The 115,343-nt window shown below is 69.0% G+C and carries 110 protein-coding genes (2 of these 110 running past the window's edge); 76 read left to right on the top strand and 34 right to left on the bottom strand.

Translation table 11 applies throughout. The annotated features are described in order from the left end of the window. Positions 1 to 210, bottom strand: partial view of a hypothetical protein gene (locus tag ABD212_RS04355; RefSeq protein WP_344091550.1) — the 5' portion only. The gene continues 141 nt to the left of window position 1, outside the view; only the first 210 of its 351 coding nucleotides appear in the window; the start codon lies at positions 208 to 210; its stop codon lies off the left edge, out of view. A 174-nt stretch (positions 211 to 384) separates the two neighbouring features. On the opposite strand from ABD212_RS04355, the gene ABD212_RS04360 reads away from it, so the two are divergent. From ABD212_RS04360 to ABD212_RS04370, 3 genes are all read left to right on the top strand, one after another. Beyond that, entirely contained in the window at positions 385 to 894 is a 510-nt protein-coding gene (locus ABD212_RS04360; RefSeq protein WP_344091552.1) for an FHA domain-containing protein, read from the top strand. Further along, a complete protein-coding gene (gene ftsR, locus ABD212_RS04365) occupies positions 894 to 1,586 on the top strand; it encodes a transcriptional regulator FtsR (RefSeq protein ID WP_344091554.1) in 693 nt (230 codons plus the stop codon). Before ABD212_RS04360 ends, ftsR begins: the two co-directional genes overlap by 1 nt. Before the next feature lie 127 nt (positions 1,587 to 1,713). Further along, positions 1,714 to 2,259 carry a MerR family transcriptional regulator gene (locus ABD212_RS04370; protein WP_344091556.1) on the top strand — a complete coding sequence of 182 codons (546 nt, stop codon included), beginning with the start codon at positions 1,714 to 1,716 and terminating at the stop codon, positions 2,257 to 2,259. A 115-nt stretch (positions 2,260 to 2,374) separates the two neighbouring features. Here the strand turns inward: ABD212_RS04370 and ABD212_RS04375 are convergent, their stop codons facing one another. Further along, complete coding sequence (locus ABD212_RS04375) at positions 2,375 to 3,184, bottom strand: ParA family protein (protein ID WP_344091558.1); 810 nt, start codon at positions 3,182 to 3,184, stop codon at positions 2,375 to 2,377. Between the two features lie 73 nt (positions 3,185 to 3,257). Between ABD212_RS04375 and ABD212_RS04380 the strand changes: the two genes are divergently transcribed. From ABD212_RS04380 to def, 3 genes are read left to right on the top strand one after another with little or no spacing between them, the layout of a single operon-like run. Further along, complete coding sequence (locus ABD212_RS04380) at positions 3,258 to 6,665, top strand: pyruvate carboxylase (protein ID WP_344091560.1); 3,408 nt, start codon at positions 3,258 to 3,260, stop codon at positions 6,663 to 6,665. Positions 6,666 to 6,720: 55 nt separating this feature from the next. After that, a complete protein-coding gene (locus tag ABD212_RS04385) occupies positions 6,721 to 8,268 on the top strand; it encodes a MinD/ParA family ATP-binding protein (RefSeq protein WP_344091563.1) in 1,548 nt (515 codons plus the stop codon). A 7-nt stretch (positions 8,269 to 8,275) separates the two neighbouring features. Further along, the gene (def, locus tag ABD212_RS04390; RefSeq protein WP_344091566.1) at positions 8,276 to 8,767 is read left to right on the top strand and encodes a peptide deformylase; all 492 of its coding nucleotides are present in this window, start codon (positions 8,276 to 8,278) and stop codon (positions 8,765 to 8,767) included. Between the two features lie 91 nt (positions 8,768 to 8,858). On the opposite strand, the gene ABD212_RS04395 is transcribed toward def, so the two are convergent. Further along, positions 8,859 to 10,685: an AMP-dependent synthetase/ligase gene (locus ABD212_RS04395; RefSeq protein ID WP_344091568.1), complete on the bottom strand. Its 1,827-nt coding sequence runs from the start codon at positions 10,683 to 10,685 to the stop codon at positions 8,859 to 8,861. 150 nt (positions 10,686 to 10,835) lie between these two features. On the opposite strand from ABD212_RS04395, the gene ABD212_RS04400 reads away from it, so the two are divergent. From ABD212_RS04400 to ABD212_RS04410, 3 genes are all read left to right on the top strand, one after another. Beyond that, a complete protein-coding gene (locus tag ABD212_RS04400) occupies positions 10,836 to 11,771 on the top strand; it encodes an ROK family glucokinase (RefSeq protein WP_344091570.1) in 936 nt (311 codons plus the stop codon). 3 nt (positions 11,772 to 11,774) lie between these two features. Next, on the top strand, positions 11,775 to 12,461 hold the full coding sequence (locus ABD212_RS04405; RefSeq protein ID WP_344091573.1) for a lysophospholipid acyltransferase family protein: 687 nt from the start codon (positions 11,775 to 11,777) through the stop codon (positions 12,459 to 12,461). Positions 12,462 to 12,545: 84 nt separating this feature from the next. Beyond that, the gene (locus ABD212_RS04410; RefSeq protein WP_344091576.1) at positions 12,546 to 13,883 is read left to right on the top strand and encodes a class II 3-deoxy-7-phosphoheptulonate synthase; all 1,338 of its coding nucleotides are present in this window, start codon (positions 12,546 to 12,548) and stop codon (positions 13,881 to 13,883) included. A 31-nt stretch (positions 13,884 to 13,914) separates the two neighbouring features. On the opposite strand, the gene pknB is transcribed toward ABD212_RS04410, so the two are convergent. Both pknB and ABD212_RS04420 read right to left on the bottom strand, forming a co-directional pair. Then, on the bottom strand, positions 13,915 to 15,855 hold the full coding sequence (gene pknB, locus ABD212_RS04415) for a Stk1 family PASTA domain-containing Ser/Thr kinase (protein ID WP_344091579.1): 1,941 nt from the start codon (positions 15,853 to 15,855) through the stop codon (positions 13,915 to 13,917). Between the two features lie 97 nt (positions 15,856 to 15,952). Next, positions 15,953 to 17,161 carry a muramidase family protein gene (locus ABD212_RS04420; RefSeq protein ID WP_344091582.1) on the bottom strand — a complete coding sequence of 403 codons (1,209 nt, stop codon included), beginning with the start codon at positions 17,159 to 17,161 and terminating at the stop codon, positions 15,953 to 15,955. Between the two features lie 150 nt (positions 17,162 to 17,311). Here ABD212_RS04420 and ABD212_RS04425 point away from each other — a divergent pair, with 150 nt between their 5' ends. Then, positions 17,312 to 17,662 (top strand): Rv2175c family DNA-binding protein, encoded by a 351-nt coding sequence (locus ABD212_RS04425; RefSeq protein WP_344091585.1) that lies wholly within the window; start codon positions 17,312 to 17,314, stop codon positions 17,660 to 17,662. Positions 17,663 to 17,710: 48 nt separating this feature from the next. On the opposite strand, the gene ABD212_RS04430 is transcribed toward ABD212_RS04425, so the two are convergent. Continuing rightward, on the bottom strand, positions 17,711 to 18,805 hold the full coding sequence (locus ABD212_RS04430; RefSeq protein WP_344091587.1) for a polyprenyl synthetase family protein: 1,095 nt from the start codon (positions 18,803 to 18,805) through the stop codon (positions 17,711 to 17,713). A 64-nt stretch (positions 18,806 to 18,869) separates the two neighbouring features. Between ABD212_RS04430 and ABD212_RS04435 the strand changes: the two genes are divergently transcribed. The 20 genes from ABD212_RS04435 to ABD212_RS04530 all read left to right on the top strand — a co-directional run bounded on the left by ABD212_RS04435 (position 18,870) and on the right by ABD212_RS04530 (position 38,869). Continuing rightward, a complete protein-coding gene (locus ABD212_RS04435; protein WP_344091589.1) occupies positions 18,870 to 19,244 on the top strand; it encodes a DUF3040 domain-containing protein in 375 nt (124 codons plus the stop codon). Positions 19,245 to 19,519: 275 nt separating this feature from the next. Then, complete coding sequence (gene mraZ, locus ABD212_RS04440; RefSeq protein WP_344091591.1) at positions 19,520 to 19,951, top strand: division/cell wall cluster transcriptional repressor MraZ; 432 nt, start codon at positions 19,520 to 19,522, stop codon at positions 19,949 to 19,951. Positions 19,952 to 20,054: 103 nt separating this feature from the next. Then, on the top strand, positions 20,055 to 21,008 hold the full coding sequence (gene rsmH / locus ABD212_RS04445) for a 16S rRNA (cytosine(1402)-N(4))-methyltransferase RsmH (RefSeq protein ID WP_344091594.1): 954 nt from the start codon (positions 20,055 to 20,057) through the stop codon (positions 21,006 to 21,008). After that, positions 21,005 to 21,592 carry a cell division protein FtsL gene (ftsL, locus tag ABD212_RS04450; RefSeq protein ID WP_344091596.1) on the top strand — a complete coding sequence of 196 codons (588 nt, stop codon included), beginning with the start codon at positions 21,005 to 21,007 and terminating at the stop codon, positions 21,590 to 21,592. The genes rsmH and ftsL overlap by 4 nt, the downstream gene beginning before the upstream one ends. 4 nt (positions 21,593 to 21,596) lie before the next feature. Then, positions 21,597 to 23,381, top strand: coding sequence for a peptidoglycan D,D-transpeptidase FtsI family protein (locus ABD212_RS04455; protein ID WP_344091598.1), 1,785 nt, complete (start codon positions 21,597 to 21,599; stop codon positions 23,379 to 23,381). Positions 23,382 to 23,406: 25 nt separating this feature from the next. Beyond that, positions 23,407 to 24,876: a UDP-N-acetylmuramoyl-tripeptide--D-alanyl-D-alanine ligase gene (locus ABD212_RS04460; protein ID WP_344091600.1), complete on the top strand. Its 1,470-nt coding sequence runs from the start codon at positions 23,407 to 23,409 to the stop codon at positions 24,874 to 24,876. Further along, complete coding sequence (mraY, locus tag ABD212_RS04465) at positions 24,873 to 25,985, top strand: phospho-N-acetylmuramoyl-pentapeptide-transferase (protein WP_344091603.1); 1,113 nt, start codon at positions 24,873 to 24,875, stop codon at positions 25,983 to 25,985. Before ABD212_RS04460 ends, mraY begins: the two co-directional genes overlap by 4 nt. Continuing rightward, positions 25,982 to 27,532, top strand: a complete 1,551-nt coding sequence (gene murD / locus ABD212_RS04470; RefSeq protein WP_344091604.1) for a UDP-N-acetylmuramoyl-L-alanine--D-glutamate ligase — start codon at positions 25,982 to 25,984, stop codon at positions 27,530 to 27,532. Before mraY ends, murD begins: the two co-directional genes overlap by 4 nt. Beyond that, positions 27,486 to 28,748, top strand: a complete 1,263-nt coding sequence (gene ftsW, locus ABD212_RS04475) for a putative lipid II flippase FtsW (protein WP_344091606.1) — start codon at positions 27,486 to 27,488, stop codon at positions 28,746 to 28,748. The genes murD and ftsW overlap by 47 nt, the downstream gene beginning before the upstream one ends. 288 nt (positions 28,749 to 29,036) lie before the next feature. Beyond that, positions 29,037 to 30,119 (top strand): UDP-N-acetylglucosamine--N-acetylmuramyl-(pentapeptide) pyrophosphoryl-undecaprenol N-acetylglucosamine transferase, encoded by a 1,083-nt coding sequence (locus tag ABD212_RS04480; RefSeq protein ID WP_344091608.1) that lies wholly within the window; start codon positions 29,037 to 29,039, stop codon positions 30,117 to 30,119. Between the two features lie 88 nt (positions 30,120 to 30,207). After that, positions 30,208 to 31,620 carry a UDP-N-acetylmuramate--L-alanine ligase gene (gene murC / locus ABD212_RS04485; RefSeq protein WP_344091610.1) on the top strand — a complete coding sequence of 471 codons (1,413 nt, stop codon included), beginning with the start codon at positions 30,208 to 30,210 and terminating at the stop codon, positions 31,618 to 31,620. A 294-nt stretch (positions 31,621 to 31,914) separates the two neighbouring features. Next, positions 31,915 to 32,757: a cell division protein FtsQ/DivIB gene (locus tag ABD212_RS04490; RefSeq protein ID WP_344091612.1), complete on the top strand. Its 843-nt coding sequence runs from the start codon at positions 31,915 to 31,917 to the stop codon at positions 32,755 to 32,757. A 490-nt stretch (positions 32,758 to 33,247) separates the two neighbouring features. Then, entirely contained in the window at positions 33,248 to 34,381 is a 1,134-nt protein-coding gene (ftsZ, locus tag ABD212_RS04495; RefSeq protein WP_344091614.1) for a cell division protein FtsZ, read from the top strand. Between the two features lie 42 nt (positions 34,382 to 34,423). Further along, complete coding sequence (locus tag ABD212_RS04500; RefSeq protein WP_344091617.1) at positions 34,424 to 35,131, top strand: YggS family pyridoxal phosphate-dependent enzyme; 708 nt, start codon at positions 34,424 to 34,426, stop codon at positions 35,129 to 35,131. A 32-nt stretch (positions 35,132 to 35,163) separates the two neighbouring features. Beyond that, a complete protein-coding gene (locus tag ABD212_RS04505) occupies positions 35,164 to 35,625 on the top strand; it encodes a cell division protein SepF (protein ID WP_344092440.1) in 462 nt (153 codons plus the stop codon). A gap of 9 nt (positions 35,626 to 35,634) precedes the next feature. Next, entirely contained in the window at positions 35,635 to 35,934 is a 300-nt protein-coding gene (locus ABD212_RS04510) for a YggT family protein (protein ID WP_344091620.1), read from the top strand. A gap of 141 nt (positions 35,935 to 36,075) precedes the next feature. Then, positions 36,076 to 36,651, top strand: a complete 576-nt coding sequence (locus ABD212_RS04515) for a DivIVA domain-containing protein (protein ID WP_344091622.1) — start codon at positions 36,076 to 36,078, stop codon at positions 36,649 to 36,651. Between the two features lie 8 nt (positions 36,652 to 36,659). After that, on the top strand, positions 36,660 to 37,343 hold the full coding sequence (gene lspA / locus ABD212_RS04520) for a signal peptidase II (RefSeq protein ID WP_344091624.1): 684 nt from the start codon (positions 36,660 to 36,662) through the stop codon (positions 37,341 to 37,343). Between the two features lies 1 nt (position 37,344). Then, complete coding sequence (locus ABD212_RS04525; protein WP_344091626.1) at positions 37,345 to 38,265, top strand: RluA family pseudouridine synthase; 921 nt, start codon at positions 37,345 to 37,347, stop codon at positions 38,263 to 38,265. Between the two features lie 31 nt (positions 38,266 to 38,296). Further along, on the top strand, positions 38,297 to 38,869 hold the full coding sequence (locus ABD212_RS04530) for a GNAT family N-acetyltransferase (RefSeq protein WP_344091628.1): 573 nt from the start codon (positions 38,297 to 38,299) through the stop codon (positions 38,867 to 38,869). Positions 38,870 to 38,884: 15 nt separating this feature from the next. Here ABD212_RS04530 and ABD212_RS04535 read toward each other — a convergent pair whose 3' ends face one another. Then, complete coding sequence (locus ABD212_RS04535; RefSeq protein WP_344091630.1) at positions 38,885 to 39,358, bottom strand: NUDIX hydrolase; 474 nt, start codon at positions 39,356 to 39,358, stop codon at positions 38,885 to 38,887. Positions 39,359 to 39,661: 303 nt separating this feature from the next. On the opposite strand from ABD212_RS04535, the gene dnaE reads away from it, so the two are divergent. The 5 genes from dnaE to ABD212_RS04560 all read left to right on the top strand — a co-directional run bounded on the left by dnaE (position 39,662) and on the right by ABD212_RS04560 (position 47,115). Then, entirely contained in the window at positions 39,662 to 43,126 is a 3,465-nt protein-coding gene (gene dnaE, locus ABD212_RS04540; RefSeq protein WP_425561239.1) for a DNA polymerase III subunit alpha, read from the top strand. A 70-nt stretch (positions 43,127 to 43,196) separates the two neighbouring features. Beyond that, positions 43,197 to 44,168, top strand: coding sequence for a hypothetical protein (locus ABD212_RS04545; protein ID WP_344092443.1), 972 nt, complete (start codon positions 43,197 to 43,199; stop codon positions 44,166 to 44,168). 27 nt (positions 44,169 to 44,195) lie between these two features. Beyond that, positions 44,196 to 45,497: a histidinol dehydrogenase gene (gene hisD, locus ABD212_RS04550; protein WP_344091634.1), complete on the top strand. Its 1,302-nt coding sequence runs from the start codon at positions 44,196 to 44,198 to the stop codon at positions 45,495 to 45,497. A gap of 32 nt (positions 45,498 to 45,529) precedes the next feature. Continuing rightward, positions 45,530 to 46,024, top strand: coding sequence for a transcriptional regulator NrdR (nrdR, locus tag ABD212_RS04555; RefSeq protein WP_344091636.1), 495 nt, complete (start codon positions 45,530 to 45,532; stop codon positions 46,022 to 46,024). A gap of 62 nt (positions 46,025 to 46,086) precedes the next feature. Continuing rightward, entirely contained in the window at positions 46,087 to 47,115 is a 1,029-nt protein-coding gene (locus ABD212_RS04560) for a quinone-dependent dihydroorotate dehydrogenase (protein ID WP_344091639.1), read from the top strand. A gap of 130 nt (positions 47,116 to 47,245) precedes the next feature. Here the strand turns inward: ABD212_RS04560 and ABD212_RS04565 are convergent, their stop codons facing one another. Next, positions 47,246 to 47,824, bottom strand: coding sequence for a DUF3043 domain-containing protein (locus ABD212_RS04565; protein WP_344091641.1), 579 nt, complete (start codon positions 47,822 to 47,824; stop codon positions 47,246 to 47,248). Positions 47,825 to 47,869: 45 nt separating this feature from the next. Between ABD212_RS04565 and ABD212_RS04570 the strand changes: the two genes are divergently transcribed. The 6 genes from ABD212_RS04570 to ABD212_RS04595 all read left to right on the top strand — a co-directional run bounded on the left by ABD212_RS04570 (position 47,870) and on the right by ABD212_RS04595 (position 53,822). Next, entirely contained in the window at positions 47,870 to 49,270 is a 1,401-nt protein-coding gene (locus tag ABD212_RS04570) for a dipeptidase (RefSeq protein WP_344091643.1), read from the top strand. An 86-nt stretch (positions 49,271 to 49,356) separates the two neighbouring features. After that, on the top strand, positions 49,357 to 49,722 hold the full coding sequence (locus ABD212_RS04575) for a HesB/IscA family protein (RefSeq protein ID WP_344091645.1): 366 nt from the start codon (positions 49,357 to 49,359) through the stop codon (positions 49,720 to 49,722). Positions 49,723 to 49,914: 192 nt separating this feature from the next. Beyond that, positions 49,915 to 50,808, top strand: coding sequence for an aa3-type cytochrome oxidase subunit II (gene ctaC, locus ABD212_RS04580; protein ID WP_344091647.1), 894 nt, complete (start codon positions 49,915 to 49,917; stop codon positions 50,806 to 50,808). Between the two features lie 2 nt (positions 50,809 to 50,810). Then, entirely contained in the window at positions 50,811 to 52,568 is a 1,758-nt protein-coding gene (ctaD, locus tag ABD212_RS04585; protein ID WP_344091649.1) for an aa3-type cytochrome oxidase subunit I, read from the top strand. Continuing rightward, positions 52,569 to 53,003 (top strand): cytochrome c oxidase subunit 4, encoded by a 435-nt coding sequence (locus ABD212_RS04590; RefSeq protein WP_344091651.1) that lies wholly within the window; start codon positions 52,569 to 52,571, stop codon positions 53,001 to 53,003. It begins immediately after the preceding gene. A 3-nt stretch (positions 53,004 to 53,006) separates the two neighbouring features. Continuing rightward, complete coding sequence (locus ABD212_RS04595; protein ID WP_344091653.1) at positions 53,007 to 53,822, top strand: PP2C family protein-serine/threonine phosphatase; 816 nt, start codon at positions 53,007 to 53,009, stop codon at positions 53,820 to 53,822. 30 nt (positions 53,823 to 53,852) lie between these two features. On the opposite strand, the gene ABD212_RS04600 is transcribed toward ABD212_RS04595, so the two are convergent. From ABD212_RS04600 to ctaE, 5 genes are all read right to left on the bottom strand, one after another. After that, positions 53,853 to 54,272, bottom strand: coding sequence for a rhodanese-like domain-containing protein (locus ABD212_RS04600; RefSeq protein WP_344091655.1), 420 nt, complete (start codon positions 54,270 to 54,272; stop codon positions 53,853 to 53,855). Positions 54,273 to 54,419: 147 nt separating this feature from the next. Next, the gene (qcrB, locus tag ABD212_RS04605; RefSeq protein ID WP_425561240.1) at positions 54,420 to 56,225 is read right to left on the bottom strand and encodes a cytochrome bc1 complex cytochrome b subunit; all 1,806 of its coding nucleotides are present in this window, start codon (positions 56,223 to 56,225) and stop codon (positions 54,420 to 54,422) included. Between the two features lie 56 nt (positions 56,226 to 56,281). After that, the gene (gene qcrA / locus ABD212_RS04610) at positions 56,282 to 57,361 is read right to left on the bottom strand and encodes a cytochrome bc1 complex Rieske iron-sulfur subunit (RefSeq protein ID WP_344091658.1); all 1,080 of its coding nucleotides are present in this window, start codon (positions 57,359 to 57,361) and stop codon (positions 56,282 to 56,284) included. Positions 57,362 to 57,395: 34 nt separating this feature from the next. Continuing rightward, entirely contained in the window at positions 57,396 to 58,196 is an 801-nt protein-coding gene (gene qcrC, locus ABD212_RS04615; protein ID WP_344091661.1) for a cytochrome bc1 complex diheme cytochrome c subunit, read from the bottom strand. 19 nt (positions 58,197 to 58,215) lie between these two features. Beyond that, positions 58,216 to 58,815 (bottom strand): aa3-type cytochrome oxidase subunit III, encoded by a 600-nt coding sequence (ctaE, locus tag ABD212_RS04620; RefSeq protein ID WP_344092448.1) that lies wholly within the window; start codon positions 58,813 to 58,815, stop codon positions 58,216 to 58,218. Positions 58,816 to 59,032: 217 nt separating this feature from the next. On the opposite strand from ctaE, the gene trpD reads away from it, so the two are divergent. The 4 genes from trpD (at position 59,033) to ABD212_RS04640 (ending at position 62,266) form a co-directional block, all read left to right on the top strand. After that, positions 59,033 to 60,094, top strand: a complete 1,062-nt coding sequence (gene trpD / locus ABD212_RS04625; RefSeq protein WP_344091663.1) for an anthranilate phosphoribosyltransferase — start codon at positions 59,033 to 59,035, stop codon at positions 60,092 to 60,094. A 107-nt stretch (positions 60,095 to 60,201) separates the two neighbouring features. Then, positions 60,202 to 60,702 (top strand): aromatic ring-opening dioxygenase LigA, encoded by a 501-nt coding sequence (locus tag ABD212_RS04630; protein WP_344091665.1) that lies wholly within the window; start codon positions 60,202 to 60,204, stop codon positions 60,700 to 60,702. Between the two features lie 28 nt (positions 60,703 to 60,730). Further along, positions 60,731 to 61,726 (top strand): PHP domain-containing protein, encoded by a 996-nt coding sequence (locus ABD212_RS04635; RefSeq protein WP_344091667.1) that lies wholly within the window; start codon positions 60,731 to 60,733, stop codon positions 61,724 to 61,726. A 33-nt stretch (positions 61,727 to 61,759) separates the two neighbouring features. Continuing rightward, positions 61,760 to 62,266, top strand: a complete 507-nt coding sequence (locus ABD212_RS04640; protein ID WP_344091669.1) for a ClbS/DfsB family four-helix bundle protein — start codon at positions 61,760 to 61,762, stop codon at positions 62,264 to 62,266. 268 nt (positions 62,267 to 62,534) lie between these two features. Here the strand turns inward: ABD212_RS04640 and ABD212_RS04645 are convergent, their stop codons facing one another. The 5 genes from ABD212_RS04645 to ABD212_RS04665 all read right to left on the bottom strand — a co-directional run bounded on the left by ABD212_RS04645 (position 62,535) and on the right by ABD212_RS04665 (position 66,817). Continuing rightward, positions 62,535 to 62,798, bottom strand: coding sequence for an SHOCT domain-containing protein (locus tag ABD212_RS04645; protein ID WP_344091671.1), 264 nt, complete (start codon positions 62,796 to 62,798; stop codon positions 62,535 to 62,537). Between the two features lie 134 nt (positions 62,799 to 62,932). Then, positions 62,933 to 63,598: a response regulator gene (locus ABD212_RS04650; protein WP_344091673.1), complete on the bottom strand. Its 666-nt coding sequence runs from the start codon at positions 63,596 to 63,598 to the stop codon at positions 62,933 to 62,935. Then, entirely contained in the window at positions 63,595 to 64,761 is a 1,167-nt protein-coding gene (locus ABD212_RS04655) for a sensor histidine kinase (protein ID WP_344091674.1), read from the bottom strand. Before ABD212_RS04655 ends, ABD212_RS04650 begins: the two co-directional genes overlap by 4 nt. Before the next feature lie 451 nt (positions 64,762 to 65,212). Next, the gene (locus ABD212_RS04660; protein ID WP_344091675.1) at positions 65,213 to 66,136 is read right to left on the bottom strand and encodes a 5'-3' exonuclease; all 924 of its coding nucleotides are present in this window, start codon (positions 66,134 to 66,136) and stop codon (positions 65,213 to 65,215) included. A 72-nt stretch (positions 66,137 to 66,208) separates the two neighbouring features. After that, the gene (locus ABD212_RS04665) at positions 66,209 to 66,817 is read right to left on the bottom strand and encodes a dihydrofolate reductase family protein (protein ID WP_344091678.1); all 609 of its coding nucleotides are present in this window, start codon (positions 66,815 to 66,817) and stop codon (positions 66,209 to 66,211) included. 46 nt (positions 66,818 to 66,863) lie between these two features. Here ABD212_RS04665 and ABD212_RS04670 point away from each other — a divergent pair, with 46 nt between their 5' ends. After that, a complete protein-coding gene (locus ABD212_RS04670; protein ID WP_344091680.1) occupies positions 66,864 to 67,169 on the top strand; it encodes a putative quinol monooxygenase in 306 nt (101 codons plus the stop codon). 13 nt (positions 67,170 to 67,182) lie between these two features. On the opposite strand, the gene ABD212_RS04675 is transcribed toward ABD212_RS04670, so the two are convergent. The 3 genes from ABD212_RS04675 to ABD212_RS04685 form a co-directional block, all read right to left on the bottom strand. Beyond that, positions 67,183 to 67,851: an MBL fold metallo-hydrolase gene (locus ABD212_RS04675; RefSeq protein ID WP_344091682.1), complete on the bottom strand. Its 669-nt coding sequence runs from the start codon at positions 67,849 to 67,851 to the stop codon at positions 67,183 to 67,185. 104 nt (positions 67,852 to 67,955) lie between these two features. Continuing rightward, on the bottom strand, positions 67,956 to 68,504 hold the full coding sequence (locus ABD212_RS04680; RefSeq protein WP_344091684.1) for a hypothetical protein: 549 nt from the start codon (positions 68,502 to 68,504) through the stop codon (positions 67,956 to 67,958). Beyond that, on the bottom strand, positions 68,501 to 69,217 hold the full coding sequence (locus tag ABD212_RS04685) for a Pr6Pr family membrane protein (RefSeq protein ID WP_344091686.1): 717 nt from the start codon (positions 69,215 to 69,217) through the stop codon (positions 68,501 to 68,503). Before ABD212_RS04685 ends, ABD212_RS04680 begins: the two co-directional genes overlap by 4 nt. Before the next feature lie 367 nt (positions 69,218 to 69,584). Here ABD212_RS04685 and ABD212_RS04690 point away from each other — a divergent pair, with 367 nt between their 5' ends. Genes ABD212_RS04690 through ABD212_RS04700 form a run of 3 tightly spaced genes read left to right on the top strand, consistent with a single transcriptional unit; the run spans position 69,585 to position 71,214 of the window. Beyond that, the gene (locus ABD212_RS04690; RefSeq protein WP_344091689.1) at positions 69,585 to 69,944 is read left to right on the top strand and encodes a TraR/DksA family transcriptional regulator; all 360 of its coding nucleotides are present in this window, start codon (positions 69,585 to 69,587) and stop codon (positions 69,942 to 69,944) included. Between the two features lies 1 nt (position 69,945). After that, entirely contained in the window at positions 69,946 to 70,398 is a 453-nt protein-coding gene (locus tag ABD212_RS04695; RefSeq protein WP_344091692.1) for a YchJ family protein, read from the top strand. Between the two features lie 39 nt (positions 70,399 to 70,437). Beyond that, complete coding sequence (locus ABD212_RS04700) at positions 70,438 to 71,214, top strand: isocitrate lyase/PEP mutase family protein (RefSeq protein ID WP_344091694.1); 777 nt, start codon at positions 70,438 to 70,440, stop codon at positions 71,212 to 71,214. A gap of 9 nt (positions 71,215 to 71,223) precedes the next feature. Here the strand turns inward: ABD212_RS04700 and ABD212_RS04705 are convergent, their stop codons facing one another. Next, a complete protein-coding gene (locus ABD212_RS04705) occupies positions 71,224 to 72,252 on the bottom strand; it encodes a serine hydrolase domain-containing protein (RefSeq protein ID WP_344091696.1) in 1,029 nt (342 codons plus the stop codon). A 47-nt stretch (positions 72,253 to 72,299) separates the two neighbouring features. Here ABD212_RS04705 and ABD212_RS04710 point away from each other — a divergent pair, with 47 nt between their 5' ends. The 3 genes from ABD212_RS04710 to ABD212_RS04720 all read left to right on the top strand — a co-directional run bounded on the left by ABD212_RS04710 (position 72,300) and on the right by ABD212_RS04720 (position 74,844). Continuing rightward, positions 72,300 to 72,797, top strand: a complete 498-nt coding sequence (locus ABD212_RS04710) for a DUF6716 putative glycosyltransferase (RefSeq protein WP_344091699.1) — start codon at positions 72,300 to 72,302, stop codon at positions 72,795 to 72,797. Between the two features lie 222 nt (positions 72,798 to 73,019). Beyond that, on the top strand, positions 73,020 to 73,682 hold the full coding sequence (locus ABD212_RS04715) for an SDR family oxidoreductase (protein WP_344091701.1): 663 nt from the start codon (positions 73,020 to 73,022) through the stop codon (positions 73,680 to 73,682). A 112-nt stretch (positions 73,683 to 73,794) separates the two neighbouring features. Next, positions 73,795 to 74,844: a zinc-dependent alcohol dehydrogenase family protein gene (locus ABD212_RS04720; RefSeq protein WP_344091704.1), complete on the top strand. Its 1,050-nt coding sequence runs from the start codon at positions 73,795 to 73,797 to the stop codon at positions 74,842 to 74,844. A 229-nt stretch (positions 74,845 to 75,073) separates the two neighbouring features. On the opposite strand, the gene ABD212_RS04725 is transcribed toward ABD212_RS04720, so the two are convergent. Then, positions 75,074 to 75,790: an MBL fold metallo-hydrolase gene (locus ABD212_RS04725; protein WP_344091707.1), complete on the bottom strand. Its 717-nt coding sequence runs from the start codon at positions 75,788 to 75,790 to the stop codon at positions 75,074 to 75,076. A gap of 116 nt (positions 75,791 to 75,906) precedes the next feature. Between ABD212_RS04725 and ABD212_RS04730 the strand changes: the two genes are divergently transcribed. Then, entirely contained in the window at positions 75,907 to 76,434 is a 528-nt protein-coding gene (locus ABD212_RS04730; RefSeq protein WP_344091709.1) for a TetR/AcrR family transcriptional regulator, read from the top strand. Positions 76,435 to 76,440: 6 nt separating this feature from the next. Here the strand turns inward: ABD212_RS04730 and ABD212_RS04735 are convergent, their stop codons facing one another. After that, a complete protein-coding gene (locus tag ABD212_RS04735) occupies positions 76,441 to 76,734 on the bottom strand; it encodes a DUF503 domain-containing protein (protein WP_344092450.1) in 294 nt (97 codons plus the stop codon). Between the two features lie 184 nt (positions 76,735 to 76,918). On the opposite strand from ABD212_RS04735, the gene ABD212_RS04740 reads away from it, so the two are divergent. The 6 genes from ABD212_RS04740 to ABD212_RS04765 all read left to right on the top strand — a co-directional run bounded on the left by ABD212_RS04740 (position 76,919) and on the right by ABD212_RS04765 (position 83,058). After that, a complete protein-coding gene (locus ABD212_RS04740; protein WP_344091711.1) occupies positions 76,919 to 77,086 on the top strand; it encodes a hypothetical protein in 168 nt (55 codons plus the stop codon). Then, positions 77,083 to 77,772: a PH domain-containing protein gene (locus ABD212_RS04745; RefSeq protein WP_344091714.1), complete on the top strand. Its 690-nt coding sequence runs from the start codon at positions 77,083 to 77,085 to the stop codon at positions 77,770 to 77,772. The genes ABD212_RS04740 and ABD212_RS04745 overlap by 4 nt, the downstream gene beginning before the upstream one ends. Positions 77,773 to 77,980: 208 nt before the next feature. Next, positions 77,981 to 79,435, top strand: a complete 1,455-nt coding sequence (gene rpsA, locus ABD212_RS04750) for a 30S ribosomal protein S1 (RefSeq protein WP_344091716.1) — start codon at positions 77,981 to 77,983, stop codon at positions 79,433 to 79,435. A gap of 135 nt (positions 79,436 to 79,570) precedes the next feature. Next, positions 79,571 to 80,128, top strand: a complete 558-nt coding sequence (locus tag ABD212_RS04755; protein ID WP_344091718.1) for a GIY-YIG nuclease family protein — start codon at positions 79,571 to 79,573, stop codon at positions 80,126 to 80,128. A gap of 57 nt (positions 80,129 to 80,185) precedes the next feature. After that, entirely contained in the window at positions 80,186 to 81,895 is a 1,710-nt protein-coding gene (locus tag ABD212_RS04760) for a sensor histidine kinase (RefSeq protein WP_344091720.1), read from the top strand. Further along, positions 81,892 to 83,058, top strand: coding sequence for a hypothetical protein (locus ABD212_RS04765; RefSeq protein WP_344091722.1), 1,167 nt, complete (start codon positions 81,892 to 81,894; stop codon positions 83,056 to 83,058). The genes ABD212_RS04760 and ABD212_RS04765 overlap by 4 nt, the downstream gene beginning before the upstream one ends. A gap of 18 nt (positions 83,059 to 83,076) precedes the next feature. Here the strand turns inward: ABD212_RS04765 and ABD212_RS04770 are convergent, their stop codons facing one another. Continuing rightward, positions 83,077 to 83,880, bottom strand: coding sequence for a response regulator transcription factor (locus ABD212_RS04770; protein WP_344091724.1), 804 nt, complete (start codon positions 83,878 to 83,880; stop codon positions 83,077 to 83,079). A gap of 523 nt (positions 83,881 to 84,403) precedes the next feature. Here ABD212_RS04770 and coaE point away from each other — a divergent pair. Both coaE and uvrB read left to right on the top strand, forming a co-directional pair. After that, positions 84,404 to 85,024: a dephospho-CoA kinase gene (gene coaE, locus ABD212_RS04775; RefSeq protein WP_344091726.1), complete on the top strand. Its 621-nt coding sequence runs from the start codon at positions 84,404 to 84,406 to the stop codon at positions 85,022 to 85,024. 65 nt (positions 85,025 to 85,089) lie between these two features. Then, the gene (uvrB, locus tag ABD212_RS04780) at positions 85,090 to 87,171 is read left to right on the top strand and encodes an excinuclease ABC subunit UvrB (protein WP_344091728.1); all 2,082 of its coding nucleotides are present in this window, start codon (positions 85,090 to 85,092) and stop codon (positions 87,169 to 87,171) included. Between the two features lie 59 nt (positions 87,172 to 87,230). Here the strand turns inward: uvrB and ABD212_RS04785 are convergent, their stop codons facing one another. Then, positions 87,231 to 87,491, bottom strand: coding sequence for a hypothetical protein (locus ABD212_RS04785; RefSeq protein ID WP_425561231.1), 261 nt, complete (start codon positions 87,489 to 87,491; stop codon positions 87,231 to 87,233). Positions 87,492 to 87,529: 38 nt separating this feature from the next. On the opposite strand from ABD212_RS04785, the gene ABD212_RS04790 reads away from it, so the two are divergent. From ABD212_RS04790 to ABD212_RS04840, 11 genes are all read left to right on the top strand, one after another. Beyond that, a complete protein-coding gene (locus ABD212_RS04790) occupies positions 87,530 to 87,979 on the top strand; it encodes a MarR family winged helix-turn-helix transcriptional regulator (RefSeq protein ID WP_344091733.1) in 450 nt (149 codons plus the stop codon). 155 nt (positions 87,980 to 88,134) lie between these two features. Beyond that, positions 88,135 to 91,050, top strand: a complete 2,916-nt coding sequence (gene uvrA, locus ABD212_RS04795; RefSeq protein ID WP_344091736.1) for an excinuclease ABC subunit UvrA — start codon at positions 88,135 to 88,137, stop codon at positions 91,048 to 91,050. A 19-nt stretch (positions 91,051 to 91,069) separates the two neighbouring features. Further along, complete coding sequence (gene uvrC / locus ABD212_RS04800) at positions 91,070 to 92,983, top strand: excinuclease ABC subunit UvrC (protein WP_344091739.1); 1,914 nt, start codon at positions 91,070 to 91,072, stop codon at positions 92,981 to 92,983. A 25-nt stretch (positions 92,984 to 93,008) separates the two neighbouring features. Next, the gene (gene rapZ / locus ABD212_RS04805) at positions 93,009 to 93,890 is read left to right on the top strand and encodes an RNase adapter RapZ (RefSeq protein ID WP_344091742.1); all 882 of its coding nucleotides are present in this window, start codon (positions 93,009 to 93,011) and stop codon (positions 93,888 to 93,890) included. Positions 93,891 to 93,945: 55 nt separating this feature from the next. Beyond that, entirely contained in the window at positions 93,946 to 94,923 is a 978-nt protein-coding gene (gene whiA, locus ABD212_RS04810; RefSeq protein ID WP_344091744.1) for a DNA-binding protein WhiA, read from the top strand. Between the two features lie 315 nt (positions 94,924 to 95,238). After that, positions 95,239 to 95,865, top strand: a complete 627-nt coding sequence (locus tag ABD212_RS04815; RefSeq protein ID WP_344091747.1) for a superoxide dismutase — start codon at positions 95,239 to 95,241, stop codon at positions 95,863 to 95,865. A 104-nt stretch (positions 95,866 to 95,969) separates the two neighbouring features. Next, positions 95,970 to 96,980, top strand: coding sequence for a type I glyceraldehyde-3-phosphate dehydrogenase (gene gap, locus ABD212_RS04820; protein WP_344091749.1), 1,011 nt, complete (start codon positions 95,970 to 95,972; stop codon positions 96,978 to 96,980). Between the two features lie 9 nt (positions 96,981 to 96,989). Continuing rightward, complete coding sequence (locus ABD212_RS04825) at positions 96,990 to 98,204, top strand: phosphoglycerate kinase (RefSeq protein WP_344091751.1); 1,215 nt, start codon at positions 96,990 to 96,992, stop codon at positions 98,202 to 98,204. After that, a complete protein-coding gene (gene tpiA, locus ABD212_RS04830; protein ID WP_344091753.1) occupies positions 98,195 to 98,983 on the top strand; it encodes a triose-phosphate isomerase in 789 nt (262 codons plus the stop codon). Before ABD212_RS04825 ends, tpiA begins: the two co-directional genes overlap by 10 nt. 117 nt (positions 98,984 to 99,100) lie before the next feature. Continuing rightward, positions 99,101 to 99,349: a preprotein translocase subunit SecG gene (gene secG, locus ABD212_RS04835; protein ID WP_344091755.1), complete on the top strand. Its 249-nt coding sequence runs from the start codon at positions 99,101 to 99,103 to the stop codon at positions 99,347 to 99,349. Beyond that, on the top strand, positions 99,349 to 99,705 hold the full coding sequence (locus ABD212_RS04840) for an RNA polymerase-binding protein RbpA (RefSeq protein WP_344091757.1): 357 nt from the start codon (positions 99,349 to 99,351) through the stop codon (positions 99,703 to 99,705). Before secG ends, ABD212_RS04840 begins: the two co-directional genes overlap by 1 nt. Positions 99,706 to 99,750: 45 nt before the next feature. Here ABD212_RS04840 and pgl read toward each other — a convergent pair whose 3' ends face one another. The 6 genes from pgl to tkt are packed head-to-tail and all read right to left on the bottom strand — an operon-like array spanning position 99,751 to position 107,956. Beyond that, positions 99,751 to 100,542, bottom strand: a complete 792-nt coding sequence (gene pgl / locus ABD212_RS04845) for a 6-phosphogluconolactonase (protein ID WP_344091759.1) — start codon at positions 100,540 to 100,542, stop codon at positions 99,751 to 99,753. A gap of 16 nt (positions 100,543 to 100,558) precedes the next feature. Beyond that, complete coding sequence (locus ABD212_RS04850; RefSeq protein ID WP_344091761.1) at positions 100,559 to 101,524, bottom strand: glucose-6-phosphate dehydrogenase assembly protein OpcA; 966 nt, start codon at positions 101,522 to 101,524, stop codon at positions 100,559 to 100,561. Next, entirely contained in the window at positions 101,521 to 103,113 is a 1,593-nt protein-coding gene (gene zwf, locus ABD212_RS04855) for a glucose-6-phosphate dehydrogenase (RefSeq protein WP_344091763.1), read from the bottom strand. Before zwf ends, ABD212_RS04850 begins: the two co-directional genes overlap by 4 nt. 12 nt (positions 103,114 to 103,125) lie before the next feature. Then, entirely contained in the window at positions 103,126 to 104,748 is a 1,623-nt protein-coding gene (locus tag ABD212_RS04860) for a glucose-6-phosphate isomerase (RefSeq protein WP_344091765.1), read from the bottom strand. Then, a complete protein-coding gene (gene tal / locus ABD212_RS04865; RefSeq protein ID WP_344091766.1) occupies positions 104,745 to 105,863 on the bottom strand; it encodes a transaldolase in 1,119 nt (372 codons plus the stop codon). Before tal ends, ABD212_RS04860 begins: the two co-directional genes overlap by 4 nt. Continuing rightward, positions 105,860 to 107,956, bottom strand: a complete 2,097-nt coding sequence (tkt, locus tag ABD212_RS04870; RefSeq protein ID WP_344091768.1) for a transketolase — start codon at positions 107,954 to 107,956, stop codon at positions 105,860 to 105,862. The genes tal and tkt overlap by 4 nt, the downstream gene beginning before the upstream one ends. 311 nt (positions 107,957 to 108,267) lie before the next feature. Between tkt and ABD212_RS04875 the strand changes: the two genes are divergently transcribed. Then, the gene (locus ABD212_RS04875; protein WP_344091770.1) at positions 108,268 to 109,209 is read left to right on the top strand and encodes a heme o synthase; all 942 of its coding nucleotides are present in this window, start codon (positions 108,268 to 108,270) and stop codon (positions 109,207 to 109,209) included. Between the two features lie 241 nt (positions 109,210 to 109,450). Further along, a complete protein-coding gene (locus tag ABD212_RS04880; protein ID WP_344091773.1) occupies positions 109,451 to 110,878 on the top strand; it encodes a glycoside hydrolase family 18 protein in 1,428 nt (475 codons plus the stop codon). Between the two features lie 69 nt (positions 110,879 to 110,947). Here the strand turns inward: ABD212_RS04880 and ABD212_RS04885 are convergent, their stop codons facing one another. Then, entirely contained in the window at positions 110,948 to 111,424 is a 477-nt protein-coding gene (locus tag ABD212_RS04885; protein WP_344091775.1) for a dinucleotide-utilizing enzyme, read from the bottom strand. 93 nt (positions 111,425 to 111,517) lie between these two features. Then, positions 111,518 to 112,504, bottom strand: coding sequence for a COX15/CtaA family protein (locus ABD212_RS04890; RefSeq protein WP_344091777.1), 987 nt, complete (start codon positions 112,502 to 112,504; stop codon positions 111,518 to 111,520). A gap of 251 nt (positions 112,505 to 112,755) precedes the next feature. On the opposite strand from ABD212_RS04890, the gene sufB reads away from it, so the two are divergent. Both sufB and sufD read left to right on the top strand, forming a co-directional pair. After that, positions 112,756 to 114,174: a Fe-S cluster assembly protein SufB gene (sufB, locus tag ABD212_RS04895; RefSeq protein WP_344091779.1), complete on the top strand. Its 1,419-nt coding sequence runs from the start codon at positions 112,756 to 112,758 to the stop codon at positions 114,172 to 114,174. Beyond that, positions 114,175 to 115,343, top strand: the 5' portion of a protein-coding gene (sufD, locus tag ABD212_RS04900) for a Fe-S cluster assembly protein SufD (protein WP_344091781.1). 28 nt of this gene lie beyond the right edge of the window; only the first 1,169 of its 1,197 coding nucleotides appear in the window; its start codon is at positions 114,175 to 114,177; the stop codon falls past the right edge of the window.

The following is a 115,343-nucleotide window of genomic DNA, read 5'->3' on the forward strand; positions in this document are numbered from 1 at the left end:
GGTGCGGACGACGATCACGCCGGTGGCGGCATCCGCCGACTCGACGATCGCGTCCGACCAGTCGGACGGCGTCGCCGACGAGAGCCGTGCCTGGATGAGGTGGAGTGCGTGCCCGGGTGCGAATGAGGAGCAGCCGTCGCCGTGGTCGCACATGCACGCCACACGCTCCCGCACCTCGACGGGGGGGTTATGGCGCTGCGGGCTCGACACGGGACTGCTCCTTCTCGTAGGTTCGGACTTCAATCAGGTTAGGGGCGCGTCCCGATCCGCGGCATCCCGGCCGAAACGGTACGAAACAATCGGAGATCGCGCGTCGGGGGCCCGATTCGGCTCTTTCGCGCCTGGGGCGATCGGATAGGCTTGCAAGCCAGAGGAGGGAACACCGTGGAGGACAACCGCCGACCTGAGCCGGACGAGATCCGCCGAGGTTCCGGCCTCGGGGGCGCGGCAGGCCACAGCGAGCGCGGCACCGACACGACGCAGACCTTCGGACATGATTCCGACCTCTCGTTCGTGCCGTTCGGCAGCGATCTCAACACTGCCGAGCTCGAGGCGATCGAGGCGCTGCCCAGCGGCGCGGCGCTGCTGCTGGTGCGGTCCGGACCCACCGCGGGCGCGCGCTACCTCCTCGACACCGACGTCACCACCGTCGGCCGGCATCCCGAAGCCGACATCTTCTTCGACGACGTCACCGTCTCGCGTCGCCACGCCGAGATCACCCGGTCGGGCGCCGCGTTCGAGCTGGTCGACCAGCGATCCCTCAACGGCACCTATGTGGACGGCGAGCGCGTGGACCGTGCCCCGCTGAACAACGGCTCCGAGCTGCGCATCGGCAAGTTCCGCCTGAACTTCTTCGTCTCGCCCGCTGACCTGGCCCAGCCCGCAGGCGGGTGATGCCTGCCGCATCCGCCCGCGAACGACCGTCGTCCGCGGGTCTTCTGAGCATCGGGCAAGTGCTGGCGAGACTCTCGCCGGACTTCCCGACGCTGACGTCGAGCAAGCTCCGATTCCTCGAAGTCCAGGGCATCGTCACGCCCATGCGCACGGAATCCGGCTACCGCAAGTTCACGCCCGACGACCTCGAACGGCTGCGTCTCGCGCTCACCCTGCAGCGCGACCACTACCTGCCGCTCGTCGTCATCCGCGAGTACCTCGAGGACGTCGATGCCGGGCGCGACCCCGCGACCCCGACAGCCGTGCCGCCGCCCTCGATCGTGCCGGCTCCGCGCCGCTATCGCCGTGACGAGCTGCTCGTCGCGGCAGGCGCCGCTCCGCAGCTGCTCAACGACGCGATCAGCACCGGTGTGCTCATCGGCGCGGAGTCGTACACCGAGCAGTCCGTCACGCTGCTGCGGGCGCTCGTCGCGCTCGACCGGCACGGCATCGAGCCGCGTCACGTGCGGGCGCTGCGGCAGAGCGCCGAGCGGGATGTGTCGCTGGTCGAGTCGGCCCTCGCGCCGCTGCTGCGGAGGACGGATGCCGCCTCCCGCGGCCGCGCCGGAGAACTCGCGGGCGAGCTTGCGAAGCGTCTCGAAGAGGTCCGCACGATCTTCGTGCGATCCGCTCTCGACCGGCTGCTCTCCTGAACGGTCGACCCAACGGCAGGTCGGGCGGTCGCGCCACGCGACACGCCGACGGCTCGGCGCGTATGTCGTTGCCGCATGGGGGAGGCTGATCTAGCGTGGAACCAACGGATCTCGAGGGGGGATGCGCATGACCGCTCGCGAAACAGGCGACGATCAGCCATTCGTGGCGGATCTCCTCTTCACCGACGGACTTCCGCAGATGGACGACGAGGTCGGCTACCGCGGTGCCGTCGCAGCCCGTGCCGCCGGCATCACCTATCGACAGCTCGACTACTGGGCACGCACCGAGCTCGTCGAACCCACGGTTCGAGGAGCCACCGGTTCGGGCTCGCAGCGGCTGTACGGCTTCCGCGACATCCTGGTCCTGAAGCTGGTGAAGCGCCTGCTCGACACCGGGATCTCGCTGCAGCAGATCCGCACGGCGGTCGAGCAGCTGCGTTCGTCCGGCATCCGCGATCTCGCCGGCACCACGCTCATGAGCGACGGGGCGTCCGTCTACCTGTGCACATCGAACGACGAGGTCATCGACCTCGTGAGTCGCGGACAGGGTGTCTTCGGCATCGCAGTCGGCAAGGTGCTCAGCGAGGTCGAGTCGACGCTCGTCGACTTCGATGCGCAGTCGCCCGATGCGATGGACGAGCTCTCCGCTCGTCGCGCCGCCCGCACTGCCTGACCCCATTCCCGGCCGCTCCTCCAGTGGCTGAGCGAGCGCGCGTTGCGGGACGTCCGGCGCGTTTCGTCTCGGTCGCTGCGCTCCCTCGCTCAACGACCGGGGGGGACCGGAAGGGCTATGCGCGCGCCTCGCCGGCCACCGGGATGCGGCCCGTCCGCATCACGCGGTCCAGCAGGGCGTCGAAGTCGGCGGCGAGCTCCTGAGCGGAGTCGCCGGGCCAGATGTGCAACGGCTTCGCAGCACCCTGCGCCTGCTGCAGCGAGGTGCGCTCGGGCAGCTGCGGCGCGAGCACCAGCGGACCGAACATGTCGCGCAGCTCCTTGATCCGGAACTGGTGCTCGATCGACTGCGGCCGCACGCGGTTCACGACGATCCCGAGCGGCTGCAGCCGCGGCGACAGACCGCGGCGGATCTCTTCGATCGCGCGGAGTGCCCGGTCGGCGGCGGCGACGGAGAACAGGCCCGGCTCGGTGACGACGATCACACGGTCGGATGCCGCCCACGCCGTGCGGGTCAGCGCATTGAGCGACGGTGCGCAGTCGACCAGGACGAGGTCGTAGTCCGCCTCGATCGTGGCGAGCGCCTCTTCGAGCTTCCACACGTCTCGCACGCTCGGGTGCGGGCCGTCGAAGTTGATGGCGGACGGACTGCCGATCATCACATCGATGATTCCGGGGTGGACCTTGGCCCACCCGCTGGAGGTGATGGCCTGACGGACGACTTTTTCTTTGGGGTTGCCGAGGACATCCGAGACGTTGAGGCGCCCGGCGACCTGGATGTCCATGCCCGTCGAGACATCGGACTGGGGGTCGAGATCGACCACGAGCGTGCGAACTCCCCGCGCAAAAGCAGCGGAAGCGAGTCCCAGCGTCACGGTTGTCTTGCCGACCCCGCCCTTGAGCGAGCTGACGGAGAGTACGTGCACAAGGCACTACGTTACCTTCCCGTAGGCTGAAGGCACACTCAACCCGCTCTCAAGGCCGCTCAGCGAGGTGTGCATGTTCCGAAAGATCCTTGTCGCGAACCGCGGAGAAATCGCCATCCGGGCGTTTCGAGCCGCGTATGAACTCGGGGCCCGCACCGTCGCGGTCTACCCCTACGAGGATCGTGGCTCGATTCATCGCCAGAAGGCCGACGAGTCGTACGTCATCGGTGAACGCGGCCATCCCGTGCGCGCCTACCTCGATGTCGATGAGATCATCCGCGTCGCTCGGGAGGCTGGTGCGGATGCCATCTACCCCGGCTACGGGTTCCTCTCCGAGAATCCAGAGCTCGCCGCGCGAGCAGCCGAGAACGGCATCACCTTCATCGGGCCACCGGCGATGGCACTCGAGATGGCCGGCAACAAAGTCACCGCGAAGCATTACGCGACAGCCGCGGGAGTTCCTGTGCTGCGCTCGACGGAGGCGTCGGAAGACGTAGACGAGCTCGTCGCTCAGGCGGCCGACATCGGATTCCCGATCTTCGTCAAGGCGGTGGCCGGCGGCGGCGGCCGTGGCATGCGTCGCGTCGAGACCCCCGGCGCACTCCCGCCCGCGATCGCCGAGGCCATGCGCGAGGCCGGCGCGGCGTTCGGCGACGCCCGCGTGTTCTTGGAGCAGGCGGTTGTGCGCCCGCGTCACATCGAAGTGCAGATCCTCGCGGATGCCACGGGCCACACCGTCCACCTGTTCGAGCGGGACTGCTCCGTCCAGCGCCGGCATCAGAAGGTGATCGAGATCGCGCCGGCGCCCAACATCTCCGACGAACTGCGCGCGGCGCTTCACCGCGACGCGGTGGCGTTCGCCGAGTCGATCGGGTATGTGAACGCGGGAACCGTCGAATTTCTCGTCGACACCGCCGGCGATCGAGCCGGCGATCACGTGTTCATCGAGATGAACCCTCGCATCCAGGTAGAGCACACGGTCACCGAAGAGGTAACGGACGTCGACCTGGTTCAGTCACAGATGCGCATCGCCGCGGGCGAGACCCTCAATGACCTCGGCCTCGCCCAGGAGAACATCGTGCTGCGCGGCGCGGCGCTGCAGTGCCGCATCACTACCGAGGACCCGTCGCAGGGCTTCCGCCCCGACACCGGGCGTATCACGACCTACCGCTCACCGGGCGGCGCAGGCATCCGCCTCGACGGCGGCACCACCGCTGCGGGCTCACAGATCAGCCCTCATTTCGACTCGATGCTCGCAAAGCTCACGTGCCGGGCACGCGACTTTCCATCAGCCGTCGCCCGCGCCAAGCGCGCACTCGCGGAGTTCCGCATCCGAGGCGTCGCCACGAACATCCCGTTCCTTCGTGCCGTGCTGGACGATCCCGCCTTCGTCGCGGGCGACCTGAGCACGGCCTTCATCGAAGAGCGCCCCGCGCTGCTCACCGTCAACCAGTCGCGCGACCGCGCGACCAAGCTGCTCAACTGGCTGGGCGATGTGACCGTAAATCGCCCGTATGGCGAGAAGCCGGTCTCGGTCTCGCCCGGGAGCAAGCTGCCGGCCATCGACCTCTCGGCGGCGCCGCCGGCCGGAAACCTCCAGCGTCTGCGGGAGCTCGGCCCGACTGGATTCGCCCGCGCGCTGCGCGCGCAGGTGCCGCTCGCGGTGACAGAGACGACATTCCGCGACGCGCACCAGTCGCTGCTGGCGACCCGCGTCCGCACCCGCGACCTCGTCCGGGTCGGACCGCACGTGGCGCGCATGACGCCCGAGCTGCTCTCGATCGAGGCCTGGGGAGGTGCGACCTACGACGTCGCACTCCGCTTCCTCGCCGAGGACCCGTGGGAGCGACTCGCCGCGGTGCGAGAGGCGATCCCGAACATCCCCATCCAGATGCTGCTGCGTGGGCGCAACACCGTGGGCTACACGCCGCGGCCGGACGAGGTCGCCCACGCGTTCGTGCGAGAAGCGGCCGCCACCGGTGTCGACATCTTCCGCATCTTCGACGCCCTGAACGACGTCAGCCAGATGCGCACGGCGATCGACGCTGTACTGGAGACCGGCACAGCGCTGGCCGAGGTAGCCGTCTGCTATACCGCCGACCTGCTCGATCCCGCCGAGACGCTTTACACGCTCGACTATTACCTGCGGCTCGCTGACAAGATCGTCGAGTCCGGGGCTCACATCCTCGCGATCAAGGACATGGCGGGGCTGCTGCGGCCGGCCGCCGCAGCGAAGCTCGTCACGGCCATGCGCGAGCGCTTCGATCTTCCGGTCCATCTGCACACGCACGACACCGCGGGCGGCCAGCTCGCGACGCTGCTGGCGGCGAGTGCGGCGGGGGTGGATGCGGTGGATGCCGCGGCCGCGCCTCTCTCGGGCACGACCAGTCAGCCCTCGCTGTCGGCGCTGGTCGCGGCGCTCGCCCACACCGAGCGCGACACCGGTCTCGACCTCGCGGCCGTGAGCGATCTCGAGCCGTATTGGGAGGGCGTGCGCCACCTCTACAGCCCATTCGAGTCTGGTCTTCCAGGACCGACCGGCCGCGTGTACCATCACGAAATTCCGGGCGGACAGCTCTCCAATCTCCGCCAGCAGGCGATCGCACTGGGGATGGCGGATGAGTTCGAGCGCATCGAGGACATGTACGCTGCGGCAGATCGCATCCTCGGGCGCATCCCCAAGGTGACCCCGTCGTCGAAGGTCGTCGGCGACCTGGCCCTGGCACTCGTCGCGGCGAACGCAGATCCGGCCGACTTCGCCGAGAATCCCCAGAAGTATGACATCCCTGACTCGGTCGTCGGTTTCATGGCAGGGGAGCTGGGCGACCTGCCCGGCGGCTGGCCGGAGCCGTTCCGCACCAAGGTGCTCGCCGGCCGGCACATCTCGATCGATGTTCCGCCGCTCACCGACCAGGAGCGCGATGGACTGGCAGGCGACACCGCGGAGCGACGCCGCACGCTCAACAGACTTCTCTTCCCGGGGCCAGCGAACGACTTCGAGACCAACCGCGAGACCTACGGCGATCTCTCCGCGCTGGGCACGCCCGACTACCTCTATGGGTTGCAGCCAGGCGAGGAGCACATCGCGGAGATCGACCCGGGAGTGCAGCTGTACGTGGGGCTGGAAGCCATCGGCGAGGCGGATCCCAAGGGCATCCGGACGGTGATGACGACACTGAACGGCCAGCTGCGACCGGTGTACGTGCGCGACCGCAGCATCAAGGTCGACGTCCGTCAGGCCGAGCGAGCGGATACCTCCAAGCCCGGTCAGATCGCCGCCCCCTTCTCAGGAGTCGTGACGCTCAAGATCGCCGTCGGCGACACCGTCACGGTCGGCCAGCCCGTCGCATCCATCGAGGCGATGAAGATGGAGGCGGCGATCACGGCGCCCGTCGGCGGTGTCGTCGATCGAGCCGCGATCAGCGAAACGCAGCAGGTCGAAGCCGGAGACCTTTTGGTCGTCGTCCGTCCTGCGCATTAGCCTTGAGGCGGCACCTACCTGAATGCCGTCCGACTCTCCTGGGGAGAATCCTGCAGTGACGCCCGATCGCCCTGACCACACGCCCGACGACCCCGCACACGGCGTGCTCTCAGATACTGGAAGCATCGAGACCGCCGGGCTCGGCATCCTCGGTGACGCCACCGAGCGAGTGAGCGTGGATCTGCCGTCCGGGGTCGAGGACGACCTCGAGGGCGATGACGACGTGATCGGCGACGAGGTGCCCACCATCGAGGCATTCGTGCCGACCGAGACGGCCGAGGGCGAGATCGTTGACGCAGGTCCGGGCGGTGCGGGCGAGGCGAACGACGATGAGAATACGGAGGCGTCTGCCATGTCTGAACCAGATGTCGAAGATGCGGATGTCGTCGGCGACGACGAGGCTCACCCCCCCGCCGCAGAAGACCACGAGGCGGATGCTGCGCTGGAATCGGGGTCGGGCTACGACGCCATGATCGCGGGCGCGATCGCGGCCGCGGTGGCCGAGCCGCCCACCATCACCGGGTCGACGCCGGCGACCCGCCGCGAGGCCTATCACCCCGAAACGCTCGACCGGATCCACATGGTCGAACGGGTCAACCCGCCCCACACGGAGGTCGAATTGACGTCGAAGCGTCTTGGCGAGCTGAAGGTCGAGCATGAGAGCGCCGATCTGCTCACCGCTGACCGTCTGCTCGACCCGCATCAGGTTGTCGGACCCGAGCCCGAAGGCGCATGGCAGCAGTTCATCTACGCGATCTCGGGTCACCGCATCAACCTCGGCGACGGCAAGCACGCCCGTGCTCGCAAGGAACTCGATCGGCGCATCGCGGCGCCGCTGACCGGCGGTGCGCGGTTCGTCCCCGTGCTCTCGCGCAAGGGCGGCGTCGGCAAGACCACCGTGACCATGCTGCTGGGCATGGCCCTCGCCGACGCCCGCGACGACCGCGTCATCGCCGTCGACGCGAACCCCGACCGGGGCACGCTCGCGGAGCGCATCGCCCACAGCAGCGGCAAGACGGTGCGCGACCTGGTGCGCGCGCGCGGAGAGGTCGTCGGGTACAACGACCTGTCGGGGATCGTCGCACGCGACGACACCCGCCTGGACGTGCTGGCATCGGATTCCGACCCTCGCGTGTCCGAGGCGTTCAGCGATCGCGACTACCTCGACGTCGCTTCGCTCGCCGCGCACTACTACTCGATCGTGCTGACCGATACCGGCACCGGCATCGTGCATTCGGTCATGGGCGCGACGCTCGACCTCGCGGATCAACTCGTCATCGTGTCGGGGCTGAGCGTGGACGAGGCGCGGCTCGCGTCCGAGACGCTGACGTGGCTGGAGACGAACGGGTACTCCGAGCAGGTGCGCACGGCGGTCGTGGTGCTCAACGCATCACGTCCGGGCACCCCGCTCGTCCGGCAGGAGGAGCTCGAATCGCATTTCCGCAGCCGCGTGCGCAATGTCGTGCGGGTGCCATACGACCCGCACATCGCAGCCGGCAGCGCGATCTCGTTCCGCGATCTGCGTCCGTCGACTCGTCTGGCGGCGCGGGAGCTCGCGGCCTCGGTGGTGGAGGGTCTGCGGTCCCTCGCACCCGCGGCCTAGGCATCCCATGGCGGTTCGTGCCATTCGGGTCTTCGGAGACCCGGTGCTCAAGTCGGTCAGCAGTCCGATCGGTGAGATCGACGAGGGTGTGCGCGCGCTGGTCCGCGATCTCGTCGACACCGTGGAGCTGCCCGGCCGCGCCGGTCTCGCAGCCCCGCAGATCGGCGTCGGACTTCGAGCGTTCAGCTACAACATCGACGGCGAAATCGGGTACGTCATCAATCCCGTGCTCGTCGAGGTCTCGGGCGAGCCGGAGCCGGTCGGCGAAGGATGCCTGTCCGTGCCGGGTGTGTGGCACGACGCGATACGGCACCCGTGGGCGAAGGTGGTCGGCATCGACCTCGACGGCAACGAGGTCGTCCTCGAAGGCGAAGGACTGCTGGCGCAGGCGCTGCAGCACGAGACCGACCACCTCGACGGCAGGCTGTTCCTCGAGCGGCTGACGCCCGAGACGCGACGGGTGGCGATGCGCGAGATCCGCGAGTCCGACTGGTTCTGACCCCCGCCGGTCGCGGAGCCGAACGCTCCGCGCATGCGGGATGGTCACGCGCGTTTCGTGTCGCTGCGCGACCGGGCGCGAAGGGTTCGCGCTACGGCAGCGCCACGTTCCTCGTGTCGGCGGGAACGCTGTAGATCTCGTCGATCGCTCCCGCGTAGTCATCCATGATCACGTTGCGCTTGATGCTCATCTTCGGCGTCAGGTGGCCGCTGGCCTCGGTCCATTCGTCGGCCAGGATCGTGAACTTGCGGATCGACTCGGCGCGCGACACGTTCTTGTTCGCCCGGTCGATCGCGCGCTGCACCTCCGCGCGCACGGCGTCGTTCTTCGCGCATTCGGCGAGCGGCATGTCCGCCGCCAAGCCGTTGTTCCCCAGCCACGTCGGCAGCATCTCGGGGTCGAGCGTCACGAGTGCCGAGATGAACGGCTTCTGGTCGCCCACCACGACGACCTGCCCGATGATCGGGTTCGCCCGAATCGGGTCCTCGAGGACCGCGGGCGCGACGTTCTTGCCGCCCGCCGTGACGATGATCTCCTTCTTGCGGCCCGTGATGGTGAGGAATCCCTCGTCGTCGAACGTGCCGATGTCGCCGGTCTTGAACCAGTCGCCGTCGAATGCCTCGGCGGTGGCCTCGGGATTGCGCCAATACTCCTTGAACACATCGATGCCGCGCACCTGGATCTCGCCGTCGTCCGCGATGCGGACGCCGACACCGGGCAGCACCGGGCCGACCGTGCCGATCTTGGACTTGGTCGCGAGGTTCACCGTCGCGGGAGCCGTCGTCTCGGTGAGCCCGTAGCCTTCGAGGATCGTGATGCCGAGGCTGTGGAAGAAGTGGCCGAGGCGGTGGCCGAGCGGTGCGGAGCCCGAGACGGCGTAAACGACCTTGCCGCCCATCGCGGAACGCAGCTTGCTGTAGACGAGCTTGTCGAAGAGCCAGAACCTGGCCTTCATCATGATCGGGATCTTCTTGCCGTCCTGCTCCAGCTTCGAGTGGTCGATCGCGGTCTGCGCTGCGGACCGGAAGATCTTGCCCCGGCCACCGGCCTCGGCCTTCTGCTCGGCCGAGTTGTAGACCTTCTCGAACACGCGCGGGACCGCGAGCAGGAACGTCGGCTTGAAGGACTCGAGCGCGGGCAGCAGGTGACGGGTGTCCGGCTGGTGGCCGGTCTTGACGCCGGCGTGGACGGTCAGCAGCGAGATGAACCGCGCGAAGACGTGGGCGGTCGTGATGAACAGCAGGGTCGATGCGCCGGGCGTCTCGACCACCTCGCTCAAAGCCTTCGACGAGTTGCGGGTGAGCTCGACGAAGTTGCTGTGCGTGAGCACGCAGCCCTTGGGCCGGCCTGTCGACCCCGAGGTGTAGATGAGCGTCGCGATGTCGGCGCCGTTCGCGATCGTGCGGCGCCGCTCGATCTCGGCATCCGTCACGTCCCTGCCCTCTGCCACGAGCTTGTCGAGCGCGCCGTCGTGCATCGCCCACACCGAGCGGATGAGCGGTAGGTCGGCGCGGACCTCGTCGAGGCGTGCGGAGTGCTCGGACGACTCGACGATGCAGCCGATCGCGCCGGAGTCGGTGAGGTTCCAGGCGACCTGCGCGGCCGAGCTCGTCTCGTAGATCGGCACCATGACCGCTCCCGCGTAGAACAGGGCGAAGTCCACCAGCGTCCACTCGTAGGTGGTCCGCGCGATGAACCCGACCTTGTCTCCGGGCTGGATGCCGGCTGCCGCGAAGCCCTTCGCGAGCGCGATCACCTGCGACTGGAACTCGGCGGCGGTGACGTCACGCCATCCATCGCCCTCCGGCACGCCGAACAGGACCAGCTGGGGGGTCGCCTTTACCCGCTCCACGAGCAGGTCGGTGACGTTTGCCCGCGGATCGGCTGGGACGATCGCAGGGACTTCGAATTGCACCACGGCAACTCCTTCGGTACCGGTTCGAACTTCTGACTGAGGCTTCCGCCGAGTCTATCGTCGGGCCGTGAGCGCGAACGGGGGGTGTGGATGCCGCCGCGCGGCTAGACTGCAAGGCGCCGTCGCCAGAGCGCCGGTGGGAGAGGATGAGCGGTGCTCAAAGTCGGGATCGACATCGGCGGGACGAAGATCGCAGGAGGAGTCGTCGACGAGGACGGACACATCGTCGAGAAGCTCCGCGTCGACACTCCCGTCGACACGCGCGAGCTCGCCGACGCGGTCGTGGACATGGCACGGCATTTCGGCGCGGACCACGACATCTCGGCCGTCGGCGTCGCGGCGGCCGGCTTCGTCGACCGCGATCGGGCGACGGTGATCCACGCTCCCAACATCGACTGGCACGACGAGCCGCTCAAGGCGACGATCGAGTCGCGCATCGACGTCCCCGTCATCATCGAGAACGATGCGAACGCGGCCGGCTGGGCCGAGTTCCGCTTCGGCGCGGGTCGGGATGTCGAGCACATGGTGATGCTCACGATGGGCACCGGCGTCGGCGGGGCCGTCGTGACCGACGGCCAGCTGTTCCGCGGCGGACACGGCATCGCGGGTGAACTCGGTCACACACGCTTCATCCGCGACGGCCTGCCCTGCGGCTGCGGGCAGAACGGGTGCCTCGAGCAGTACGCGTCCGGCCGCGCGCTGCAGCGGGCGGCCAACGAGATCGCGGATGCCGGCGGCATCGGAGACGAGCTCGCAGCACTCCGCGCCGAGAAGGGCTCGATCAGCGGACCTGCGGTGTCGCGGCTGGTGCTGGCCGGCGATCCCGGCGCGACAGAGGCGCTGCGCCGAGTGGCGACCGCGCTCGGCGAGGCGTGCGGCGGATTCCAGGCGGTGCTCGACCCGCAGCTGTTCGTCATCGGCGGCGGCGTGGCCCAGCTGGGTGAGGAGCTGCTCGCGCCCGTGCGGATGGCGTACGAGACGTCGCTGCCGGGCTATGGTGAGCGGCCGGTCGCGGCCTTCGCGATCGCTCAGCTCGGCAACGACGCCGGCCTGATCGGTGCCGCCGACCTGGCGAGCCCACAGGGATAGACGATGTTCTACTGGCTGATGAAATACGTCGTGATCGGGCCGATCTCGAAAGCGATCTTCCGCCCGTGGATCGTCGGCCGTCGCAACGTGCCCGCCGAAGGCGGCGCCATCCTCGCAAGCAACCACCTCTCGTTCGTCGACTCGATCTTCCTGCCGCTCATGATCGATCGACCGGTCTCGTTCCTGGCCAAGAGCGACTACTTCACCGGCAAGGGGATCAAGGGCTGGGCGACGCGGATGTTCTTCAAGGCGACGGGCCAGCTGCCCATCGACCGATCGGGCGGAAAGGCGTCCGAGGCATCCCTCAACACCGGCCTGCAGGTGCTGGGCCGCGGCGATCTGCTGGGCATCTACCCCGAGGGCACCCGCAGCCCCGACGGCAAGCTCTACCGGGGCCGCACCGGAATCGCGCGAATGGCCCTCGAGGCGCATGTGCCGGTCGTGCCGGTGGTCATGGTCGACACCGACGTCATGATGCCCATCGGCACGCGGATCCCGCGTGTGGTGCGGATCGGCATCGTCATCGGCGAACCGCTCGACTTCTCCCGGTTCGAGGGCATGGAAGGCGATCGATACATCCTCCGCTCCATCACGGACGAGATCATGGTGGCCCTGCAGCGCCTGGGGGAGCAGCAGTACGACGACGTCTATGCATCCACCGTCAAGGACCGGGTCAAGACGGCGGCGTGACGCAGTCGTTCGACCCTGAGGGCTGCACCGGGCGGCGGGTGCTGGCGGAGCCGGGCGGACACCGCCCGCTTATAGACTGAGCGGATGCCTCAGCAGCTCGACGCCCTCGACCACTGGCGGACCCTGCCCATCAAACAGCAGCCCGAGTGGCCCGACACGGACGCCGTCGCCGCCGTGTCCGCCGAGATCGCCACGCTGCCGCCGCTCGTCTTCGCAGGCGAGGTCGACAACCTGCGCGACAAGCTGGCGCGGGCGGCATCCGGTCGCGCATTCCTGCTGCAGGGCGGTGACTGCGCCGAGACGTTCGCGGGCGCGACGGCGGAGCAGATCCGCAACCGGATCAAGACCGTGCTGCAGATGGCCGTCGTGCTCACGTACGGCGCCTCGATGCCGATCGTGAAGATGGGACGGATGGCGGGCCAGTTCGCCAAGCCCCGCTCGAGCGACACCGAGACCCGCGGCGATGTGACGCTGCCCGCCTACCGCGGCGACATCGTGAACGGCTTCGACTTCACGGAGGCCTCGCGCCGGGCCGACCCGCAGCGACTGCTCAAGGGCTACCACACCGCCGCATCGACCATCAATCTCATCCGCGCCTTCACCCAGGGCGGCTTCGCCGATCTGCGCGAGGTGCACTCGTGGAACAAGGGCTTCGCCGAGAACCCGGCCAACCAGCAGTACGAACGGCTCGCCCACGAGATCGATCGCGCCATGAAGTTCATGGAGGCCGCCGGCGCCGACTTCGACGAGCTGCGGCGCGTCGAGTTCTACACCAGCCACGAAGGCCTGCTCATGGACTACGAGCGGCCGATGACCCGCATCGACTCGCGCACCGGCACGCCGTACAACACGTCGGCGCACTTCGTCTGGATCGGTGAGCGCACCCGCGACCTCGACGGCGCGCATGTCGACTACTTCTCGAGGATCCGCAATCCGATCGGGGTGAAGCTCGGTCCGTCCACGACGCCGGATGCCGCGCTCGAGCTGATCGACAAGCTCGACCCCGATCGCGAGCCCGGGCGATTGACGTTCATCACGCGGATGGGTGCGCGCCGGATCCGCGACGCGCTGCCGCCGCTGCTGCAGGCGGTGCGCGACTCCGGCGCGACACCGCTGTGGGTCGCCGACCCGATGCACGGCAACGGCATGACGACGCCGACCGGGTACAAGACCCGTCGGTTCGACGACGTCGTGGACGAGGTGCGCGGGTTCTTCGAGGCGCATCGCACGGTCGGCACCTTCCCCGGCGGCATCCACATCGAGCTCACCGGTGATGACGTCACCGAATGCCTCGGCGGATCCGAGATGATCGACGAGGCGACGCTCGCGACCCGCTACGAGAGCCTGTGCGACCCGCGCCTCAATCACATGCAGAGCCTCGAACTGGCGTTCCTGGTGGCCGAGGAGCTCGAGACGCGCTGACGTCGCTGCGCGTCGCACGTGCCAGGGCGGGTTACCGCTTGGCCGTGATCTCGATGTAGACGCGCGTGCCCTTCTTGTGGAGGTCGCCGGGGCCGGGGTCGGAGCCCGTCACCTCGGTGAGCGAGTTCGGGAACGGACCCCAGAACACCGCGTAGTCCACCTGGAAGCCCTGACCCTCGAGCTTGGCGATCGCGTCGTCGCGCGTGAGCCCCTTGACGTCGGGGATCGGGAACAGCGGCGGCCCGGTCGACACGATGAGCGTGGTCCCGTCGCCCGGGCGCCACCATCCGCCGCCGGCACGATCGGTCGTGCCGATGACCTGTCCCTCGGGGATGCTCTCACTCGACGTCTTCTGAACGTCCTTCGCCACCACCAGTCCGGCATCCGTCAGCGTCTGGCGTGCTTGGTCGGCGGACTGACCCTGGACTCCGGGCAGGTGACCGAGCGACACCCACAGCGTCGCGGAGTCGCCCTGGTGCGCCGCGCACCCCTCGCCGCAGGCGATGGGCTTCGCGTCTCCGGCCGGGTCGAGCATCATGCCGACGACCACATCGCGTGCCGCATTCGTGAAGAACTGGGTGTTCTTGTCGCCCACGGAGATCGCCTGAGACTTCAGGACGCCCCGGGCCTCGGTCTCGGTCTTGTCGATGACCTTCGCGATGGTGACGGCCGCCGGCCCTAGCGACACGATCACCTTCACGTCGGAGTCCTTGTCGACGCGTGCGCCGGCGGCGGGATCCGTGCCGATCACCGTGCCCGCAGCGACATCGAGGCTGTTCTCGCCCTTCTGAACCGCGACGAGCGAATCGTCGGCGAGCCTCGCCTGGGCCTGCTCGAACGTCAGGTTCGCGACATCCGCCACCGCCACCATCGAACCCGGACCCGAGCCGAACCACCAGCCGGCACCTGCGGCGAGGGCCGCGAGGAGCAGGACGAGCGCGAGGATCCACCACCCCTTGCCCTGCCGGCGCCTGGTGGCACGGCGAAGGCGGGCGGCGTTGTCGACATCGCCGACAGTGGATGCCGGTCCGGTCACGGCGACCGGCAGCACCGCCGTCAGCTCGCCAGTGGAGGTTCCCTCTCGGATCGTGCCTGCCGGGGGAGTACGCGACACCTGGGGGAACACGCCGAGATCGCGCTCGATCTCGCGCAGCCGGTCGAGCATCTCGCGGGCGTCGACCGGACGATCGTCGGGGTTCTTCTCGGTGGCCCACAGCACGAGCTCGTCCAGAGGCTCGGGCACGGCGGGGTTCTTGACGCTCGGGCGCGGCACGGAATCGGTCGCGTGCTGGAAGGCGATCTGCATCGGCTGCTCGCCCTTGTACGGCTGCTCGCCGGTGAGCATCTCGTAGAGCATGATGCCGAGGGCATAGATGTCGCTGCGCGCATCGGCGGTGCCGCGCGTGACGAGCTCGGGGGCGAGATACGCGATCGTGCCGAGTAGCTGCGCACCGGTGGCGGTGTTCGCGCTGGTGGCGCGGGCGAGCCCGAAGTCGCCGATCTTGATTCGCCCGTCCTCGGCGAGCAGCACATTCTCGGGCTTGACGTCGCGGTGGACGATGCCGGCGCGGTGCGCGGCGGACAGCCCCGACAGGATCGCGTCCATGATCGTGATCGTCTGCGGGGTCGTGAGCCGTCGCTGTTCTCGCAGCAGCTCGCGCAGGGTGATTCCCGGAAGATACTCCATGACGAGGTACGCCATGTCTCCGTCCTGACCTTGGTCGAAGACGTTCACGACGTTCGGGTCGGCCAGCCGAGCGGCCGCGCGGGCCTCCTGGATGAACCGGCTCTGGAACACGGTGTCGTCGCTGAGGTGCCCGTGCATCACCTTGAGCGCGATCCGCCGCTCGAGGCGCAGATCGGTCGCCACGTACACGGTCGCCATCCCGCCGCGCGCGATTCGCGCGCGGACCCGGTACCGGCCGTCGACGAGACGCCCGATCAGCGGGTCGGTCTGCTGACTCGTGCTCACGCTGAGAGTCTACGGACGGGTTCCTGCGAGCCGGCGGAACGGCTCACCCCTGGCGGGCTCAGAGCCTGCCCGAGCGGACCCGCTCGTCATCCGGCCGTCAGCGGAGGGCGGCCAGCCACGCGGCCGCAGGCTTCTCCCACTGCGCGTAGGCGTCGGGGTACGCCGAGACCTGCACCGCCTGCGCGGCCTGCGTGAAGGTCATGCTCTGCCAGCCCGGGATGTCCAGGAGTCCCTGGGTCGTGATGCCGTTCGGATCGGAATGCCCGCCGTAGAACGCCTTCGTCGCGCGCGTCGCGTCTTTGACCTGGGCCTCAGTGCCCCAGCCGGCACTCGGCCGCTGCTGGAAGAGACCCACCGAGTCGCGATCCCCCCAGCCGAGATTGCGCATCCCGGACTCCTGCATCGCCGCGCCGAGCGCGATGGCGATGCCGCGGTCGGGGACCCCGAGCTGACGCCCGATGCGCACGATGAGCTTGGCGTTGGACAGCTGCTCCGCGTCGAAGCCGGGAATCGACACGACCGCGGCCGCGGGGGCCGCCTTGAGCGGGATCGCGATCTTCTCGCCCGGATAGATGATCGACGACCAGCCGAGTTTGTTCGCAGCCAGGACCGACCGCACGGAAACGCCGTGGCGCTGCGCGATGGAGCTGATGGTGTCGCCCGCTCTGACGACGTACGTGCCGCCGACCGAGGGAGCCGCCGCGGGCGGCCGCGGCGCAGGCGCGGCCGGGGCGGCCGGCGCCGCTCCGCCCGGGATGACGAGCTTCTGTCCCGGATAGATCACGGAGGACCAGCCCAGCCGGTTGGCGGCGAGCACCGATCGCACCGACAAGCCGTGTCGCTGAGCGATCGAGCTGATCGTGTCGCCCGCCTTGATCGTGTACGTCCCGGATGCCGCCCTCGGCGCCGCGGCGACGGGCGCCGTCTGCGCAGCCGCTGCCGAGCCGGTCAGGCGCAGCACCTGGCCGGGATAGATGACCGACTTCCAGCTCAGACCGTTCAGCGCGAGCACGTCCACGGTCCGCAGTCCGAAGCGCGTTGCGATCGCGTTGATGGTGTCGCCCCGCTTGACGATGTAGTTCGCGGGCAGCGCCCCAGAGGCTCCGCGCAGCGCACGCAGCGTGGCGGGAGCCCGGTCAGCGGATGCCGGCAGGGCGCGCAGCATCCGCTGATCGGAACGCGTGTCGACGGCGTTCGCAGGCGTGCCGCTCAGCGCGAGAGCGATGGATCCGGCGAGCGCGAAGGGCGCGCCGGCGGCCACAGTCCGCGCAGTGCGCCCACGGTGGGTCGATTCCTCAGGTCGCAAGAGATCCCCCCTCTATCGACTTTGGAAACCGTGTCACGGAAGTCAATTCGTGTCAACTGGTGCTATAGGAGTGGCTGAAGTGACGTATGTGGCAGATGTGACCTGACCCGCGGCGTGCACGGACTCCCGTCCGGATGGGATAGTGGCTTGGTGACCGCTGACTCCGCGCCGCGAATCCAGACCGACTGGCTCAGCCTGCCCGAACTCGTGGAGGCGCTGGGTGAGCCGCTGGGCCGCGTGCGGCGCATGCTCGACGAATTCCAGCTCATCGGCTCGCGCCGCGACGGTGCGCTGAAGGTGCCCGCCGTCTTCCTGGTCGACGGCCATCCGCTGTCGTCGCTGCGGGGCACGGTCTTCGTGCTGCACGACGCGGGATTCACCGACGACGAGGCGATCGACTGGCTGCTCAGCGACGAGGAGTCCATCGGCATCCCGCCGATCGAAGCGCTCCGCGCCGGACGCAAGAGCGAAGTGCGCCGGGTCGCGCAGAGCCAGGCCTGAGGTCGCTCCGATCGCTCCGAGATCGCACGGCCCCCCGGTGCCGGCGCCTCAGGTGACGCGTACAGTCGCGGATCGCGCGAGATCCCGCAGCTCGCCCACCGCGGCGTTGCCCAGGCGCACGCCCGAGAGCGCGCGATCGGCTTCCCTGGCGTAGTCGGTGATGAGCGCCTCCACGCGCTCCAGTGCGCCGCTGTCGACGATGGTGCGCTGCAGCGACGCGATCTGATCGTCATCGAGCTCGGGATCGCCGATGAGCTCGTCGATGATCCGGCGTGCCGAGGGCGGGAGCGCCTCGCGCGCGTAGGCGACGAGGACGGTGCGCTTGCCTTCGCGCAGATCGTCCCCGGACGGCTTGCCCGTCTCGTTCGCGTCGCCGAAGACGCCGAGCACGTCGTCGCGCAGCTGGAATGCCATGCCCAGCGGATGGCCGAACGCCGCGAGGGCGGCGGACTGCGGCAGATCCGCCCCGGCGAGCGCGGCGCCGATCGCGAGCGGCTGCTGCACGCTGTAGCGCGCGGACTTCAGCGAGGCGACCCGCAGCGCGCGGGCGGCATGGCGCTCGTCGGGCTCGGCGCGGAAGGCCGACTCCTCGGCCACGTCCAGGAACTGGCCGATCGTGACCTCGCGTCGCATGGTCGCGTAGGCGGAGCGGGCGGCGACCGCGTGGGGGAGGGATGCCTCGCTCAGCCCTTCTTCGAGCAGATCGTCGCTCCATGCCACGAGCAGATCGCCGAGCAGGATCGCGGATGAACGGCCGAAGGCCGCGGCATCCCCGAGCCACCCGGTGGCCCGATGCGCACCCTCGAGCGCGCGGTGCGCTGCCGGGCGCCCCCGGCGGGTGTCGGAGTTGTCGATGACGTCGTCGTGGACCAGCGCGGCGGCGTGGAAGACCTCGAGCGCGGCCGCCGCCGTGACGACGGGCTGCGGAGCCGGGCCCGCGGGCCTGGATGCCTCCGCGACGGCGCGCCATCCTGCGATGCAGAAGCGCCCGCGCAGGCGCTTCCCGCCCGCCACGGCGGCTGCTGCCGACTGCACCAGGAGGGCCGCTTCCGCGCCCAGGTCCGCTGTCGCCTGCCGCTGATCCGTGACAAAGATGTCCAGTCGCTGGGAAATCGCTTCGACCGGGTCGAGGGAGGCTTCCACAGGCCTAGCCTAGTGATCCAGGGCGCGCGTAGAATCAACGCACGAGCCAGTAAGAGGGGGATGCATGCCACTCTCCGAACAGGAGCAGCGACTGCTCGACGAGATGGAACGCCATCTCATGCGCAACGACGCGGACGTCGTCAGCGCGCAGCGCGACGGCCGCACCCTGAGTTATCGCAACATCGTCTACGGCACCGTGCTGGTGCTTCTCGGCCTCGGTGGGCTCGTCGTGGGCGTCGCCATCGGCGAGGTCGTCGGCATCATCATCGGCGTCATCGGCTTCCTCGTCATGCTCGGCGGCGTCGTCCTCGCTGTGACGCCGACCCGGCTCGCCACCCGGATGCCGGCGGATCCGACCGCCCCGGCGCCCGCTCGTTCGAACTCGTCGTTCATGGATCGCATGAACGATCGATGGGACAAGCGGCAGGGCGAGCACTGACGCGATCGCGCGCCTGACTCAGGAACCTTGAGCACCGACCTGTTGGTCGGTGCTCGTTTCATGCCCGCGGCGCCGTAGCTGACCACGCCGCCGAACCCGCCCCTGGAGCCGCGAAGGTTGCAGCACGCGCGCGGGGTCGGCTTCGCGCTGCGTGCTGCCCTGCCCGGCAGTGGGGGCAGCGGACGTCGCCGCGCCTCGAATGGGTGACAAAGTGGAGGAAAGTGGAGTAACGTGGCGGACAACCCGGGGGGCCGGAACGAAGGGGGTGATGGCCGATGCTGTTGGGCACGCACACTCCCAAGCTGGACGACAAGGGCCGCGTCATCCTCCCTTCCAAGTTCCGCGACGATCTCGGAGCGGGAATCGTCGTCACGCGCGGGCAGGATCGCTGCCTCTACGTGTTCAGCAGCCAGGAGTTCGAGCGGATCCATGAGCGGATCCGCGAAGCGCCGCTGAGCAGCAAAGCCACCCGCGACTTCCTCCGCATGTTCCTCTCGGGCGCGAGCGCCGAGAAGCCCGACAGCCAGAACCGCATCACCATCCCCCCTCCGCTGCGCGCCTACGCCGGCCTGGAGCGCGACCTCGTCGTCACCGGCGTAGGCGCTCACGCCGAGATCTGGAACGCCGACGCGTGGAACACCTACGCCGAAGGCAATGAAGAGAGCTACGCCGAGCTGGAGCAGGAGGTGATTCCGGGCCTGTTCTGAGCCCTCGGTCCTGACTCCCAGCCGCTCCCGCCCTGACGCACTTCCCCGGCGCCAGGTCAGAGCGGATGGGGATCAGGACCGGGGGACCACGGCCCCGCTCATCATGAGCCTGCGCGACATCCACACCCCGGTTCTCCTCGACCGATGCATCGAACTGCTGGCACCTGCGCTCGAGCGCGACGGCACCGTCTTCGTCGACGCCACGCTCGGGATGGGCGGCCACTCCGAGGCGTTCCTGGAGCGCTTCCCCGGCATCCATCTCGTCGGACTCGACCGCGACCAGGATGCGCTGCGCATCGCAGGCGAGCGCCTCGCGAGGTTCGGCGATCGCGTCACCCTGGTGCACACCGTCTACGACGGCATCGCCCAGGCGGTGACCTCAGCGGGTTTCGGCGCCGCGGACGGGATCCTGTTCGATCTCGGGGTGTCATCCCTGCAGCTGGATGTCGCGGATCGCGGATTCGCGTACTCGCAGGACGCCCCGCTCGACATGCGCATGGACCAGTCCGCCGGCACGACCGCCGCCGACATCCTGGCGACCTACGGCGAGGGCGACCTGCGGCGGATCTTCGAGCGCTACGGCGAGGAGAAGCTCGCTGGGCGGTACGCGCGAGCCATCATCGCCGCCCGCGCCGACGCCCCCATCGACCGGTCCGGACGGCTCGTCGAGATCCTGGTCGCCGCCACGCCGTACGCGGCCCAGCGCACCGGACACCCCGCCAAGCGGGTCTTCCAGGCCCTGCGCATCGAGGTGAATCGCGAGCTGGCTGTGCTCGAAGCGGCGATCCCGGCTGCGCTCGGCATCCTGCCGATCGGGGGCCGCATCGTCGTGCTCGCGTACCAGTCCCTCGAAGACCGGCTCATCAAGCGGGAGTTCGCGCATGCTTCGGCGTCGACCGCTCCCGCCGGGCTGCCGGTCGAGCTTCCCGAGCACGCACCGCGATTCCGCCTGCTGGTCAAGGGGGCGGAGCTCGCGTCCGACGAAGAACGCGCCACGAACCCGCGTGCGACGCCCGTGCGCCTGCGCGCGGCAGAGCGCCTGAGGGAGACTCCATGAGCGCCCCAGCCACCGCGCACACCGGCGCGCCGGCACCTCGCCGCCCCGAAGCGCCGCGCCGACGGCTGCGGGTCGTCGCCGCCCCCGCGCGGCGCCGTCGGCCTCGGCTGCTGTACGGGGTCGTCGCCGTGCTCGGGGCCGTCACGATCGGCGCGGCGCAGATGACGCTGTCGATCCTGACCACGCAGAGCTCGTACGAGCTGTCGTCGCTGTCGCAGCAGCAGCGCGACCTGACCTACCAGAAGCAGATGCTCTACGACGAGGTGGCGGGGCTCAGCTCACCGCAGTATCTGGCCGCGAACGCGTCCGCGCTCGGCATGGTGATCGCCGCGTCGCCGAACTACCTCCGACTCAGCGACGGCGCGCTGCTGGGGGCTGGGAACGCGTCGCTGGGTGCATCGTCGATCGACGCGATCGGCCGCGGCGTGGTCGCCAACGCGCTGATCACGGCCACTCCGCTCGTGACGGATCCCGAGGCGACGATCGAAGGCACCACCGCCCCGACGACGGTGGTCGGTCCCGACGGAGTCGCGAACACTCCGCCGCCGATCACCGACGGACTGCCCACCCCGAGCACACACTGAGCACATGGTGACACGAGCAACGCGAAGCCCGCGCCGGCGCACCGTCGTGGCGCTCGCCGTCGTGCTGGCAGTGCTGGCAGGCTTCATCGTGCGCCTCGTCGACATCCAGGTCGTGCACGCCAACGAGCACATCGCGGACTCGCTCTCGCACGCTCTCGGCGCCACGCAGACGCTGTACGGCACGCGGGGCTCGATCCTCGACGACACGGGTCAGACGCTCGCGGGCAGCGTTCTCGAGTACGACTGCCAGCTCGATCCGCTTCTGATCACCCAGATCGATCAGGCCATCCTCGACAAGAAATCGGCCGCGAAGCCGTGGTCGAAGGTCTCGGTCGAGATCGCCGATCTCACCGGGCAGGAAGTCGCAGTGGTCCAGAAGATCGTCGCGGATGCCCTGGCCGCGGATCCGAAGTCGCGCTACGCGCTGCTCGAGCGCGGCCTGTCGACCCAGGTCTACCGGGCGCTCGCGAAGCTGGGCGAACCCTACCTGGCGTGCGTGCAGCATCCGGCGCGGACCTACCCAGACGGCGCGGTCGCCGGCAACCTGGTCGGCTTCATGGGCACCGACGGCGACGCGCTCGAGGGCCTCGAACAGACCGAGGACTCGTGCCTCGCCGCCACCAATGGCACCCGCGCCTTCGAACGCGGCAAGGACGGTGTCGTGATCCCGGGCACCCAGCGCGAACAGCCCGCGGTCGACGGCGGGACCCTGCGGCTGACGATCAACCGCGACCTGCAGTGGTACATGCAGCAGCTGATCGGCGAGCAGGCGCAGGACATGGGCGCCAAGCACGGGGCGGTGCTGGTGGTCGAGACGGCGACGGGGAAGATCCGCGCGGCGGCGGAGTGGCCGAGCGTGGACCCCAACGACGTGAACGCCTCGAAGCCCGCCGATCGCGGCAGCCGCATCTTCCGTGACTGGTTCGAGCCGGGCTCGACCTTCAAGGCCCTCACCGCGTCGACCGTCATCGACGCCGGCGGGCAGTCCCCGACCTCGACGGTCGTGGCGTCGAGTCACGAGAGGTTCGCCAACGGCGCGAGCGTGCGCGACTCCTTCAGTCACCCCGCCTACACTTACACGCTGGCCGGTGTCCTCATCGACTCGTCGAACGCCGGCATATCGAAGTTCAGCGAGAAGGTGAGCCCCCAGACGCGCTACGACTACTTCAAGAAGTTCGGCATCGGCGACGGCAGCGCCATCGGGTTCCCGGGCGAGCAGAAGGGTCTCATCCGCCCGGTCGCCGAGTGGGACAACCAGACCGTGTACAACACCGCATACGGTCAGGGCGTCACGACGACCATGCCGGAACTGGCCGACGCGTACGACGCGATCGCCAACAACGGGGTGCGGATGCCCCTGTCGCTCGTCGAGTCGTGCACGACGGCGGGCGGCCAGGTCATCACGCCGAAGCTCCCCGAGCCCACCAGGGTCATCAAGAAGTCCACCGCATCCCAGATGCGGACCGTGCTCGAGAACGTCGCGCTTCAGGCGGGATATTCGAAGGTCATCCAGATTCCGGGGTACCGCCTCGCAGTGAAGACCGGTACCGGTGAGAAGTCGAACGGAACCGGCGGGTACAAGGCCGGCGTGTACTACACGACCATGATCGGCTTCGCGCCGGCCGACGACCCGAAGTACCTCGTCGTCGTCACGCTCGACGAGCCGACGAAGGTAAAGTCGTCTGCGGCCAACGCGATCGCGTTCCAGAAGGCCATGACGCAGGTGCTCAAGACCTACCGCGTCATGCCCTCGACGACGGCGCCGGAGCTGCTGCCCAAGTTCGGGTGACGCCTCCGATCCGGCCGGAGACCTGATGATCACCCTGACTCTTTCCGAACTCGCCCGTGCCGTCGGCGGCGAGGTCCTGCTCGCACCGGGCGACACGCTCGACACGGTGGTCTCCGGAGCCGTCGACACCGATTCCCGGCTCATCGGCCCCGGCTCGATCTTCGTCGCCAAGCCGGGGGAGCAGACCGACGGACACCTCTTCGTGGACGCCGCGGCGGCTGCCGGGGCTGTCGTCGCGATCGTCGAGCATCCGGTCGAATCGTCCGTCGCATCCGCTGCCTCCGCTGCGGCTGAACCGAGGTCGGTGCTCACGCAGATCGTCGTGCGCGACGCCGTCGAGGCGCTCGCCGACCTCGCGCGCGAGGTCGTCGCACGGGTGCGGTCCGGCGGTGACCTGCGGATCGTCGGCATCACCGGATCGAATGGCAAGACCACGACGAAGAACCTGCTGGCCCGGATCCTCGAGCCCGAAGGCGAGACGGTATCGCCCAAGGCGTCCTTCAACAACGAGGTCGGCGCACCCCTCACGATGCTGCGGGTGACGGAGGCGACGAGGTACCTGGTGAGCGAGTTCGGCGCCAGCGCGCCGGGTGAGATCGCACGCCTGGCGGGTCTTGTCGAGCCCGACGTGGGTGTGGTGCTCATGGTCGGGATGGCCCACGCCGGCGGCTTCGGCGGCATCGAGGCGACCCTCGCCGCGAAGTCCGAGCTGGTCCGCGCGCTTCACCGCGGCGGACTCGCGGTGCTGAACGCCGACGACGCGCGGGTGGCGTCGATGGCCCCGATCGCGAGCGAACGGGATGCCGCGGTCCGCTGGTTCGGACGCGGCGGCGGCGTCGACGGGCGCGGGGTCGATGTCCGCGCCGACGACGTCGAGGTCTCGGCATCCGGAACCACGTGCGTCGTCACCGCCGACGGAGTCTCGGCGACGCTCCGCCTGCGTGTGCTCGGCGAGCACCACGTCATGAACGCGCTCGCGGCCATCGCGACGGCGACGGCGCTGGGTGTGTCGCTCGCCGACTGCATCGAGCGCCTCGAGGCGGTCGAGATCGCCGAGCGCTGGCGGATGCAGCCGCTCGGCTCGGAGCGCGTGCGGATCATCAACGATGCCTACAACGCCAGCCCCGACTCGATGGCGGCGGCCCTGCGAACGCTCGCCCAGATCACGGGCCCCGGCGAGCGCACCGTCGCCGTGCTCGGCGCGATGAGCGAACTCGGGGAGTACGCCGAAGACGAACACGACCGGGTGGGCCTGCTGGCGGTGCGTCTCGGCATCCAGCGCATCGTCGTGGTCGGAGCGGGCGCGCGGCGGATGTTCCTCGAAGCGGTGGCTCAGGGTTCGTGGGATGGCGAGGCGATCTACTTCGAGACGGCGGACGAGGCCTACGACTACCTCATGACAGAGCTTCGCGACGGGGACCGGGTGCTGGTCAAGTCGTCCAACTCCGCGGGTCTCCGGTTCCTGGGCGATCGTCTGGGAGAATCGTTCTCGTGAGATCACTCCTGACGGCGGCGGCGATCTCGCTGGCATTCACGCTCTTCCTCACGCCGGTCTTCCTGCGCCTGTTCCGCAGGTGGGGCTGGGGCCAGGTCATCCGCACGCCCGAGGACATCCGCAACCCGAGCCACGGCGAGAAGCGCGGCACGCCCACGATGGGCGGAACGATCTTCATCGTCGGCACGATCCTCGGCTATCTCGTCGGCGCGTACACCGGCAACAACCCGCCGACCATGTCGGGCTGGCTGGTGCTGTGGATGATGGTCGGCTTCGGCGCCGTCGGCTTCATCGACGACTACATGAAAGTGCACCGCCAGCGGAGCCTCGGCCTGACCGGCTGGCGCAAGATCGTCGGGCAGATCATCGTGGCCGTCCCGTTCGCGGTCGTCGCGCTGAACTTCCCGAACACATGGGGGCAGACGCCCGCGTCGGCCCATGTCTCGGTGTTCCGCGACGTGCCGTGGCTGTCGTTCATGGTGCTCGGGCCGATCGTCGGCTGGATCCTCTACCTGGCCTGGGTGTCGTTCATCGGGGTCGCGTTCTCGAACAGCGTCAACGTCACCGACGGTCTCGACGGTCTGGCCGCGGGCGCCGGGATCTTCGTGACCGGTGCGTACAGCCTCATCGCGTTCTGGCAGTTCAACCAGGCGTGCTCGGGCGGCGCGGCACTCACCGCGGGCGAGCTGCCCGCCTGCTATCCGACGCCGAACCCGTTCGACCTCGCCATCGTGTCGGCGTCCTTCGTCGGCGCGCTCGTCGGATTCCTCTGGTGGAATGCGCCGAAGGCGCAGGTGTTCATGGGGGATGTCGGATCCATGGCGATCGGCGGCGTGATCGCCGCGATGGCGATCCTGACGCGCACCGAGCTGCTCGCGGTGCTGGTGGCGGGCGTCTACGTGATCGCCTCGGGCTCGGTCGTCCTGCAGCGTCTGTACTTCAAGGTCACCCGGGGCAAGCGGCTGTTCCTGATGAGCCCGCTTCACCACCACCTCGAGATGCGCGGCTGGGCCGAGATCACGATCGTGGTACGGATGTGGATCATCGCGGGGATGCTCGCCGTGTTGGGCATCGGCTTCTTCTACGTCGAGTGGCTCTCGCGCACATGACCGACCCGCGCCTGGATGCTCTCACGAGCTGGCACGCGAAGTGGAAGGGCCTCCGCGTCGCCGTGCTCGGGCTCTCGGTGACCGGCTTCTCGGCCGCCGACACGCTCGCCGAGCTCGGCGCCGAGGTGCTCGTTGTCACCGAGAAGGCGAACGAGGAGTACGAGCGGCTGCTCCCGGTGATCGGCGTGCGACTGTGGACCGGGCCGCTCGACGTCGTTCCGCCTGACCTCGTCGAGTTCGCCCCCGACGTCGTCGTCGCATCGCCCGGGTTCGCGCCGGGGCATCCGGTCATCCGCTGGACGCAGGAGTCCGCGGTCGCGCTGTGGGGCGACATCGAGCTCGCGTGGCGGGTGCGCGACAAGGTGGTCCGCCCCGACGGAGCTCCCGCCGACTGGGTGCTGGTGACGGGCACGAACGGCAAGACGACCACGACGCGACTGGCGGCGACGATGCTCGTCGAGGGCGGGCTGCGCGCAGCCCCCGTCGGCAACATCGGAACGCCCGTGCTCGAGGCCGTGCGCGACCCCGGCGGATTCGACGCCCTCGTCGTCGAACTGTCGAGCCACCAGCTCTGGTATCTCGGACTGCAGAGCGGCCCGGACCCGGTCTCGCCGCACGCGAGCGTGTGCCTCAACCTCGCCGACGATCACCTCGAGTGGCACGGCTCCGCCGAGGCGTACCGTGATGCCAAGGCGCACGTCTACGACAGCACGCGGGTCGCGTGCGTGTACAACAAGGCGGATGCCGCGACGCGACGCATGGTCGAAGAGGCCGACGTCGTCGAGGGCGCGCGTGCGATCGGCTTCGACCTCGGAGTGCCCGGGCCGAGCGACCTCGGAGTGGTGGACGGGATCCTCGTGGACCGCGCGTTCCTCGATGACCGGCACCGCAGCGCGCTCGAGCTGACGACCGTGGCGGAACTCGCCGAGCTCGGACTCGCCGCCCCGCACGTGGTCGCCAACATCCTCGCCGCGGCGGCGCTCGCGCGATCGCTCGACGTGCCCCCGGCCGCGATCCGCGAGGCGGTGCGAGGATTCCAGCTCGACCCCCACCGCATCGAGGTGGTCGCCGTCGCGGACGGCGTGACCTGGGTCGACGACTCCAAGGCGACGAACCCCCATGCCGCCGCGTCGTCGCTCGCCGCCTACCCCGGCGCGGTCTGGGTCGTCGGAGGGCTCCTCAAGGGCGTGGACATCGCCGACCTGGTCGCCGGGCGCGGCTCGGGGGCGAAGGCTGCGATCGTGATCGGCCTGGATCGCGCGCCCGTCGTCTCCGCGTTCGCGCGACACGCGCCCGGGGTGCCCGTGTTCGAGGTCGACGCCGATGAGACTGAACAGGTCATGGCGCGGGTCGTCGAACTGGCGACCGGGATCGCGCGTGACGGGGACGTGGTGCTTCTCGCCCCCGCCGCGGCATCCTTCGATCAGTTCGCGTCCTATGCCGACCGAGGTCGTCGCTTCGCGGCCGCGGTGAGGGAACAGATGGGGACGGGGGCCGAGGGTGACCACGACGCAGCCGCGGACCCGCCCCCTGCAGCCGACGCCTGACCGCCCCGCAAAGCGCGGCCTCGCGGCCCGGGTGTCGCTCGGGAGGGTGTTCGCACCGGTGCCGAGCGAGTTCTTCCTCATCGCCTCGACGGCGCTGATGCTGACCGGCTTCGGACTCGTGATGGTACTCTCGGCGACGTCGGCCACCGCCGCGGCGGCGGGCCAGCCGCCCTATGACGCGGTGCTCAAGCAGGCGATGTTCGCCGTGATCGGCATCCCGCTGATGTTCATCGCGAGCCGTCTGCCGATCTCGTTCTGGAAGCGCATCGCGTGGCCGGCGCTCATCTTCGCCACGGTGTTCCAGCTGCTCGTGTTCACTCCGCTCGGCGTCTCGGCGTACGGAAACCGCAACTGGATCATGATCGCCGGGTTCCAGGCGCAGCCGTCGGAGTTCCTGAAGCTCGCTCTCGCGCTGTGGGTGGGCTACGTCCTCTTCCGCAAGCAGACCCTGCTCGGCCTGTGGCGGCACGTCTACATCCCGCTCGTCCCCGTCTCGATCCTCGTGATCGCGACCGTCATGGCCGGCGACGATCTCGGCACCGCGATGATCCTCGTCCTCATCGTGCTCGGCGCCCTCTTCTTCTCAGGCGTCAAGCTGCGGATCTTCATCCTTCCTGCGCTGGGCGCCATCGGCGCGGTCGCCTTCCTCGCGGTGACCAGCCCCGACCGAGTGCGCCGGTTCCTGAGCTTTCTGAACCCGAACTGCCTCGCCGACTATCTCAACGACTGCTATCAGCCGCTGCACGGCGTGTGGGGCCTCGCGGGCGGCGGCATCTTCGGGCTCGGACTGGGCAACTCGCGCGAGAAGTACGACTGGCTGCCCGCCGCCGCGAACGATTACATCTTCGCGATCGTGGGCGAGGAGCTCGGACTCATCGGCTGCGCCGTCATCCTCGGACTCTTCGCGCTGTTCGCCGTGGGCGCGTTCCATGTCATCCGCAAGACCGACGACCCGTTCGTGCGCATCGTGTCGGGCGGCATCACCGTGTGGATCGTCGGCCAGGCGCTCATCAACATCGGCGTCGTGCTGCGCGTGTTCCCCGTGCTCGGGGTGCCGCTGCCGTTCATGTCGCAGGGCGGCACGTCGCTGCTGTCGGTGCTCGTCGCGTCGGGAGTGCTGCTCGCTTTCGCGAGATCGCTGCCGTCCAAGCGCGCCGCCGCCCCTGGGCGCGCCGCGGCACGCGCGTCGACGGGACGAGCGTCCACGGGCGACTGACTCGGCCCTCCTTCTCGGGTTCGGGGCGCGTTCTGTCCGTTTGGGGCGCGGGTTCTGCGCCCCGACGGAGGAAATACGCCCCAAACACGTGGGTCGACAGCCCGCCGACCCGGGAGGCGCTTCACCGGCCCGACGCAGCGCGCACGTCGCCGGCCGGCCGACCCGACGCGGGGTTTCGCGTTTGGGGCGCGTTCTGTCCGTCGGGGCGCAGGTTCTCCGCCCCGACGGAGGAAAGGCGCCCCAACCCCGTGGCCAAGGGGGGCCGGGCCGGGCCGGTAGAGTCGCCGGGTGACGACGTACCTCCTCGCCGGCGGCGGCACCGCCGGGCATGTGAACCCGCTGCTGGCGGTCGCCGACGCGCTGCGGGATCGAGATCCGGATGCCGAGATCCTGGTCCTCGGCACCCGCGAGGGACTCGAGGCGAGGCTCGTGCCCGAGCGCGGCTACGAGCTGCTGTTCGTCGACAAGGTGCCCTTCCCGCGCCGGCCGAACCGGGACGCGGCGGCGTTCCCCACCCGCTTCCGCCGAGCGACCGGACAGGTGCGCGCCCACCTGATCAGCCGTGGGGTCGACGTCGTGGTGGGCTTCGGCGGATACGCGTCAGCGCCCGCCTACGTGGCGGCCCGGCGAATGCGCGTGCCGGTGGTCGTGCACGAGGCGAACGCGAAGCCGGGAATGGCCAACATCCTCGGCGCGCGCAGCGCGGCGCAGGTGGGCGTCGCGTTCGAGGGGACGCCGCTCCGCCGCTCGCGGGTGGTCGGGATGCCGCTCCGCCGCGAGATCGTCGAGCTCGACCGTGACGCGCTGCGCGCCGAGGCGGCGGAGTACTTCGGCCTCGACGCCGGCATCCCCACGCTGCTCGTCTTCGGCGGGTCGCTCGGCGCCATGCGGCTGAACGAGGCTTTCGGCGAGGGGCACGGCGCCGCGTGGCGCGACATCCTCGACGCCGGCTGGCAGCTCGTCCACGTGACGGGGGAGCGGTCGACGCTGGTCGACCCCGGCGCGCGCGGCTACGCGATGCGGCGCTACGTCGATCGCATGGACCTGGCCTTCGCCCTCGCCGATCTCATCCTCTCGCGGGCGGGCGCCGCCACCGTGAGCGAGATCAGTGCGCTCGGCATCCCGGCGGTCTACGTGCCGTATGCGGTGGGCAACGGCGAGCAGGCGCTGAACGCCGCCGCCGCCGTGCGGGCGGGCGCCGCGATCCTCATCGGCGACGCCGACTTCACAGCCGACAGGGTGCGCGCCGACGTCGTTCCCCTGCTGGCCGACGGCGGGCGGCGCGCGGCGATCACGGCGGCCGCGGCATCCGTCGGCACGCGCACCGGCACCGAGAACGTCGTCGCCATGATCGACGAGGCCCTCGGCTGACTCCCGCGGCGCCCCCGGATGGCCGCGCCGGCGCATGCCAGCGCGCCGGGACCGGGCCATCCCGGGCCCGACCTAGGATTGACGGGTCATGATCAGACCCGACCTGAGCCTTCCCATCCCCGAGCGCATCGAGGCCGCGCACTTCATCGGCATCGGCGGTTCGGGAATGTCCGGGCTCGCCCGCATGTTCCTCGAGCGCGGTATCCGGGTGTCCGGTTCCGACCGGGCCGACAGCAGGGCGATGCGGGAACTCGCGGCCCTCGGCGCGCGCGTGCACGTGGGTCACGACGCCGCGAATCTCGGCGACGCCGACACCGTCATCCACACCGGCGCGATCTGGCCCGACAACCCCGAGTACGCCACCGCGAAGGAGCGGGGGATGCCGGTCATCCACCGATCGCAGGCGCTCTATTGGCTGATCGGCGGCCGGCGGCTCGTCGCTGTCGCCGGCGCACATGGCAAGACCACATCGACGGGGATGATCGTCACCGCGCTCCAGATGCTCGGGGCCGATCCGACGTTTGTGAACGGCGGAGTGATCTCGCAGCTGGGCACCTCGAGTGGGACCGGCTCGGACGACATCTTCGTGATCGAGGCCGATGAGTCCGACGGCACCTTCCTGCTGTACGACACGTCGATCGCACTGATCACCAACGTGGATCCCGACCACCTCGACCACTACGGCACCGACGACGCCTTCCACGACGCGTTCGCGCAGTTCGCGGACCGGGCGCGCGAAGCAGTGGTGATCTCCGCGGACGACGAGGGGGCTCGCCTCGTGACAGAGCGGCTCACCCATCCGAGTGTGCTCACGTTCGGTGAGTCGGATGCCGCGGATGTCCGAGTCACGGCGATCCGCACGAGCGGCCCGGTGTCCTTCACCCTCACCCACGACGACGTCTCCGTCGAGGTGCGTCTGCTGGTCGCCGGGGCGCACAACGCCATCAACGCGGCAGGCGCGGTCGCCGTGCTGCTGACGCTCGGCCACCCGCTCGAGGCCGCCGTCCGCGCGGTCGAGGGCTTCGAGGGCACCCTGCGCCGGTTCGAGCTGCACGGTGTGGAGCGGGGTGTCAGCGTCTACGACGACTACGCCCACCACCCCACCGAAGTCGCAGCGGCGCTCGCGGCGGCCCGCACGGTCGTCGGCGACGGCCGGATCATCGCGCTCCACCAGCCGCATACGTATTCGCGCACGCGGGCGATGTTCCACGAGTTCGCGGAGGTGCTCGAGTCCTACGCCGACCACACCGTCGTGCTCGACGTGTACGGCGCGCGCGAGGACCCGGTTCCCGGCGTCACGGGCGAACTGGTGTCGGATGCGTTCGTCGATCCTGCGCATGTCCATTTCGTCGCCGACTGGCAGGACGCGGCCGACTACACCGCGGGAATCGCGAGGGATGGCGACTACGTCATCACGCTCGGCTGCGGCAATGTGAACCTGATCATCCCGCAGGTGCTCGACGCGCTCGCGCGCACCGCGCCCACGGACGAGTCGGAGTAGCGCCCGATGCGCCGGCCTTCGCCGCTGCCGCCCGCGAGCCGGGCGACGTCGGCCGTCGAGACGGAGTCGGCCTCCGAAGGGAATGCTCGGGCTGTCGGCGGGCGTGACACCTCGGACGTCGTCGACCCGTCCCCGGGGTCGGGGGCCGCCGTCGAGCCGTCCTCAGGGCTGGGTTCTGCCATCGGACCCTTGCCGACGGGCCCGGGTGGCCCGGCGCCGGCAGCGGCGGGCGGGGCGACACACGACGCGGATCGGCCGATCGCTCCCGTCATTCCGCTGACATCGCCGATCACCGTGGCGCGGCGCCCTGGGCTCGCAGCGGCGATCGGCGCGGATGCGCCTGCGGATCAGTCCCCCGAGGAGGACCCGTCGCCCGTCGGACTGCGGGCGGTGTGGCGCGCCGCGCGCGCCCGCCGCAAGGCGCTGCGTGCCGAGGTCCGTCGCTTCACCGTCCGCCAGCGTCGCCGGCGCGCCGCGTGGCTCGGGGGCGCGGCATCCGTGGTCGTCCTGGTCCTTGCGACCCTCGGCGCCGCCTACAGCCCGCTCTTCGCCGTCGAGTCGATCCGAGTCGTGGGGGCATCGCAGGTCGACGCCGGCACTGTCGAAGACGCGCTGGGCAGCCAGGTGGGCACGCCGCTGCCGCTCGTCGACGAGAGCGCCGTCAAGGCAGCCCTCGTCGCCTTCCCCCTCGTGGAGTCCTACTCCCTCGAGGCCCGGCCGCCCCACGAACTCGTGGTGCGGATCGTCGAGCGCACGCCGGTCGGGCTCATCAAGACGGCGGCCGGTTACACGCTGGTGGATGCCGCCGGTGTCGTCCTCTCCACGACGCCCGCCCCGGTGCCGGGGATGCCGCTGCTCACGATCACGGGCGGCACCCGCTCGCCGGCGTTCGAAGCCGCAGGGCAGGTGATGCGATCGCTGCCGTCCGCCATCCGCACGCAGGTGACGGCGGTCGCGGCATCCACTCCCGACGATGTCACCCTCACGCTCGGCGGGACGAACACGAAGGTCGTCTGGGGGAGCGCCGAGGACTCGGCTCTCAAGGCGATCGTGTTGCAGTCGACGATGGCCGCGCGTCCGCCCGCGGGTGTCAGCGTCTACGACGTGTCGTCGCCGCGCGCGGTCGTCGTGAGCTGAGCCGTCACCACGCGCCGTCGTCGTGAGCTGAGCCTTCACGCGAGTGCCGGCGTCGAGACGGCCCCGTCGAGTCCGCGGTCCGCGCGTCCTCCGGCCAGCGGAGGGCCTCGGGCCAGGGGAGGTCGATGCGACGGCCGGCGCCCCTTCCGTCCACCGTGCCCCTCCGGCGAGCGGAGGTCCGCCGGGCCCCTCCGGCGAGCGGAGGTCCGCCGGGCCCTCCAGCGAGCGGAGGTCGAGCGCGCGGAACCGGATGCGGAGGTCGAGCGCGCGGAACCCGATGCCGCGGTCGGCGCGGCGGGCCCGCGCGCCGCGCGAGCCGGCGCACTTCGGCCACCGGTTCGGTTCGGGATGTCGCGACACGCCCGCGATGCTCCGCCCGAGGCGTCCCGCTCCGCTTACTTTCAATTCAGGAATTGCATACTGAGCAATTCTTTATACCTCTACTAGAGGTTGAAGGTTTATTTCAAGGTTCGGACAGACGGAGGCCGGCATGAGCCAGAACCAGAACTACCTCGCGGTGATCAAGGTCGTCGGCGTCGGTGGCGGCGGGGTCAACGCCGTCAATCGCATGATCGACCTCGGTCTGCGCGGAGTCGAGTTCATCGCGATCAACACCGATGCTCAGGCGCTGCTGATGAGCGACGCCGACGTCAAGCTGGACGTCGGACGCGAGCTCACCAGGGGCCTCGGCGCCGGGGCGGATCCCGAAGTCGGACGGCGGGCGGCCGATGACCACGCGGAGGAGATCGAAGAGGCGCTCCGCGGCGCCGACATGGTGTTCGTGACCGCGGGCGAAGGCGGCGGCACCGGCACCGGCGGCGCACCCGTCGTGGCCAAGATCGCGAAGTCGATCGGCGCCCTGACGATCGGCGTCGTGACCAAGCCGTTCTCGTTCGAAGGCCGCCGTCGCCAGCAGCAGGCCGAGACGGGCGTCGCAAAGCTGAAGGAGGAGGTCGACACCCTCATCGTGGTGCCGAACGATCGCCTCCTCGAGATCAGCGACCGGGGCATCTCGATGATCGAGGCGTTCGCGACCGCCGACCAGGTGCTCCTCGCCGGTGTGCAGGGCATCACCGACCTCATCACCACGCCCGGCCTCATCAACCTCGACTTCGCCGACGTGAAGTCCGTCATGCAGGGCGCCGGGTCGGCGCTCATGGGCATCGGCTCGGCGCGCGGCGCCGATCGGGCGATCAAGGCGGCTGAACTGGCCGTCGAGTCGCCGCTGCTCGAGGCGTCGATCGAAGGCGCGCACGGCGTGCTGCTGTCGATCCAGGGCGGCTCGAACCTGGGCATCTTCGAGATCAACGATGCCGCGCAGCTGGTCAAGGAGGCCGCCCACCCCGAGGCGAACATCATCTTCGGCACCGTGATCGACGACACGCTCGGCGACGAAGTGCGCGTCACCGTGATCGCGGCCGGATTCGACGGCGGCGAGCCGTCGCTGCGGATCGACCCTGTGACGACATCGCGTGTGGTGTCGACCCCGGTCATGCCGTCGCTCTCTGCGATGGACGCTGCAGCGGTCGTGGAGCGCGAGAAGGAGCGGGTGCCGGTCGGCGCCACGATCTCGGACCCCGACTTCACGGATGACGACCTCGACATCCCGGACTTCCTGAAGTAACCCCCTCCGGGGACTGCAGCCAGGCTCAGGAGGACGCCGCGCGTGCTACCGCCCGCTGAGCCTGTCGACGCGCTCGCCGCGCGCCTTGCAGACGTCGATTCCCGGATCGCGGATGCCGCGCGCGCGGTCGGCCGCGATCCGGGAACGATCACGCGGATCGTCGTGACGAAGTTCCACCCGGTGTCGCTCGTCGCACAGCTGTACGCCATGGGTGTGCGCGACGTGGGCGAGAACCGCCAGCAGGAGTTCACCGACAAGGCATCCGCCGCCGAGGATCTGCCCGGACTGCGGTGGCACTTCATCGGGCAGGCGCAGACGAACAAGGCGCGGGCGATCCGGGCCGCGGCATCGGTCGTGCATTCGGTCGATCGCATCCGCATCGCCGATGCGCTCGATGCCGCCTCGAGCGAGGGCGACCTGCCGCTCGACGTGCTGCTGCAGGTGAATCTCACGGCCGACGCCGCACGGGGCGGAGTGGCGCCCGACGCCCTCGAATCGCTCGCCGCACACGCGGCGGGATGCCGATCGCTCCGCGTGCGCGGAGTGATGGCCGTCGCACCGCTCGACGAACCACCCGCCCCGGCGTTCGAGCGCTTGCACACCTATGCAGACCGGGTACGGGCGGTCGTGCCCGACGCGGGCTGGATCTCCGCCGGAATGACGGCGGATTTCGCCGAGGCGATCGCGGCAGGCGCGACACACCTGCGGATCGGGTCGGCAATCACGGGACCGCGCCCCCTGCGCGGTTAACCTCGGAACAGATGAGCACTACGGAGGATGCGATGTCGAACCCGCTCAAGAAGACCATGGTGTACCTGGGCCTCGCCGACGAGGAGGAGGTCTATGAAGAGCCCGCGCCGCAGCCCCGCGGTCGCAAGACCGAGACCGCGGTGGAGAAGTCGGCGCCGGTGACGCCCATCCATCGCCCCACCGTCGTGCGCCAGCCGGCGCCGTCGGCGATCAGCGAGATCCTCACCGTCCACCCGAAGCAGTATCGGGACGCGCAGGTCATCGCCGAGAACTTCCGCGAGGGAATCCCCGTCATCATCAATCTCTCGCAGATGAGCGATGCCGATGCGCGTCGCCTCATCGACTTCGCGAGCGGGCTCTCCCTCGGGCTGTACGGACGGATCGAACGCGTCACGAGCAAGGTGTTCCTCCTCTCGCCCGAGAACGTCGCGGTGTCGGGTGAGGGAGCCGTCGCGCAGGCGGATTCGGACGCGGTTCCTTTCGCACAGCCGTAATCTGTCTAGGTGGCAGTCGTTCAACTCATCGCGTCCGTTCTCAACATCGCACTGCTGCTGTTCGTCTTCGTGCTGTTCGCCCGGCTGATCCTGGACTGGATCCCGTTCTTCAACCGCGAGTGGCGCCCCAAGGGTGCCGGCCTCGTGGCCGCCGAGGTCATCTACACCGTCACCGACCCGCCGATCAGGCTGTTCCGCCGTCTCATCCCGCCGCTTCGCGTCGGGGCCATCGCGATCGATTTCGGGTTCGCCCTGACCATGCTGCTGTGTTTCATCCTGCTCGCCGTCACTCGCACGCTGGCGAGCTGACGCAGTTCGCGTCAGCCTCGACGAATGCCTTCCACACTCTCCGTGAGGCCCGACTATGCTTGCTGGATGCGGCCTGCCGGCGATGGCTGGGTCGTCCCCCGACATCGGCCAACGACTTGACCGCTCGAAAGAGGAATCACCATGGCATTGACCCCCGATGACGTCGTCACCAAGCAGTTCCAGCACGTTCGCTTCAAGGAGGGTTTCGACCCCGACGAGGTCGACGACTTCCTCGACGAGATCGTGGTCGAATGGCGGAAGGTGATCGCCGAGAACGACGAGCTCAAGGCGAAGCTCGCCTCTTACGAGTCCGGCGAGGGTGCCGAGCCCGCGGCCGCCCCGGTCGCCGCGGCTCCGGCAGCAGAGGCGCCCCAGACCACCGCGCCGGCGCCCGTCGCCACCGCCGGCATCATCGAACTCGCTCAGCGCCTGCACGACGAGCACGTCGCCGAGGGCCTCGCCCAGCGCGACAAGCTCATCGCCGACGCCAAGGCCCAGGCGGCGACGATCGTCTCGGATGCCGAGACCCGCGGTCGCGAAGAACTGGCCAAGCTGGATCGCGAACGCGGAGGTCTCGAGACCCGGATCTCCGAGCTGCGACAGTTCGAGCGCGACTACCGCGCCCAGCTGCGCAGCTACATGGAGGGCAAGCTGCGTGACCTCGAGACCATGGCGACGACCTCGGGTTCGACGCCGGTCTCGGCCATCGGCCTCTAGGCCGGCCTTTGACAGGCCGTCCGCCACTTCGTCCGTCGGCGGCCGGCGCCATCATCGCGGTTCTCGCGCTGGTGGTGCTGGCCGCTGATCAGTTCACGAAGTATCTCGCTCTCGCCAACCTTCCACCCGAGCAGCCGGTCCACGTGATCGGCGACTTCCTGATCTTCTATCTCATCCGCAATCCTGGTGCGGCGTTCTCGCTGGGCGAGGGCGTCACCTGGGTGTTCACGATCGCACTCGCCGCCGTCTCGGTCATCATCGTGTGGCTCGCCGCCACGCGGGTCCGCTCGCGCCTCTGGGCAGTCGTCCTCGGGCTGCTGCTGGGCGGCGTGCTCGGCAACCTCACCGACCGCGCGCTGCGCGAGCCCGGCTTTCCGGTCGGGCACGTGATCGATTTCATCAACACGCCCTGGATGATGCCGGCGATCTACAACGTCGCCGACACGTTCATCGTGACGATGATGATCGGTGTCGCGCTGCTGGTGCTGTTCGGTCTCGGACTGGACGGCAGGCGCGATCGTCGCGTCGCGACGGAGACGGATGCCGCGGCATCCGGCGAAGGCTCTCCCGAGGAGGAGTCCACCGACGAGGCGTCGCCCGCCGCAACGCCCGAGGACTCGTCCGTGGCGGGTGACGCGAACGGGGACTCCGCCTCGGTCGACGACGCGCCCGGCCCGACGGCGAAGGACTGACGTGGAGTCGCGCAGCCTCCCGGTGCCCGATGGGCTCGACGGCACGCGTGTGGATGCCGCGCTCTCGAAGATGCTCGGCTTCTCACGCACATTCGCGGCCGAGGTCGCCGAGGCGGGCGGGGTCAGCATGGACGGCCGGGTCCTGTCGAAGGCCGACAAGCTCCACGGGGGCGCGTGGCTCGACGTGTCGTGGGCGCCGAAAGAGCCGCCGCGCGTCGTCCCCGTGGAGGTGCCCGACCTCGGGATCGTCTACGACGACGACGACATCGTGGTCGTGGACAAGCCCGCCGGAGTCGCGGCGCACCCATCGATCGGCTGGGAAGGACCGACGGTGCTCGGCGGTCTCGCCGCAGGCGGCTATCGCATCGCCACGACCGGAGCGGCGGAGCGACAGGGCGTCGTCCACCGGCTGGATGTCGGGACCTCCGGCCTCATCGTCGTCGCCAAGAGCGAGCAGGCCTACTCCGTGCTCAAGCGGGCCTTCAAGGAGCGCGAAGTCGAGAAGATCTACCACGCCGTCGTGCAGGGGCACCCCGATCCCCTCGCCGGGACGATCGACGCCCCGATCGGACGACATCCCACCCATTCGTGGAAGTTCGCGGTCACGCCCGAAGGCAAGGACTCGGTGACCCACTACGAGACCCTCGAAGCGTTCCCCGGGGCGTCGCTGCTCGAGATCCACCTCGAGACGGGGCGCACGCACCAGATCCGCGTGCACATGGCCGCGCACCGTCATCCGTGCGTCGGCGACCCGCTCTACGGCGGCGACCCGACACTGGCCGCCCGGCTCGGGCTCACCCGGCAGTGGCTGCATGCCCGCGAGCTCTCGTTCGCGCACCCCCGGACGGGGGACCGGGTGACGTTCACCTCCGAGTACCCGGCCGACCTCGCGCACGCTCTCGAGGTGCTGCGCGCGGACTAGCGGTGTCGGATGCCGCCGGCATCATGTCGTCATGACGATCGATGTGCGTCCGGCATCCGTGTTCGAGGACGTCAGGACGATGGTCGGGCCGAGGAATCCCGTCTCGACCGTGTGCTGGTGCCTGAGCCACCGGGTCCCGTCGAGGCAGAGCAGCGCGCTGCGCGGTGCGGAGCGCGGCGATTTCGTGCGGGGGCTGCTGGCAGCGCCCACCGCGCCGGGCGTGCTCGCCTACGACGGCAACGAGGTCGTGGGATGGGCGGCCATCGCGCCGCGCTCCGCCACCAACTTCGCGCGCAGCGGCAAGATCCCGCATGTGGATGCCCTGGACGTGTGGTCGCTGTGGTGCATCCGCACACGCCCAGGGCATCGAGGGCAGGGGATCACCCACGCCCTGATCCAGGGGGCGGTCGAGTTCGCCCGTGCGAAGGGCGCGCCCGCGGTCGAGGGCTATCCGGTCGACAACGGCGACGCGAAGGTCGATCAGACCATGGCGTACGTCGGCACGCGCTCGATGTTCGAGAAGGCGGGCTTCGTCAAGGTCGCCGACACGACGTCGGTCTCGGGCGGGTTTCCCCGGGTGATCGTGCGGCTCGCGCTCGGCTGATCCCGGTGCGGCGACTCAGCGACCGCCGTCGAAGGCCGCAGGGTCATCCGCTGCGATCGCGAGCGCGATCACCCGCATGTGGGCGGCATCGACGTCGCCGAGCTGCTCCAAGCCGCGGAAGCCGACCTCGGTGAGCTCCCCGTCGGCGGGGTGGGGCTCCCCGGACACCCACGCGCATCGGAACACCAGGTCCAGGTAGTCCACCTGATCCCCGTTGGGATAGGTCACGCGAGGGACGGTTCGCACCAGTGCGAGCCGCTCCGCACGAACGACGACGGCGGCCTCCTCCAGGCATTCCCGCACCGCCGCGTCGGCGGGCTGTTCGCCCGGGTCGACGATGCCGGAGACGCACTGCAGCTTCCCGTTGTCAGCGCGGCGGCCGACGAGCACCTTCTCGCCGCGGAACACGACAGCGGTGACGCCGACGAGGGGCAGCGGATCGTGCCCGATACGCCGGCGCAGGTCGAGGACGAACTCAGGCGTCGGCATCCGGCCACATTAGCCGCCTTCCGCGCGTGGTCGTGCGTGCCGCGACTGGGAGGACGGCAGCCCGCGGGGGCTCGAGTCAGGCTCGGGCAGCCCCACCGGCATCGCTCCGCTGCTCGCGGGTCGGCGCTCGGACGCGGCGGACGACCCAGCCCGATCCTTCACCTTCAACTCGAAGGTGAGGCGACCTCGCCACTGCTGCGCGCAAGAGCGGGCGCGCCCGACCGACGTGTCGAGCCCCGTCCGTAGACTCGACGCGTGGCATCCGACTCCTTCGTTCACCTGCACGTGCACAGCGAGTACTCGATGCTCGATGGAGCCGCTCGAGTCGCCCCGCTGGTGCAGGAGGCGGTGCGTCAGCAGATGCCCGCGATCGCGGTCACCGACCACGGCAACACATTCGCGGCCTACGAGTTCTACAAGACGGCGAAGGATGCCGGCATCAAGCCGATCATCGGCATCGAGGCGTACGTCACGCCTGGCACGCACCGCTCAGACAAGGCACGCGTGCGATGGGGAGGCCCCGAGCAGTCCGACGACGACGTCTCCGGTGCGGGCGCCTACACCCACATGACTCTGCTCTCCGCGACCACTGAGGGCATGCACAACCTCTTCCGCCTCTCCTCGCGGGCATCGATGGAGGGCTACTACTTCAAGCCGCGCATGGATCGCGAGCTGCTGCAGACCTATTCCAAGGGCCTCATCGCGACCACGGGCTGCCCGTCCGGTGAGGTGCAGACCCGCCTGCGACTCGGCCAGTACGACGCAGCGCGGGCGGCCGCCGCCGAGTTCCAGGATCTTTTCGGCAAAGAGAACTACTTCGCTGAGATCATGGACCACGGGCTCTCGATCGAGCGCCGCATCATGACCGATCTGCTGCAGATCGCGAAGGATCTCGACATCCCCCTCGTCGGAACGAACGATCTGCACTACACGCATCAGCACGATGCCAAGAGCCATGCGGCGCTGCTGTGCGTGCAGTCGGGATCGACGCTCGACGACCCGAAGCGCTTCAGATTCGACGGCGACGGCTACTACGTCAAGACGCCGGCCGAGATGCGCCAGGTCTTCCGCGATCACCCCGAAGCGTGCGACAACACGCTGCTGATCGCCGAGCGCTGCGACGTCGAGTTCAACACGGCCGCCAACTACATGCCGCGCTTCCCGGTTCCGGCGGGCGAGACCGAGGAGTCGTGGTTCGTCAAAGAGGTCGAGCAGGGTCTGCGGATCCGGTATCCGAACGGGATTCCGTCCGAGGTGCGAACGCAGGCCGAGTACGAGACCGGCGTCATCACCCAGATGGGGTTCCCGGGCTACTTCCTGGTGGTCGCCGACTTCATCAACTGGGCCAAGCGCAACGGCATCCGGGTCGGACCGGGGCGCGGCTCGGGCGCGGGCTCGATGGCCGCCTACGCGATGGGGATCACCGACCTCGACCCGCTGCAGCACGGGCTCATCTTCGAGCGATTCCTCAACCCCGACCGCGTGTCGATGCCCGACTTCGACGTCGACTTCGACGACCGCCGCCGCGGTGAGGTGATCCAGTACGTCAGCGAGAAGTACGGCGACGAGCGGGTCGCGCAGATCGTCACCTATGGCACCATCAAGGCGAAGCAGGCGCTGAAGGACGCCGGTCGTGTCCTCGGGTTCCCGTTCAGCATGGGGGAGCGGCTCACCAAGGCCATGCCGCCGGCCGTGATGGGCAAGGACATGCCGCTGGAGGGCATGTTCGACCGCGATCACCCGCGCTATCGCGAGGCATCCGAATTCCGCGCGCTGATCGAGACGGATGCCGAGGCCAAGACGGTCTTCGACACCGCGGTCGGACTCGAGAACCTGAAGCGCCAATGGGGTGTGCACGCCGCCGGCGTCATCATGTCGAGCGAGCCGCTGATCGACATCATCCCGATCATGCGCCGCGAGCAGGACGGCCAGATCGTCACGCAGTTCGACTACCCGGCGTGCGAGGCCCTCGGCCTCATCAAGATGGACTTCCTGGGGCTGCGCAACCTCACGATCATCAACGACGCCCTCGACAACATCGAGGCGAACCGCGGTGAGCCGCTCGTCCTCGAGGAGCTCGCGCTCGACGACGCGCCCGCCTACGACCTGCTCGCCCGCGGCGACACGCTCGGCGTCTTCCAGCTCGACGGGGGGCCGATGCGGTCTCTGCTCCGGCTGATGAAGCCCGACAACTTCGAGGACATCTCTGCCGTCATCGCGCTGTACCGCCCGGGGCCGATGGGTGCGAACTCACACATCAACTACGCGCTGCGCAAGACCGGCCAGCAGGAGATCACACCGATCCACCCCGAGCTCGCCGAGCCGCTCGCCGACATCCTGGACACCAGCTATGGCCTGATCATCTACCAGGAGCAGGTGATGGCCATCGCGCAGCGCGTCGCCGGCTTCACGCTCGGGCAGGCCGACATCATGCGCCGCGCGATGGGCAAGAAGAAGAAGTCCGAGCTCGACAAGCAGTACGAGGGCTTCCAGGCGGGCATGAAGGTCAACGGGTTCTCGGATGCCGCGATCAAGACGCTGTGGGACATCCTCGTGCCGTTCTCGGACTACGCGTTCAACAAGGCGCACTCCGCGGCATACGGCCTCATCGCCTATTGGACGGCGTACCTGAAGGCGCACTACCCGGCGGAGTACATGGCCGCCCTCCTCACGAGCGTCGGCGACGCCAAGGACAAGCTCGCGGTGTACCTCAACGAGTGCCGCCGCATGGGCATCAGGGTGTTGCCGCCGGATGTGCGGGAGTCGATCCGCTACTTCGCGGCGGTCGGCGAAGACATCCGGTTCGGTCTCGGGGCGGTGCGCAACGTCGGCGCGAACGTCGTCGACGCGATCGTCGCCGCCCGTGCTGAGACGTCGTTCGAGTCCTTCCACGACTTCCTGGGCAAAGTGCCGGTGCATGTCGCCAACAAGCGCACGGTCGAGTCGCTCATCAAGGCGGGGGCCTTCGACTCGCTCGGCGCCACGCGCAGGGCCCTCATGGAGATCCACGAGGACGCCACCGAGCAGGCCGTGCTGGACAAGCGCCGCGAGGCGAACGGCGAGGTGGGCTTCGACTTCGATTCGCTCTGGGATGAGCCGCACCAGGTGGCCAAGGTTCCCGACCGGCCGGAGTGGACCAAGAAGGACAAGCTGGCATTCGAACGCGAGATGCTCGGCCTGTACGTGTCCGACCACCCGCTGGCGGGGCTCGAGATCCCTCTCGCGAAGCACGCGTCGACCAGCATCCACGATCTGCTCGCGTCCGAGGATGTCAACGACGGTGACCAGGTCACGGTGGCAGGGCTGGTCACGAGCGTGCAGCACCGGGTGGCCAAGTCGAGCGGCAACCCCTACGGCATGATCACGGTCGAGGACTTCGACGGCGAGGTCACCGTGATGTTCATGGGCAGGACCTACACCGAATTCCAGTCGATGCTGCTGGCCGATTCGATCCTCGTCGTGCGCGGCCGCGTCTCGCGACGCGACGACGGGCTGAATCTGCACGCGCAGTCGGCGTTCTCTCCCGATCTCGGTGCGGTGGATGCCTCGGGTCCGCTCGTGCTGATGATGCCCGAGCACCGCGCTACTGAGCGTGTGGTCCTCGAACTCGCCGACGTGCTTAATCGGCATCCCGGCGACACGGAGGTCACAATCCGCCTCCACAAGGGGTCGTCTGCGAAGGTGTTCGAGGTGCCGATGCCTGTTCAGGTGACGGCGGATCTGTACGGCGAGCTGAAGGGTCTTCTGGGGCCGCAATGCCTCGGATGATCTCATCGGCATCTCACGTGCCGTGAGTAGTATCAGGACGAACTACGCCGCCTGGATGCGGCCGGAAAGGATGATCGTGACCGACGAGCAGCAGGACCAGGACGTCGAGATCGAGGCGACCGAAGCACCCGAGGCCGAGACGCGGGAGGCGCCGCTGTACGGCGTCGGTCCGTTCACGATCCGCGAGCTCGCGCTGGTCGCCGTGTGGGTCGCCGCGTTCGTGGTGTCGTTCTTCTCGATCTTCAGCGATCGACGCTTCGCCTTCCTGCCGGACGGCAGCGCGTCGGTCTGGACGTCGGGCCTGGAATGGGTGCTCACGATCGGCGTCCCGACCATCGCGGTCTTCCTGATCGTCCTCCGGCGTTTCTCGCCCGATGGCATCCGCCGGGTCGGCTCACTCGGAGTCGATCAGTTCGCGTCGGTCGCGTTCTCGGTCTCGGCCGTGGTGTGGCTCGTGTGGCTGTGGTCGAATGTCGGCACGGCGATCTCCACCGGGGTCTGGGTCTACAGCTGGGTCGTCTGGGTCGAGTTCTTCCTGATGCTGGCGGGGGTCGTGCTCACGGTCGCAGCGCCTTTCCTTCCGCCGTTCGAGCAGGACTTCCTGGGGCGCCCGGAGGTGCCGGCGCACCGCAACGCCCGCCCGGTCCGCGCGGTCGAGGCGAGGCCCGCTCCGGAGCCGCGCCCGGTCGACGACTCCGCCGACAGCGCCGCCGCGGCCGCCGTGGTCGAGGCCGGCGAGCCCGAGTACGCGAGCTACGACGCACCCACGGCCATCGACGAGTCCGCCCTCGCGGAGCCGGAGTGGGCGCCGTCGCAGGCGCGTGGCACGTTCGAGCCTATCCCGCATGAGCGGCAGCAGGCGTTCTGGGCGCTCGCGCCCGAGGAGCGCGACGTCGTGGACGAGGCCGGTGTGCCCATCTTCCGGATCGGCCCGACGGCGTGGGCGCTGGTCATCGAGGATCGCGGCGAGGCTTTCGTCGTCCGGCACGAGGACGGACGCATCGGCTACCTGCACGACGTATCGGGCGTCACGCGCGGCTAGTGCGCGCGCCCGCGCTAGCGTAGACGGATGCTTCGGACCATCGATCTGCGCGGACGCACGCTCTCGCTCCCGCAGCTTCTCGCGGCCGTGCCGCGGGCGACGGCAGCCCGGGAAGAGGCCCTCGCGACGGCCGCGCAACTGGTCGCCGACGTCGCCGCCCACGGCGAGTCGGCGCTCCGCGATCAGGCGGACCGCTTCGACGGGGTGACCGGTCACGACATCCGGGTGCCCGGCGCTCATCTCGATGAAGCGCTCGCGAGCGTCGACCCGGCGGTGCGGGAAGCGCTCGAGGCGGCGATCGAGCGCGTGCGTGCGGCATCCGCGGCCCAGGTTCCACCGCCTGTCGTCACCGAACTCGGTCCCGGTGCCCGTGTGCACCAGCGCTGGCAGCCGGTGCGGCGTGTCGGGCTCTACGTCCCTGGGGGCAAGGCGGTGTACCCCTCGAGCGTCGTGATGAACGTCGTGCCGGCGCAGGTCGCGGGCGTGGCGCAGGTCGCACTGGCATCGCCTCCGCAGAAGGCGCACGCCGGGCGCGTGCATCCGGTGATCCTCGCCGCGGCACGCCTCCTCGGAGTGGATGAGGTGTATGCCATGGGCGGGGCCGGCGCCATCGGCGCGTTCGCACACGGGGTGGCCGGCCTCGGCCTCGACCCCGTCGACGTCGTGACAGGTCCCGGGAACAATTTCGTCGCCTCGGCCAAGCGCGCCGTCGCCGGTCTGGTGGGGACGGATGCCGAGGCCGGCGCCACAGAGATCCTCGTCGTCGCCGATTCCGCGGCCGACCCGCGGCTGATCGCCGTCGACCTCATCAGCCAGGCCGAGCACGACGAGCAGGCCTCGGCGGTCCTGGTCACCGACTCCGAGGCGCTCGCCGCCGCCGTCACAGTCGAGATCGGCCCGCGTGCCGCCCGGACCCGCCACGCCGAGCGGGTCGCAGCGGCCCTGTCGGGACCGCAGTCCGCCATCGTACTGGTCGACGATCTCGCCGCGGCCACCGCCTTCAGCAACGCCTACGCGCCCGAGCACCTCGAACTCCACCTCGCCGACCCGCGTCCCGAGGACTTCGTCCACGCCGGCGCCGTCTTCGTCGGACCTGACTCTCCGGTCAGCCTCGGCGACTACCTCGCGGGCAGCAACCACGTGCTGCCGACCGGAGGACAGGCCCGCTACAGCGCGGGGCTCTCGGCGGCGACGTTCCTGCGCCCGCAGCAGGTCATCGAGTACGACCACGCGGCGCTCGCGTCGGTGCGAGACGCCATCGTCGCCCTCGCCGAGGCCGAGCAGCTGCCCGCACACGGCGAGGCCGTCGTGGCCCGCTTCGAGGCCTAGCTCTTCGCGCCCGGGCGTAGTCTGTCTCTGCCATGCACTGCCCGTTCTGTCGCCACCCCGACTCCCGTGTGATCGATTCGCGCACAAGCGACGACGGTCTCAGCATCCGTCGCCGACGTCAGTGCCCCGAGTGCGGGGGGCGCTTCTCGACGATCGAGACCGCGAGCCTCAACGTCATCAAGCGCTCCGGGGTCATCGAGCCGTTCAGTCGCGAGAAGGTGATGTCGGGGGTCCGCAAGGCCTGCCAGGGCCGCCCGGTGACCGAGGGCGATCTGGCTGTGCTGGCTCAGACCGTCGAGGAGGCGGTGCGTCAGACCGGGTCGTCCCAGGTCGACACGAACGAGATCGGCCTGGCCATCCTGGGTCCTCTTCGCGAGCTCGACGAGGTCGCGTACCTGCGCTTCGCGAGCGTCTACCAGGCCTTCGAATCGCTCGAGGACTTCGAGTCGGCCATCTCGCAGCTGCGTATCGATCACCCGCGCCAGTCGGCCCGCGGAGAAGCGGCATCCATCGCCTCCGGCGACTGACCGTGAACGCCCCATCGCGGGCGGCGGCGAGCCGAGCCGGACGACCGGATACCCTGGACGGAATGTATCCGCTCCTGTTCCGGACCGTGCTGTCGCGAATGGATCCCGAGACTGCGCACCATGCGGCGATGGTGGTCATCCGGGCGCTCGGCGTTCCGCCGCTCTCCTGGCTGGCGCGGGCCGTGACTCGTCCCGACCGCACGCTTGCGACCTCGGCGCTCGGGCTGCGGTTCGACTCGCCGTTCGGCGTCGCCGCGGGCTTCGACAAGGACGTGCGAGGTGCGGCGGGACTGTACGCCCTCGGGTTCGGCCACGTCGAGGTGGGAACGCTGACCGCGATCCCACAGCCGGGCAACCCGCGTCCGCGGCTCTTCCGGCTGATCCCCGATCGCGCGGTCGTCAACCGCATGGGGTTCAACAACAGCGGTGCCGAAGCCGCCGCCGCCCGCCTCGCCCGGCTGCGGCGTCGCGCGAAGCGCGCTGTGATCGGCGTCAACATCGGCAAGAGCCGGGTTGTCGATGTTGCGGACGCGACCGCCGACTACGTCCGCAGTGCGACACTGCTGGCACCGCTCGCCGACTACCTCGTGGTGAATGTGTCGTCGCCCAACACGCCGGGGCTGCGCGGTCTGCAGTCCGTGGCGGCGCTGCGCCCGCTGCTGGAGGCGGTTCGGGATGCCGCGGGCACGACCCCGTTGCTCGTGAAGATCGCGCCCGATCTCCCCGACGACGAGGTGACCGCCGTCGCCGATCTCGCCGTGGACCTCGGACTGTCGGGTCTCATCGCGACGAACACGACCGTCTCGCGCGATGGTCTCGCAACCGATCCGGCGGTGGTCGCCGCAGCCGGCGAGGGCGGCCTCTCAGGCGCCCCGCTCAAGGCCCGGTCGCTCGCCGTCCTGCGCCTGGTGCGTGAGGCGGTGCCGGCGGAGTTCTGCGTGATCTCGGTCGGAGGCGTCGAGACCGCAGCCGACGTGCAGGAGCGGGTGGATGCCGGAGCCACCCTCGTCCAGGGCTACACGGCGTTCCTCTACTGCGGCCCGCTGTGGGCCCGACAGCTCAATCGAGGTCTTGCACGCGGGACGAGCTGAATCCCGGTCGCCGATCCGCGTTCGGCGCGTTTCGTCTCGCCTTCGGCTCGCTCAACGACCGGAAGGCTGCACCCCCCGGTCGTTGAGCGAGGGAGCGCAGCGACCGAGACGAAACGCCCGCACCCACGTTCTACACGGGCTTGTGACCGCGCCGCACCTGGGGCTTCGGAAGACGCAGGAACCGCATCTGCACGATGCGCATCGCGCCGTACCAGCCGAGGCCCTTCTCGACCTTCCCGACGCCGAACTTCGTCTTCGCGGCCGCCTTCACGCGGATCGACGTGATCACCATGTCGCCGACGACGAAGAGGATGAAGATCCAGAGGCCGACGAATGAGTAGTACTGGATCGCCGGGAGCGGCACGAACGTGGCGAGGATGACGAGCACCATCGCGGGCATGACGAACTCGGCGAGGTGCCACCCGCCGTCGACGAAGTCGCGCACGAATTTGCGCTGCGGCCCCTGGTCTCGGGCCGGAAGGTACTTGGGATCGCCCGCCGCCATGCCGACGCGGGCTTTCTCGCGCTTGGCGGCGAGGTCGGCTCGAGCCTGGGCCTTCGCCTCCTTCGTATCCGGAACGAGCGGCCGCTTGCGAGCTGCCTCCTGCTCGGCGCGCGAAGGGGTCGCGCGGCCCTTTCCGGACGACATCTCGATCGAGGAGTCGGTCGAAGCGTCCTTGGGTGCCGGAACGGCAGGTGTCTTGGCCACGGTGATCCTCGATGAAGCGGTAGGGGTGCACTTAAGATTACCCGCATGACCTCTGACCTGACCCGACAGGATGCTGTGCGCGAAGCCGCGGCCTCCGGCATCCCCGCTGCACTCGCCGATCTGGGCACTCTCGTGCGCATTCCCTCGATCGCGTTCCCCGGCTTCGATCATGGTGAGGTGCAGCGCAGCGCCGAGGCTGTGGCCGGTCTCGTACGGGGAACCGGGCTGTTCGAGGTCGTCGACATCCGCCGCTCGGCGATTCCCGGCACCTCCGAAGTGGGGATGCCCGCGGTCATCGCCACGCGCGCCGCCCGCAACGGCCGGCCGACCATCCTGCTGTACGCCCACCATGACGTGCAGCCCGTCGGCGACGATGCGCTGTGGGAGTCGCCGCCCTTCGAGCCGACGCTGCGGGACGGCCGGATCTACGGGCGGGGGGCGGCGGACGACAAGGCCGGCGTGATGGCCCACATCGGCGCCCTGCGCGCACTGACCGAGGCCGTCGGTACGGACTTCGACCTGGGTGTCGTGCTGTTCTTCGAGGGCGAGGAGGAGGCGGGATCGCGCTCCTTCGCGCAGTTCCTCAGCGACAACGCCGACGAGCTTCGGGCGGATGTCATCGTCGTCGCAGACTCCGGCAACTGGGACGCGCAGACGCCGGCCCTGACCGTGTCGCTGCGCGGCAACACCCGGTTCACGATGCGCGTGCGCACCCTCGAGCATGCGTCTCACTCGGGCATGTTCGGGGGAGCCGTGCCGGACGCCATGATGGCTGGCGTGAAGCTGCTGGCCACGTTTTGGGACGATGACGGCGCCGTCGCGGTGGACGGACTGACGGAACGGGATGCCGAGACCCCCCCGTACAGCGAAGAGACGCTGCGCGACGAGGCGGGGCTGCCCGCCGGCGTCCGCCCGATCGGAACCGGCACCATCCTCAGCCGGATCTGGAACAAGCCCTCGATCACCGTCACCGGGATCGACGCGCCGAGCGTCGCGAACGCGTCGAACACACTGAGCCCGGAGATCGCGGTGGTGATCAGTGCGCGTCTTGCTCCGGGTCAGGACGCCCGCGGCGCGTACGAGGCGATCGAGGCGCACCTGCGGGCGCACGCCCCGTTCGGCGCGCAGCTCGAGTTCAGCGACCAGGACTTCGGCGACCCCTTCCTCGTCGACACGAGCGGGTGGGCGGTTGCGGCGGCACGGGAGGCCCTGCACGAGGGATACGGCGTCGAGCCGGTGGACATCGGCGTCGGCGGCTCGATCCCTTTCATCGCTGATCTGGTGCGCGACTTCCCCGATGCGCAGATCCTCGTGACCGGTGTGGAAGACCCCCACGGTCGTGCCCACAGCCCGAACGAATCACTCCACGTCGAGACGTTCCGCCACGCTCTCCTCGCCGAGGCGCTGCTCCTCGAGAAGCTCGATCGGCGCGGTCCGGAGGCCTAGACGCGCCACGCTCGGAGCCTGCTCACGGACGGCGAGGGTACAATCGAGGCATCCCGCCGCCGCCGCGGCCCGTCCGGAGGAGTGCCATGACCGACACTGCACTGTCGACCGCCCAGACCACGCGCGAGCACGGTGTCCTTTTGACGGATGCCGCAGCGCTCAAGGTGAAGAGCCTGCTCGGCCAAGAGGGCCGCGATGATCTGCGCCTGCGCGTCGCCGTCCAGCCAGGCGGATGCAGCGGCCTGATCTACCAGCTCTACTTCGACGAGCGGTACCTCGACGGCGACAAGACCGTCGACTTCGACGGCGTCGAAGTCATCGTCGACGACATGAGCGTTCCATACCTCGATGGCGCCACGATCGACTTCAAGGACACGATCTCGGAGCAGGGTTTCACGATCGACAACCCGAACGCCGCCGGCAGCTGCGCGTGCGGCGACAGCTTCCACTGAGCCAGTCGAAGTCCGATCTGCCGAAGGCCTGATCTCAGCGGATTTTCCAGGGCCCGGACCACTCTCGCGAGTGGGCCGGGCCCTTGTTTTCCCGCGGCCAGGACACGGCGGAACCTGGGCGCTTGGCCTGAATCCGCTGGATGGTTGCCCTAGACTGGCGAGAGTCACACGTCCGACCCAGAAAGGTGCATCGTGCCCACGAAACGCCGTTTCCGCTGGGCCCTTCTTCCCGTCGGGATCGCAGCGGCCGTCGTACTGGCCGGCTGCACGCCGACCGAGCTGAACGGGTACCTTCCCGGGTTCGAAGAGGGCGCAGCGCCGACCACGAACCGCACCGAGATGGTTTCCGGGCTCTGGGTGAACTCCTGGATCGTGCTGCTCGTCGTGGGCCTCGTCACGTGGGGTCTGATGGGCTGGGCCGCCGTCGTCTATCGGCGCCGCAAAGGCCAGGTCGGGCTCCCCGTGCAGCTGCGCTACAACATGCCGATCGAGATCTTCTACACGATCGTGCCCCTGATCCTCGTCGTCGGATTCTTCGCCTTCACCGCGCGCGATCAGATGACGCTCGAGACGCAGTACGACAACCCCGATGTGTCCATCACCGCGATCGGCAAGCAATGGGCGTGGGACTTCCAGTACAACGGCGCCACGGCCGACGAGACGGTGTGGACGATGGGCGTGCAGGCCCAGACCGATGCCCAGGGCACTGTGATCAGCAAGCTGCCGACGCTCTACCTGCCGGTAGGCGAGACGGTGAAGATCAAGCTGCAGTCTCGAGACGTGATCCACTCGTTCTGGATCGTGGACTTCCTCTACAAGAAGGACCTCTACATCGGCCGCGACAACTACTGGTCGTTCACGCCGACGCGCGAGGGCACGTACGCCGGCCGGTGCGCGGAGCTGTGCGGCGAATACCACTCGAACATGCTCTTCACGGTGAAGGTCGTGAGCCCGCAGGAGTACCAGGACTACCTCGACTCCCTCCGCGCTGCCGGTCAGACCGGCGACATCAACGCCGCGTACGACCGCCTGCAGAATATGCCCGGCACGGGTACGACCACCAAGACCGAGGAACAAGGAGGCTGATCATGGCTACGACGCTTCCGCTCCAGGAGCAGGGCCGCCCGACCACGCTGCCGCCCCGTCAGGCCGCTCTGCTCAGCGCCACGCGCGTCGAGCAGAAGGGCAACATCATCGTCAAGTGGATCACCTCCACCGACCACAAGACGATCGGCTATCTGTACCTCATCGCGTCCGTCCTGTTCTTCATGCTGGGCGGCGTCATGGCACTGATCATCCGCGCCGAGCTGTTCCAGCCCGGCTTGCAGATCGTGCCGACGAAGGACCAGTACAACCAGCTCTTCACGATGCACGGCACGATCATGCTGCTGATGTTCGCGACGCCGCTGTTCGCGGGTTTCGCGAACGCCATCATGCCCCTGCAGATCGGTGCGCCGGATGTCGCCTTCCCGCGGCTGAACGCCTTCGCGTTCTGGCTGTTCCTGTTCGGATCGACGATTGCGGTGGCGGGCTTCCTCACGCCCCAGGGCGCTGCCGCGTTCGGCTGGACGGCGTATCAGCCACTTGCGAGTTCGACCTCCTCGCCAGGAGTCGGCGGGAACATGTGGATGCTCGGCCTCGCCATGAGCGGCTTCGGGACGATTCTCGGCGCGGTCAACTTCATCACCACGATCATCACGCTTCGGGCGCCCGGCATGACGATGTGGCGGATGCCGATCTTCACCTGGAACACCCTGATCACCAGCATCCTGGTGCTGATGGCATTCCCCGTCCTGGCCGCGGCACTGCTCGCGGCCGCCGCGGACCGCGTGCTCGGCGCGCATGTGTTCGATCCGGCGAACGGCGGTGTGCTGCTGTGGCAGCACCTGTTCTGGTTCTTCGGTCACCCCGAGGTGTACATCATCGCGCTGCCGTTCTTCGGCATCATCTCCGAAGTCATCCCGGTCTTCAGCCGCAAGCCGATCTTCGGCTACAAGACCCTGGTCTACGCCACGATCGCGATCGCGGCGCTGTCGGTCGCGGTGTGGGCGCACCACATGTACGTGACGGGGGCCGTGCTGCTGCCGTTCTTCGCACTCATGACGATGCTCATCGCGGTGCCCACCGGGGTGAAGATCTTCAACTGGATCGGCACGATGTGGCGCGGTTCCGTGACCTTCGAAACGCCCATGGTGTGGGTCCTCGGCTTCCTGGTGACTTTCGTGTTCGGCGGCCTGACGGGAGTGATCCTCGCTTCGCCGCCGCTGGACTTCCACATCTCGGATTCGTACTTCGTGGTCGCGCACTTCCACTACGTCGTGTTCGGCACCGTGGTCTTCGCGATGTTCGCGGGCTTCTACTTCTGGTGGCCCAAGTGGACGGGCAAGATGCTGAACGAGCGGCTGGGGATGGTGCACTTCTGGATGCTGTTCATCGGCTTCCACATGACCTTCCTGATCCAGCACTGGCTGGGCGTACAGGGCATGGCCCGTCGGTACGCCGACTACGCCGAGGCCGACGGGTTCACTTTCGAGAACCAGGTCTCCACGGTCGGCGCGATGCTCCTCGGCGCTTCGATGATCCCGTTCCTGTACAACGTGTGGATCACCGCCCGCAAGGCTCCGAAGGTCACCGTCAACGACCCCTGGGGCTACGCCTCGTCCCTGGAGTGGGCGACATCCTGCCCGCCGCCCCGTCACAACTTCACGTCGATCCCACGCATCCGCAGCGAGCGGCCGGCATTCGATCTGAACCACCCCGAGGCGGGCGTCCCGGTCGGCGTCGGTCCCGCGAAGGACGCTCCTGACGCTCCTGTGGTCGACCTCGCCGAGGGAGAGGTGAAGTAGATGCGGACCAACACCGGTCTGTGGTGGCTGCTGGCCGCATTCTTCGCGCTCATGGCCGTGACGTACACGATCTGGAGCATCATCGCTCACCCCGACGTGCCGTGGTTCCATGGCGTCGAGTGGGTCGGCAGCGTGGCGCTGCTCTTCACCGCGATGATGGGGAGCCTGATCGCGTTCTACCTGGGCCGGGTGCACCGTGCCCAGGGCGGCAATCTGCCCGAGGACGTGCTGACGGCCGACATCGACGACGGGGACCCCGAGCTTGGCGAGTTCAGCCCGTGGTCGTGGTGGCCCATCACGCTGGCGTTCTCGGCTGCACTCGGAATGATGGGCTTCGCGATCGGCAACTGGCTGCTCCCGATCGGCGTCGGCGTGTTCCTCGTCGCGATCGTCGGCTGGGTGTTCGAGTACTACCGCGGACACTTCGCGCGCTGATTCGTGCTCGTCCGGCTGAGAGCCGCTGCGGCCTCCGACATCGGGCCTCACCGGAGCGTCAACCAGGATGCCGCCTTCACGGCGCCTTGGGGGGTCGCGGTGGCGGACGGCGTGGGCGGCGGACCGGCTGGTGATCTCGCGTCGGCCGCATTCATCCATCGCCTGGCCGCGGGCAGCGTCGGACCATTCGATGCCGATCAGCTCGCGGTGAGCGTCCGTACCGCGAACTGGGACCTTCGTGCGCACGTCGAGCGGGATCCCGCTCTGCACGGCATGGCGACGACCTTCACCGGCCTTGTCGCGTCGCGGAGCGGCACGCTGCTGGTCGCGCACACCGGCGACTCACGCGCCTACCGTCTGCGCGATGGCGTGCTCACCCAGCTGACGCGAGACGACTCATACGTGCAGGCACTCGTCGACCGCGGCCTGGTCGCGGCGGCGGATGCGGCATCCCATCCCCATCGCAACCTGATCACCTCTTCGCTCAGCGGCGGTGAAGCGGACGTAGCCGCGGTCATCGAGTACGACGCCGTCGTCGGCGACCGCTGGCTGCTGTGCAGCGACGGACTGACCGACTACGTGCCGGATGCCGAGATCGCAGCCACGCTCACCGTCCATGAGAACGCGGATTCGGCAGCTCGCGCGTGCGTGTCGCTCGCCATCGAGGCCGGCACCCACGACAATGTGACGGCCGTGATCTGCGACATCTCGGTCGACGGAGTCGCGGGCGGCGGCGTGCTGTCGAACGACGGTGGACCAGGGCCGGTGTTCTACGGCGCTGCGGCCGTGCGGTTCAGCGAGGGGCTCGAGCCCGCCTGATCGACCGGCGACCGCTCAGTGGGCGACGGCTCAGCCGGCGACCGGCTGCCGGACGACCATCACGAGGGGGTCGAACGCGCGGGGGAGCCGGCCTTCGTCGTTCTCGATGGGCTGCCCCTCGCGGATCCAGTACTCGTAGCCGCCGATCATCTCACGGACACGAAAACCGAGTTTCGCGAACTCGAGAGCACCCTTGGTGCCGGCATTGCACCCCGGACTCCAGCAGTAGACGACGACGGGGACCGCCGGGTCCAGTTCGCGCCGCGCACGTTCGGCGATCTGGCGGTACGGCATGTGGATGGCGCCGCTGATCCGGCCCTGCTTCCATGCCTCCTCGCCGCGGACATCGACCAGCACGAACGTCTCGCCGGCGCGCTGCGCGTCGTACACATCGGAGGCATCGGTCTCGAGCGCGAGCTTGGCGGAGAAGTAGGCGAGAGCATCTGTCATGCATTTCACGCTATGGCACCTGGGCGCTGATCACGGCGTTCTCGGCGGCCAGACGCAGCCGCATTCCTGCCGTTCCCGCTGCCACAGCCGAAAGGATGGATCCGCGCGCCGGGACGGCGGCGGGGATCCACCCTTTCGACAGTCCGACTACTGGCCGGGTTCCTTTTCGCGGTTGCGCGTCATCGTTCCGTCGTCAGGGACGATGACGTTCGACGGGCGAACCGGGACCTCGGAGTTGTGACCGTCGTCGATCGGCACGTGCGGGGCGTCGGGGACGCCGGCGCGCTCGTGGGCGGCCTGGATCTCGGCGTCCTCCTCTTCGGCGATGTGGTCCAGCTCGTGGTGCTGATGCGCACTGGCCGCATCGAGCTCGGCCTGGGTCACCGTGGTGAGCCGGTCCTCGAAGAACCAGCGCGAGAAGGACGCGCGGAGGTTCTGATGCCACGGGATGCGTCCCTTGGCGTTCGGACGCACGACGAGCGGCTCGTAGTGTTCGATGTCCACCAGCTTGTACCGGTCGTAGTCGTCGACGGGCTGATGCACCTCGATGTACTCACCGCCCGGCAGGCGGACGATGCGGCCGGACTCGTAGCCGTGGAGTGCGATCTCGCGGTCCTTCTTCTGAAGCGCGAGGCACATCCGCTTGGCGACGAAGTAGGCGAGGATCGGGCCGACGAACAGCAGCACCTGAAGGGTGTGGATGACGCCCTCCATCGTGACCCAGAAGTGAGTCGCGATGATGTCGGATCCGGCAGCGGCCCACAGCACCGCATAGAACGTGACGCCGGCGGCACCGATCGCGGTGCGCGTCGCCGCATTGCGCGGGCGCTGTGCGTAGTGGTGCTCGCGCTTGTCGCCGGTGACCCACGCCTCGATGAAGGGGTAGATGAGGACGAGCACGATGAATATCCCGATAGCAGTAAGCGGGATGAGGATGTTGAACGACCAGGTGTGCCCGAGGAAGTACGCCTCCAGATGCGGCGGGACGAGCCTCAGGGCCCCGTCGGCGAAGCCGATGTACCAGTCCGGCTGGGTTCCGGCCGAGACCGGCGAGGGGTCGTACGGACCGTAGTTCCAGATCGGGTTGATCGTGAACAGCGCTGCGATCAGGACGATCACGCCGAACGTCAGGAAGAGGAACCCGCCCATCTTCGACATGTAGATGGGCATCATCGGGTAACCCACGACGTTGCTGTTCGAGCGCCCGGGCGCGGCGAACTGCGTGTGCTTGTTGATGACCATCAGCATGAGGTGCACGACGAGCAGGCCCACCAGGATCGCGGGCAGCAGCAGGATGTGCAGCGTGTACAGACGGCCCACGATCTGGTCACCCGGGAACTCGCCGCCGAAGATCAGGAACGAGGTCCACGTGCCGATCAGAGGGATGCCCTTGACCATGCCGTCGATGATGCGCAGGCCGTTGCCCGACAGCAGGTCGTCGGGGAGCGAGTATCCGGTGAAGCCTTCGGCCATCGCGAGGATGAACAGGATGAAGCCGATCACCCAGTTGAGTTCGCGCGGCTTGCGGAACGCCCCGGTGAAGAAGATCCGGAGCATGTGCACGCCGATGCCGGCAACGAAGACGAGAGCCGCCCAGTGGTGGATCTGGCGCACCAGCAGGCCGCCGCGGACGTCGAACGACAGGTGCAGCGTCGAGTCGAGCGCGGCCGACATCTCGACCCCACGCATCGGCAGGTAGGCGCCCGTGTAGTGGGTGGGCACCATCGACGCCTGGAAGAAGAAGGTGAGGAAGGTGCCCGACAGCAGCACGACGACGAAGCTCCACAGCGCGATCTCGCCGAGCATGAACGACCAGTGGTCGGGGAAGATCTTGCGACCGAGCTCTTTGACGAAGCCCGAGAGGCTCGTGCGCTCGTCGATGTAGTTCGCGGTCGCGAAGATGAACTTGCCGCCGAGGGGCTTGTCGCGGTGCCCGTTGGGGGAGACCACCAGGTCTTCGTGCACCGCCGGCTCGAGCCTCTCGTGCTCAGAGGGGTGAGTTTCAGTACTCAATGGCGCTCCCAGAAGCTCGGACCGACAGGCTCGGTGAAGTCGCTCCGCGCGATGAGATAGCCCTCGGAGTCGACCGTGATGGGCAGCTGCGGGAGCGGGCGGGCGGCCGGGCCGAAGATGACCGCCGCGCCGTTCGTCACGTCGAACTGCGACTGGTGGCACGGGCACAGCAGGTGGTGCGTCTGCTGCTCGTACAGGGCGACCGGGCATCCGACGTGCGTGCACACCTTGGAGTAGGCGACGATGCCGTCGTATGACCAGTCCCGGCGATCGGGCGCCTCATGCAGCTGCTCCGGGAGCAGTCGCATGAGCAGGACGATCGCCTTGGCTTTCTCTTCGAGGTATCCCTGAGTGTGGTCGAGCTTCGCGAGGTCTTCGGGGATCACATGCACCGCCGAGCCCAGAGTCACGTCGGCGGCGCGGATCGGCGTGCCCTCAGGGTCGTGCGCGAGTCGTGTGCCCTTCTTCCACATCGTGCGGCTGAGCAGGGCGACGGGGTCACCGGCTTCCGGCTCGAGAGCCGTGTTGAACGGTGCCAGACCGCGGAAGAGCACGATGCCGGGTGCGAGCGAGGCGACCACGGCCGCGATCATCGAGTTGCGGACCATGGCCCGACGGCCGAAGCCCGACTCCTCGTTGGCGTCCTCGAAAGCCTTGTATGCGGCGGCTCGGGTCGTGTCGCGCCCGCGGGTCGCGTGTCGAGGCTCGGCGTACTCCCTGTCGGACATGATCGCCTTCGACCAGTGGATCGCTGCGATGCCGATGGCCAGGAGGGCGAGCGCGATGCCGAGACCGACGAAGAGGTTGTTGTCGCGGATCTCTACGAGCGAGCCGCGCTCGATCGGGAACAGGAAGTACGCGGCGATCGCCCAGATGCTCGCTGCGACCGAGAGGTAGAAGAGCGTGTAGACAGTGCGGACCGCTCGCTTCATCGCGGCGGGGTCCTTGTCGGTGATCCGCGCGCGGTGCGGCGGCAGTTCGGGATCGCGCACCGGGTCGGGGACCGCGACGGCGAGCCCGGGGGAAGGCTTCCAGGAAGCCCTCTCGTGCTCTAGCGGGTCGTCCTCGAGTGTCATGCTGCTCCTCGTTCGTACTTGCGTGTCGTATCGATCAGTTCGACTTCGCCGTGATCCACACGGTGATGGCGATCAGCGCGCCGATGCCGAATACCCAGATGAAGAGGCCCTCGGAGACGGGGCCGAGCGAACCGAGCGAGAACCCGCCCGGCGACTCGTTCTCCTGGAGGAACAGGAGTGCCGAGATGATGTCGCGCTTGTCCTGCGTGGTGAGGTTCATGTCGTTGAAGACCGGCATGTTCTGCGGGCCGGTCACCATCGCGGCGTACATGTGCAGGGCGCTCGTGGTGTGCAGGGCCGGCGCGTACTTACCCTCGGTGAGGGCGCCGCCGGCCGCCGCGACGTTGTGGCACATCGCGCAGTTGATGCGGAAGAGCTCGGCGCCCCGGGCGACGTCGCCCTGCCCGTCGATGACCTCACTGTCGGGGTAGGTGGGGCCGGGTGCCAGGGTCTGCACGTAGGCGGCCATCGCCCGGATCTGGTCCTCGGTGAACTGGACGGGCTTCTGAGGCGCCTGCGGGCCCTGCATCGCCAGCGGCATGCGTCCGGTCGAGACCTGGAACTCCACGGCGAGCTCGCCGACGCCGTAGAGCGAGGGGCCGTCCGCGGTGCCCTGCAGGTCGAGCCCGTGGCAGGTGGAGCAGTTCGCCTGGAAGAGCTTCTTGCCGTCTTCCGTCGTGAGAGCGGACGGCGCCTGCGTGCCGGTCGTCGAGGCCATAGCGGCGGATGCGCCGGCGTAGACGCCGCCGGAGATCAGCAGGCCGATGCCGATGAGTGCGGCTGCGGCCCAGGGACTGCGACGACCGTTCGAGCGGCGCGGGGACGTGCGTGCCATGTGGGGGATCAGCTCCGCTCTATTTCAGGAAGTAGATGACGAGGAAGAGGCCGATCCAGACCACGTCCACGAAGTGCCAGTAGTACGAGACGACGATCGACGACGTCATCTCCTTGCGACCGAAGTTCTTGACGGCGAAAGCGCGGCCGATGACGAGGGTGAAGGCGATGAGCCCGCCGGTCACGTGCAGAGCGTGGAAGCCCGTCGTGAGGTAGAAGGCGGATGCGTACGAGTCGGCACTGATCGGCATCCCCTCGGTGACGAGCTGCGCGTACTCCCACACCTGCCCCGACACGAAGATCGCGCCCAGCGCGAAGGTGAGCCAGAACCACTCGACCATGCCCCAGCCGAGCCAGCCGCGCTTCTTCGTCGAGTACGGCTGGAAGCGCTCGGCGGCGAACACGCCCATCTGGCAGGTGACGGACGACAGCACGAGCACGATCGTGTTGACGGTCGCGTACCCGACGTTGAGCTGGGCGGTGCGCTGCGCCCACAGCTCGGGAGAGGTGCTGCGAAGGGTGAAGTAGATCGCGAACAGGCCCGCGAAGAACATCACCTCGCTGCCGAGCCACACGATGGTGCCGACAGCGACCGGATCCGGTCGCTTGACGGACCGCATGGCCTGGGAGTAGGTCGCTGTGGAGGTCGTCACGTCCCCATTATGGCTGACTTCGGTCCGCGATTTTCGCATCGCGAGGCAACGATTTGGCTCCGACGAAACTTAGGACTGCCTAAGAGGATCCCGGGAGTGTACCGAGAAGCCGCGCCCCGACGGGTGCTCCGCCGCCGTGTCACAGACCCGGTCGGGCCGGGACGCGCGGCTAGGCTTCTGCGTTATGGCGGAGCTGTACACCTGGCCGGAGATCCTGACGACGCTGCTGGACCGGCGCGACCTGAGTGTGTCGGAGTCGACGTGGGCGATGCGGCAGGTGATGGAGGGCTCCGCGACGCCGTCGCAGCTCGCCGGATTCCTGGTCGCCCTCCGCGCCAAGGGGGAGACCGTGGACGAGATCGTCGGCTTCCGCGACGCGATCCTCGAGGCTGCGCTGCCGCTGCCCGTGGACCCCGCGGTGCTCGACATCGTCGGCACCGGAGGTGACCGCTTCGGCACCGTGAACGTCTCGAGCATGGCGGCCGTGGTGGCCGCGGCATCCGGTGTTCCCGTCGTCAAGCACGGCAACAAGGCTGCGAGCTCGTCCTCGGGGTCGTCGGACGTGCTGAGCGCACTCGGCATCGACCTCACGCTGTCGCCCGAGGCGGTCGCGGAGACGCTCTCGCGCGCCGGGATCACCTTCGCGTTCGCGTCGGCCTTCCATCCCGGGTTCCGCCACGCCGGACCCACCCGTGCCGAGCTCGGCGTGCCGACGGTCTTCAACTTCCTCGGGCCGCTGTGCAACCCCGCGCGGGCCGAGGCGAATGCGGTGGGCGTCGCGCACCTGGACCGGGTGCCGCTCATCACCGGGGTGTTCCGCACGCGCGGCGCGACCGCGCTCGTGTTCCGCGGCGACGACGGGCTGGACGAGCTCACGACCACCGGCCACAGCCGGGTGTGGGAGGTCAGCCGCGGAGACACCCACGAGCATGATCTCGACCCGCGGGATCTCGGCATCCCGCTCGCGCAGATCGGCGATCTGCTGGGCGGCGACCCCGCGCACAACGCCGCGGTCTTCCGCCGGGTCCTGGACGGCGGGCCGGGGCCGGTGCGCGACATCGTGGTGCTGAATGCGGCGGCGGGCATCGTCGCGTACCGGCTCTTCCGGGATGCCGGTGAGGTGCAGCGCCCGATCCTCGAGCGTCTCGCCGAGGCGAACGAGACCGCCGCGGCGGCGATCGACAGCGGCGCCGCCCGGACCAAGCTCGACCGCTGGATCGAGGTCTCGCAGGAGCTCGCCGCCTGAGTTCGGCGACGGGCCCGATCCGGGGTCGCGGTGCGCCTCTTCCGTCGGGCGCGCGTGCCCCGCTAGCGTGTTGACACGGAGGCTCTCCACCCCGCCAGGAGGACGAAATGACCGACGAGATCACCACCGAACCGTCACCCGCGTCCGTCGAGGCGCCCACGCGAAAGCTCGGCTTCGTCAAGTTCGTGGGGGTCGTCGGGATCATCGGCGGGATCCTGCTCATCGTCGTGGGCATCGTCGCGTGGATCGGCGTCACCACCCAGCTCACCGCCGAGAACATCACGATCCCGGACGATGCGGCGGCGATGCAGGGGCAGCAGGTGACGGGCCCCATCACCGCATACATCCAGGCGGACATCATCAACACCCACGCTCTCGCGGCGTCCGGGGGCAAGACGTACGCCGAGCTCGCACAGGACGACCCCGTCCGGGCGACCGTGATGCAGGCCTCGTTCCTGCGTGCGTCGCTGTTCACCTCGATCGTCGCGTTCGGCGTCGCGCTGTTCGCCGCCGGCATGGGAGTGCTCGCCATCCTCTTCGGCTGGGCGTTCCTGAGACTCGCAGGGGCGCCCGTCGTGGTGAAGCAGGCACGGATGGCGGCGAGCTGACGCGCCTCACTGCGCCCGCCGAGCGCGAATGAACCCGCACCAAGCGCTCACCGAGATCGCGACGCTCCTCGAGCGTGAGCGGTCTTCCCGCTACAAGTCGAAGGCGTTCCGGGCGGCGGCGGACGCGATCGAAGCGCTGAGCGACGAACAGCTTCGGGATGCCGCATCCCTGCGTCGGCGCAAGGGCATCGGGGACTCGACGTTCGCCGTCATCCAGGAGGCGCTCGCCGGAAGGGTGCCCGGCTACCTGTCGGATCTGCGCGAGCGCGCCGGCATACATAAGCAGTCCGTGCTGCGCGGGCTTCTCCGCGGCGACCTCCATTCGCACAGCGACTGGTCGGACGGCCTCACGTCCATCGACCTCATGGTCGACGCGGCGCGCGCCCTGGGCCACGAGTACCTCGCGCTGACCGACCACTCCCCGCGGCTGCGGGTCGCCAACGGACTCTCGCCCGAGCGGCTCCGCGAGCAGCTCGGCCTCGTCGCGGGCATCAGCGGCGACGGCTTCACGCTGCTGTCGGGCATCGAGGTCGACATCCTCGACGACGGGGAGCTCGACCAGGAGCCCGGACTGCTGGGCGAGCTCGACATCGTGGTCGCCTCCGCGCACTCCAAGCTGCGAATGGAACGCGGGCCGATGACCCGCCGGCTCGCCACCGCCGCCTCGAATCCCCAGGTCGACGTGCTCGGCCACGTCACCGGCCGGCTCGTCGAGGGTTCGCGCGGGACGCGGCCGCCTTCCGCCTTCGACGCCCGGGTCGTGTTCGAGGCGTGCGCGGCCCACGGGGTCGCGGTCGAGATCAACTCGCGCCCCGAGCGACAGGACCCGCCCGACGAGCTGCTCGCCCTCGCACTCGAACTCGGATGCCTCTTCTCGATCGACTCCGACGCGCACGCTCCCGGCCAGCTCTCGCTCATCGATCACGGAGCGCAGCGCGCGGAGCGGGCAGGAGTTCCCCCGGATCGCATCGTGACGACCTGGCCGCTCGCGCGCCTGCGGGAATGGACCGCCCGGGATCGCTGACACCGGCCGGGGGTCCGGCGATACGGTGTGATCGTGACCTACACCCATACCGGCCTGCTCGAGCGCAACGACGACGAATTCGCGTCGCTGCTCGACCTCATCGGCTCGATCCCCGCCGAGCGCCTCGACGAGGAGTTCGCCGGAAGCTCTCGGGACCGGAACGTGCGCGACGTCGTCGCGCACGTTCACGCCTGGCACATCCTCCTCGAGCGCTGGTACTCGGACGGGATGACGGGCGGTTCGCCCGCCATCCCCGCCGAGGGCTACGCGTGGCGGCAGCTCGCACAGCTGAACGAAGACCTGCGTCTGCAGTGGCAGGACACCAGCCTCGCCGAGCTGATGCCGCTGCTGCGGGCGTCGCACGAATCGCTGCAGGCGATGGTGGCGCTGCACGACGACCGCGAGCTCGACGACCCCGAGGCGTTCGCATGGACTCGGGGATCGGCGCTCGGCGAGTACGCCCTCGAGTGCGGCGCCAGCCATTACGCGTGGGCGCGCGAGACGATCGCGGCCGGGATGGGCCTCGACACCTGGTCATAGACGCGGGCGTGGGACGGCTGCCCTCGCAATCCCTGCAAGGCTTGCGGGATGCCGGCTCTCGTGCCGGGCGGCGGCTACGCCGGGGCCGCCCTCGGTGCCCCCTTCATGGGCTGGCTGCACGAGCTGACCGGAGGGCGGACCGCCGGCCCTGACGGTGATGGTCGTGCTGGCGCTCGGAGTACCGCGTGGCGCTGCTCGCCGCGTTCGCGCTGGCGCGCACCGCGGAAGGCGCTGAGCCCACGGCCCACGGACTCAGCGCCTTCGCGGGTCAGAGCGCGGCGTTCGCGCGCAGGACCTCGAGACGCGCCCGATACTCGACCTCGTCGATGTCGCCCTTCGCGTACCGCTCGGCGAGCGTCACCTCGGCCTGGCGGGAAGGACTGCTTCGGCGACGCCACCGCCTGCCGAAGATCGCGAACAGCGTCACGAACAGCAGGATCCAGAACAGCGGGATCAGCAGGAACCAGGGACCCCAGAACCAGGGACCGACGAAGTGGGTGGCCGCCACGGTGGCGGCGAGTGCTGCGGACATGATCATCCTCTCGTGGGATCGGCGACCTCGCGTCGCCGATGGGATGACTCGAGTCAACGCGCCGAGGCATCCAAGGGAATCTGCCCGCGGGACGCATTGCCGGTGCTCCCCCGGGAGTAGCGGCGATCCGCGCCCTACTGCTGCCAGCCGGGCGTCGCGAGACCGGACTCGTAGGCGAGGACCACGAGCTGCACGCGATCGCGCGCGTGCAGCTTCTGCATGATGCGCGAGACGTGGGTCTTGGCCGTGAGCGGCGAGAGGAACAGGCGCGCGGCGATCTCGTCGTTGGTGAGCCCCTCGGCGACGAGCCGCAGCACCTCGACCTCGCGCTCGGTGAGGCCCGCGAGCACGCGCGGGTCGACGGCATCCTTCATTCCCGCTGCCGCTCTCTCGAGAAGCCGGCGGGTGACTCCCGGCGAGAGCAGGGCCTCGCCCGCAGCGACGACCCGCACCGCGCGGATCAGGTCGACGGGTTCGGTGTCCTTGACCAGGAACCCGCTCGCGCCGGCGCGGATCGCCCGGGCGACGTATTCGTCGAGCTCGAACGTGGTCACGATCACGACCTTGATCGACCGCAGCTCCGGGTCCGCGGCGATCTGCTCGGTCGTCCACAGACCGTCGCCGTCCGGCATGCGGATGTCGAGCAGCGCGACATCCACGGGAGTCGTGCGCAGGATGCGCAGCAGCTCCTCGCCGCCGGACGCCTCGGCGACGACCTGGATGTCGGGCTCGGAGTCGAGCAGGGCCCGGAAGCCGGCCCGCACGAGCTGGTGATCGTCGGCGAGAGCGACCCGGATCACGACAGCGCCTTCCAGGGCAGCCGCGCGGTCACCTCGGTGCCGCCGCGGACAGCCGCCGCCAGCGTCAGCGAGCCGTCGAGCAGCTCCGCGCGCTCGCGCATCCCGCGCAGGCCGCCGCGCTCGACGGCATCCGAGGGGATGCCGCTGCCGTCGTCGGCGACCGTCACGACGAGCTCATCGGCATCCCGGTCCAGGACGATCGTCGCGTGGGCTGCCGCGGAATGACGTACGACGTTGGTGAGGGCCTCCTGCACGATGCGATAGGCGGTGGCTTGGATGGCGCTCGGCGGGAGATCGCCGGCCAGGCGATCGTCCAGCTCGACCGCGAGGCCGAGGCCCGAGCGCTGTGCGGCGAGTGCCCGCAGCTGCGCGAACTGCGGCTGCGGCGTCAGGGGCGCCGTGGAGGTCGTCGGCTCGTCGCCCCGCAGGAACGACAGCACGCCGCGCACCTCGTCGAGGCCGGTCGCACTGAGGGTGCGGATGTTCGCGAGCGCCTCGCGCGCCTGCTCCGGCTCGCGGTCGAACAGGTGCAGACCGACGCCGGACTGCACCGCGATCTGGCTCAGCGAGTGGGCGAGCACGTCGTGCAGCTCGCGCGCTATGCGGGTGCGCTCCTCCTGCTCGCTCGCGGTGCGGCGCTCCGCGAGCTGCCGTCGACGCTCTTCGCCGTGCTCGAGGCGCGCACGGATCCCTTCGCCGATGCCGAAGCACAGCGCGAGCGCGAGGGTCGTGATCGCGATGCGGAACGGATGCCAGCTCACCCCGAGCACTCCGCTGGCCACGACCGCGGAGAGCCATGCGGTGCCCACCGAGACGAGCGCCCACAGCCGGGCGCCGCGCACGATGGCGCCGATGATGGCGAACGCGAGCGCGATGAACGGGGGACCCGCGTCGGGGGGGACGAACAGGTCGAGCGCGGTGAGCACGGCGACGACCGCAACCGTGGCTCCCGGCCAGCGGCGTGCCCCGAGAAGCGCGAGGGCGGATGCCGCGGCCAGTGCGACGCTCAGCGCGGCGTAAGAGGGGGGGACACGCTGCCACACCGAGATGGCGATCGTGGCGGGCACCTGGACGAAGAACGCGACGACGACCGGGACGTACAGCGTCACGCCGGGCGGAGGGCGGAACCGGGGTCCAGCATCGGCCCAGGTGTCGCGCGGCATGCGCACGATCGTACGCCGGGCGATGCTGTGAGACGTCTGATCAGGGGACGGCCGTCGACTACTCCCGGGGGAGTAGTCGGTGGTCGCGGTGGGCCCGTTGCGGCATCCGAGTTTCGGAGATCGTGCCGGTTTTCGGACGCCGGACGTCGGTCGGGTCCGAGTTCGGCGCCGGGCTCCGAGTTTCGGGGATTGCGGACGCACGATCCGAGTTTCGGGGATCGTCGCGAATATCGGACGCCGGCGTCGGTCGGGTCCGAAAACGGCCGTGATCGCCGAATATCGGACGCCGGCGTCGGTCGGGTCCGAGTCGCTGGCGTGCGCCGAGTTTCGGGGATTGCGGGCGCACGATCCGACTTTCGGGGATCGTCGGGAAACTTGGATGCTGGGGCCCGCCGGGTCCGAAAACGGCCGGGATCGCCGACTTTCGGAGACTCGGGCCGCGCTGGGTGGGTCAGACCGCGTCTAGGGCGTCGATGATCCTCGTCATCGCGGTGCCCAGCGCCCAGCGCTCGGCGAGGGCGGCGGCATCCTGTTTCGCCGATTCGTCGAGCGGGCGCAACACCGTGTCGGTCTGCGGGAGGTCGAGGTCGCGGACGACCGCGACGACCTCGGGGGCGACCGCGAGGTAGGGGAGACCTGCGAGCAGCTTCGCGCGGATGCCGGCCGACATCCCTTCGCCGATCTCGGCCGCAGCGAGGATTCCGGCGAGGTCGCCGTGCGCCGCGAGGAGTCCCGCTGCGGTCTTCTCGCCGATGCCCGCCACGCCCGGAAGGCCGTCGGAGGCGTCGCCGCGAAGCGTCGCGAAGTCGGCGTACTGGCTCGGCAGCACGCCGTACTTCGAGACGACGACCGATTCGGTGACGATCTCCAGGTTGCTCATGCCGCGGGCGGTATAGACGACCCGGATGTCGCGTGCATCGTCGACGAGCTGGAAGAGGTCGCGGTCGCCCGTGATGATGTCGGTGGGGATCGTCGCCTGGGTGGCGAGTGTGCCGATCACGTCGTCGGCCTCGTGCTCGGCTGCGCCCACGATCGGGATGCCGAGGGTGTCCAGCACCGTGCGGATCACCGGCACCTGGATCTCCAGCGGATCTGGCACGACCTCGACGTCGGGGCCGCCGGCCACGACCTCCGCGACGCGGTGGGTCTTGTAGGTCGGGATGAGGTCCACCCGCCACTGCGGGCGCCAGTCGTCATCCCAGCAGGCGACGAGATGCGTCGGGTGGTACGTCGTGACGAGTCGCGTGATGATGTCGAGGAATCCGCGGACCGCGTTCACCGGGGTCCCGTCGGGCGCGCGCACCGTGTCGGGCACTCCGTAGAAGGCGCGGAAATACAGCGAGGCGCTGTCGAGAAGCATGAGGCGGTCGGTCACGGGGTTCATCCTGTCATGCAGGTTCGGCAGGATGAGAGATCGGATGCCGCGGCATCCCATCTCCGCGGGGGCTCAGTGCAGCTGGTAGGTCACGTGCGTGACGTGCGGGGTCGCCCGCACCGTCGACGAGGTGAACTGCAGCGGCGGGACGCCCTCGAAGACGCGGACCACGTCTGTGCGCCCGGCGTAGCCGAGGGTAAGCGGCACGACGTGGAGGCGCAGCACGTCGATGAGACCCGCTGCGAGGAACTGGTTGGTGGTCTCGGCGCCGCCGGCGATCGAGATGTCACCGTCGCCGGCGGCATCCCGCGCTTGCGCCATCGCCGACTCGACACCGTCGGTGACGAAGTGGAACGTGGTGCCGCCGTCCATCTCGAGCGGCTGCCGCGGGTAGTGGGTCAGGACGAACACCGGCCCGTGGTAGGGCGGCTCGGGACCCCACCAGCCACGCCAGTCCCCGGTCCATTCACCGCGGACGGGGCCGAACATGTTGCGGCCCATGATGAACGCCTTCGCCGCCACGATCGCGTCGATCTCGGCACGATTCTCGTCGGGGTGGTCGAACATCCACCCGGCGACGACTTCGGGGGCGATGTCTCCGAAAGGCGCTTCCTCGGTTTGATTCGGGCCCGTCGAGAAGCCGTCGGCGGAGATGGCCAAGTCTGCGTGCACGCGCGTCATGCCACTACTCTGCCCCGGCGTCGGCGCGCAGTGCCAGACTCCGGGCATGACATTCGCGAACATCGGCACACTTGGCGTGAAGCCCGGCAGACGCGACGAGCTCGTCGCGCTGCTCACGCGTCCGGGGCGGCAGCTGGCTGACGCGGGCTGCCTGCTCTACGAGGTCGGGGTGTCCGACCTCGAGCCCGACACGGTGTTCGTCGCCGAACTGTGGACCACCGCCGAGGCGCATCTCGCATCGCTGTCGCTCGAGGCGGTGCAAGCGGCGATCGCCGAGGCACGGCCGCTGCTGTCAGGGATCATGGGCGGTATGCGGTTCCACGTCGTCGGCTCGCCGCTGCGCGCCGAGTAAATGCGGGCGACGATCAGCAGCCCGGCCCGTGAGGGTTCTCCGCGCAGGTCTTGTCCACCAGCGCAGTGCGCACCTCCAGCACCCGCACGTCGTAGCCGCCGGATGCCGCGGTGACGTAACCCTCCACCGGGCGCCAGGTCCCCGAGCCGAAGTCCACGGAGGCTGAGTACTGCACCATGGCGGACACCGGGTAAGTGCCGCGGGCGGCGTACACGTGGCTCGTGACGGTCGGCGTGAACTGCGCCTGACCGAGTCGCTGCCACGTCGCGCCGCCCGTCGGGGTGCGGGCCGTGGATCCGTCGCCGTACTCGAAGACGAAGCCGGCCGGCACGAAGCGCACCGTCACGTCCCAGCCGAGCAGCGTTCCGCGAATGTGCTGTTCGGATGCCGCGGCCACCAGGTTCGCGGGCATGCCGACCACTCCGAATCCCGCGGGCTCGCCGCTGAGGCTCGGACGGTCGGGCCGGAATGATGCGAGATCCGCGAGAGTGACATCCGGTGGTGAGACGACGTCGTACGGAAGATCGCACCGGTCGAGCGGGCAGCTGTCGGGCGCGGGGACAGCGGGGTTCTGGATGACCGGGGGAACGGGGGAGTGATGATCATTGTGGGGATGGGAGGCACCGGATCCTGGAGTCGTGGTGCTCGCGCCGACGTCAACCTGGGTACCGGAGTTGGACACCTCGCAATTTCCTGACCATCCCGCAGTGTCGCACTCTCCGGCGTGGGCGATCAGTGGAAGGAACACGCCCGCCAGGACAACCCCAACCGCGAACGCGGTGATGGTTAGCCGACGCACTCGGGAGAACCTTCGCGGCCATCGACGTTGCTGATCAGGAAGCGCGTCGAACTCGAAGTGCTTGCTGTCATCGTCACCAACATCGATTGCAGATCTCGTCGATCTGCGCTTGCAACGGAATCGCGATGGGCGTCGACTAGCCTCACGCCAGAAATGTCCAAGCAGACGTCAAGAGCGACAACATTCAGATCGGGCGACGTGGGTGATTGCTGCCGGGCGCGGGCGAGCGCGACGATGGTTGGACCACTGACATCCCACCCGTCGGCATGCATCTGAGACAAGGACTCCCGCGCCCCCGCGTTTGCATCGCCCGTCGTCCACGCATACACACCCTCGAACGTGCTCGGATCGCTCAGATCCACATGGTTCAACGCGTCGACGTACGCGCGATACGTCGCCTCCGCTGCGGCGAACGCCTCGTCCTCGCTGGAGAAGGACGGTGTCGGCTCGGGCGTGCTCGCGGGGCTCGAGCATCCGGTCGCCGCGCCGGCCGTCAGCAGGAGGGCGACTGCCGCGGCGGCGAGGCGGGGATTCACGCGACCACGGTAGCCGCGATCGGACGACCCCGGATCGAGTTATCCACATGCCCGCTGCGCAGACGTCGTGCCACGAACTCGGCCATCCGGTCCAGCGCGATGACCCCTCCCGCGAGGACCGCGATGATCGCGAGCACCCGCGCGAGGGCGATCACGGTGCCGGCAAGACCCAGCGTCGCGAAGTCGAAGAACGGATAGTTGAACCGGCTCGAGACATCGGGGAACAGCGCCCCGCGGACGAGGGCGAGCGTGCCGTAGACGATGGGATAGAGCATCCAGACGAGTTGATCCCGCAGCCGGACGAGGCCTCGCGGCCCGAACAGCGCCCAGTCGATGAGCACCATGATCGGCACGGCGTAATGGAGGAGGAAGAGCGACCAGGTCGCGAGGGAGCCTGTGGAGGAGGAGTCCGCGAGGCGAGGGAACGGGCTCTGGCCATGGTTGAGGATGACGTGCGCGACGAGTCCGGTGGTCACGATCCACAGTGTCACGCCGCCGCGGAAGCGCGGCGCGGGGGCCTTCGTGGTGCGGTGGACGATCATCCACCAGATGGCGATCGCGAAGTACGCGGCGACGATGAGGTTGCTCTGCGTCGTGAAGAACATGAGGGGCTGCGCGCCGCTCGCGAGCCCGACCACGCAGACGATGACGATGGCCAGGCGCCACCAGAGCTGCTGCGCCTTCCACACATGCATCCCGGATCCCTCAGCCATTCGCGTCCCCCTCGCCCCCCGAGCGTTGCAGGGTACCGGTCTCAGGCCGGGAACCAAAACACCGCGCAACAAAAAGGTGAGCCGGCGACCGCTCCGGGGGGACACGGTCGCCGGCTCAAGGGCGGGGGCCGGTCGAGCTCGCCCGGCCGCCGGGAGAGGGGCACGGGCAGCGAGCGCGGTCCGATGGATCCGCCTGGATCGCGAAGGCGTTCGCCGGATTCGGGTTCCCGGCCGGTGCTTCGCGAAGATCTGTCCAGGATGCCACCGAGACCTGCGAGCGCCCCGCCGTCCGACCCCATACCGGCTGTGAGACTCTGGTGCACCGGCCGAGAGCCGCTGTCGGTCCAGGCACGTACGCTCGAAGCCGATGGTGAACCCTCAGGCCGATCTCGGCATCCGACTCCGCGAACTGCACACCGCGACGCGCACCCGCGCGCGGGCTCTGGATGCTGCCATCGCTCAGCTGCGGCGCGACCGGGGGGCGGATGTCGCCGACGACGAGCACGATCCCGAGGGCGTCACGCTGTCCGCCGAGTGGGCGCACCTTGCCGGGCTCCGCCGCGCGGTGGCTCAGGAGCTGGCTGATCTCGACGAGGCCGGATCGCGCTGGGATGCCGGAGCATACGGCGTCTGCGTGGACTGCGGGCGCGGCATCCCGATCGAGAGACTGCGCGCCCGGCCTGCGGCGGCTCGGTGCGTATCGTGCGCAGAGAAGGCGGGCGGCTGACGTGGCGTTCGGCGCGGCGGTGTCCGGTGGCTCGACCGGCGGGTTCCTCGCTCTCCGGGACGAGCAGCAGTGCCCCTGCGGCAGCGGCGAGCGATTCGACGGATGCTGCGCGCCCCTGCTGCGCGGCGACGAAGCCGCTCCCTCGGCCGAGCGGCTGATGCGCTCGCGATACACCGCCTTCGTGGTCGGCGACGCTCGATATCTCAGGGAGACCTGGCATCCCGGCACGCGACCCGAGGCGCTCGACCTGGACCCGTCCCTGCGGTGGTCCGGACTCGAGATCACCGACGTCGAGGCGGGCGTCGACGGCGACCGCCGCGGGGCCGTGGAGTTCCGGGCGCACTGGCGAGACGGCGACGCGACCGGCGTGCTGGCGGAGCGGAGTCGCTTCGTCCGCCAGAGCGGGCGGTGGTGGTACCTCGACGGAGCGGTCTCGAAGACCGGCCCGTCGTGATCGGCGTGCGCTGGTCACGGCTGACGATAGCGTGGACGGATGAGCACCCAGGTCGAGAAAGCCCAGACCCTTGCACGGCTTCACGCCGCGCCCGAGATCCTCCGCCTGCCGAACGTGTGGGACGTGGTCTCTGCAAAAGCAGTCGCCGCGTTGCCGGAGTCGCGGGCGATCGCGACTGCCGGGCACTCGATCGCCGCGACCTTCGGCTACGGCGACGGCGAGAAGATCCCGCTCGAGCTGATGCTCGACATGGTCGGGCGCATCGTCGAAGCCGTCGACCTGCCGGTGTCGGCCGATCTCGACGCGGGATACGGCAACGCGGGCGAGACGGTCCGCCGTGCGATCGGCGTCGGCATCGTCGGCGCGAATGTCGAAGACCGGCTGAAGCCGCTCGCCGAGTCGGTAGCCGCAGTGGAGGCGGTCATCGCGGCGGGAGAATCCGAAGGCGTGCCGTTCGTCCTCAATGCCCGCACCGACGCGATGATCCGCGGCGGCGATCGTCCGATCGAGGAATCCCTCGCCGACGCGATCGAGCGCGGCCGCGCGTATCTTGACGCCGGTGCGAACCTCGTGTTCGTGCCGGGCAGATTGGATGCCGGCACCGCGCGTCGGCTCGTGGAAGGGATCGGCGAGCGCAAGGTGAGCGTCATCGGGATACCGGGAAACCTCCGCGCAGCCGAGTACGAAGCGCTGGGCGTGGCGCGCATCTCCTATGGCCCCACCACGCAGCGGCTCGCGCTCACGGCGCTGCAGGACCTCGCCATCGATCTCTACGCCGACGGCGTCGTGCCGTCGACGATCCGCAGTCTGAACTGAGCGGGCGGGTCAGGCCTTCGCGAGCTCTTCGCGAAGCGTCCGCGTGACCCCCCAGACACCCTCGGGCGTGTTCGCGACGACCGTCACGGTCATGCGGGTCTCCGGATCGAATCTGGAGTAGATCGACACGCCGGCGTCGTAGCCGACGAGCACCAGTCCTGGCCCGTCGAGGTCGAGCCACACGCCCATGCCGTACCGCATGCGCTCGGACTCGACCGTGCTGCGCGGGCGGATCATCTCGGCCACTCGGGACGGAGGGACGATCCCACCGTCGATCAGTCCCCGCCAGAACCGGCTGAGATCCGCGACGGTCGTGAACGCCCCGCCGTCGCCGTTGCCGCGAACCGGCAGGTGGAGCACGTTCGTGCGCAGCGACTCCGGGTCTTCGTGCAGGTAGCCCTGCGCCGCATCGCCCGGCAGCTCGTCGAGCCGCAGATACGCCGTGCGCGACATGCCCGCACGGGTGAGGACGCGTTCCGCCACCAGGTCGTGGAACGGCATCCCGCTCGCTCGTTCGGCGACGATCGCCAGGACGATGTAGCCGCCGTTGCAGTACGAGAAACGCTCGCCTGGCGCGAACTTCTGCGGGTGTCCGTCGATGGCGCGCACGAACTGCTCGGTCTCGGCGAGTTCGTGCACCGGCACGCTGAGGACGTAGTCGTCGACCTCCCAGTCGGCCTCCTCGTCGAGGTAGTCGCCGATGCCGGAGGTGTGGCTGAGCAGGTGCTCGACCGTCACCGCCTTGTCGACCGAAGGCAGGTCGGCGTTCAGGATGTCTCGCACCGGGGTCTCGAGCCGAAGCGTGCCGTCATCGATGAGCGAGATCACCGCCGCGGCCGTGAAGCCCTTGCTCGCGCTCGCCATCCCGAATCGGGTGTCCACGGCGTTCGGGATGCCGTGGGCCCGGTCGGCCAGACCGTAGGCCGCCGCGAACAGCGGCTCACCGTCCAGGTCCAGTGACACGACGCCGCTCAGCCGGTCTGCTCGGGCGCGTGCATCCAGAGCCGTGGCGAGTGCAGACGCGTCGATTCCGGCCATGGCGTCCACGTTACGGCGGGCCTGATACCGCCACCAGGAGGGATGGGATGCCTCGGCCGGGTCATGAACGGTTCCCCGTATTGTCCTCGGACGGCAACCTCGGCCGTTCTCGTCGTTCACCGGGGCGCTTCAGCGTGAGGAGACGGACAGGCGGTCGTCGCGGAACGCGAAGGAAATGGTCGGGCGGATGTCGGCACACGTTCGGCATCTCGGACGAGCTGATCAACCCTGTGTTCGTCGGCAGTGGTCTGCTGGCGGGCGAGTCGGCGGTCGTCGCGCGTGATTTCCGACATCCGGATGCCGCCTGGCTCGCCGACGACTACTTCCACGATCCATCGATGGATGCGTGGTTGGAGCGGCTGGAGTCACTGGTCGCGCGGCGCCGCGCGGGGCGGCTGCCGCCCAAGCCGCCTCTCGCTCGCAGGGGTGGTCAGGCGCGGGACGTCTTCGAGCGCAAGATGGTCCTCGGACGCAAGGATCGTTCGCTCGCCGGCGTCGCGGCGATGGCGGTCGGGTGGCCGATCCGCTTGGCCATCCGTTCGTGACAGCGGGTGGCACGGGTCTTCGGTGGGCCAATCGGCCGCATACTGCTTCCGCAGTCGTTGCTCGAGCGGCAGGGTGTGCCCGTGGCGAGCGCGGCGGGCGGCGCCGATGTCCCGGCGGGCGCGCTCGGCGAGATCTGAGAGCGCCCAGGACTGCTCGAGCGACACCCACGCGACGGCGCACCGCGCGAGTAGCGTGGAGGGACGTCCACGGAGGGAGCCGCCATGTCGCGCATCGTCATCTTCGGCGGACACGGCAGGGTCGCGCTGCTGCTCGAGCCGCTGCTCGTCTCCGGAGGTCACGCGGTCACCGCCGTCATCCGCAATCCCGAGCACGGGGCTGAGGTCGGCGCGACCGGTGCGACATTCGTGGTCGCGGATGTCGAAGAGTCGGGTCTCGACCGTTTCACGGACCTGATCACCGGGCACGACGCCGTCGTGTGGTCCGCGGGAGCAGGCGGCGGGGATCCGAAGCGCACCTACGCGATCGACCGCGACGCGGCCATCAGGACGATGGATGCCGCAGCCGCCGCAGGCGTTCGACGCTACGTGATGATCTCGTGGATAGGGTCGGTCCCCGACCATGGCGTGGACCCCGAGTCGTCGTTCTTCCCGTACGCCGACGCGAAGCTCGCCGCGGACGAGTACCTGCGCGCCGGCGACCTGGACTGGACGATCCTCTGCCCGGGGATGCTCACCTTCGATCCGCCTGTGGGCCGGATCGCACTGGACGTGCCGGGCCGCGCGGAGGTGTCGCGAGCGGATGTCGCGGCCGTCATCGCTGCGGTGCTCGCCGATGATTCCACCATCGGTCGCACAATCCGGTTCGGTGCCGGCGATGTCGAGATCGCGGAGGCGCTCTCGATCGGCCGCCGGGCGGGTGACTGACCGCCGCCGCGCTGCGCGGCCGAGGCGCCAGGGTCTCGGCTGACCGGGTTACCGTCGCCGGCATCAGTGGTCTCGCCCGCCGAACCCCGATGCCGACCCGTAGGCTCGACCTATGCGTGCCACCGTCATCCATGCCCCTCACGACATCCGGGTCGAAGAAGTCCGCGATCCCACCCTGTCCACCGGGGCGGACGCCATCGTCCGCGTCGTCGCCGCCTGCGTGTGCGGCTCGGACCTGTGGCCATATCGCGGAGTCACCGCGACGCACGAGCCCCATCGGATCGGCCACGAGTTCGTCGGCGTGGTGGATGCAATCGGCCCCGACGTGCACCAGGTCGCAGTCGGCGACTTCGTCATCGCCCCCTTCTACGTCTGCGACAACACGTGTGCGAACTGCCGCAACGGGGTGAGCACCTCGTGTCTCAAAGGCGGCTGGTGGGGCGGCGACGACAAGGTGGGCGGCTTCGCCGACGGCGGCCAGGGCGAGCGCGTGCGCGTCCCGCTCGCGGACGGAACGCTCGTGGTCGTGCCGGGTCCGGTCTCGGACGACGAGATCCCGGGTCTGCTGACACTGAGCGATGTGATGGGCACCGGGCACCACGCCGCGCTTTCCGCAGGAGTGGGCGTCGGGGACTCCGTGGTCGTCGTGGGCGACGGCGCCGTGGGCCTGTGCGCGATCATCGCCGCGAAGCGACTCGGTGCCACCATGATCATCGCGATGTCCCGGCATCCGCAGCGCCAGGCGCTGGCGCGCGAATTCGGCGCCACGCACATCGTCGAGGAGCGAGGGGATGCCGGCATCGCGAGCGTCCGGGAGCTCACCGGCGGCATCGGCGCCGATCGCGTACTGGAATGCGTGGGCACCAAGGAGTCGATGGACCAGGCGCTGCGCTCCACCCGCCCCGGCGGGATGGTGGGATACGTCGGGGTGCCCAATGGCGGGCCCGAGCTTCCCATCCGGCAGATGTTCAACCGGAATGTGGGCGTCAACGGTGGAGTGGCACCGGTGCGCGGCTACATCGAGGAACTGCTGCCCGACGTGCGCTCCGGCGCGATCAAGCCCGGACTGGTCTTCGATCTGGTGCTGCCGCTCGGCGAGGCGGCGGAGGCTTACGCGGCGATGGATGAGCGCCGGGCGACGAAGGTGCTGCTGCGGCCATAGCGGACCCGCGGCGACTCGGTCCGGCTCCAGGCCGTCGTCGTGCAGCGCCGATAAGCGTTCCTCCTTGCTGAGTGCGGCGTCCGCGCCCGCTTTGACGTCTCGGATGTGCCCGACGGGCGTGGTGCGCGACGCCGATCAATCCCCCGGCCGAGACCGGCGTCGCGCTGCCCGCACTCCCCAGTGGCGGGCTGGACCAGTGTGGCGGAGGGCTCCGACATCGCCATGCGTCTCATTCGGCGGCGGCGCTCCTGACGGCGGCGACGAGATCGCGCGGCGAGCCGTGCCACGGCGTCCCGTGTCCGGGGAGCACCCATGAGGCATCGATGTCCTCGATCCGCGCGAGCGACTCGAGCGCGAGCGAAGGCTCGTCGGTGAACGGCGCGGGCTGGCCGCCGGTGCGCCCGGTCAGCACGTGGCGGGTGGTGAGTGCGTCGCCGACGAAGACCGCCTCAGCCAGCGGCACGTGGATCGCGATGCTTCCCGGCGAATGGCCCGGCATCCCGATGATCCTCGGAGCGCCTGGCAGTGGCAGCACATCGCCATCGGCCACGTCGATGACCTCCGTGACGTAGGTCGTGCGCATTCCGCCTTTGCGCAGCGCGTAGGCGAAGAAGCCCAGCATCGGTCCGATGCGCTTGGGACCGATCTCGTTCTTCGGCTTCTCGCCGCCTCTCGCGCGGTCGGCGTCGGCGGCGTGGACGTAGACGGGCACTCCGTGGTCGCGGCGAAGTCGCTCGGCGAACCCGAGATGGTCGCTGTCGCCGTGCGTGAGAATCAGACCGCGGATGTCGTCGACCGATCTGCCCATCGCCGCGAGCTCCGCGCGGAGGTCATGCCAGTGACCGGGGAGCCCGGCATCGATCACGGTGATCCCGTCGGGGAGGTCGACGAGGTACGCCGCGACGATGTCGTTGCCGATGCGGTGAAGGTGCGGTCCGAGGTTCATGATTGCTCCTGTTCGGGGATGTCGCAGACCCGCGTGACGGATGTGTTGATGGCTACGATACCTAGCTATGATAGCTTAGGTCAATAGCCATCGTCAGTGACATCGAAGGAGTCGCCATGCCGACACCGGATCGCACCTCGCTGGACGAGATCGTCGCCGCCGGGCGCGACCTCATCGAGCAGGGGGGGTCCTCTCGCCTCACCATGCAGGCGGTGGCCGACCGCGTCGGAGTGCGCGCTCCGTCGCTGTACAAGCGCGTTCGCGACCGTGACGCGCTGCTGCTGCTGGTCGCCCGGGCCACCGCGGACGATCTGTCGGAGCGCCTGGAGGCATCCGACGGGACGCTGGCGGCGCTCGGACACGCCTATCGCGCGTTCGCGCTGGCACGCCCGGAGGCCTTCCGCCTGCTGTTCTCGGTCGAAGGCGCCGTGGAGTCGCTCGATCGTGTCAGTGCGACCGTGCTCAGTCTCGGTCGCGAACTCGTCGGACAGGGCGAGGCGCTCGAAGCCGCTCGTCTCATCACCGCCTGGGCGACCGGGTTCATCAACATGGAGCTGGCGGGAGCCTTCCGCCTCGGGGGCGACGTCGACCATGCCTTCGACTTCGGTCTGGAACGTCTGGAGATCGGCCTGCGCGGCGGCTGAGCGCGCTCAGTCTTCGCTCGAGTGCAGACCGCGGCGCGCGGAAAGCACGGTGATCTCGGGGTGGTCCAGCACTGTCCGCTCCGCGCGGTCGAGCACGTCGCGCACATGCGACGACCCCGACGCCACCACGCTCACCCCGATGCCGGCGCGGCGGTGCAGGTCGTGCCACGCGACCTCGGCGACAGCGGCCTCGGTGCGCCGGCTGAGGTCGGCGACGAGGGGACGCACGACGGCGCGCTTCTCCTTCAGCGACTGCACGTCGCCGAGCAGGAGATCGAACTCGATCCACCCGATCCACATCCACTCGAGCATGCCAGCAGCCGATGAGACTGCGCATGCCCCCTAGGCGCGGAAATCGCGGGTGGGCACCGCGACGCGCCGATGCACGCGCACGCCGAGACCCGCCTCATACGGTAGAAAAGCAGCAGATGCGCTCCCGGGGGGGATCGCGCCGTTTCGCCGATTCGAAAGGGACCCCCTGACAGTGAAGCTCGTCAAGCGCATCATCATCGGGCTCGTCATCGCCTTCGCCGTCTTCTACCTCGTCACCCGCCCGCAGGATGCCGCGAACGCGGTCCAGGGCGCGGCCGGCGCCGTGTGGGGCGCGGGCGTCGCGGTCACCCAGTTCTTCGGCGCCCTCGTCGGCGGGTGAGCGTGTTCGATCCGCGGATCACCAGGCATCTGATCTCGGATCACGGCGAGGTCGTCATCGACGAAGTGCGCAAGCATTGGGCCGCGGTCGTGGGCGCGATCTTCGAGCTCTTCGGCGGCCTGATCGTGATGCTCCTGGCGTTCTTCGTACCGGTGCAGGCCTGGTGGCTCCCGGTGGTCCTGGGCGGTGCGGTGGTGATCCACGCGAGCTGGCGGATCCTCGAGCGCAGGATGGACCGGTTCGTCATCACGAACATGCGGGTGTTCCGGGTGAACGGCATCCTGGCCCAGAACATCGCCACCATGCCGCTGTCGCGCATCCTCGACATCTCGGTGCACAAGCCCGTCATCGGCCGCATCTTCTGCTACGGGCACTTCATCTTCGAGTCGGCGGCGCAGGAGCAGGGGCTGCGCGAGATCCGCTTCGTCGGCGACCCGGATGAGCGCGGGCTCACGATCCAGCGCGTCATCCAGCAGTCCGGTCTCCGCGGGTTCAGCTCGCAGCAGCCGTTCGCGTCGACAAAGCAGACACCGGATGCCGCCACGTCGTCACGGACGAGTGACGAGCGGCGGGACGAGGCGTGGTCCGAAGCGCGCCGCTCGATCCCTCCCCGTCCGCCGAGGCCCCCGCTGCCCCCGTTCGACCCCGACCGCACCAGCACCGCACCGTTCGACCTGCCCCGCTGAGCCCGCTCGGGGGTGGGGAACACTGCGGCCGGCCTGCGCGTTCTGATACTCTGGACTGTCACGATTGTGGCTTCTACAAGCACGTCTCCGTGGCATCGCAAGAAATCCGCTTCGCTTCGGCTCGAGGCTGCTGTCTGCGCCCCCAGGCTCAGATCGACACCGCGAGGCCGAAGCCCGACACCCCAACCCAACAAGGACAACCCACTACATGACTATCGCAACGACCGCCCCGGCCACCAAGCAGGTCGCCATCAACGACATCGGATCTGCTGAGGACTTCCTGGCCGCGGTCGAGAAGACCCTGAAGTTCTTCAACGACGGAGACCTCATCGAAGGCACCGTCGTGAAGATCGACCGCGACGAGGTGCTCCTCGACGTCGGCTACAAGACCGAGGGCGTCATCCCCTCGCGCGAGCTCTCCATCAAGCACGACGTCGACCCCAACGAGGTCGTCAAGGTCGGCGACGCCGTCGAGGCGCTCGTTCTCCAGAAGGAGGACAAGGAAGGCCGCCTCATCCTCTCCAAGAAGCGCGCGCAGTACGAGCGCGCCTGGGGCGACGTCGAGAAGATCAAGGAGAACGACGGTGTCGTCACCGGCTCCGTGATCGAGGTCGTCAAGGGTGGACTCATCGTCGACATCGGCCTTCGCGGCTTCCTGCCCGCCTCGCTCATCGAGCTGCGCCGCGTCCGCGACCTCACGCCGTACCTGGGTCAGGAGATCGAGGCCAAGATCCTCGAACTCGACAAGAACCGCAACAACGTCGTGCTGTCGCGCCGCGCCCTGCTCGAGCAGACGCAGTCCGAGTCGCGCACCACGTTCCTCAACAACCTCCACAAGGGCCAGGTCCGCAAGGGCACGGTCTCGTCGATCGTCAACTTCGGCGCGTTCGTCGACCTGGGCGGCGTGGACGGCCTCGTGCACGTCTCCGAGCTCTCGTGGAAGCACATCGAGCACGCATCCGAGGTCGTCGAGGTCGGCCAGGAGGTCACCGTCGAGATCCTCGAGGTGGACCTCGACCGCGAGCGCGTCTCGCTGTCGCTGAAGGCGACGCAGGAGGACCCGTGGCAGGTCTTCGCCCGCACCCACGCCATCGGCCAGGTCGCTCCGGGCAAGGTCACCAAGCTCGTCCCGTTCGGTGCGTTCGTGCGCGTCGCAGACGGCATCGAGGGCCTCGTGCACATCTCGGAGCTCTCGGGCAAGCACGTCGAGCTCGCCGAGCAGGTCGTGTCGGTCGGCGAAGAGGTCTTCGTCAAGATCATCGACATCGACCTCGAGCGTCGCCGCATCTCGCTCTCGCTCAAGCAGGCGAACGAGTCGGTCGACCCCTTCGGCACCGAGTTCGACCCGGCCCTGTACGGCATGGTCACCGAGTACGACGAGCACGGCGAGTACAAGTACCCCGAGGGCTTCGACCCCGAGACCAACGCCTGGCTCGAGGGCTTCGACAGCCAGCGCGAGAAGTGGGAGCAGGAGTACGCCGCTGCCCAGGGTCGCTGGGAGGCGCACAAGGCCGCCGTCGCCAAGACCCTCGAGGCCGAGGCCGCCGCTCCGGTCGAGTCGGGCAGCACCTCGAGCTCGTTCTCGTCGGACACCGCCTCGAGCGGCACCCTCGCCGACGACGAGGCGCTCGCGGCGCTCCGCGAGAAGCTCTCGAACCGCTGATCGGCCGTTCGACAGACTGAGCGGCACCGTCGCTCGACAGGGCCGGGACCTTCGGGTTCCGGCCCTGTGGCGTTCCCGGGTGACGGATGCCGCGCGCCCGGTCGCGGTGTCGGTCGTGGTCGCTACGATCCGGATGTGCTCCCTTCGCTCCGATGTGTCGTCGACGACGACGGATGCCGCGGCTCCGTGCCTGCGGATTCGCCCGTCGCCCTGTGCGAAGGGCACCTGGCCGCGGCATCCGACTGGGCGGATCGAACCTACGGCGTGCCCGACCTGCTGCCGTCGCCGTGCCGGCTGTGCGGCTCGCCGCTCGGCGTGCAGTTCCGCTCCGGCTGGATCTGCGCCGTGTGCGAGTGGCGCCACGGCGACGTGCCCGACGACGAGCTGGCGCCGCCCCGCGTCGACGTCGTCTACTACCTGCGGTACGGCGACCGCGTGAAGATCGGCACGACGTCGAACCCGAGGCAGCGCTTCGCCGCGATCTGGCACGAAGAGGTCCTCGCGTTCGAACGGGGCGACCGGATGCTGGAGCACCGGCGTCACATGCAGTTCGAGGTCGACCGCTTCGCGAGCACCGAATGGTTCCGGATGTCGGACGCGCTCCGCGCGCACATCGACGCCCTCGCTGCGGGCTCCGACGACCCGTGGCGACTTCATGCCCGCTGGATCAGCGAGGCCAACGCTGTTCGCTGACGGGCCGGGACGGTCTGACGGGGCGCGGGGGGCCGCGGCATCCGTTACCGTCACGGTATGACCGTCGCAATCAAGGGGGACCCGCATCCTGGCCGATCCCGCACGTCTCGCGGGCGCTCCGCGTGGCCGCGCAGCGACTTCGTGGACCGCACGCGGGACCGCGCGGCGACGCTCAATCAGCTACTGCTCGGCTCGGTCGTCTTCGTGCTGGCCGTGCTCATCGCGCTCGGCCCGTTCGACGGCGACGTCTCGCTGTTCTTCAGCGGAGTCGTCATCACCTTCGTGGTCACCGGCGCCACTTTCGTCATCCCCTGGAACCGGATCGCGGGCGGCTGGGTGGCCGTGGTCCCCGCGATCGACATCCTCGCGGTCACGCTCATGCAGCTCGCCGCCCCGGACACGGTCCTCGGCCTGCTCTGGATCTTCCCGATCATGTGGCTCGCCTCGGGGTTCGGCCTGCTCGGCCTCCTGGTCGACATCGTGGCGATCGCCGGCATCGCGAGCGTCCTCGTCAGTCTCATCGCCGCGGAGCTCACCTACACGACGCTCGTGCTGCCGCTCGTCCTCCTCGCGGTAGCCGCCACCAGCTACCTCAACGCGCGCCGCTCGGATGCCCAGCGCAGCCTTCTCGCGAAGCAGGCGCTGCTGCTGGGGCGCGTCCTCGAGCGGACACGGCGGCAGGAGCAGGAGGTCACCGAAGTGCTCGACGCGGTCGACTTCGGCGTCATCCGGATCGCAGCAGACGGGCAGGTGTCCGTGACGAACGACGCCCACGGCCGGCTGCAGCAGGCGGTGCGGGCCGACGCCGACGCCGACGCTGACGACGCCGACGTCCCGGCGTTCCGCGACGACGGGGTCACACCGCTGCCCGACGACGAGCTGCCGCTCGAGCGGGCGCTCCGCGGAGAGGCGTTCGATGCCGAGGTCGTCTGGTTCGGCGTCGATCCCGGGCCCCGGCGGGCGCTGAACATCAGTGCCCGACGCCTCACCGACAGCGCCGGGAACGACGTGGGCGCCGTCGTCGTCTCACGAGACGTCACGACCGAACTGGACGCCCTGCGGGCCAGGGACGAGCTCGTGGCGTCCGTGTCGCATGAGCTCAGGACGCCCCTCACGTCGATCCTCGGGTACCTCGATCTCGCGATCGAAGAGCCGGGCATCCCCGACCACGTGCGGTCCAACCTCGACGTCGCCGAGCGCAACGCCGAGCGACTGCTGCGGATCGTCGCCGACATCCTCGCGGCCTCGAGCTCGTCGTCGTCGTCGGTCGAGGCGTCGATCATGCCGCAGGACCTCGACGCGCGTGACATCGTCCGGGCTGCGGCCGAGGCGCTGATGCCGCGCGCGGCCGACCGTGCGATCCTGATCGACACCTCAGGTCTCGAGGCCGCACCGGTGACGGCCGATCCGATGCGCCTGCGCCAGGTCGTCGACAACCTGATGTCCAACGCGATCACCTACAACCGCGACGGAGGCACCGTGTTCCTCGGCACGACGACCGACGGCGCCTCGAGCTGGATCCTCGTCCGCGACACCGGCGTCGGGATCAGCGAAGCCGATCGCTCGCGGCTCTTCCAGCGCTACTACCAGGCCGGCTCGCCACGCAGGTCGGGAACCGGCCTCGGGCTGGCCATCACCCGCGACATCGTCCGCGCTCACGGCGGCGATCTGGCGCTGCACAGCACACCCGGCGCCGGATCGACCTTCATCGTGAAGCTCCCCGCTCCCTCCGACTCATCGGAACCCGACGAAGGGACACACCCTTGACCCTCGACCTCACGAGCGTGCTCGTGATGACGACGCTCGTCGTCAACGTGAGCGGCATCCTGTTCATCGCCGAGACCCTGCTGCGCCGCGACGAGGGCGCCGGGAAGGTCTGGGCCCTGGCATTCCTCTCGGGGATGCTCACCTCGCTCGCGTACAGCGTGTGGGCGCAGACACCCACCGCATGGTGGGCGGTCGCCGTGGGCAACGCGGCCTTCGTCTCGAGCGCCGGGTGCATGTGGCTGGGCTGCCGCCGGTTCAACGGCCGACGGATGCTGTGGCCGTCGGTGGTCGTGGCCGGGGCCGTCGTCGCGGCTGGCGTCGCGGTGGTGGCGGCCGGTCCCACCGGCGGCGACTGGGCGGGCGCGCTGTGGATGTTCCTGGCGCTGGTGGGGTTCGCTGGCATCGGTGCCGCGGAGTGCCTCCGCGGCGAACTGCGGGCCTCGCGGACGGCCTGGGTCCTCGCCCTGGTGCTCGGCCTGCAATCGCTCTTCTACATCTCGCGCACCACGGCGTTCATCACCTCGGGCCCTGACAGCGCCCTGTTCCAAGGGCCGTTCGGCACGGTCGCCACCAGCATGCTCACCGTGACGCTCACGATCGTCGCTGTGGTCGTGACCTCGGTGCTGCGGGCGACGCGGGCCCCCATGCGCGGAGTGCTCGTGCCTCCCGGCCGCTCCGACGCGGCAGACGGCATCATCGACACCGAGACGTTCGCCGACGAGATGGCGAGCCTCTGCGAGAGGGCCACGTGGCGCTCCGAGCTGGTGGGCGTCATCGCCGTCCGCGTGGAGGATCTCGAGCAGATCTCGACGGCGTTCGGGAGCGAGGTGGCGCGTACCGTCGCCGACACCTGGCGGATGGGCGTCAGGCATCATGCTCCGTCGAACGCCCTGGTCGCGGATGACGGGGCGACGGGTCTGCTCGTCGGTGTGGTCGTGGACTCTCCGTCCCATGCGCGCCGTGTGGCCGCCGCCGTCTATCGCGGGCTCTTCGAGGATCTCGGCCGGGTCGGCGGGGGAGTGATCCCCGTCGTAGGAGTCGGAGTGGGCCTCAGCGATGCGGCGGGCTACGAGACGACGTCGCTCATCCGCCTGGCCCGGGACGCGGCGGCGCGCGCGGCGACGAGCGTGGAGACGTCGGTGCTCATCGGCCACGACGAGTAGCGGCATCCACCCCGGCAATCACCCCGCGGTCAGGCGGTACCCCACACCGCGAACGGTCTCGATCCACCGTGGGCTCGCAGGCGACTCGCCCAGCTTGCGGCGGAGGTTCGCGACATGGACCTCGATCGCCCGCGCATCGCTGTCGCTGACGTACTCGATGCCCGTGTACTGCTCACCGCGCAGCATCAGCGCGAGGTCGGACTTGCCGCGCACCCGTCGACCGGCCCGGAGCAGATCGGCCAGGATGTCGAACTCGCTCCGGGTGAGCTCGACGTCCGCTCCGTCGACGGTCACGATCCGCATCTCGGGATTCACGCGCACCCCGTGGTGCTCCAGCCAGCCGACCGTGCTCGGCTCGGCCCCGTCAGGCGCCTGGTCCTGAGGCACGGCGATGTGATGCCGCGGGCGCCGGAGCATCGCGTCGATCCGCGCCCGCAGTTCGCGCGGGCGGAAGGGCTTCGCGACGTAGTCGTCGGCACCCGCCTCGAGCCCCTGCAGCGCGTCGATCTCCTCGGTGCGGGCGCTCAGCATGACGATGTAGGTCGTGCTCAGCGAGCGGATCTGCTTCGCCGTCTCGAAGCCGTCCATGCCGGGCATGTTGACGTCGAGCGTCGTGACGAGAGGCTGGTGCTCGCGGACCAGGTCGAGGCCGTCCCGGCCGTTCGCGGCGCCGTGCACCGTGAAACCGGCTTGCGAGAGGACCGTGGACAGCAGCGATCTGATGTCTTCTTCGTCCTCGATCACGACAGCGACGCGCGCTTCATCCACCGATGCACCTTCCGGTGCCGACGAGTCGATCGCCGGCTCCTGAACGTCGGTCATGATATCCCAGAAGGCGGCTTCGAACAGCCGCTGCGCGTCGGGCACTCAGTCACCGACGCCGGTGCGGAGTGCGCTTCGAGCCATCGGAAGACGGGTTGATCCGGCACGGCGGCGGTCCGAACGCCCCAGACGAATCGGACCGCGCACCAAGCCGGAGCGAGCGACTCTGCGGAATGCCGGACTTGCGCATCGCGCATTCCGCATCCCCCGGATGACGGTGAGGTGTGGCGGCCGTTCCCCAACGGCCGCCACCTCACCGAGTTGGAGGCGGTACGCAGCGCGCCGCCTGACGGCGACATGCGACGAGCGGGTGGCGCGAAGATCCGGCGTCGCGCAATCGCGGCCCCGAGCCATCGCTTCACCTCCCCAGGAACCCACTCGCGCGGATCCGCCTCCATCGGGTTGCCTATGACGCTATCCGGAGGTCCTCAAGCGAACCTCAGGTCAGCCTCAGGAGGGACCAAGTTCCGGCGGCGCACGCACCGCGGCATCCATCCCGTCCGGGGCGTGGCATCCTCGTTGCATGCCCCTCGTTGCACTCACCGGCGGCATCGCCTCGGGCAAGTCCACCATCGCACGACGACTCGCCGAGCATGGCGCCGTCGTAGTGGATGCCGATCGGATCGTCCGCGACGTCCAGCAGCCGGGCTCGCCCGTGCTGACGGCGATCGCGGCGGAGTTCGGCGAGCGGATGCTGCTGCCGGACGGATCGCTCGACCGCGCAGCGCTGGGTGGCGCCGTGTTCGGCGATCCCGAGGCTGTCGGCCGGCTGAACGCCATCGTGCACCCCGCGGTGCGCGCGGAATCAGCGCGGCGGTTCGGGGCTGCGTTCGCAGCCGACCCGGGCGCCGTGGTCGTGTACGACGTGCCGCTGCTGGTCGAAGCCCGTGTCGACGACCCGTGGCAGCTCATCGTGGTGGCTCACGCGCCCGCGGATGTCCGCCGGCAGCGGCTCGTGGGCCTGCGCGGGATGACGGGGGCGGAGGCCGCGGCACGCCTCGCCTCCCAGGTGCCGGATGAGGCCCGGCTGGCCGTGGCGGATGTCGTCATCGACACGACCGGTTCGCTCGCGGACACCGAGCGTCAGGTCGACGCTCTGTGGGAGTCGCTGGGCGACCGCATCGCGCAGCGCGCCGGCCGCTGACCGCCCAGGCAGTGGCCGTGAGCGAACACCGCCCCCGTGTCGGCGGCCCCGCCTACCCTGGATAGGTGCAGACCACTCGCTCCGTACGCCCCTTCGAAGTCGTCAGCGAATACCAGCCGTCGGGCGACCAGCCGCAGGCGATCGCCGAGCTCGCCGCCCGCATCAACGCGGGTGAGACGGATGTCGTCCTGCTCGGCGCCACCGGAACCGGCAAGTCCGCGACCACCGCATGGCTCATCGAGCAGGTGCAGCGTCCGACGCTCGTGCTCGCCCACAACAAGACGCTGGCCGCCCAGCTGGCGAACGAGTTCCGCGAGCTCATGCCGCACAACGCGGTCGAGTACTTCGTGAGCTACTACGACTACTACCAGCCCGAGGCCTACGTGCCGCAGACGGACACCTTCATCGAGAAGGACTCGTCGATCAACGCCGAGGTCGAGCGGCTGCGGCACTCGACCACCAACTCCCTGCTCAGTCGCCGCGATGTCATCGTGGTGAGCTCTGTCTCGTGCATCTACGGCCTCGGCGCACCTGAGGAGTACCTGCGGGCGATGGTCGCGCTGCAGGTGGGTGAGGTCTACGACCGGGATGCGCTCATCCGCAAGTTCATCGCGATGCAGTACAACCGCAACGACGTCGACTTCTCACGCGGCAACTTCCGGGTACGCGGCGACACGATCGAGATCATCCCGATCTACGAGGAGTACGCCATCCGCATCGAGCTGTTCGGCGACGAGATCGAGGCGCTGTACATGCTCCATCCGCTCACCGGCGATGTCGTGCAGCGGCTCGATTCCGTGCCCATCTTCCCGGCATCCCATTACGTCGCCGGCACCGAGACCGTCCAGCGCGCCATCGGCACCATCGAGGAAGAGCTCGAGGAGCGGCTGAAAGAGCTGGAGTCGCAGAACAAGCTCCTGGAGGCGCAGCGCCTGCGCATGCGGACGTCGTTCGACCTCGAGATGCTCCAGCAGCTCGGCTTCTGCTCGGGCATCGAGAACTACTCGCGACACCTCGACGGGCGGGCTCCGGGCGAGGCTCCGCACACGCTGCTCGACTTCTTCCCCGACGACTTCCTCATGGTGATCGACGAGTCGCACGTGACGGTTCCGCAGATCGGCGCGATGTACGAAGGGGACGCCTCGCGCAAGCGCACCCTCGTCGAGCACGGGTTCCGGCTGCCGAGTGCGCTCGACAACCGGCCGTTGCGCTGGGACGAGTTCAAGAACCGCGTCGGCCAGACCGTGTACCTCTCGGCGACGCCCGGTCGGTATGAGATGGGCATCGCCGACGGCGTGGTCGAGCAGATCATCCGCCCGACAGGTCTCATCGACCCGCAGATCGTCGTGAAGCCGTCGAAGGGCCAGATCGACGACCTGCTGGAAGAGATCCGGGTCCGAGCCGAGCGCAACGAGCGCGTCCTCGTCACGACACTCACCAAGAAGATGGCCGAGGAGCTCACCGACTTCCTCGGCGAGCACGGCGTGCGCGTGCGCTACCTGCACTCGGATGTCGACACCCTCCGTCGCGTGGAGCTCCTCAGCGAGCTGCGCCAGGGCGTCTATGACGTCCTGGTGGGCATCAATCTGCTGCGCGAGGGTCTCGACCTTCCCGAGGTATCGCTGGTGTCGATCCTGGATGCCGACAAGGAGGGCTTCCTCCGCAGCGGCACCTCGCTCATCCAGACCATCGGCCGCGCAGCGCGCAACGTCTCGGGCGAAGTGCACATGTACGCCGACACGGTCACCGACTCGATGCGCAACGCGATCTACGAGACCGATCGCCGTCGCGAGAAGCAGGTCGCCTACAACCTCGCGAACGGCATCGACCCGACCCCGCTGCGCAAGAAGATCGCGGACATCACCGACGTGCTCGCGCGCGAGGCATCCGACACGAACGCGATGCTCTCCCGCAAGGACTCGGCGAGGCTGAAGTCGGGCAAGGGCAAGTCGCCCACCCCGCAGCTGCGGCGGGAGGGCATCGCGGCCGAGGGTGCGGATCAGCTGGAGGCGACGATCGTCGATCTCAGCAGCCAGATGCTGGCGGCGGCCGGCGAGCTGAAGTTCGAGCTCGCCGCACGCCTGCGCGACGAGGTGCAGGACCTGAAGAGGGACCTTCGCGCCATGGAGCGCGCCGGCCACGCCTGAGCACGCCTTCCCCGAAGCGCGGCAAAGCCGAGCGTCGGCAGGACGAGCGCGGGGGCGATTTACGGGCAGTGCATGAGGGGCCTCGGCCCCGAGCGATCGAACGAGTGCTCCGTCATGGCGCGACCGCAGAGCGGGCAAGCGCGCTCTGCGCGCTGGGCGCTCGACGGCGCGGGAGTGATCTCGTACGGACCGACGGCTGCAGGACCTGCCAGACGGATGAGCTTCATGTTGAGCCACGCGTACCAGCCTCCCGCCGCGTGCACTCGGTCGCGCAGGGGGAGTGGGGCTGGGGTGTCGGCATCCATTCGTCGCATGATCATTAGTGTACTAACTATTCGCGCACGATAGAATCGCGGGCATGGAGCGATCGGAAGACCTGCTGAAGCTCGAGAACCAGCTGTGCTTCGCGGTGGTGACGGCGGCGCGCAACGTCGTGTCCATCTATCGGCCCGTGCTCGAGCCCCTGGGGCTCACGCATCCGCAGTACCTCGTCATGCTCGCGCTGTGGGAGCGCGCACCGCGGTCGCTCGGCGAACTCGCCGAGGAGCTTGCGATGGAGCCTGCGACTCTGTCGCCGATCGTGAAGCGGCTCGAGGGCCAGGGGCGGGTGAGCCGTCGACGCCGTGCTGCCGATGAGCGGATGCTGGACATCGAGCTGACGGCGACCGGCCGCGCACTTCGAGAAGACGCGCTCGATGTGCCTCGGCAGATTCTGGCGCGCACCGGAATGGACGTCTCAGAGGTCGCCGCCCTGCGCGACGCACTCGTCCGATTCGCCGGCAGCGGGGTCGCGTCACGCACCCGATGACCCCAGCGAACGCCTGAAGACCCGGATGCCGCGGAGCCCCGTGTTTCGCGGCATCCGGCCTTCCGTCCGTCGGCTTCGCGGCGGGCGAACATCCGTCGGAGGGATGCGGACACCCGGCCCCGCCGAGTGTCGGAGCCCGCACCTAGACTTGACGGGTGCCCATCGTCCCCGTCGCCGCGCCCGGAAACACCAGTGGAAAGCTCAGCGTCCGGGGAGCCCGCGTCCACAATCTCAAGAACGTCGATCTCGACATCCCGCGCGATTCGCTCGTCGTGTTCACCGGCCTCTCGGGCTCCGGGAAGTCCTCGCTGGCGTTCGATACCATCTTCGCCGAGGGCCAGCGCCGGTACGTCGAGTCGCTGAGCGCCTACGCGCGACAGTTCCTCGGCCAGGTCGACCGGCCGGATGTCGACTTCATCGAGGGCCTCAGCCCCGCGGTGTCGATCGACCAGAAGTCGACGAACCGCAACCCCCGGTCGACGGTCGGCACGATCACCGAGATCCACGACTACATGCGCCTGCTGTGGGCGCGAATCGGCGTGCCGCACTGCCCGGAGTGCGGCGAGGTCATCCAGCGCCAGACCGTGCAGCAGATCGCCGATCAGCTCATGGAGCTGCCCGAGCGGACCCGGTACCAGATCGTCGCTCCGGTCGTCACGCAGAAGAAGGGCGAGTTCGTCGACCTCTTCAAAGAGCTCGGTGCCAAGGGCTACGCCCGCGCGATCGTCGACGGCGAGATGATCCAGCTCGCCGAGCCGCCGGTCCTCAAGAAGACCTACAAGCACGACATCGGCGTCGTGGTCGACCGTCTCGTCGCGAGCACCGACATCCTGAGCCGCGTCACCGACTCGGTCGAGACGGCCCTCGGGCTCGCGGGCGGCGTCGTGCAGGTCAACTTCGTGGACGAAGACGGGGATGCCGCCTGGCAGTCGTTCTCCGAGAAGCTCGCGTGCCCGAACGGCCATCCGCTGCAGCTGACCGAGATCGAGCCGCGCACGTTCTCGTTCAACGCTCCATTCGGGGCCTGTCCGACCTGCTCGGGCCTGGGCACCCGGATGTCGGTCGACGTCGACCTCATGCTGGGCGACGACGAGCTGTCGATCCGCGAGGGCGTGCTGATCCCGTGGACGACCCAGGGCAAGGGGCTGTTCCAGTACTACGAGCGCCTGCTCGAGGGGCTCGCGGCCGATCTGAACTTCTCACTCGACACCCCGTGGCGCGATCTCCGGGTCGACGTGCAGGATGCCGTCCTGCGCGGCGAGAACTACAAGGTGACGGTTCGCTGGAAGAACCGCTACGGCCGCGAGATGCGGTACACCTCGGGCTTCGAGGGCGTCGTGCCGTACATCGAGCGTCAGTACGTGCAGGCCGAGTCCGACACGCAGCGCCAGCGCTGGTCGGAGTACCTGCGCGAGGTGCCGTGCCTGGTGTGCAAGGGCGACCGCCTCAAGCCCGAGGTGCTCGCGGTGCTCGTCCACGGGCATTCGATCGCGGATGCCTCGCGCCTGAGTCTCGGCGACGCGCAGGAGTACTTCGCCCAGCTGCAGCTGACCCCGCGCGAGGCGAAGATCGCGGCGCAGGTGCTGCGCGAGATCCGGGTCAGGCTGGACTTCCTTCTGCAGGTCGGATTGAACTACCTGAGCCTGTCGCGCTCGGCCGGCTCCCTCTCCGGCGGAGAGGCGCAGCGCATCCGGCTGGCGACCCAGATCGGTTCGGGCCTCACCGGCGTGCTGTACGTGCTCGACGAGCCGTCGATCGGACTGCACCAGCGCGACAACCGCCGGCTCATCGAGACGCTCCTGACCCTGCGCGACCTCGGCAACACGCTCATCGTGGTCGAGCACGACGAAGAGACGATCCATTCGGCCGACTGGGTCGTCGACATCGGTCCCGGCGCCGGCGAGAACGGCGGCGAGGTGGTGCACTCCGGACCGTACGCGCAGCTGCTGGCCGAGAAGGCCTCGCTGACCGGCGACTATCTGGCAGGCCGGCGCGCGATCGCGACGCCGAAGAAGCGCCGGCGCATCGACAAGCAGCGTCAGATCGTCGTCGAGGGCGCCCGCGAGAACAACCTGCAGAACGTCACCGTGCAGTTCCCTCTCGGCGTCATGACGGCCGTGACGGGAGTCAGCGGCTCGGGCAAGTCCTCGCTGGTGAACGGCATCCTGTACGAGGTCCTGGCGATGCGGCTGAACGGCGCCCGGCGGGTCGCGGGCAAGCACACGCGTGTGACCGGTCTCGACAACCTCGACAAGGTGGTCCACGTCGATCAGGCGCCCATCGGGCGGACGCCGCGCTCGAACCCGGCGACCTACACCGGCGTGTTCGACCGCATCCGCAATCTCTTCAGCGAGACACCCGAGGCCAAGGCGCGGGGCTACCAGCCCGGACGCTTCAGCTTCAACGTGAAGGGCGGCCGCTGCGAGGCGTGCGCAGGAGACGGCACCATCAAGATCGAGATGAACTTCCTCCCCGACGTCTACGTCGACTGCGAGGTCTGCCACGGCAAGCGGTACAACCGCGACACCCTCGCCGTGCACTACAAGGGCAAGAACATCGCCGAGGTCCTCGAGATGTCGATCGAGGATGCCGCGGACTTCTTCGAGCCCATCCAGGCGATCCACCGCTACCTGCGCACGCTCGTGGACGTGGGACTCGGGTACGTCCGGCTCGGCCAGTCGGCCACCACGCTCTCAGGCGGCGAGGCGCAGCGCGTCAAGCTCGCGACGGAGCTCCAGCGTCGCAGCAACGGCCGGAGCATCTACGTGCTCGACGAGCCCACCACGGGACTTCACTTCGAGGACGTGCGGCATCTGCTCGAGGTGCTGAACGGGCTCGTGGACAAGGGCAACACGGTGATCGTGATCGAGCACAACCTCGACGTGATCAAGTCGTCGGACTGGATCATCGACCTGGGGCCCGAAGGCGGATCGGGCGGAGGCCGGGTCATCGCGACCGGCACCCCTGAGCAGGTCGCGCGCGTCGAGGGCAGCCACACCGGCGCCTTCCTCGCGGAGGTGCTGCATCATCGCCCGGTCGCCGCGCTCGTCGATGCACGCAAGGCCGGCTGAGCCGGCGCGCTGAGCAGGCATGGCCGATCAGCTCTCCTACCGGCCGAAGCCGGGCGAGATCCCCACCAACCCGGGCGTCTACCGGTTCCGCGACTCTCAGGGCCGTGTCCTGTACGTCGGCAAGGCCAAGAACCTCCGCGCGCGCCTGTCGAACTACTTCGCGCCGCTGCGGAACCTGCATGAGCGCACCCGGCGCATGGTCACAACCGCGGCATCCGTCGAATGGACCGTGGTCGCGACCGACGTGGACTCGCTCCAGCTCGAGTACATGTGGATCAAGGAGTTCGACCCGCCGTTCAACGTGCGCTACAAGGACGACAAGTCCTACCCGTTCATGGCCATCACCCTCGCGGACGAGGCTCCGCGCGTCATCGTGACGCGCAACCGGCGGATCCCGGGCGCGAAGTACTTCGGCCCGTATCCGAAGGTCTGGGCCGTCCACGACACCATCGACCTGATGATCAAGGTGTTCCCCATCCGCACCTGCAGCGACGCCAGCTACAAGAAGGCGATGGCCACGGGGCGCCCGTGCTTCCCGGGCCAGATCGGCCGTTGCGGCGGCCCGTGTTCGATGAAGGTGTCGATCGAGGAGCACCGGGCGATCGTCGACGACTTCATCGCGTTCATGTCCGGCGGTGATCAGCGGTTCACGAAAGAGCTCACGGCGCGGATGCGGGAGGCCTCGGCCGCGATGGACTACGAGGCGGCGGCGATCTACCGCGATCGCCTGCAGTCCATCGACGCCGTGCTCAGCCGCAGTGCGCTGGTGCTCGCAGCCGACACCGATGCCGACCTCTTCGGCATCGCCGAGGACGAGCTCGCAGCGACGGTGCAGCATTTCGTGATCCGCGGCGGTCGAGTGCGCGGGGTACGCGCCACGACGATCGAGAAGGAGCTCGACATCACCGGCGGCGATCTCGTCGACCAGGTGCTGCAGCGGACGTACGGGGATGCCGCGCCCGCCGACATCCCGCGCCAGGTCCTGGTTCCGGCGCTGCCCGAAGACTCCGACGAGCTGGAGCAGTGGCTGCGCGACAAGCGCGAGCGCCCGGTGTCGATCCAGGTCGCCCGGCGGGGACGCAAGGCCGAACTGATGAAGACCGCGAGCCTGAACGCCCAGCAGGCGCTCATCCTGCACAAGACCCGGCGCACCAGCGACTACGTCGCTCGGTCGCAGGCGCTCACGGACCTCCAGGAGGCCCTGGGGCTGGCGGAGGCGCCGCTGCGCATCGAGTGCTACGACGTGTCGCATCTGAGCGGGACGAACGTCGTCGCGTCGATGGTGGTGTTCGAGGACGGCCTGCCGCGCAAGGACCAGTACCGCTCGTTCGGGGTGCCCGAGACGACCGACGACACCGATTCGCTCTACCAGGTGCTGACGCGGCGGCTGGCGTATGTCGACCGCGGCGACGCCGAGGACGCGGCGCAGGCCGAAGCCGATTCGGCGGTCGTCGATCCGGATGCCGAGGTCGTGACGACGCGCAAGCGCCCGCGCTTCGCGTATCGGCCTCAGCTGCTGGTCGTCGACGGGGGCAAGCCCCAGGTCGAGGCGGCCGCCCGCGCGCTGGCGGATGCCGGGCACGAGGAGATCGCGCTCTGCGGCATCGCGAAACGTCTGGAGGAGGTGTGGTTGCCCGGGGAGGAGTACCCCGTGATCCTGCCGCGCACCTCCGAGGCGCTGTACCTGCTGCAGCGGCTGCGCGATGAGGCGCATCGGTTCGCCATCACGCACCAGCGCAGACGCCGTCGTGGCAGCATCCAGAGCGTGCTGGCCGAGGTTCCGGGGCTCGGCGATGCCCGGATCAAGGCGCTGCTGCGCCACTTCGGCTCGGTCGCCGCTCTGAAGCGAGCCACGCCCGAGGAGATCGAGGAGCTGCCGGGAGTGGGGCCGAAGCTGGCCGCCGCGATTCACGCGCACTTGTCGAGTGGATAGGCTGATCCCGACGACGGGGGTGGTCATGACCGACGTGGAGCCCGGACAGACGGGCGAGGTGATGGTCGTCACCGGGATGTCCGGCGCCGGCCGGTCGACGGCCGCCAACGCCCTCGAAGATCTCGGCTGGTACGTCGTCGACAACCTTCCGCCGCAGATGCTCCGCCCGCTGCTCGATCTCACCGAGCTTGCCGCGGAGGCGCTGCCCCGGGTGGCGGTGGTCGTGGACGTCCGTGGTCGCGATCTGTTCGCCGATCTGCCGGAGGCCATCCGGGCGCTGCGCGAGGGACGCCAGATCCGGGTGATGTTCCTGGATGCCGCAGACGACGTGCTCGTCCGGCGATTCGAGGCGGTGCGCCGGCCCCATCCGCTGCAGGGCGACGGCACGATCCTCGACGGCATCCTGCTGGAGCGCGACCGGCTGGCACCCCTGCGCGAGACCGCCGACGTCATCATCGACACGTCGCGGTACAACATCCACCAGCTAGCGACGCAGGTGGCCGAGCTGTTCGCGGATGCGGCCGTCGCCCGCCACACAGTGACGCTCCTCAGCTTCGGATTCAAGTACGGGCTGCCCCCGGATGCCGATCTGGTCGCCGACATGAGGTTCCTGCCGAATCCGTTCTGGAACGAGGAGCTGCGTTCGCTCACCGGCGAGGACGACGCGGTGCGGGACTACGTTCTGGAGCAGGAGGGTGCACGGGAGTTCGTCGACGCCTACGCGGCGGCGCTGCATCCGGTCTTCGAGGGGTACCAGCGCGAGAACAAGCGGCACTCCGTCGTGGCGATCGGCTGCACCGGCGGCAAGCACCGCTCGGTGGTGATGGTGCGCGAACTGGCGGAGCGGCTCGCCGACGAGCCGGGTGTGGCGGTGCGGATCAAGCATCGGGATCTCGGCCGCGAATAGCGCGACGCCCCGAGTAGGCTTGACCCTCGTTCCGAACCGACGAATGAGGAGACCCGTGTCGCTGACCGCTGACGTGAAGGCCGAGCTCACCGCGGTGCGCGACCCGCACCCGACGGCCCGGGTGGCCGAGCTCACCTCCCTGCTGCGGTTCTCGGGCGGTCTGCACTCGATCGCCAATCGTGTGGCCGTGGAAGCGGAATTGGATTCCGACGTCCTCGCGCGCCGCGTCGCGCGCGACCTCGTCGAGATCTACGGCGTCCGCCCCGAACTCGTCCACGTCCAGGGCTCGGGAGCCCGCAACGGCAGCCACTTCGCCGTCCGGGTGATCGAAGGCGGCGAGACGCTCGCGAGGCAGACGGGTCTGCTCGACCAGCGCCGCCGGCCCGTGCGCGGATTGCCGAACAAGCTCACCACGGGATCCCGCAGCGATCTCGCCGCGATCTGGCGCGGCGCGTTCCTCGCCGCCGGCACCCTGAGCGAACCGGGCCGATCGGCGGCCCTCGAGATCACCTGCCCCGCGTCGGAGGCGGCGATGGCGCTCGTCGGCGCGGCGCACCGGCTCGGCATCCCGGCGAAGGCCCGAGAGGTCCGCGGCGTGCCCCGCGTCGTCGTCCGTGAGGGCGAGGCGATCCGCACCGCCCTCGCCCAGATGGGCGCGGAGCGGGCCGCCGCCGAGTGGGATCAGCTCCGCCAGCGCCGCGAGGTGCGTGCCGGAGTCAACCGGCTCGTGAACTTCGACGACGCCAACCTCCGCCGGTCGGCGCAGGCCGCCGTGGCCGCCTGCGCACGCGTGGAGCGCGCACTCGAGATCCTTGCGGACGAGGTGCCCGACCACCTTCGCGAGGCGGGCGAGCTGCGCCTCGCGCATCGCGACGCGAGCCTCGACGAACTCGGCCACCACGCCGATCCGCCGTTGACGAAGGATGCCGTCGCCGGCCGCATCCGTCGGCTGCTGGCGATGGCCGACAAGAAGGCCGAGACCGAGGGTCTTCCCGGCACCGAGTCGGCCGTTCCGGCCGGCATCGACGACTGAGGTCCTCCTGGCCGCTGGCCGATGCGCTTCCGGATACTGCCGCCTGCGGCACCCGTCCTCCCTCACCCGGCCGCCGGATCAGGCGATCCTTCGAGATCAGGACGTTGGACGCCGAGAACGTCCTGCGGCCGCCGGATCGCCTGATTTCGAACGGCTGCGGACGGGATGCCGGTCGCCCGCGTGAACGGGCGCCTAACGGCATGTCACACAGGGAAGCAACCCCCTCGCGGCGCTGTTGCCGCTCACTAGGATGAAATCGTCACCCCTCGCTGTCGCCGGGGAGCCTCGGCGCAGCGCCGATAGGAAGAAGAGAACATGGCGAGCTACACGTTGCCCGACCTCCCCTACGACTACGCCGCACTCGAGCCGCACATCAGCGGCAAGATCATGCAGCTTCACCACGACAAGCACCACCAGGCGTATGTGACCGGCGCGAACACCGCGCTCGAGCAGCTGGCCGAGGCGCGCGATACAGGCAACCTCGCGAACGTCAACAAGCTCGAGAAGGATCTCGCGTTCAACCTAGGCGGGCACGTGAACCACTCGATCTTCTGGACCAACCTGTCGCCGGACGGCGGCGGCCAGCCCGAGGGAGAGCTCGCAGCCGCCATCGACGAGTTCTTCGGCGGCTTCGAGAAGTTCCAGGCGCACTTCACCGCTGCGGCCACCGGCATCCAGGGATCGGGCTGGGCCGTGCTCAGCTGGGACCCGATCGGAGAGCAGCTCCTCATCCAGCAGCTGTTCGACCAGCAGTCCAACACGGCGCAGGGCACCATCCCCGTATTCCAGCTCGACATGTGGGAGCACGCGTTCTACCTCGACTACCTCAACGTCAAGGCGGACTACGTCAAGGCCGTCTGGAACATCGCGAACTGGTCGAACGTCCAGGACCGCCTCGCGGTCGCCCGTGAGAAGACCTCGGGCCTGCTGGTACTGTCATAGCAAGCGTGGGCGTCCCGGCGGGATGGCCCGCCGGGACGCCGTTGTCCACCGTCTGAAAGCAATGAACCGCGCAATCGCGCACGACACATCTCAGGAGTATTTCCGTGGCTGTCAAGATCGGAATCAACGGCTTCGGCCGCATCGGACGCAACTATCTCCGCGCGGCTCTCGCGCAGGGGTCGGATCTCGAACTCGTGGCGGTGAACGACCTCACCGACAACAAGGCCCTCGCTCACCTGCTGAAGTACGACTCGGTCGGCGGCCCGCTGTCGCACGAGGTGACGTATGACGGTGACTCCATCACGGTCGGTGGACACACCTTCAAGGTGTTCGAAGAGCGCGACCCGGCCAACCTCCCCTGGGGCGACCTGGGCGTCGACATCGTGATCGAGTCGACCGGCCGCTTCACGAAGGCCGACGACGCCCGGAAGCATATCGCCGGCGGTGCCAAGAAGGTCCTCATCTCGGCTCCTGCCACCGGCGACGACGCGACGATCGTCATGGGTGTGAACGAGGAGACCTATAACCCCGAGACCGACGTGATCATCTCGAACGCGTCCTGCACGACGAACTGTCTCGCTCCTCTCGCGAAGGTCTTCAACGACGCATTCGGCATCGAGCGCGGCTTCATGATGACCGCTCACGCCTACACCGCGGACCAGAACCTGCAGGACGGTCCGCACAGCGACCTCCGTCGTGCGCGCGCCGCCGCCATCAACATCGTGCCCGCCTCAACGGGTGCCGCGAAGGCCATCGGCCACGTGCTGCCCGAACTGGCAGGCAAGCTGAGCGGCTCGTCCTACCGGGTCCCCGTGCCCACCGGTTCCATCGTCGACCTGACGATCATCACGCCCACCGAGGGCCTCACGATCGAGCAGGTCAACGCGGCCTACAAGGCCGCGGCGGCTGACGGGCGTCTCGCGGGCTACCTGGAGTACACCGACGAGCCGATCGTCTCGAGCGACATCCAGCTCAACCCGCATTCGGCCATCTTCGACTCGGACCTCACGAACGTCAGTGGCAACCTCGTCAAGGTGTCGGCCTGGTACGACAACGAGTGGGGCTACTCCAACCGTCTGGTCGACCTCACCGAATACGTGGCCGAGCGCCTCTAGGCGTCCACCATGGCTCTGCGCACCCTCGATTCGCTGGGTTCGCTCGCAGGCAAGCGCGTCATCGTCCGCTGTGATCTCAACGTCCCCCTGAAGGACGGCGCGATCACGGACGACGGCCGTGTGCGAGCATCCCTGCCCACGCTCAACGCCCTCATCAACCAGGGCGCACGCGTCATCGTCTGCTCGCACCTGGGACGTCCGGACGGCGCGCCCGACCCGAAGTACAGCCTGGCGCCGGTCGCGCAGCGGCTGTCGGAGCTGCTCGGCAAGCCCGTGGCGTTCGCGCTCGACACCGTGGGCGAGTCGGCCCACGATGCCGTCGCGGCCCTTGAGGACGGCGACATCGCGGTCATCGAGAATCTTCGCTTCAATGCCGGCGAGACGGCGAAGGATGACGGCGAGCGGGGTGCGTTCGCCGCGCAGCTCGCCGAGCTCGGCGATGCGCTGGTCTCGGACGGCTTCGGTGTCGTGCACCGCAAGCAGGCGAGCGTCTACGATCTCGCCGAGATCCTGCCGTCGGCGGCCGGGTTCCTCATCGAGAAGGAGGTCGAGGTTCTCGACCGGCTCACCGAGAATCCGGAACGCCCTTACACGGTCGTGCTCGGCGGATCCAAGGTGAGCGACAAGCTGGGCGTCATCCAGCATCTGCTTCCGCGGGTCGACCGCCTGCTCGTCGGCGGCGGAATGATGTTCACGTTCCTGGCGGCGGAAGGGCACAAGGTCGGCTCGAGCCTTCTCGAGCAGGACCAGCTCGAGACCGTGAAGGGCTACATCGCGACGGCGAAGGAGCGGGGCATCGAGCTCGTGCTCCCGGTCGACGCGGTGGTCGCGGCGTCGTTCTCCGCGGATGCCGAGCACGTCGTCGCCCCGGCGACGGCGATCGAGGACACAGCGTTCGGGGCATCCGGTCTGGGGCTTGACATCGGGCCCGACACGGCGGAGCAGTTCGCCGCCGTCATCCGGGACTCCAAGACGGTGTTCTGGAACGGCCCCATGGGCGTGTTCGAGATGGCCGCGTTCGCCGCCGGCACCAAGACCGTCGCCAAGGCGCTGACCGAGGTGGACGGCCTGAGCGTGGTGGGCGGCGGCGACTCGGCCGCCGCAGTGCGTCAGCTCGGCTTCGCGGATGACGAGTTCGGCCACATCTCCACAGGTGGCGGCGCCAGCCTCGAGTTCCTCGAGGGCAAGAAGCTTCCCGGACTGGAGGTCCTCGGATGGCAGTGACCAGAACGCCGTTCATCGCAGGCAACTGGAAGATGAATCTCGACCACCTGCAGGCGATCGCATTCGTGCAGAAGCTGCACTGGACGCTCAAGGATGCCAAGCACGGCGACGACTCGGTCGAAGTCGGGGTCTTCCCGCCCTTCACCGATCTGCGCACGGTGCAGACGCTGCTCGACGCCGACAAGATCCCGTTCGCGCTCGGCGCGCAGGATCTGTCGACGAAGGACTCCGGCGCCTACACCGGCGAGATCTCCGGTGCGTTCCTGTCGAAGCTCACCTGCAAGTACGTCATCATCGGCCACTCCGAGCGCCGCGAGTACCACGACGAGACCGACGAGGTGGTGGCCGCGAAGGTGCAGGCGGCTCTGCGCCACGGCCTCGTGCCGGTGATCTGCGTCGGCGAGACGGCCGAGGATCTCGAGAAGTTCGGCGCCAGTGCCGTCCCCGTCGGTCAGCTCGAGGTGGCGCTGGCAGGCGTGCCCGCCGGCGCGGACATCGTCGTCGCCTACGAACCGGTCTGGGCCATCGGCTCGGGCCAGGCCGCCACGCCGGACCAGGCCCAAGAGGTCTGCGCCAAGCTGCGAGACGTGATCGCCGACAAGCTCGGGCCGGATGCCGCGGCCGCGACTCGCGTGCTGTACGGCGGGTCGGTCAAGGCGGCGAACATCGCGAGCTTCATGCGCGAGCCCGACGTCGACGGCGCTCTGGTGGGCGGTGCGAGCCTCGTCGTGGACGAGTTCTCGGCGATCGTCCGTTTCCAGAAGCACGTCGGAGTCTGACGCCGGCGGCATCGCGCATCCACGCGCCGAGGCGAAAGGCGAAGACGAAACGCCTCAACACGTATACTTGGACTTTGTGCGATCGGCGGAAGATCGCCTCGAAAGGCTTGAACGACTGTGCAAATCCTCGAGTTCGTCCTGCAGGTGCTCCTCGGAATCACGAGTCTGCTGCTGACCCTCCTCATCCTGCTCCACAAGGGGCGCGGCGGAGGACTGTCCGACATGTTCGGCGGCGGCATGACCTCGGCCCTCGGCTCGTCCGGTCTTGCTGAGCGCAACCTCAACCGCTTCACGATCGTCCTGGCGCTGGCCTGGTTCGTCTCGATCGTGGCGCTCGGCCTCATCACCAAGTTCCAGGGCATCTGATGGCGACCGGGGGCAACGCCATCCGCGGCACCCGCGTCGGTGCGGGACCCATGGGTGAGCAGGACCACGGCTTCCACGCCGATCGTGTCGCCATCTCGTACTGGGATGCTCTCGGCAATGAGACCGTCCGCTACTTCGCCGCCGGGATCCCCGAAGAGGAGATCCCCGACACGATCGACTCGCCGCACTCGGGTCTGCCGGCCGGACGCGACAAAGAGAACCCGCCGGCGCTGGCCAAGACCGAGCCGTACAAGACGCATCTCGCGTACGTGAAGGAGCGTCGCACCGAAGAAGAGGCCGAAGCTCTCCTCGATGACGCACTGCAGCAGCTCAAGGAGCGCCGCGGGCAGGAGTGACCGTCACGGTCGATGCTCAAGCAACCTCCCGGTGGGTTCGGGCGGTCAGTACTCCCCGTCGATGAGCTCGGGCGGAACCTGGGCCGCGGCGGCGCCGTCGACGAAGAACACGGTGCGCTTCCGCCCCTTCGCTCCCGCCGCCGGCACGCTCGCGTAGCTCGCGCCCGCTAGTGCCAGGCCGAGCGCCGAGGCCTTGTCGGCTCCGGTGAGCACCATCCACACCCGCTGCGAGCTGTTGATCACCGGCCGCGTCATGCTGACCCGGTCGGGCGGCGGCTTGGGGGAGTCGCGCACGGCGACCGTGGCGCGGTCCGTGATCAGGATCTCGGGACGATCCGGGAACAGCGACGCGATGTGCGCGTCGGGGCCGACTCCCAGGAAGCATACGTCGAAGGACGGCCAAGGCTCGCCGTCCGTGCCGAACCGCGCGAGCTCGTCCGCGTAGCGCGCGGCCGCGGCATCCAGGTCGATGCCTTCATCGCTCGCGGCGACGGCGTGGATGTTGGCCTCGGGGATGTCGAGGGCATCGAGCAGCGCCGCTCTGGCCTGGCCCTCATTCCGATCGGCATGGGCGCGGGGGACGAATCGCTCGTCGCTCCACCAGAAGTGCACGCGAGTCCAGTCGATCCGGTCGCGGCGTGCGCTGCGCGAGGCCGCCTGGAGCACAGCGGCTCCCATCGACCCACCGGTGAGCGAGACGTGGGCGATCCTGTCGTCATCGACCCGCTTGCTCATGCGACCCAGGAACCGCGTCGCGACCGAGTCGGCGAGCGCGTCGGCGTCGGCGCTGATGACCACGCGCTTCTCTGCCCAGGCCTCAACGTGCGTGCCGCTCATGCGTCTCTCGTCCCGCTCATGCGTGCCGGCCGGTGTCTCCCGTATCGTTGGGAGGCCCAAGCAGTTCCCAGCCCTCCGTGATGACTCGACCATACAGGACGTCCGGATCGAGGCGACGGAGCTCCTCGGCCAGACATTCCCGCAGTGTCCGGCGTGGGAAAGCCAGCTCGTGGACGGGCTGCCCAGGCTGGGTCAATACGGCGATCCCGGAATCCGGACGCTCGAGCCTGATCTCGCCGCTCTCGCGGATCAGGGTCACGGACTTGATCCCGTGCGGCCATTCCTCGGGGTCGAGGTACGCCCAGTCGACCGGGACATCCAGTGCGAGCCTCAGCCAGGCCGCCAGAAGTGCCGTCGACGGTGAGTCGGAGGCCCCCCGCACGTGCACGGCAGAAATCGACTCGTACGGCGGCTGGTCGAGGATCGCGGCGAGCTGCTCGCGCCACCGGGTCAGCCGGGTCCAGGCCAGGTCCGTGTCGCCCGGGGCGTAGCTGCCGCCGAGCGATGCCACCCACGCCGACGGGTCGCTCTTGGTCGCGGCATCCGTGATGCGCCGCTGCGCGATCTTGCCGATGGATGTCTGCGACGGCACGTCCGGGGTCTTGTTCGGCCACCAGACGACCACCGGCGCATCGGGAAGCAGTAGCCCCGTGACGAGGCTCTCGAGGTTCGAGCTGCCGGCCTCGCCGTGGATGTGGAGCGTGATGACCTCGCTGGCGCCGGCGTCGCCGCCCACGCGGATCTGCGCGTCGAGGCGCGACTCCGCCTCGTCGCCGTTGCCGATCATGAGCACGATGACGCGCATCGGATGCTCGCGGGATGCGTCGTTGGCGGCCTCGATGACCTCTTCCAGCGCACCCTGACGCGTGAGGATGACGAGGGTGAGCACGCGGCCGAGGGCGACCGCGCCGCCCTCCTCGCGCACGCTGACGAGTGCACGGGTGATCTTGCTCACGGTGGTGTCGGGCAGGTCGACGATCACGGGCGCCTCCAGGTGCGGCCATCGCGGGCGAGCATCTCGGCAGAGGACGCCGGTCCCCACGAGCCGGGCGAATACTGTTCCAGCGGACCCCCCTGCTCGGCCCAGAACCGCTCGATGGGGTCGAGGATCTTCCACGACAGCTCGACCTCCTCGTGGCGGGGGAAGAGCGGCGGGTCGCCAAGCAGCACATCGAGGATGAGTCGTTCGTATGCCTCGGGGCTCGCCTCGGTGAAAGCGTGTCCGTAGCCGAAGTCCATCGTCACGTCGCGCACCTGCGCTCCGGCGCCCGGCACCTTCGAGCCGAAGCGGATCGTCACTCCCTCGTCGGGCTGCACGCGGATCACCAGGGCGTTCTGGCCCTGGCCCAGCGTCTGGCTCCGTGAGAACAGCAGCTCGGGAGCGCGTTTGAACACGACGGCGATCTCGGTGACGCGGCGGCCGAGCCGCTTGCCGGTCCGGAGATAGAAAGGCACACCCGCCCATCGCCGGGTGTTCACCTCGAGGGTGATGGCCGCATACGTCTCAGTCGAGGAGTGCCGGTTCATCCCCTCTTCCTCGAGGAATCCGAGCACCTTCTCGCCGCCCTGCCAGCCCCCTGCGTACTGTCCGCGCGCGGTCGAGCGGGCGAGGTCCTTGGGCAGCGTGACGGCCGCGAGCACCTTCTCCTTCTCGGCACGCAGCTCCTTCGCGTCGAACGAGATGGGCTCCTCCATGGCGGTGAGCGCCATGAGCTGAAGCAGATGGTTCTGGATCACGTCGCGCGCGGCGCCGATTCCGTCGTAGTAGCCGGCCCGGCCGCCCACGCCGATGTCCTCAGCCATGGTGATCTGGATGTGGTCGACGTAGTTGCGGTTCCAGATCGGCTCGTACAGCTCGTTGGCGAACCGCAGCGCCAGGATGTTCTGGACCGTCTCCTTGCCGAGGTAGTGATCGATGCGGAAGATCGAGTCCGTCGGGAACGCCGATCGCAGCGCATCGTTGAGGGACTGGGCCGAGGCCAGATCGTGTCCGAACGGCTTCTCGATGACGACCCGGCGCCAGCGGTCGGGCTGGTCGGCGGTGTCGTCGACGAGTCCGGATGCCTTCAGCTGCTCTGCGACGAGCGGGAAATCCTTGGGGGGGATGGAGAGGTAGTAGGCGTGGTTGCCCATGGTGCCGCGGTCGACATCCAGGCGCTCCACCGTCTCGCGCAGCCGCCGGAAGGCGCCTGCGTCGTCGAATTCGCCCGACACGAAGCGGATGCCCTGGAGCAGCTGCTGCCAGGTCTCCTCCCGATACTCCGTCCGCGCGTACTGCTTCACGGCATCGTGGACGACCTCGGCGAAATCCTGGTCCTCCCAGTCGCGTCGAGCGAAGCCGACGAGCGCGAATCCGGGAGGCAGCAGCCCGCGGTTGGCGAGATCGTACACAGCCGGCATGAGCTTCTTGCGGGAAAGATCGCCGGTCACACCGAAGATGACGAGCGCGCTCGGCCCGGCGATGCGGTTGAGCCGGCCATCCTCCGGGTCGCGCAGCGGGTTGCGCCCGCGGGTGATCTCGATGCCTTTCCGCTGCGCCGAGCCGCTCGATCCCGGGATCTCGATGGGCATGTGGTGGTACTCCTACTGCGCCGCTTCGAAGAGCGACAGGACTTCGACTTGGGGATCCGTCAGCGTCAAGGTGACGACCGGACGCCCATGCCCGTCGGCGAGCACGGTCGCGTCTCCCGCGGCCTGCGCCTCGATCAGCTGACCGAACGTGAACGGGCGGCCGGGGATCTCGAGGTCGACGTCGGTGCTCTCCAGGATCTGCAGGAACACGCCGTTCGCCGGGCCGCCCTTATGGTACTGCCCGGTCGAGTGAAGGAACCGAGGACCCCAGCCGAACGTCGTCGGCCGGCCCGAGTCGGCGGCCACGAGCTCGCGCAGGCCCTCGAGCTGGGGCAGGTCGAGGCGATTCACGTACGCCTGGATCGACACGTAGCCGTCCTCGGGGATCCGTGCCCAGAGCGCGTCGAGGACGCCGGCGACGGTTCCGGATGCCGAGAGCTCAGGCTCCGAGACCCGCACTTCGACGCCCTCCACCTCGAACGCGGGGGCGCGGCGCTCGGGCCGCGCCTCGAGCAGGCCGCGCGCGGCGACCTTCGCGGATTCGACGTCGGGCTGATCGAACGGGTTGATGCCGAGCATCCGTCCTGCGATCGCCGTCGCGTACTCCCACACGATGAGCTGGCCGGCGAGCGATCCGCTGATGAGCAGTTCGCCCTCATGGTGCTCGCGGAAGTGGAACTCGTTCGCCTCGTCGACGATGCGCACGATCTGCAGGTCCTCGGGCTTGCTTTCGAGCTCTGGTGACACCGGCAGCAGGACCACGGGAAGGATGCCGGTGCCATCCTTGCCGGTGGACTCGGCGACGAGCTGCTCGATCCAGTCCGGCAGACCCACGATGTGGGTGCCGTCGGAGACGAGGCCGAGCTTGTCGCGACGAGGATCGCCACCCGCGATGGCGGCGGCGAGCACGAGGGCGGGGTTGTCCGCGCTGTCGATCGCGACCTCGAGGAGCGTCGCATCGGCCTCGTCGAGGAGTTCTGCGAGGTCGACGCCCGCGAGTCCGGTCGGCACCAGGCCGAAGGCCGTGAGCGCCGAGTAGCGTCCACCGACGTCGGGGTCGGCGTTGAAGACCCGGTAGCCGTCTGCGCGTGCCGCCGCGTCGAGCGGGGATCCGGGATCCGTCACCACGACGATGCGCTCCAGCGGATCGATCCCGAGGTCGCGGAAGGCGGCTTCGAACGCCCGCTTGGCGGAGTCGGTCTCGACGGTCGAGCCCGACTTCGATGACACGACCAGCGCCGTCCGGGTCAGGCCGCCCGCTTCCGCATCGCCGTCGAGGGCTGCGAGCACCTGTCCGGGCGAGGTCGAATCCAGGATCACGAGCGGCACGCCCGCCGTCTGCGCGATGACCTCGGGAGCGAGCGAGGACCCGCCCATGCCGGCCAGGACGACGCGTGTGACGCCCTTGGCGACGAGCTGCGTGCGCAGCGCCTCGATCTCCGCGACGAGGGGACGCGAGGTGGTGACCGCGTCCACCCAGCCGAGGCGATGGGATGCCTCGGCCTCGGCGTCGGGACCCCACAGGGTCGGGTCGCCGGCCGTGATGCCCGATGCGATCAAACTGGCGACCAGACCCGGGAGGGTCTCATCGACGACTGACTTGATGTGTCCGCTCAGGTGGAGCTGGAAGCTCATCGGGCGATCTCCGGCGCATTCAGCAGCGCCGTCTTGACCGTGTCCTTGAGCTCGTGCCACGAGGCGATGAACTTCTCGACGCCCTCATCCTCGAGCACCTGGGTGACGTCGTCGAAGTCGACCCCGACGGAGGCGAGTCGGTCGAACACCGCGTGCGCGTCGGCGTATGCGCCGGTGACGGCGTCGCCGCCGATCTCGCCGTGGTCGAAGGTGGCCTCGAGCGTCTTCTCGGGCATCGTGTTCACAGTGCCGGGTGCGACGAGTTCCGTGACGTAGAGCGTGTCGGGGAGCGACGGGTCCTTGACCCCGGTCGAGGCCCACAGCGGCCGCTGCACGTGGGCTCCGGCATCCGTCAGCGCCTTCGCGCGATCCGTCGCGAACTCCTTCTCGAAGAGCTCGTAGGCGAGGCGGGCGTTGGCGACGCCGGCCTTCGATGTGAGGGCCTCGGCCTCGGGCGTGCCGATGGCGGCGAGGCGCTTGTCGACCTCGGTGTCCACACGCGATACGAAGAACGATGCCACCGAGTGGATCTTCGAGATGTCGTGACCCGCGGCCTTGGCCTGCTCGATCCCGGACAGGAACGCGTCGATGACCTCGGCATAGCGCTGGAGGCTGAAGATCAGGGTGACGTTGACCGAGATCCCTTCCGCGAGCGTGGCCGTGATCGCGGGGAGTCCGGCCTTCGTGGCGGGGATCTTGATGTGGGCGTTCGGTCGGTCGACCGTCGCCCACAGCTGCTTCGCCTGCTCGATCGTCGCCGCGGTGTCGTGGGCCAGATCGGGCGAGACCTCGATCGACACGCGACCGTCGACGCCGTCGGTGGCGTCGTACACGCCACGGAAGATGTCGGTCGCGTCGCGCACGTCATCGGTCGTGATCTGGAAGATCGCGTCGTCGGTCGACACGCCGGCGGCGGCGAGCTGCGCCACCTGCGCCTCGTAGACGTGCCCGTGCGACAGCGCCCCGGCGAAGATCGTCGGGTTGGTGGTCACGCCGCTGACGTTGCGGGTCTCGATGAGCTCGGCGAGACTGCCGGACGTGATCCGCACGCGCGACAGGTCGTCCAGCCAGATGCTCACGCCCTGCGCGGTCAGCTTCTCGGTGGGGGTGCTCATGAGTTCTCCTTGATGGTTTCGCGGGCCGCCTCGACGACGGCGTCGGCGGTGATGCCGAACTTCTGGAACAGGGTCTTGTAGTCGGCGGACGCGCCGAAGTGCTCGATCGACACGGAACGGCCCTTGTCGCCGACGATGCCGCGCCACGTCAGGGCGATGCCCGCCTCGACGGACACGCGTGCGGTGACGGATGCGGGCAGCACGCTCTCGCGGTAGGCCTCGTCCTGCTCGGCGAACCACTCCAGCGACGGCGCCGAGACGACCCGGGCGTTGATGCCCTCGGCGGCCAGGGTCGCGCGCGCGTCGACCGCGAGCTGCACCTCCGAGCCGGTGCCGATCAGGATCACGTCCGGGGTGCCGTCCGGCGCCTCGGCGAGCACGTACGCCCCCTTGGTCGCGTTCTGCGCCGCAGCGAAGACGTCTCCGGATGCCTCGGCATCACCGCGCGGGAACACCGGGATGTTCTGACGGGTGAGGGCGAGGCCCGCGGGGCCGCCGTGCCGCCGGAGCAGCTCGAGCCACACCACCGCGGTCTCGTTGGCATCCGCCGGGCGGACGACGGTGAAGTTCGGGATGGCGCGCAGCGCCGCGAGCTGCTCGATCGGCTGGTGGGTGGGACCGTCTTCGCCCAGCGCCACGGAATCGTGCGTCCACACATAGATGGACGGGATGCTCATCAGCGAGGCGATGCGCACCGACGGGCGCATGTAGTCGCTGAAGATCAGGAACGTGCCGCCGAACGCGCGTGTCGGGCCGTGCAGCACGATGCCGTTGACGATCGCGCCCATGGCGTGCTCGCGGATGCCGAAGTGGAGCACGCGCCCGAACCGGTCGCCCGCCCATTCGTGGGTCGACCACTCCGACGGGATGAACGACTTCGCGTCCTTGATGGTGGTCAGGTTCGACTCGGCGAGGTCGGCCGAGCCGCCCCACAGTTCCGGCAGCTGGGCGGCGAGCGCGTTGATCACTGTGCCTGATGCGGCGCGCGTGGAGACCTCCTTGCCGGCCTCGAACGATGGCAGCGACGAGGCGATGCCCTCGGGCAGCTCACGGGCCTGCAGGCGATCGAAGAGCGCCTTGCGCTCGGGGTTGGCCGCGGCCCATGCGTCGAACGACTTCTGCCACTCCGCGTGGGCGGCGGCCCCGCGCCGGCCGAGCGACCGCGTGTGCTCGAGCACGTCCTCGGGAACGACAAAGGTGGTGTCCGGATCCCAGCCCAGCACCTTCTTGGTCGCGGCGAGCTCCTCGCCGCCGAGCGCGGACCCGTGGACCTTGCCGGTGTTCTGCTTGCCGGGGGAGGGCCAGCCGATGATCGTCTTCAGCACGATGATCGACGGCTTGGACGTCTCGCCCTTGGCTGCCTCGATCGCCGCGTTCAGTTCGGCGACATCCTCGACGTACTGGCCGGTCTTCTTCCAGTCCACCGTCTGCACGTGCCAGCCGTAGGCCTCGTATCGTGCCGCGACGTCTTCCGTGAAGGCCACGTTCGTGTCGTCCTCGATCGAGATCTGGTTGGAGTCGTAGAGGACGACCAGGTTGCCGAGCTCCTGATGACCGGCGAGCGAGGATGCCTCGGAGGTGACACCCTCCTGCAGGTCGCCATCCGACGCGATCACGTAGATGAAGTGATCGAAGGGGCTCGTGCCGGGAGCGGCATCCGGGTCGAACAGGCCACGCTCGTAGCGAGCCGCGTAGGCGAAGCCGACCGAGGATGCGAGGCCCTGGCCGAGCGGGCCGGTGGTGATCTCGACGCCGTCGGTGTGACCGAACTCCGGGTGACCGGGCGTGAGCGAACCCCACGTGCGCAGCGCCTTGAGGTCGTCGAGCTCGAGCCCGAATCCGCCGAGGTACAGCTGCACGTACTGCGTGAGGGATGAATGTCCGGCCGAGAGGACGAACCGGTCGCGGCCGGCCCAGTGCACATCCGATGGATCGTGGCGCATCACTCGCTGGTAGAGCAGGTACGCGGCAGGGGCAAGGCTCATCGCCGTGCCCGGGTGACCGTTGCCGACCTTCTCCACCGCGTCTGCTGCCAGCACGCGAACGGTGTCCACCGCGCGCCGATCGATCTCATCCCAACGCAGTTCCGACACCGGGCCGCCTTTCTCGATGGTCGCGCCCAGACGTGGCCGGTCCGCGGCCTTGTCCGGAGGGAGAAGGGGGAATCGGCGCGGGGGGCGCGCGTATGTGTTCAGCATACCGAAGGGGCATGCCGCCCTGGCCATGGGCACTTTTCTGTGACGCCGTCTTTCGCGTCCGGTGCGGACCCGGGTGGCGCGCCGCAGCCCCTCGAGGCGTGATCCCGCCGCAGGGAGAGCGGGAGGCGCGAGATCGCGCCGACCGGGTTCGGCGCGATCGATGCCATAGACTGAGGGCTGTTCTAGAGGCGGCGATTGCGGGGGCGATGGACATCACGACGACGGCCGGACGTCGAGCCGCCGACCGCGAGAAGCGCGATCCCCGTCGTTCCTTCGCCCGAACCGTCCGCGCCTATGTCGCGCTCACCAAGCCGCGAGTCCTCGAGCTTCTGCTCGTGACGACCGTGCCCGTCATGATCCTCGCGGAGGGCGGGTTCCCGAGCCTGTGGCTGGTGCTCGCCACCGTCGTCGGCGGTTCGATGAGCGCCGGCTCCGCGGCCGCCTTCAACATGTACCTGGATCGCGACATCGATGCGCACATGCAGCGCACTGTGAACCGCCCGCTCGTGACGGGCGAGGTGTCGCCCCGCGGCGCGCTGATCTTCGCGTGGACCCTCGCCGTCGTCTCGACGGTCTGGCTGTGGCTGACGACGAACTGGCTGGCGGCGACGCTCTCCGCTGCCGCGATCTTCTTCTACGTCGTGATCTACACGATGATCCTCAAGCGCCGCACCGAGCAGAACATCGTCTGGGGCGGGATCGCCGGCTGCTTCCCGGTGCTCATCGGGTGGACGGCCGTCACCGGCTCGGTCGCGTGGCCCCCCGTCATCCTGTTCGCTCTCGTCTTCCTGTGGACGCCGCCGCACTACTGGCCGCTGTCGATGAAGTACAAAGAGCAGTACGAGGACGTGCACGTGCCGATGCTCGGCGCGACCCGCAACGGATCGCAGGTCGGTCTGCAGGTGATCCTCTACGCCTGGGCGACGGTGGCGTGCTCGTTGCTGCTCGTGCCGGTCGCAGGCATGGGGCTCGTCTACACCGTCTCGGCCCTCGTCTTCGGCGGCTGGTTCATCTACGAGTCGCACCGACTGTACAACCGGGCGGTGCGTGGCACCGAGCCGCGCCCGATGCGGGTCTTCCACGCCTCGATCACCTACCTGACGCTGCTGTTCGTGGCGATCGCGATAGACCCCCTTCTTCCGTTCTGACCCCGGCCAGGTGCGGCGGATCGGCCGCGTTTCGTCTCGGCCCTTCGGGCCTCGCTCAACGACCGGTAGCGGCCCGCCGCGTCGCGCCCCCCGGTCGTTGAGCGAGCGAAGCGAGACGAAACGAGTCCAGCGCGGGGTTAGTAAGGTCCGCTGACAAACGTTAGTTAGGACTATTGACAAACCAAACGCGGCTTCGGCAGAGTGTGTCCCACCACAACGCAGTGAGAGGACATCCCCCATCATGATCTCGCTACCCAAATCCATCGCGGCGGTCGCCGCGGCAACGCTCGGGCTCGGTCTCGCGATAGCGGCGCCGGCTCAGGCATCCGACCCGAAACCCCCGGGCGACGCGCCCACCAAGGTCGTCAGCGCCTACTTCGCCGATTGGGACGTCTACGGACGGGGCTACTTCGTCAAGGACATCCCGGTCGACAAGCTGAACGTCATCCAGTACGCGTTCGGGGTCCCGTCATATGACCCGGCGTCCGGCGCGGTGGGCTGCCAGATCCTCGACCCGTGGGCCGACTTCCAGCAGGTCTACTGGGGCGGAGAGAACACGGTCGACGGCGTCGCGGATGACCCGAGCAACCCCGATCAGCACCTGTTCGGCAACTTCAACCAGCTCCAGAAGCTCAAGGCGGCCAATCCGCACTTGAAGATCGAGATCTCGCTAGGCGGCTGGACGAAGTCGACCTGGTTCGCGACCCTGGCATCGACGCAGGAGCTGCGCGAGAAATTCGTGGCGTCTTGCATCGACACGTTCATCAAGGGCGACCTGCCGGGCGGCGGCTGGCCGGAGTCCGCGGGCGGCCCAGGCGCGGCCGCGGGACTGTTCGACGGCATCGACCTCGACTGGGAATACCCGACACAGGTCGCCGACAGCAACGTCAACCCCACCGCGGCCGACCGGCACAACGCGACGCTGCTGGCCGCCGAGTTCCGCAAGCAGCTCGATGCCTACGGCCAGACGACGGGAAAGCACTACCTGCTGACGGCCGCCCTGCCCGCCGCGACGAGCTCGACGAAGTACTACGAGCTCGGCGCCTTCGTGAAGAGCCTCGACTGGGCCAACGTCATGACGTACGACTTCAACGTGCCGAGTTCGCCGGTGTCCGCTCTGAACACACTGTTCGCTCCCGACCCGCGTGACCCGAACGGCAAGAACCTCACGTGGAACACCGGCGGCACGGCGGCGTACTACCTGCTCAACGGCGTCCCCGCCTCGAAGCTCGTCATCGGGGTGCCCTTCTACGGCAACCAGTACCTGCGGACCGGCACGAAGAACTACGGTCTCTACACGCCGTTCGACAACACCGGCCTCGACCCGAACTCGCTCGCCGCCGACACGGCCCCGCAGCCGACATACCACGAGCTCGTCGATCAGGCAGGGTACGTCAGCGCGGACGGCAAGACCGGCGCGAACGGCTACACGGTCCGCTGGAACGTGCTGGCCGGCGAACCCTATCTGTCGAGTCCGGCCGCGACGCACAGCTTCGCCACGGGCCCGGAGACGGTGCCGACCGTGATCTCGTTCACGAGCCCGGCTTCGGTCGCGGAACGAGTGGCGCTCATCAAATCGCTGAAGCTCCGCGGAGCCATGGTCTGGGAGATCAGCCAGGACTCCGACAGCCACTCGCTCATGAACGCGATCTCGCCGGTTCTCCACTGACCTCATCTCGGACAAAGCAGCGGGCCCAGGACTTGTCCTGGGCCCGCTGCTTTGAGTCACATGCTGGCGTCAGCGACCGGTCTCTGTGTCGGCCGGGGGCTCGGCAGCGACCGGTGCAGGTTCGGCGACCGGTGTCGGCTCGTCAAACACGGCCGCATCGGCGACCGGCGCAGCGGCCGCGGGCGCTTCCTCGGCGACCGGCGCAGCGGGAGCCAGGGGTGCGAAGGACCCGACCGGGTTCTCGTCAGTCCAGGCGATGGGCTCGACGATCTCGACAGCGGCCTTGGGGCGGAGCGATGCAGCCGTGGCAACGGCCAGCGCGAGCAGGATGCCGATCGCGCCGACACCGATCAGCACAGCGCCCACCAGCGCCACCGAGGGACCCACGTAGACGTCGCGGACCGTCGCGCTGCCATTGGTCAGTGCCGCAGACATCTGGTTGAGCTTGGTGGTGAGGATCCACCAGCCGAGGACGATGGTGGCAAGGGACGCTGCGACGAGAATCCAGAACGGGATGCTGCGAAGCAGAGCGGGACGGGGATTCATTGATTCTCCTTGGAAGTGGGCACGAGTGGCCGCGGCATCCCGCCAGCGTGCCCGCGGCGGCGGAGCGCGGAGTATGTGAGGTCGATGTGTCGGCTATGAAAGGGATCCGGCGGTCTGCTCGCTCGGATCGAGCGCCGGGTCCGCGATTGTCGGCGCGGGCGCGGTGATGTGCATCACGACGGCCGTCATCGCTGAGACGACGAGCACGGCGAGCACCATGTGGATGTTGACGAGCAGGATCGGCAGACCGGTGCGCGCCTGCCAAAGGCCGACGCCGATCTGCACGAGTTCGACGGCGAGGAGGAGGCCGGTCCACAGTCGCAGCCGCAGCGCCGGGGCGGTGCGCCACGAGCCGGCGAACAGCACGACCGTGAGGGCGAACGTGGCATACGCGGGCCAGGAGTGCACGTGCTGCCAGAGGATCGGATCGAGCCCGTTGCGCGCGGCGATGTCATCACCGGCGTGGGGACCCGAGCCGGTGAGCAGGATGCCGATCGCCACGGTCACCGCGACGACCGCGCCGGTGACGCGGACCGTGACGGCGTACCAGGCCGGCACGGCACGCACCCGCGGCCCCGGCTGCGCGTGGACCCGGCACACCAGGCCGGTCGCGAGGACGACGAGCGTGGCCGAGATGAGGAAGTGGATGCCGACCACACTCGGCGGCAGCTTCAGCAGCACGATGATGCCGCCGACGACCGCCTGGACGATGATGCCGATCCCGACCGACAGCGCAAGGACCGTGAGATCCCGGCGCCCGATCCGCACCACGAACAGGAACGCCACCAGCGCCACGATGACGAGCACGCCGGTGAGCGTCCGGTTGCCGAACTCGATGAGCCCGTGGATGCCCATCGCCTGCGTGGGCACGAGCGAGTCGCCCGTGCAGTAGGGCCACTCGGGGCACCCGAGGCCCGAGCCGGTGAGCCGGACGAGGCCCCCCGTGCCCACGATCACGATCTGCATGACCAGGTTCGCCCATGCGGCGACGACCACTCGGCGGTCGACACGATCCGGCAGCCAGTTCCACATCCGTCGGAACGGACCGGGGGCGATCGGAGTCGTCGTGTCGGCGGGCATGGTCCGCTTCCTCCTGGGTGGTTGCGCACACGGCGGGTGCATGGACACAGGCGCCCGCGCTTGGGGCGGAACCTGTAGAATCGTGGGGTCGGCTTCGTGCGCCCTGAGCGCCGCGAACCACTGACAGTCTAGGCGCGACGGCCAGCGCCATTGAGAGGGCCCATCAGCGGCATCCCCCTTCGGTAACTCCACCGGAGGAGCCGGAATGCCGGGGCGGATGACACCGCCAGGGTCCGGAGGAGAACGTGACGATGTCTGATGTGCTGATCGACCGACCCGAGCTCGCCAGTCTGGGACAGTACGAGTTCGGCTGGCACGACGCCGACGCTGCAGGGGCGACCGCGCAGCGGGGGCTGAGCGAAGCCGTCGTGCGCGGCATCTCCACGCTCAAGTCCGAGCCCGAATGGATGCTCAAGAACCGGCTCAAGGGTCTGCAGCTCTTCGGCCGCAAGCCGATGCCCACGTGGGGCGCCGACCTCTCCGAGATCGACTTCGACAACATCAAGTACTTCGTCCGCTCGACCGAGAAGCAGGCCGGGTCGTGGGAAGAGCTTCCCGAAGAGATCCGCAACACGTACGAGCGGCTCGGGATCCCCGAGGCGGAGCGCCAGCGCCTCGTCGCCGGCGTCGCCGCGCAGTACGAGTCCGAGGTCGTCTACCACCAGATCAACGAGCAGCTCGAGGCGCAGGGCGTCATCTTCATGGACACCGACACCGCCCTGCGTGAGCACCCCGAATTCTTCACCGAGTACTTCGGCACCGTCATCCCCGCCGGCGACAACAAGTTCGCGGCGCTCAACACCGCGGTGTGGTCGGGCGGATCGTTCGTCTACGTGCCTCCCGGGGTGCACGTCGACATCCCGCTGCAGGCGTACTTCCGCATCAACACCGAGAACATGGGCCAGTTCGAGCGGACCCTGATCATCGCCGACGAGGGCTCGTACGTGCACTACATCGAGGGCTGCACGGCTCCCATCTACAAGAGCGACTCGCTGCACTCGGCCGTCGTCGAGATCATCGTGAAGAAGAACGCGCGCGTGCGCTACACGACGATCCAGAACTGGTCGAACAACGTCTACAACCTCGTCACCAAGCGCGCCATCGCCCACGAGGGCGCCACGATGGAGTGGATCGACGGCAATATCGGCTCCAAGGTGACGATGAAGTACCCCTCGATCTTCCTCGTGGGCGAGCACGCGAAGGGCGAGACCCTGTCGGTCGCCTTCGCCGGCCCCGGCCAGCACCAGGATGCCGGCGCCAAGATGATCCACATGGCGCCGTACACGCAGTCATCGATCGTCTCGAAGTCGATCGCCCGCGGCGGCGGCCGCGCCGGCTATCGCGGTGAGGTCCGCGTCGAAGCCAACGCCCACCACGCCGCCAACACGGTGCGCTGCGACGCCCTGCTCATCGACACGCAGTCGCGGTCCGATACGTATCCGTCCATCGACATCCGCGTCGACGACGTGCAGCTCGGCCACGAGGCGACCGTCTCGAAGGTGAGCGCCGAGCAGCTGTTCTACCTCCAGTCCCGCGGCATGCCCGAGGATGAGGCGATGGCCATGATCGTGCGGGGCTTCATCGAGCCGATCGCACGCGAACTTCCCATGGAGTACGCCATGGAGCTCAACAAGCTCATCGAGATGGGCATGGAAGGATCGGTCGGCTAGATGGCGGCCACGACACAGGCGCCCCCCACGGCGCCCGGTTCCACCGCGCACACCGACGGCGCCTGGGCGGCCATCCCCGTCCAGACCCGCTCGGAGCGCCCCCGCTCGTTCGATCCCGCGGACTTCGAGGTGCCGACGGGCCGTGAGGTCAACTGGAAGCACACCCCGGTCGACCGCCTCGCACCCCTGTTCGTGGATGCCGCAGGCGATGACACCGCCATCGCGTTCGACCTCGACGCCCCGGACGGCGTCGAGGTCGGGGTGCGCCGGGTGGGGGAGTCGCCCCGCGGCGAGGCGTTCGTGCCCGAGGATCGTCCGGCCGCGATCGCCTGGACGCGCGCCGAAGAAGCGCTGTACGTCCGCGTACCCGCCGACGCCGAGCTCGACGCCCCGGTCGTCGTGACGATGACCGGAGCGGGTGCCGATCGTCGGGCGAACGCCCACATCCTGCTCGAGGCGGGCGTCAATTCGCGGGCGAAGGTCCTGCTCCGCCACGCGGGCGCCGCGCAGTTCGCGCAGAACGTCGAGGTGCTCGTGCGCGACGGTGCGCACCTGGATGTGGTGACCGTGCAGCAGTGGGACGACGACGCCGTGCACGCGGCATCCCATCAGGTCCGCGTCGCTCGCGACGCCACCCTGCGCCACATCGTGGTCAGTTTCGGCGGAGGCGTCGTGCGCGTGAACCCCAGCGTCGAGCTCGCTGGAGCGGGCTCGCGCGCCGACCTGTTCGGACTCAGCTACTCCGACTCGGGGCAGCACCTCGAGAGCCAGGTGTTCCTGCACCACAAGGGCCCCGACACCAAGGGCGACGTGCTCTACAAGGGCGCTCTGCAGGGCCGGGGCGCCCGCAGCGTCTGGGTGGGCGATGTGCTCATCGGGCCGGATGCCGTCGGCACCGACTCGTACGAGGCGAACCGCAACCTGGTGCTGACCGACGGCGCCCGCGCGGAGTCGGTGCCTAACCTCGAGATCGAGACCGGCGACATCCGCGGCGCCGGTCACGCCAGCGCCACCGGTCGCTTCGACGACGAGCAGCTATTCTACCTGCAGGCGCGCGGCATCGGCGAAGACGAGGCCCGCCGCCTCGTCGTCCTCGGCTTCCTCGCCGAGATCGTGCAGAAGATCGGCATCCCCGCCCTCGAGGACGAGCTCTTCGCCGCGATCGAGAC

The sequence above is a fragment of the Microbacterium deminutum genome (assembly GCF_039530205.1).
Lineage (GTDB): Bacteria > Actinomycetota > Actinomycetes > Actinomycetales > Microbacteriaceae > Microbacterium > Microbacterium deminutum.

Coding starts and splice junctions, on each gene's coding strand:
- ABD212_RS04410 (WP_344091576.1), top strand. CDS start 12,546: ATGCCTCAGCAGCTCGACGCCCTCGACCACTGGCGGACCCTGCCCATC.
- ABD212_RS04535 (WP_344091630.1), bottom strand. CDS start 39,358: ATGCCGACGCCTGAGTTCGTCCTCGACCTGCGCCGGCGTATCGGGCAC.
- ftsR (WP_344091554.1), top strand. CDS start 894: ATGCCTGCCGCATCCGCCCGCGAACGACCGTCGTCCGCGGGTCTTCTG.
- murC (WP_344091610.1), top strand. CDS start 30,208: ATGATCAGACCCGACCTGAGCCTTCCCATCCCCGAGCGCATCGAGGCC.
- ABD212_RS04785 (WP_425561231.1), bottom strand. CDS start 87,491: ATGATCATGCGACGAATGGATGCCGACACCCCAGCCCCACTCCCCCTG.
- ABD212_RS04405 (WP_344091573.1), top strand. CDS start 11,775: ATGTTCTACTGGCTGATGAAATACGTCGTGATCGGGCCGATCTCGAAA.
- ABD212_RS04505 (WP_344092440.1), top strand. CDS start 35,164: ATGTCGAACCCGCTCAAGAAGACCATGGTGTACCTGGGCCTCGCCGAC.
- ABD212_RS04560 (WP_344091639.1), top strand. CDS start 46,087: ATGTATCCGCTCCTGTTCCGGACCGTGCTGTCGCGAATGGATCCCGAG.
- ABD212_RS04840 (WP_344091757.1), top strand. CDS start 99,349: ATGGCGACCGGGGGCAACGCCATCCGCGGCACCCGCGTCGGTGCGGGA.
- ABD212_RS04670 (WP_344091680.1), top strand. CDS start 66,864: ATGACATTCGCGAACATCGGCACACTTGGCGTGAAGCCCGGCAGACGC.
- ftsL (WP_344091596.1), top strand. CDS start 21,005: ATGAGCGCCCCAGCCACCGCGCACACCGGCGCGCCGGCACCTCGCCGC.
- def (WP_344091566.1), top strand. CDS start 8,276: ATGGCGGTTCGTGCCATTCGGGTCTTCGGAGACCCGGTGCTCAAGTCG.
- tpiA (WP_344091753.1), top strand. CDS start 98,195: ATGGCAGTGACCAGAACGCCGTTCATCGCAGGCAACTGGAAGATGAAT.
- ABD212_RS04575 (WP_344091645.1), top strand. CDS start 49,357: ATGACCGACACTGCACTGTCGACCGCCCAGACCACGCGCGAGCACGGT.
- ABD212_RS04705 (WP_344091696.1), bottom strand. CDS start 72,252: ATGGCCGGAATCGACGCGTCTGCACTCGCCACGGCTCTGGATGCACGC.
- ABD212_RS04710 (WP_344091699.1), top strand. CDS start 72,300: ATGCCTCGGCCGGGTCATGAACGGTTCCCCGTATTGTCCTCGGACGGC.
- ABD212_RS04860 (WP_344091765.1), bottom strand. CDS start 104,748: ATGAGCTTCCAGCTCCACCTGAGCGGACACATCAAGTCAGTCGTCGAT.
- ABD212_RS04435 (WP_344091589.1), top strand. CDS start 18,870: ATGCCACTCTCCGAACAGGAGCAGCGACTGCTCGACGAGATGGAACGC.
- tal (WP_344091766.1), bottom strand. CDS start 105,863: ATGAGCACCCCCACCGAGAAGCTGACCGCGCAGGGCGTGAGCATCTGG.
- dnaE (WP_425561239.1), top strand. CDS start 39,662: ATGCTCGATGGAGCCGCTCGAGTCGCCCCGCTGGTGCAGGAGGCGGTG.
- murD (WP_344091604.1), top strand. CDS start 25,982: ATGACCGACCCGCGCCTGGATGCTCTCACGAGCTGGCACGCGAAGTGG.
- ABD212_RS04380 (WP_344091560.1), top strand. CDS start 3,258: ATGTTCCGAAAGATCCTTGTCGCGAACCGCGGAGAAATCGCCATCCGG.
- ABD212_RS04460 (WP_344091600.1), top strand. CDS start 23,407: ATGATCACCCTGACTCTTTCCGAACTCGCCCGTGCCGTCGGCGGCGAG.
- ABD212_RS04645 (WP_344091671.1), bottom strand. CDS start 62,798: ATGTCCGCAGCACTCGCCGCCACCGTGGCGGCCACCCACTTCGTCGGT.
- hisD (WP_344091634.1), top strand. CDS start 44,196: ATGCTTCGGACCATCGATCTGCGCGGACGCACGCTCTCGCTCCCGCAG.
- ABD212_RS04730 (WP_344091709.1), top strand. CDS start 75,907: ATGCCGACACCGGATCGCACCTCGCTGGACGAGATCGTCGCCGCCGGG.
- pgl (WP_344091759.1), bottom strand. CDS start 100,542: ATGAGCGGCACGCACGTTGAGGCCTGGGCAGAGAAGCGCGTGGTCATC.
- ABD212_RS04815 (WP_344091747.1), top strand. CDS start 95,239: ATGGCGAGCTACACGTTGCCCGACCTCCCCTACGACTACGCCGCACTC.
- ctaE (WP_344092448.1), bottom strand. CDS start 58,815: ATGCGGTCCGTCAAGCGACCGGATCCGGTCGCTGTCGGCACCATCGTG.
- ABD212_RS04655 (WP_344091674.1), bottom strand. CDS start 64,761: ATGCCGCGCGACACCTGGGCCGATGCTGGACCCCGGTTCCGCCCTCCG.
- ABD212_RS04770 (WP_344091724.1), bottom strand. CDS start 83,880: ATGACCGACGTTCAGGAGCCGGCGATCGACTCGTCGGCACCGGAAGGT.
- rpsA (WP_344091716.1), top strand. CDS start 77,981: ATGACTATCGCAACGACCGCCCCGGCCACCAAGCAGGTCGCCATCAAC.
- ABD212_RS04690 (WP_344091689.1), top strand. CDS start 69,585: ATGGTGAACCCTCAGGCCGATCTCGGCATCCGACTCCGCGAACTGCAC.
- sufB (WP_344091779.1), top strand. CDS start 112,756: ATGTCTGATGTGCTGATCGACCGACCCGAGCTCGCCAGTCTGGGACAG.
- ABD212_RS04715 (WP_344091701.1), top strand. CDS start 73,020: ATGTCGCGCATCGTCATCTTCGGCGGACACGGCAGGGTCGCGCTGCTG.
- ABD212_RS04685 (WP_344091686.1), bottom strand. CDS start 69,217: ATGGCTGAGGGATCCGGGATGCATGTGTGGAAGGCGCAGCAGCTCTGG.
- ABD212_RS04530 (WP_344091628.1), top strand. CDS start 38,297: ATGACGATCGATGTGCGTCCGGCATCCGTGTTCGAGGACGTCAGGACG.
- ABD212_RS04880 (WP_344091773.1), top strand. CDS start 109,451: ATGATCTCGCTACCCAAATCCATCGCGGCGGTCGCCGCGGCAACGCTC.
- rapZ (WP_344091742.1), top strand. CDS start 93,009: ATGACCGACGTGGAGCCCGGACAGACGGGCGAGGTGATGGTCGTCACC.
- qcrC (WP_344091661.1), bottom strand. CDS start 58,196: ATGGCACGCACGTCCCCGCGCCGCTCGAACGGTCGTCGCAGTCCCTGG.
- zwf (WP_344091763.1), bottom strand. CDS start 103,113: ATGCCCATCGAGATCCCGGGATCGAGCGGCTCGGCGCAGCGGAAAGGC.
- rsmH (WP_344091594.1), top strand. CDS start 20,055: ATGAGCCTGCGCGACATCCACACCCCGGTTCTCCTCGACCGATGCATC.
- ABD212_RS04370 (WP_344091556.1), top strand. CDS start 1,714: ATGACCGCTCGCGAAACAGGCGACGATCAGCCATTCGTGGCGGATCTC.
- ABD212_RS04700 (WP_344091694.1), top strand. CDS start 70,438: ATGAGCACCCAGGTCGAGAAAGCCCAGACCCTTGCACGGCTTCACGCC.
- ABD212_RS04630 (WP_344091665.1), top strand. CDS start 60,202: ATGACCGACGAGATCACCACCGAACCGTCACCCGCGTCCGTCGAGGCG.
- ABD212_RS04725 (WP_344091707.1), bottom strand. CDS start 75,790: ATGAACCTCGGACCGCACCTTCACCGCATCGGCAACGACATCGTCGCG.
- ctaD (WP_344091649.1), top strand. CDS start 50,811: ATGGCTACGACGCTTCCGCTCCAGGAGCAGGGCCGCCCGACCACGCTG.
- ABD212_RS04635 (WP_344091667.1), top strand. CDS start 60,731: ATGAACCCGCACCAAGCGCTCACCGAGATCGCGACGCTCCTCGAGCGT.
- ABD212_RS04885 (WP_344091775.1), bottom strand. CDS start 111,424: ATGAATCCCCGTCCCGCTCTGCTTCGCAGCATCCCGTTCTGGATTCTC.
- ABD212_RS04875 (WP_344091770.1), top strand. CDS start 108,268: ATGGACATCACGACGACGGCCGGACGTCGAGCCGCCGACCGCGAGAAG.
- ABD212_RS04590 (WP_344091651.1), top strand. CDS start 52,569: ATGCGGACCAACACCGGTCTGTGGTGGCTGCTGGCCGCATTCTTCGCG.
- ABD212_RS04890 (WP_344091777.1), bottom strand. CDS start 112,504: ATGCCCGCCGACACGACGACTCCGATCGCCCCCGGTCCGTTCCGACGG.
- qcrA (WP_344091658.1), bottom strand. CDS start 57,361: ATGACACTCGAGGACGACCCGCTAGAGCACGAGAGGGCTTCCTGGAAG.
- ABD212_RS04790 (WP_344091733.1), top strand. CDS start 87,530: ATGGAGCGATCGGAAGACCTGCTGAAGCTCGAGAACCAGCTGTGCTTC.
- coaE (WP_344091726.1), top strand. CDS start 84,404: ATGCCCCTCGTTGCACTCACCGGCGGCATCGCCTCGGGCAAGTCCACC.
- uvrC (WP_344091739.1), top strand. CDS start 91,070: ATGGCCGATCAGCTCTCCTACCGGCCGAAGCCGGGCGAGATCCCCACC.
- ABD212_RS04735 (WP_344092450.1), bottom strand. CDS start 76,734: ATGTGGATCGGGTGGATCGAGTTCGATCTCCTGCTCGGCGACGTGCAG.
- ABD212_RS04825 (WP_344091751.1), top strand. CDS start 96,990: ATGGCTCTGCGCACCCTCGATTCGCTGGGTTCGCTCGCAGGCAAGCGC.
- ABD212_RS04570 (WP_344091643.1), top strand. CDS start 47,870: ATGACCTCTGACCTGACCCGACAGGATGCTGTGCGCGAAGCCGCGGCC.
- ABD212_RS04455 (WP_344091598.1), top strand. CDS start 21,597: ATGGTGACACGAGCAACGCGAAGCCCGCGCCGGCGCACCGTCGTGGCG.
- ABD212_RS04515 (WP_344091622.1), top strand. CDS start 36,076: ATGGCATTGACCCCCGATGACGTCGTCACCAAGCAGTTCCAGCACGTT.
- ABD212_RS04760 (WP_344091720.1), top strand. CDS start 80,186: ATGACCGTCGCAATCAAGGGGGACCCGCATCCTGGCCGATCCCGCACG.
- ABD212_RS04720 (WP_344091704.1), top strand. CDS start 73,795: ATGCGTGCCACCGTCATCCATGCCCCTCACGACATCCGGGTCGAAGAA.
- ftsZ (WP_344091614.1), top strand. CDS start 33,248: ATGAGCCAGAACCAGAACTACCTCGCGGTGATCAAGGTCGTCGGCGTC.
- trpD (WP_344091663.1), top strand. CDS start 59,033: ATGGCGGAGCTGTACACCTGGCCGGAGATCCTGACGACGCTGCTGGAC.
- ABD212_RS04665 (WP_344091678.1), bottom strand. CDS start 66,817: ATGACGCGCGTGCACGCAGACTTGGCCATCTCCGCCGACGGCTTCTCG.
- nrdR (WP_344091636.1), top strand. CDS start 45,530: ATGCACTGCCCGTTCTGTCGCCACCCCGACTCCCGTGTGATCGATTCG.
- ABD212_RS04600 (WP_344091655.1), bottom strand. CDS start 54,272: ATGACAGATGCTCTCGCCTACTTCTCCGCCAAGCTCGCGCTCGAGACC.
- ABD212_RS04545 (WP_344092443.1), top strand. CDS start 43,197: ATGATCGTGACCGACGAGCAGCAGGACCAGGACGTCGAGATCGAGGCG.
- mraZ (WP_344091591.1), top strand. CDS start 19,520: ATGCTGTTGGGCACGCACACTCCCAAGCTGGACGACAAGGGCCGCGTC.